The organism is Streptomyces sp. RKAG293 (genome assembly GCF_023701745.1).
Classification (GTDB): domain Bacteria; phylum Actinomycetota; class Actinomycetes; order Streptomycetales; family Streptomycetaceae; genus Actinacidiphila.
This window is the reverse complement of record NZ_JAJOZB010000001.1, coordinates 2,370,558-2,484,339: the sequence shown is the minus strand read 5'-3', so window position 1 is coordinate 2,484,339 and position 113,782 is coordinate 2,370,558. Positions and strand designations below refer to the sequence as shown.

Annotated in this window: 102 protein-coding genes and 3 pseudogenes (1 of these 105 running past the window's edge); 69 read left to right on the top strand and 36 right to left on the bottom strand. The window is 72.2% G+C overall.

From position 1 onward, the window contains the following. Positions 1–321, top strand: the end of a protein-coding gene (locus tag LNW72_RS10950; RefSeq protein WP_250980100.1) for a hypothetical protein. 516 nt of this gene lie to the left of the window's left edge; the window shows 321 of its 837 coding nt (coding positions 517–837); its start codon lies beyond the left edge, outside the window; the stop codon is at positions 319–321. A gap of 86 nt (positions 322–407) precedes the next feature. Here LNW72_RS10950 and LNW72_RS10945 read toward each other — a convergent pair whose 3' ends face one another. Next, positions 408–1,676 (bottom strand): DUF1015 domain-containing protein, encoded by a 1,269-nt coding sequence (locus LNW72_RS10945; RefSeq protein ID WP_250975223.1) that lies wholly within the window; start codon positions 1,674–1,676, stop codon positions 408–410. A gap of 74 nt (positions 1,677–1,750) precedes the next feature. Between LNW72_RS10945 and LNW72_RS10940 the strand changes: the two genes are divergently transcribed. Beyond that, complete coding sequence (locus LNW72_RS10940; protein ID WP_250975222.1) at positions 1,751–2,770, top strand: HAD-IIA family hydrolase; 1,020 nt, start codon at positions 1,751–1,753, stop codon at positions 2,768–2,770. A 59-nt stretch (positions 2,771–2,829) separates the two neighbouring features. Here the strand turns inward: LNW72_RS10940 and LNW72_RS10935 are convergent, their stop codons facing one another. Beyond that, on the bottom strand, positions 2,830–3,177 hold the full coding sequence (locus tag LNW72_RS10935) for an SCP2 sterol-binding domain-containing protein (protein ID WP_250975221.1): 348 nt from the start codon (positions 3,175–3,177) through the stop codon (positions 2,830–2,832). A gap of 181 nt (positions 3,178–3,358) precedes the next feature. Here LNW72_RS10935 and LNW72_RS10930 point away from each other — a divergent pair, with 181 nt between their 5' ends. The 6 genes from LNW72_RS10930 (at position 3,359) to LNW72_RS10905 (ending at position 9,306) form a co-directional block, all read left to right on the top strand. Then, positions 3,359–4,240, top strand: a complete 882-nt coding sequence (locus tag LNW72_RS10930; protein ID WP_250975220.1) for a histone — start codon at positions 3,359–3,361, stop codon at positions 4,238–4,240. After that, positions 4,233–4,445 (top strand): hypothetical protein, encoded by a 213-nt coding sequence (locus LNW72_RS10925; protein WP_250975219.1) that lies wholly within the window; start codon positions 4,233–4,235, stop codon positions 4,443–4,445. The genes LNW72_RS10930 and LNW72_RS10925 overlap by 8 nt, the downstream gene beginning before the upstream one ends. Before the next feature lie 7 nt (positions 4,446–4,452). Further along, entirely contained in the window at positions 4,453–5,259 is an 807-nt protein-coding gene (locus LNW72_RS10920; RefSeq protein WP_244809118.1) for a TlyA family RNA methyltransferase, read from the top strand. A gap of 44 nt (positions 5,260–5,303) precedes the next feature. Beyond that, positions 5,304–6,200, top strand: a complete 897-nt coding sequence (locus tag LNW72_RS10915) for an NAD kinase (protein WP_138353383.1) — start codon at positions 5,304–5,306, stop codon at positions 6,198–6,200. A gap of 52 nt (positions 6,201–6,252) precedes the next feature. Beyond that, positions 6,253–7,995 carry a DNA repair protein RecN gene (gene recN, locus LNW72_RS10910; RefSeq protein WP_250975218.1) on the top strand — a complete coding sequence of 581 codons (1,743 nt, stop codon included), beginning with the start codon at positions 6,253–6,255 and terminating at the stop codon, positions 7,993–7,995. A gap of 174 nt (positions 7,996–8,169) precedes the next feature. Further along, the gene (locus LNW72_RS10905; protein WP_250975217.1) at positions 8,170–9,306 is read left to right on the top strand and encodes a glycosyltransferase family 4 protein; all 1,137 of its coding nucleotides are present in this window, start codon (positions 8,170–8,172) and stop codon (positions 9,304–9,306) included. Positions 9,307–9,374: 68 nt separating this feature from the next. Here LNW72_RS10905 and LNW72_RS10900 read toward each other — a convergent pair whose 3' ends face one another. Further along, a complete protein-coding gene (locus LNW72_RS10900) occupies positions 9,375–11,180 on the bottom strand; it encodes a glycoside hydrolase family 15 protein (RefSeq protein WP_250975216.1) in 1,806 nt (601 codons plus the stop codon). A gap of 409 nt (positions 11,181–11,589) precedes the next feature. Between LNW72_RS10900 and LNW72_RS10895 the strand changes: the two genes are divergently transcribed. The 11 genes from LNW72_RS10895 to LNW72_RS10845 all read left to right on the top strand — a co-directional run bounded on the left by LNW72_RS10895 (position 11,590) and on the right by LNW72_RS10845 (position 24,914). Continuing rightward, positions 11,590–13,242: a CTP synthase gene (locus tag LNW72_RS10895; RefSeq protein WP_250975215.1), complete on the top strand. Its 1,653-nt coding sequence runs from the start codon at positions 11,590–11,592 to the stop codon at positions 13,240–13,242. 122 nt (positions 13,243–13,364) lie between these two features. Continuing rightward, positions 13,365–13,988: an NUDIX hydrolase gene (locus LNW72_RS10890; RefSeq protein ID WP_285369501.1), complete on the top strand. Its 624-nt coding sequence runs from the start codon at positions 13,365–13,367 to the stop codon at positions 13,986–13,988. A 215-nt stretch (positions 13,989–14,203) separates the two neighbouring features. Then, positions 14,204–16,555 carry an NB-ARC domain-containing protein gene (locus LNW72_RS10885; protein ID WP_250975214.1) on the top strand — a complete coding sequence of 784 codons (2,352 nt, stop codon included), beginning with the start codon at positions 14,204–14,206 and terminating at the stop codon, positions 16,553–16,555. A 231-nt stretch (positions 16,556–16,786) separates the two neighbouring features. Next, positions 16,787–17,902 carry an alanine dehydrogenase gene (gene ald / locus LNW72_RS10880; protein ID WP_250980098.1) on the top strand — a complete coding sequence of 372 codons (1,116 nt, stop codon included), beginning with the start codon at positions 16,787–16,789 and terminating at the stop codon, positions 17,900–17,902. A gap of 353 nt (positions 17,903–18,255) precedes the next feature. Beyond that, positions 18,256–19,329: a ParA family protein gene (locus LNW72_RS10875; RefSeq protein WP_138353360.1), complete on the top strand. Its 1,074-nt coding sequence runs from the start codon at positions 18,256–18,258 to the stop codon at positions 19,327–19,329. A gap of 41 nt (positions 19,330–19,370) precedes the next feature. Then, a complete protein-coding gene (locus tag LNW72_RS10870; RefSeq protein ID WP_203675205.1) occupies positions 19,371–19,865 on the top strand; it encodes a hypothetical protein in 495 nt (164 codons plus the stop codon). 104 nt (positions 19,866–19,969) lie between these two features. After that, a complete protein-coding gene (locus tag LNW72_RS10865; RefSeq protein ID WP_250975213.1) occupies positions 19,970–21,082 on the top strand; it encodes a ScpA family protein in 1,113 nt (370 codons plus the stop codon). Beyond that, positions 21,079–21,741, top strand: a complete 663-nt coding sequence (scpB, locus tag LNW72_RS10860; RefSeq protein WP_250975212.1) for an SMC-Scp complex subunit ScpB — start codon at positions 21,079–21,081, stop codon at positions 21,739–21,741. Before LNW72_RS10865 ends, scpB begins: the two co-directional genes overlap by 4 nt. After that, the gene (locus LNW72_RS10855) at positions 21,741–22,976 is read left to right on the top strand and encodes a pseudouridine synthase (RefSeq protein WP_250975211.1); all 1,236 of its coding nucleotides are present in this window, start codon (positions 21,741–21,743) and stop codon (positions 22,974–22,976) included. Before scpB ends, LNW72_RS10855 begins: the two co-directional genes overlap by 1 nt. A gap of 139 nt (positions 22,977–23,115) precedes the next feature. Further along, on the top strand, positions 23,116–23,898 hold the full coding sequence (locus tag LNW72_RS10850) for a DNA polymerase beta superfamily protein (RefSeq protein ID WP_250975210.1): 783 nt from the start codon (positions 23,116–23,118) through the stop codon (positions 23,896–23,898). Continuing rightward, positions 23,895–24,914: an ADP-ribosylglycohydrolase family protein gene (locus LNW72_RS10845; RefSeq protein ID WP_250975209.1), complete on the top strand. Its 1,020-nt coding sequence runs from the start codon at positions 23,895–23,897 to the stop codon at positions 24,912–24,914. Before LNW72_RS10850 ends, LNW72_RS10845 begins: the two co-directional genes overlap by 4 nt. On the opposite strand, the gene LNW72_RS10840 is transcribed toward LNW72_RS10845, so the two are convergent. Further along, the gene (locus LNW72_RS10840) at positions 24,879–25,619 is read right to left on the bottom strand and encodes a DNA polymerase beta superfamily protein (RefSeq protein WP_250975208.1); all 741 of its coding nucleotides are present in this window, start codon (positions 25,617–25,619) and stop codon (positions 24,879–24,881) included. The two genes, LNW72_RS10845 and LNW72_RS10840, sit on opposite strands and share 36 nt — an antisense overlap. 7 nt (positions 25,620–25,626) lie before the next feature. Next, positions 25,627–25,989: a DUF952 domain-containing protein gene (locus tag LNW72_RS10835; protein WP_250975207.1), complete on the bottom strand. Its 363-nt coding sequence runs from the start codon at positions 25,987–25,989 to the stop codon at positions 25,627–25,629. A gap of 255 nt (positions 25,990–26,244) precedes the next feature. On the opposite strand from LNW72_RS10835, the gene aroH reads away from it, so the two are divergent. The 5 genes from aroH to der all read left to right on the top strand — a co-directional run bounded on the left by aroH (position 26,245) and on the right by der (position 30,739). Beyond that, positions 26,245–26,607 carry a chorismate mutase gene (gene aroH / locus LNW72_RS10830; protein WP_138353351.1) on the top strand — a complete coding sequence of 121 codons (363 nt, stop codon included), beginning with the start codon at positions 26,245–26,247 and terminating at the stop codon, positions 26,605–26,607. After that, positions 26,604–27,689, top strand: coding sequence for a prephenate dehydrogenase (locus LNW72_RS10825; protein WP_250975206.1), 1,086 nt, complete (start codon positions 26,604–26,606; stop codon positions 27,687–27,689). The genes aroH and LNW72_RS10825 overlap by 4 nt, the downstream gene beginning before the upstream one ends. Positions 27,690–27,901: 212 nt before the next feature. After that, positions 27,902–28,579, top strand: coding sequence for a (d)CMP kinase (gene cmk / locus LNW72_RS10820; RefSeq protein WP_308401918.1), 678 nt, complete (start codon positions 27,902–27,904; stop codon positions 28,577–28,579). Next, complete coding sequence (locus LNW72_RS10815) at positions 28,537–29,232, top strand: lysophospholipid acyltransferase family protein (RefSeq protein WP_374117207.1); 696 nt, start codon at positions 28,537–28,539, stop codon at positions 29,230–29,232. Before cmk ends, LNW72_RS10815 begins: the two co-directional genes overlap by 43 nt. A gap of 49 nt (positions 29,233–29,281) precedes the next feature. Then, positions 29,282–30,739, top strand: a complete 1,458-nt coding sequence (gene der, locus LNW72_RS10810; protein ID WP_250975204.1) for a ribosome biogenesis GTPase Der — start codon at positions 29,282–29,284, stop codon at positions 30,737–30,739. A gap of 62 nt (positions 30,740–30,801) precedes the next feature. On the opposite strand, the gene LNW72_RS10805 is transcribed toward der, so the two are convergent. Next, complete coding sequence (locus tag LNW72_RS10805) at positions 30,802–31,050, bottom strand: hypothetical protein (protein WP_250975203.1); 249 nt, start codon at positions 31,048–31,050, stop codon at positions 30,802–30,804. 253 nt (positions 31,051–31,303) lie between these two features. Further along, positions 31,304–32,119 (bottom strand): hypothetical protein, encoded by an 816-nt coding sequence (locus LNW72_RS10800; RefSeq protein ID WP_250975202.1) that lies wholly within the window; start codon positions 32,117–32,119, stop codon positions 31,304–31,306. A gap of 468 nt (positions 32,120–32,587) precedes the next feature. Here LNW72_RS10800 and LNW72_RS10795 point away from each other — a divergent pair, with 468 nt between their 5' ends. Both LNW72_RS10795 and LNW72_RS10790 read left to right on the top strand, forming a co-directional pair. Then, positions 32,588–33,139 carry a transglycosylase family protein gene (locus LNW72_RS10795; RefSeq protein WP_250975201.1) on the top strand — a complete coding sequence of 184 codons (552 nt, stop codon included), beginning with the start codon at positions 32,588–32,590 and terminating at the stop codon, positions 33,137–33,139. A 154-nt stretch (positions 33,140–33,293) separates the two neighbouring features. Then, complete coding sequence (locus tag LNW72_RS10790) at positions 33,294–33,905, top strand: transglycosylase family protein (protein ID WP_250975200.1); 612 nt, start codon at positions 33,294–33,296, stop codon at positions 33,903–33,905. Here the strand turns inward: LNW72_RS10790 and LNW72_RS10785 are convergent. After that, the gene (locus tag LNW72_RS10785; protein ID WP_374117447.1) at positions 33,874–34,233 is read right to left on the bottom strand and encodes a hypothetical protein; all 360 of its coding nucleotides are present in this window, start codon (positions 34,231–34,233) and stop codon (positions 33,874–33,876) included. The two genes, LNW72_RS10790 and LNW72_RS10785, sit on opposite strands and share 32 nt — an antisense overlap. On the opposite strand from LNW72_RS10785, the pseudogene LNW72_RS42055 reads away from it, so the two are divergent. Next, a pseudogene (locus tag LNW72_RS42055) lies at positions 34,223–34,470 on the top strand (amino acid ABC transporter substrate-binding protein); the annotation flags it as partial. The gene LNW72_RS10785 and the pseudogene LNW72_RS42055 sit on opposite strands and share 11 nt — an antisense overlap. A gap of 312 nt (positions 34,471–34,782) precedes the next feature. After that, the gene (locus LNW72_RS10775; RefSeq protein ID WP_250975199.1) at positions 34,783–36,051 is read left to right on the top strand and encodes a glycosyltransferase; all 1,269 of its coding nucleotides are present in this window, start codon (positions 34,783–34,785) and stop codon (positions 36,049–36,051) included. 75 nt (positions 36,052–36,126) lie between these two features. Here the strand turns inward: LNW72_RS10775 and ctaD are convergent, their stop codons facing one another. Next, entirely contained in the window at positions 36,127–37,821 is a 1,695-nt protein-coding gene (ctaD, locus tag LNW72_RS10770; RefSeq protein ID WP_250975198.1) for a cytochrome c oxidase subunit I, read from the bottom strand. 186 nt (positions 37,822–38,007) lie between these two features. Here ctaD and LNW72_RS10765 point away from each other — a divergent pair, with 186 nt between their 5' ends. The 3 genes from LNW72_RS10765 to LNW72_RS10755 all read left to right on the top strand — a co-directional run bounded on the left by LNW72_RS10765 (position 38,008) and on the right by LNW72_RS10755 (position 40,390). Continuing rightward, positions 38,008–39,531, top strand: coding sequence for an aldehyde dehydrogenase family protein (locus LNW72_RS10765; RefSeq protein ID WP_250975197.1), 1,524 nt, complete (start codon positions 38,008–38,010; stop codon positions 39,529–39,531). A gap of 92 nt (positions 39,532–39,623) precedes the next feature. After that, the gene (locus tag LNW72_RS10760) at positions 39,624–40,001 is read left to right on the top strand and encodes a DUF779 domain-containing protein (RefSeq protein WP_138353337.1); all 378 of its coding nucleotides are present in this window, start codon (positions 39,624–39,626) and stop codon (positions 39,999–40,001) included. A 170-nt stretch (positions 40,002–40,171) separates the two neighbouring features. Then, a complete protein-coding gene (locus LNW72_RS10755; RefSeq protein WP_250975196.1) occupies positions 40,172–40,390 on the top strand; it encodes an I78 family peptidase inhibitor in 219 nt (72 codons plus the stop codon). 85 nt (positions 40,391–40,475) lie between these two features. Here the strand turns inward: LNW72_RS10755 and LNW72_RS10750 are convergent, their stop codons facing one another. After that, a complete protein-coding gene (locus LNW72_RS10750; protein ID WP_374117205.1) occupies positions 40,476–41,486 on the bottom strand; it encodes a phosphatase PAP2 family protein in 1,011 nt (336 codons plus the stop codon). A gap of 374 nt (positions 41,487–41,860) precedes the next feature. On the opposite strand from LNW72_RS10750, the gene LNW72_RS10745 reads away from it, so the two are divergent. The 3 genes from LNW72_RS10745 to LNW72_RS10735 all read left to right on the top strand — a co-directional run bounded on the left by LNW72_RS10745 (position 41,861) and on the right by LNW72_RS10735 (position 46,808). After that, a complete protein-coding gene (locus LNW72_RS10745; protein WP_250975194.1) occupies positions 41,861–43,498 on the top strand; it encodes a glycosyltransferase family 39 protein in 1,638 nt (545 codons plus the stop codon). A gap of 212 nt (positions 43,499–43,710) precedes the next feature. Beyond that, positions 43,711–45,570, top strand: a complete 1,860-nt coding sequence (locus LNW72_RS10740) for an MFS transporter (protein WP_250975193.1) — start codon at positions 43,711–43,713, stop codon at positions 45,568–45,570. Between the two features lie 50 nt (positions 45,571–45,620). Beyond that, the gene (locus LNW72_RS10735) at positions 45,621–46,808 is read left to right on the top strand and encodes an acyl-CoA dehydrogenase family protein (protein WP_250975192.1); all 1,188 of its coding nucleotides are present in this window, start codon (positions 45,621–45,623) and stop codon (positions 46,806–46,808) included. A 69-nt stretch (positions 46,809–46,877) separates the two neighbouring features. Here LNW72_RS10735 and LNW72_RS10730 read toward each other — a convergent pair whose 3' ends face one another. Continuing rightward, positions 46,878–47,669 (bottom strand): polysaccharide deacetylase family protein, encoded by a 792-nt coding sequence (locus tag LNW72_RS10730; RefSeq protein ID WP_250975191.1) that lies wholly within the window; start codon positions 47,667–47,669, stop codon positions 46,878–46,880. Positions 47,670–47,912: 243 nt separating this feature from the next. Beyond that, positions 47,913–48,356, bottom strand: a complete 444-nt coding sequence (locus LNW72_RS10725) for a cell division protein SepF (RefSeq protein ID WP_138353331.1) — start codon at positions 48,354–48,356, stop codon at positions 47,913–47,915. Positions 48,357–48,646: 290 nt separating this feature from the next. Between LNW72_RS10725 and LNW72_RS10720 the strand changes: the two genes are divergently transcribed. The 8 genes from LNW72_RS10720 (at position 48,647) to LNW72_RS10685 (ending at position 58,391) form a co-directional block, all read left to right on the top strand. Next, positions 48,647–49,885: a DUF5685 family protein gene (locus LNW72_RS10720; protein WP_250975190.1), complete on the top strand. Its 1,239-nt coding sequence runs from the start codon at positions 48,647–48,649 to the stop codon at positions 49,883–49,885. Between the two features lie 455 nt (positions 49,886–50,340). Beyond that, a complete protein-coding gene (locus LNW72_RS10715; protein ID WP_250975189.1) occupies positions 50,341–51,288 on the top strand; it encodes an LLM class flavin-dependent oxidoreductase in 948 nt (315 codons plus the stop codon). A 241-nt stretch (positions 51,289–51,529) separates the two neighbouring features. Then, positions 51,530–52,267 (top strand): DUF1684 domain-containing protein, encoded by a 738-nt coding sequence (locus LNW72_RS10710; RefSeq protein ID WP_250975188.1) that lies wholly within the window; start codon positions 51,530–51,532, stop codon positions 52,265–52,267. A gap of 382 nt (positions 52,268–52,649) precedes the next feature. Further along, the gene (locus LNW72_RS10705) at positions 52,650–53,678 is read left to right on the top strand and encodes a S1 family peptidase (protein WP_250975187.1); all 1,029 of its coding nucleotides are present in this window, start codon (positions 52,650–52,652) and stop codon (positions 53,676–53,678) included. Between the two features lie 175 nt (positions 53,679–53,853). Next, complete coding sequence (locus LNW72_RS10700) at positions 53,854–54,831, top strand: YafY family protein (protein WP_250975186.1); 978 nt, start codon at positions 53,854–53,856, stop codon at positions 54,829–54,831. A gap of 223 nt (positions 54,832–55,054) precedes the next feature. Beyond that, positions 55,055–56,062: a slipin family protein gene (locus tag LNW72_RS10695; RefSeq protein ID WP_250975185.1), complete on the top strand. Its 1,008-nt coding sequence runs from the start codon at positions 55,055–55,057 to the stop codon at positions 56,060–56,062. Positions 56,063–56,180: 118 nt separating this feature from the next. Continuing rightward, entirely contained in the window at positions 56,181–57,419 is a 1,239-nt protein-coding gene (locus LNW72_RS10690; protein WP_250975184.1) for an MFS transporter, read from the top strand. 111 nt (positions 57,420–57,530) lie between these two features. Then, complete coding sequence (locus tag LNW72_RS10685; protein ID WP_250975183.1) at positions 57,531–58,391, top strand: triacylglycerol lipase; 861 nt, start codon at positions 57,531–57,533, stop codon at positions 58,389–58,391. Here LNW72_RS10685 and LNW72_RS10680 read toward each other — a convergent pair. Then, positions 58,384–58,758: a cupin domain-containing protein gene (locus tag LNW72_RS10680; RefSeq protein ID WP_250975182.1), complete on the bottom strand. Its 375-nt coding sequence runs from the start codon at positions 58,756–58,758 to the stop codon at positions 58,384–58,386. The two genes, LNW72_RS10685 and LNW72_RS10680, sit on opposite strands and share 8 nt — an antisense overlap. An 85-nt stretch (positions 58,759–58,843) precedes the next feature. Here LNW72_RS10680 and LNW72_RS10675 point away from each other — a divergent pair, with 85 nt between their 5' ends. Further along, a complete protein-coding gene (locus tag LNW72_RS10675; RefSeq protein ID WP_250975181.1) occupies positions 58,844–59,290 on the top strand; it encodes a MarR family winged helix-turn-helix transcriptional regulator in 447 nt (148 codons plus the stop codon). A gap of 82 nt (positions 59,291–59,372) precedes the next feature. Here the strand turns inward: LNW72_RS10675 and LNW72_RS10670 are convergent, their stop codons facing one another. Further along, positions 59,373–60,380, bottom strand: coding sequence for a lytic polysaccharide monooxygenase (locus LNW72_RS10670; protein ID WP_250975180.1), 1,008 nt, complete (start codon positions 60,378–60,380; stop codon positions 59,373–59,375). A 173-nt stretch (positions 60,381–60,553) separates the two neighbouring features. Here LNW72_RS10670 and LNW72_RS10665 point away from each other — a divergent pair, with 173 nt between their 5' ends. From LNW72_RS10665 to LNW72_RS10655, 3 genes are all read left to right on the top strand, one after another. Continuing rightward, positions 60,554–62,071: an acetyl-CoA carboxylase carboxyltransferase subunit alpha/beta gene (locus LNW72_RS10665; RefSeq protein ID WP_250975179.1), complete on the top strand. Its 1,518-nt coding sequence runs from the start codon at positions 60,554–60,556 to the stop codon at positions 62,069–62,071. Positions 62,072–62,166: 95 nt separating this feature from the next. Beyond that, positions 62,167–62,787: an ABATE domain-containing protein gene (locus tag LNW72_RS10660; protein WP_250975178.1), complete on the top strand. Its 621-nt coding sequence runs from the start codon at positions 62,167–62,169 to the stop codon at positions 62,785–62,787. Positions 62,788–62,858: 71 nt separating this feature from the next. Beyond that, entirely contained in the window at positions 62,859–63,233 is a 375-nt protein-coding gene (locus tag LNW72_RS10655) for a GntR family transcriptional regulator (RefSeq protein ID WP_250975177.1), read from the top strand. Positions 63,234–63,418: 185 nt separating this feature from the next. Here LNW72_RS10655 and LNW72_RS10650 read toward each other — a convergent pair whose 3' ends face one another. Beyond that, the gene (locus LNW72_RS10650; RefSeq protein ID WP_285369492.1) at positions 63,419–64,579 is read right to left on the bottom strand and encodes a DUF5925 domain-containing protein; all 1,161 of its coding nucleotides are present in this window, start codon (positions 64,577–64,579) and stop codon (positions 63,419–63,421) included. 310 nt (positions 64,580–64,889) lie between these two features. Here LNW72_RS10650 and LNW72_RS10645 point away from each other — a divergent pair, with 310 nt between their 5' ends. Then, complete coding sequence (locus LNW72_RS10645; RefSeq protein WP_250975175.1) at positions 64,890–65,684, top strand: SGNH/GDSL hydrolase family protein; 795 nt, start codon at positions 64,890–64,892, stop codon at positions 65,682–65,684. Here LNW72_RS10645 and LNW72_RS10640 read toward each other — a convergent pair. Further along, a complete protein-coding gene (locus LNW72_RS10640) occupies positions 65,654–67,399 on the bottom strand; it encodes a serine/threonine-protein kinase (RefSeq protein ID WP_250975174.1) in 1,746 nt (581 codons plus the stop codon). The two genes, LNW72_RS10645 and LNW72_RS10640, sit on opposite strands and share 31 nt — an antisense overlap. A 277-nt stretch (positions 67,400–67,676) precedes the next feature. On the opposite strand from LNW72_RS10640, the gene LNW72_RS10635 reads away from it, so the two are divergent. Continuing rightward, complete coding sequence (locus LNW72_RS10635) at positions 67,677–67,940, top strand: hypothetical protein (RefSeq protein ID WP_138353313.1); 264 nt, start codon at positions 67,677–67,679, stop codon at positions 67,938–67,940. Between the two features lie 205 nt (positions 67,941–68,145). Here LNW72_RS10635 and LNW72_RS10630 read toward each other — a convergent pair whose 3' ends face one another. From LNW72_RS10630 to hmgA, 3 genes and pseudogenes are all read right to left on the bottom strand, one after another. Next, positions 68,146–69,516, bottom strand: coding sequence for a type ISP restriction/modification enzyme (locus tag LNW72_RS10630; protein WP_374117204.1), 1,371 nt, complete (start codon positions 69,514–69,516; stop codon positions 68,146–68,148). Positions 69,517–69,606: 90 nt separating this feature from the next. Then, positions 69,607–70,352, bottom strand: a pseudogene (locus LNW72_RS10625) (GntR family transcriptional regulator). After that, on the bottom strand, positions 70,349–71,656 hold the full coding sequence (hmgA, locus tag LNW72_RS10620) for a homogentisate 1,2-dioxygenase (RefSeq protein ID WP_250975173.1): 1,308 nt from the start codon (positions 71,654–71,656) through the stop codon (positions 70,349–70,351). The pseudogene LNW72_RS10625 and the gene hmgA overlap by 4 nt, the downstream one beginning before the upstream one ends. Before the next feature lie 118 nt (positions 71,657–71,774). On the opposite strand from hmgA, the gene LNW72_RS10615 reads away from it, so the two are divergent. The 4 genes from LNW72_RS10615 (at position 71,775) to LNW72_RS10600 (ending at position 77,626) form a co-directional block, all read left to right on the top strand. Beyond that, on the top strand, positions 71,775–72,365 hold the full coding sequence (locus LNW72_RS10615) for a TetR/AcrR family transcriptional regulator (protein WP_250975172.1): 591 nt from the start codon (positions 71,775–71,777) through the stop codon (positions 72,363–72,365). Between the two features lie 167 nt (positions 72,366–72,532). After that, positions 72,533–74,761 (top strand): molybdopterin-dependent oxidoreductase, encoded by a 2,229-nt coding sequence (locus LNW72_RS10610; protein ID WP_250975171.1) that lies wholly within the window; start codon positions 72,533–72,535, stop codon positions 74,759–74,761. 152 nt (positions 74,762–74,913) lie between these two features. Next, a complete protein-coding gene (locus tag LNW72_RS10605) occupies positions 74,914–76,314 on the top strand; it encodes an aldehyde dehydrogenase family protein (RefSeq protein WP_250975170.1) in 1,401 nt (466 codons plus the stop codon). Positions 76,315–76,522: 208 nt separating this feature from the next. Next, positions 76,523–77,626, top strand: a complete 1,104-nt coding sequence (locus LNW72_RS10600; protein ID WP_250975169.1) for a Zn-dependent alcohol dehydrogenase — start codon at positions 76,523–76,525, stop codon at positions 77,624–77,626. 146 nt (positions 77,627–77,772) lie between these two features. Here LNW72_RS10600 and LNW72_RS10595 read toward each other — a convergent pair whose 3' ends face one another. Together LNW72_RS10595 and LNW72_RS10590 are read right to left on the bottom strand one after the other, a co-directional pair. Beyond that, the gene (locus LNW72_RS10595) at positions 77,773–78,279 is read right to left on the bottom strand and encodes a DUF402 domain-containing protein (RefSeq protein WP_250975168.1); all 507 of its coding nucleotides are present in this window, start codon (positions 78,277–78,279) and stop codon (positions 77,773–77,775) included. After that, on the bottom strand, positions 78,272–78,922 hold the full coding sequence (locus LNW72_RS10590) for a TetR/AcrR family transcriptional regulator (protein WP_250975167.1): 651 nt from the start codon (positions 78,920–78,922) through the stop codon (positions 78,272–78,274). The genes LNW72_RS10595 and LNW72_RS10590 overlap by 8 nt, the downstream gene beginning before the upstream one ends. Positions 78,923–78,984: 62 nt before the next feature. Here LNW72_RS10590 and LNW72_RS10585 point away from each other — a divergent pair, with 62 nt between their 5' ends. Both LNW72_RS10585 and LNW72_RS10580 read left to right on the top strand, forming a co-directional pair. Next, positions 78,985–80,145: an acyl-CoA dehydrogenase family protein gene (locus tag LNW72_RS10585; protein WP_250975166.1), complete on the top strand. Its 1,161-nt coding sequence runs from the start codon at positions 78,985–78,987 to the stop codon at positions 80,143–80,145. Positions 80,146–80,217: 72 nt separating this feature from the next. After that, on the top strand, positions 80,218–80,841 hold the full coding sequence (locus LNW72_RS10580; RefSeq protein WP_250975165.1) for a TetR/AcrR family transcriptional regulator: 624 nt from the start codon (positions 80,218–80,220) through the stop codon (positions 80,839–80,841). A gap of 83 nt (positions 80,842–80,924) precedes the next feature. On the opposite strand, the gene LNW72_RS10575 is transcribed toward LNW72_RS10580, so the two are convergent. Both LNW72_RS10575 and LNW72_RS10570 read right to left on the bottom strand, forming a co-directional pair. Further along, the gene (locus tag LNW72_RS10575; RefSeq protein ID WP_250975164.1) at positions 80,925–81,386 is read right to left on the bottom strand and encodes a MaoC family dehydratase; all 462 of its coding nucleotides are present in this window, start codon (positions 81,384–81,386) and stop codon (positions 80,925–80,927) included. A 127-nt stretch (positions 81,387–81,513) separates the two neighbouring features. Continuing rightward, positions 81,514–82,947 (bottom strand): amidase, encoded by a 1,434-nt coding sequence (locus LNW72_RS10570; protein WP_250975163.1) that lies wholly within the window; start codon positions 82,945–82,947, stop codon positions 81,514–81,516. Positions 82,948–83,138: 191 nt separating this feature from the next. On the opposite strand from LNW72_RS10570, the gene LNW72_RS10565 reads away from it, so the two are divergent. The 3 genes from LNW72_RS10565 to LNW72_RS10555 all read left to right on the top strand — a co-directional run bounded on the left by LNW72_RS10565 (position 83,139) and on the right by LNW72_RS10555 (position 88,722). Then, positions 83,139–84,677, top strand: coding sequence for a hypothetical protein (locus LNW72_RS10565; protein ID WP_250975162.1), 1,539 nt, complete (start codon positions 83,139–83,141; stop codon positions 84,675–84,677). A gap of 134 nt (positions 84,678–84,811) precedes the next feature. Next, positions 84,812–85,600, top strand: a complete 789-nt coding sequence (locus tag LNW72_RS10560) for an aminotransferase class IV (protein ID WP_250975161.1) — start codon at positions 84,812–84,814, stop codon at positions 85,598–85,600. A gap of 296 nt (positions 85,601–85,896) precedes the next feature. Beyond that, on the top strand, positions 85,897–88,722 hold the full coding sequence (locus tag LNW72_RS10555; RefSeq protein ID WP_250975160.1) for a penicillin acylase family protein: 2,826 nt from the start codon (positions 85,897–85,899) through the stop codon (positions 88,720–88,722). Between the two features lie 50 nt (positions 88,723–88,772). Here LNW72_RS10555 and LNW72_RS10550 read toward each other — a convergent pair whose 3' ends face one another. Next, positions 88,773–90,185 (bottom strand): serine-threonine protein kinase, encoded by a 1,413-nt coding sequence (locus LNW72_RS10550; RefSeq protein ID WP_250980095.1) that lies wholly within the window; start codon positions 90,183–90,185, stop codon positions 88,773–88,775. Between the two features lie 176 nt (positions 90,186–90,361). Here LNW72_RS10550 and LNW72_RS10545 point away from each other — a divergent pair, with 176 nt between their 5' ends. The 5 genes from LNW72_RS10545 (at position 90,362) to LNW72_RS10525 (ending at position 95,224) form a co-directional block, all read left to right on the top strand. Next, positions 90,362–91,144, top strand: coding sequence for an SDR family oxidoreductase (locus LNW72_RS10545; protein ID WP_250980094.1), 783 nt, complete (start codon positions 90,362–90,364; stop codon positions 91,142–91,144). Beyond that, positions 91,141–92,802, top strand: a complete 1,662-nt coding sequence (locus LNW72_RS10540) for a class I adenylate-forming enzyme family protein (protein WP_250975159.1) — start codon at positions 91,141–91,143, stop codon at positions 92,800–92,802. Before LNW72_RS10545 ends, LNW72_RS10540 begins: the two co-directional genes overlap by 4 nt. A gap of 55 nt (positions 92,803–92,857) precedes the next feature. Then, complete coding sequence (locus tag LNW72_RS10535) at positions 92,858–93,457, top strand: TetR/AcrR family transcriptional regulator (RefSeq protein WP_138353295.1); 600 nt, start codon at positions 92,858–92,860, stop codon at positions 93,455–93,457. 13 nt (positions 93,458–93,470) lie between these two features. Then, positions 93,471–94,457 (top strand): NADPH:quinone oxidoreductase family protein, encoded by a 987-nt coding sequence (locus tag LNW72_RS10530; protein WP_250975158.1) that lies wholly within the window; start codon positions 93,471–93,473, stop codon positions 94,455–94,457. Between the two features lie 233 nt (positions 94,458–94,690). Further along, positions 94,691–95,224: an NUDIX hydrolase gene (locus LNW72_RS10525; RefSeq protein WP_250975157.1), complete on the top strand. Its 534-nt coding sequence runs from the start codon at positions 94,691–94,693 to the stop codon at positions 95,222–95,224. Here LNW72_RS10525 and LNW72_RS10520 read toward each other — a convergent pair. Next, entirely contained in the window at positions 95,221–96,159 is a 939-nt protein-coding gene (locus LNW72_RS10520; protein ID WP_250975156.1) for a hypothetical protein, read from the bottom strand. The two genes, LNW72_RS10525 and LNW72_RS10520, sit on opposite strands and share 4 nt — an antisense overlap. 645 nt (positions 96,160–96,804) lie before the next feature. Between LNW72_RS10520 and LNW72_RS10515 the strand changes: the two genes are divergently transcribed. Further along, entirely contained in the window at positions 96,805–97,236 is a 432-nt protein-coding gene (locus tag LNW72_RS10515) for a hypothetical protein (protein ID WP_250975155.1), read from the top strand. Between the two features lie 189 nt (positions 97,237–97,425). On the opposite strand, the gene LNW72_RS10510 is transcribed toward LNW72_RS10515, so the two are convergent. Together LNW72_RS10510 and LNW72_RS10505 are read right to left on the bottom strand one after the other, a co-directional pair. Further along, complete coding sequence (locus LNW72_RS10510; RefSeq protein WP_250975154.1) at positions 97,426–98,640, bottom strand: acyl-CoA dehydrogenase family protein; 1,215 nt, start codon at positions 98,638–98,640, stop codon at positions 97,426–97,428. Between the two features lie 6 nt (positions 98,641–98,646). Next, positions 98,647–99,768 carry a phosphotransferase family protein gene (locus tag LNW72_RS10505; RefSeq protein WP_250975153.1) on the bottom strand — a complete coding sequence of 374 codons (1,122 nt, stop codon included), beginning with the start codon at positions 99,766–99,768 and terminating at the stop codon, positions 98,647–98,649. Between the two features lie 156 nt (positions 99,769–99,924). Here LNW72_RS10505 and LNW72_RS10500 point away from each other — a divergent pair, with 156 nt between their 5' ends. Together LNW72_RS10500 and LNW72_RS10495 are read left to right on the top strand one after the other, a co-directional pair. Then, entirely contained in the window at positions 99,925–100,848 is a 924-nt protein-coding gene (locus LNW72_RS10500; protein ID WP_250975152.1) for an ADP-ribosylglycohydrolase family protein, read from the top strand. Positions 100,849–100,928: 80 nt separating this feature from the next. Next, positions 100,929–102,209 (top strand): glucarate dehydratase family protein, encoded by a 1,281-nt coding sequence (locus LNW72_RS10495; RefSeq protein WP_250980093.1) that lies wholly within the window; start codon positions 100,929–100,931, stop codon positions 102,207–102,209. A 217-nt stretch (positions 102,210–102,426) separates the two neighbouring features. Here the strand turns inward: LNW72_RS10495 and LNW72_RS10490 are convergent, their stop codons facing one another. From LNW72_RS10490 to LNW72_RS10480, 3 genes are read right to left on the bottom strand one after another with little or no spacing between them, the layout of a single operon-like run. Then, positions 102,427–103,365 (bottom strand): MBL fold metallo-hydrolase, encoded by a 939-nt coding sequence (locus LNW72_RS10490; RefSeq protein WP_250975151.1) that lies wholly within the window; start codon positions 103,363–103,365, stop codon positions 102,427–102,429. A gap of 41 nt (positions 103,366–103,406) precedes the next feature. Continuing rightward, a complete protein-coding gene (locus tag LNW72_RS10485; protein WP_250975150.1) occupies positions 103,407–104,804 on the bottom strand; it encodes a gluconate:H+ symporter in 1,398 nt (465 codons plus the stop codon). A 55-nt stretch (positions 104,805–104,859) separates the two neighbouring features. Continuing rightward, on the bottom strand, positions 104,860–105,417 hold the full coding sequence (locus tag LNW72_RS10480; protein WP_250975149.1) for a gluconokinase, GntK/IdnK-type: 558 nt from the start codon (positions 105,415–105,417) through the stop codon (positions 104,860–104,862). Positions 105,418–105,532: 115 nt separating this feature from the next. Here LNW72_RS10480 and LNW72_RS10475 point away from each other — a divergent pair, with 115 nt between their 5' ends. Both LNW72_RS10475 and LNW72_RS10470 read left to right on the top strand, forming a co-directional pair. Continuing rightward, positions 105,533–106,240, top strand: a complete 708-nt coding sequence (locus tag LNW72_RS10475; RefSeq protein WP_250975148.1) for an FCD domain-containing protein — start codon at positions 105,533–105,535, stop codon at positions 106,238–106,240. A gap of 116 nt (positions 106,241–106,356) precedes the next feature. Further along, positions 106,357–107,250, top strand: coding sequence for a hypothetical protein (locus tag LNW72_RS10470; RefSeq protein ID WP_250975147.1), 894 nt, complete (start codon positions 106,357–106,359; stop codon positions 107,248–107,250). A gap of 33 nt (positions 107,251–107,283) precedes the next feature. Here the strand turns inward: LNW72_RS10470 and LNW72_RS10465 are convergent, their stop codons facing one another. Next, the gene (locus tag LNW72_RS10465; RefSeq protein WP_250975146.1) at positions 107,284–107,721 is read right to left on the bottom strand and encodes a MarR family transcriptional regulator; all 438 of its coding nucleotides are present in this window, start codon (positions 107,719–107,721) and stop codon (positions 107,284–107,286) included. A 150-nt stretch (positions 107,722–107,871) separates the two neighbouring features. Here LNW72_RS10465 and LNW72_RS10460 point away from each other — a divergent pair, with 150 nt between their 5' ends. Together LNW72_RS10460 and LNW72_RS10455 are read left to right on the top strand one after the other, a co-directional pair. Then, a complete protein-coding gene (locus LNW72_RS10460) occupies positions 107,872–109,404 on the top strand; it encodes an MFS transporter (protein ID WP_250975145.1) in 1,533 nt (510 codons plus the stop codon). A 40-nt stretch (positions 109,405–109,444) separates the two neighbouring features. Further along, positions 109,445–110,374: an NADP-dependent oxidoreductase gene (locus tag LNW72_RS10455; RefSeq protein WP_250975144.1), complete on the top strand. Its 930-nt coding sequence runs from the start codon at positions 109,445–109,447 to the stop codon at positions 110,372–110,374. 161 nt (positions 110,375–110,535) lie between these two features. On the opposite strand, the gene LNW72_RS10450 is transcribed toward LNW72_RS10455, so the two are convergent. The 5 genes and pseudogenes from LNW72_RS10450 to LNW72_RS10430 form a co-directional block, all read right to left on the bottom strand. Next, entirely contained in the window at positions 110,536–110,862 is a 327-nt protein-coding gene (locus LNW72_RS10450; protein ID WP_250975143.1) for a DUF202 domain-containing protein, read from the bottom strand. A 3-nt stretch (positions 110,863–110,865) separates the two neighbouring features. Next, entirely contained in the window at positions 110,866–111,291 is a 426-nt protein-coding gene (locus tag LNW72_RS10445; protein WP_250975142.1) for a DUF202 domain-containing protein, read from the bottom strand. 141 nt (positions 111,292–111,432) lie between these two features. After that, the gene (locus LNW72_RS10440; protein WP_250980092.1) at positions 111,433–111,993 is read right to left on the bottom strand and encodes an NUDIX domain-containing protein; all 561 of its coding nucleotides are present in this window, start codon (positions 111,991–111,993) and stop codon (positions 111,433–111,435) included. Positions 111,994–111,999: 6 nt separating this feature from the next. Continuing rightward, positions 112,000–112,401: pseudogene (locus LNW72_RS10435) on the bottom strand (ASCH domain-containing protein); the annotation flags it as partial. A 75-nt stretch (positions 112,402–112,476) separates the two neighbouring features. Then, on the bottom strand, positions 112,477–113,682 hold the full coding sequence (locus tag LNW72_RS10430; protein WP_250975141.1) for a DUF3533 domain-containing protein: 1,206 nt from the start codon (positions 113,680–113,682) through the stop codon (positions 112,477–112,479). Positions 113,683–113,782: the final 100 nt, after the last annotated feature.

Sequence of the window (113,782 nt, the reverse complement as noted above, 5' to 3'; positions counted from 1 at the left end):
AAGGCCGAGGCGCGCGAGTGGTTCGCCAAGGCGGCGGAAGCCGACCAGAGCGGCAGCACGGACGCTTCCGACCGGCTCGCCGAGCTGGACGGTGTGGAGTTCGTGGACGCCCTCGTCGAGGACCACGCGGAGTCGCACGACCCGGCGGAGTCCGCCGCGTCGGCCGACGCGGAGTCCGATGACGACGCGGACGACGCGGATGACGATGATGACGACGTCGAGATCGCCGAGGCCGAGGTCGACATCACGGACGAGGCCGACCCGGCGTCGTTCCTGGACTCGCCCTTCAAGGAGCCCGGAACGGGCACCAGCAAGGCCTGAGTGCTCGGACAACTGAGAGGCGGCACCCGCGGACATCGCGAGTGCCGCCTCTTTGCGTTGCGGCTCACCGCACCGCCGCCGGCGGCTCAGCCCAGTTCGAGGCTGCGCATGACCAGCCCGCTGGCCGGCTTCGGCCCGAAGGAGGTGGACTTCCGGGGCATCGTGACGCCCTGGCGGGCCAGCTCGCGGACCACGGCCTCGTCCACGGGGTGCATCAGCACCGCGGTGCCGCCGTGCCGCTCCGCCTGCTCGACGGCCGACTCGGTCGTGTGCAGATAGCTGATGTGCTCCGGGACGTCGGGTACCCGCCAGATGTCGTCGAGGAGCAGGCTGTGCAGGACCGTCGCGTCGAGCTGTCGCCACTCGCGCGGCTGGTCGTGCGGTACGGATCGGTCGATCCGCAGCGGATCCGGCCGGTCGAGCAGCCGGAACCGGCCGTCGCCCGCGAGCAGGAAGGCGTTGCCCTCCGCCGCGGCCGCCGCCAGCGCGTCCAGCGCCACCGGCAGCGGTCCGTCGACGTCCGTCACGCGGAAGGCGTGCCGGGCGGCCTCGACGGCGTCGGCGACCGCAAGCCGCGGGAGCACGCGGTGGATGGCGCGGACCCGCAGCGGGTAGTGGGCGGTGTCGACGAGGAGCACCAGACCGTGGTCCCAGGGGCTCGGCCCGGACTGCTCGGCCTGCAGCCGCAGATAGGTCGCCCAGCGGTGGTGGCCGTCGGCGATGAGCGCCTGGCGGGGCGACAGGTCGGCATCGATCGCGGCGAGGGTCTCCGGGTCGGTGATCGACCACAGCCGGTGGTGGATGCCGTCCTCGGTGGTGGTGGCGAGCAGCGGCTCGGTGTCCGCCGTGCGGTCGACGATCTCCGCGACGGATGCGCCGCCCTGGTAGGCGAGCAGCAGCGGTTCGAGGTTGGCGCCGGTCGCGCGCATCAGGGCGGCACGGTCGGCCACCGGCCCCGGCATGACGTCCTCGTGCGGGAGCACGATCCGCTCCTCGGGCGGCGTGAGCCGCAGGACGCCGATCAGGCCGCGTTGCAGATGGTCGCCGTCACGCTGCTCGTACACGTACAGCCCGGGTTCCGGGTCGGCGGCGAGGACGCCCTCGCGCTGCCACCGGTCGAGGGCCGTGGCGGCCTGCCGGTGGCGGCTGGTGGGATCGGCGTTGTGGGGCAGGATGAGACGGACGACGTTGTGCGGGTCGGCGGTCTCCAGATGACGCTGCCCGTCCGGCCTGACCACGACGTCGTACGGTGGCGACGTGACCGCGGCCAGGCTGCCCACCCTCTCCGGCACGTAGCGGAGCCCGCGGAAGGGGGCGAGGCGCAGGCCGTGGGGGGCGGGTCCTGAAGTGGTCATCAGGGCATGCTACGTGGCCCGCGGCGATGGGGGATGATCAAGGTGATGGACGACATACGAGGAGCGGACACGCGATGACCCACCGGACCAGTCCGAGCGGTTCCGACCGGGCGCTGGACGCCGCGTACGACACGGCCCTGCTCGATCTCGACGGCGTCGTCTACGCGGGCGGTGAGGCCATCGCGCACGCCGTCGAGTCGCTCGCCACCGCGCGCGGGCACGGGATGCACCTCGCCTACGTCACCAACAACGCGGCCCGCACACCGGGGACGGTGGCCGCGCATCTGACGGAGCTGGGGGTGCCCGCGGACGCGGACGACGTCATCACCTCGGCGCAGGCGGTCGCCCGGCTGATCGCCGAGCAGGTGCCGGCGGGCTCGCGGGTGCTGGCGATCGGCGGCGAGGGGCTGCAGACGGCGCTGCGCGAGCGCGGTCTCGAGCCGGTGGCGTCGGCGGAGGACGATCCGGCGGCCGTGGTGCAGGGCTACGATCCCGAGCTGCGCTGGTCGCTGCTGGCGGAGGCCTCGTTCGCGGTGGCGCGCGGTGTGCCGTGGTTCGCGTCCAACACCGATCTGACGATTCCGAACCCGCGCGGGATCGCGCCGGGCAACGGCGCGGCCGTGGAGGTCGTCCGGATCGCGACCGGCGGCGAGCCGCAGGTGGCGGGCAAGCCGCAGCCGCCGATGCACCGCGAGACGATCCTGCGGACCGGCGCGGAGCGGCCGCTGGTGGTCGGCGACCGGCTGGACACCGACATCGAGGGTGCGACCGGCGCCGAGGTCGATTCGCTGCTGGTGCTGACGGGCGTGACGACGCCGGCGCAGCTGCTCGCCGCCGTGCCGAAGCACCGGCCGACCTATGTGGCGGCCGATCTGCGCGGGCTGCTGGAACCGCAGCCGGAGGTCGCGGCGGACGGCGGCGGGGCGCGGTGCGGCGGCTGGACCGCTTCGGCGGACGGTGACGCGCTCACGGTGGAGGGCGACGGTGACGCTCTCGACGGGCTGCGGGCCCTGTGCGCGGCGGCCTGGGCGGCGGCGGGCGACGGAGCGTGCGAGCTGGACGCAGGGAAGGCGCTGGCGCGGCTCGGGTTCTGAGTCCGGGCCGTCGGTGGGCGGCGGTCAGCAGTCGGCCGCCGGTGGGCGGCCGGCTGCGGCTAGAGCAGCGAGCGCAGCCGCAGCAGGTCGCGCAGGCCTGCCTCCAGCTTGACCCGGCCGCTGCCCCACGCCTTGGCGAAGCTCAGTTCGCCGCCGACCAGCGCGACGAGATCGTCGCCGGCCATCGTCAGCCGGATCTGCGCCTTCTCGGCGGGCGCGCCGGGCACCGTGGTCACGTCATGGATCCGGCCGTCCGTCAGGCGTCCGACGAACGTCGTGTCGAGGTCGGTGATGTGGCAGCTCAGCGACCGGTCCAGGGACGTGGCGCTGCGAATGTCGCCGTTGGCCCGGGTGAGGTTCTCCGACAGCTGGTCGAGTGCGCTGCGGCACTCCTCGATGGTCGCCATCGGTCGGGCGTCTCCCGTTCGGGTGGTGCGTACAGGCGCCGGGGTCGCCCGCGCCACGATCATGTGATCCGTCCGATCGACGGTACCTCAGGGCACCGTACGCCGTGAGCCGGGCAGTACGGGTAGCGTCAGGTGCGGATACGTCAATGGCGAGGCAATGGCGAGGCGAGGAGTGAGGGCGATGCGGGACGCGCTGCGTACCTGTCTGCAGATCGCGGGCGGCCTGACCGAGGCGACCCGGCGGCGGGCGGTGGGGGCGGCCAGGGAGCTGCTCGACCAGACGGGGATCGATGTCGACGCCGTCCAGCGCAGGATCGGCGACAGCATTCCGCCGGAGGTGCAGACGCTGGCGGACGAGCTGATGGCGGCCGGACGGCCCAACCGCGATCTGCTGATCGGGCTGATCCGCGAGGAGATCGACAAGGCGATGGGCCGGGTCGGACGGGTCGCCGACGAGGTGACGAAGGTCGGTGTGGTCCTGGAGGCGCTGGAGCGCCGCGTCCGGAACCTCGAGGACGAGGAGGAGGACGTGGACGCCGGCTTCGGGGCGGCCCCCGCCGGAACCGCGTCACCGCTCTTCGAGCGCATCACGGTCGACCCGATGGAGCCGGCCGGTCCCGCCGATCCGGTGTACCCCGTCGATCCGGAGGCCCCCGCCGGCCCGGCCTCCGCCGAGCGGCCCGTTGCGCCGGTCCGGTCCGTGACGTCCGCGAAGTCGGCGACGTCGGCGAAGTCCGCCCCGGCAAAGGCCCCGGCAAAGGCCCCGGCGAAGGCGAAGAAGACCTCCCCGGCCGCCCCGCCCGCCAAGAAGGCCGCCCCCGCGAAGAAGGCGGCCGCCGCGAAGAAGGCGGCCCCCGCCGGGAAGGCGCCCGCGGCCAAGGAGACGACCCCGGCCAAGGAGACGACCCCGGCCAAGAAGACGACTCCGGCGACGAAGACCTCCGCGGCGAAGAAGACGACGCCGGCCAAGAAGGCCGCTCCGGCGAAGAAGGCCCCCGCCGCCAAGAAGGCCGCACCCGCCAAGAAGACCGCCGCCCGGAAGAAGACGGCCTCCGATGAGTGAACCGCTGCCCGGGGAGGGGCCGCAGAACGGGATCGCCCCGCTGGGCCTGGCACCGGCGCCCACCGGCCAGGCCGCGGTGGACACGCTGATCGTGCGGCTGAGCGACGCCGACGACCTGCCGACCGCGGACCACATCGAGGTGTACGAGGATGTGCACCGTGGGCTGCGCGACGCGCTCACCGCACTCGACGACAACAGGAGCTGAACCGTACGTGGCACGACGCCGACTCGACGCCGAGCTGGTGCGCCGAAATCTGGCGCGCTCGCGCGAGCACGCCAGCCAGCTGATCGCCGCGGGGCGGGTCACCATCGGCGGCGCCACCGCGACCAAGGCCGCCACGCAGGTGGAGACCAGCGCGGCCGTGGTGGTGGCCAAGGACGACAACGAACCCGACTACGTGTCGCGCGGCGGCCACAAGCTCGCCGGCGCGCTGGCCGCGTTCACCCCGCTCGGCCTGAAGGTCGAGGGGCGGCGCGCGCTGGACGCGGGGGCCTCCACCGGGGGCTTCACCGATGTGCTGCTGCGCAACGGCGCCGCGACCGTCGTCGCCGTGGACGTCGGCTACGGCCAGCTGGCCTGGTCGCTGCAGAGCGACGACCGGGTCGTCATCAAGGACCGCACCAACGTGCGCGAGCTGACGCTGGAGCACATCGACGGCGAGCCCGCGGACATCATCGTCGGCGACCTGTCGTTCATCCCGCTCGGCCTGGTGCTGCCCGCGCTCGTGCGGTGCGCCGCGCCCGACGCGGATCTCGTGCTGATGGTGAAGCCGCAGTTCGAGGTGGGCAAGGAGCGGCTGGGCACCGGCGGTGTCGTGCGCAGTACGCAGCTGCGCGCGGAGACCGTGCGGACGGTCGCCGGGCAGGGCGCGGCGCTCGGGCTCGGTGTCATGGGCGTCACCGCCAGTCCGCTGCCGGGACCTTCCGGCAATGTGGAGTACTTTCTGTGGCTGCGCGCCGGTGCGCCTGATCTGGACCCGGCGGATGTCGACCGTGCTGTGGCGGAGGGGCCCCGTTGACGACGAACACCGAAACGCAGGACTGTGCCGGGCCGAAGGGCCGCATGATCTTCCTGCTCACGCACACCGGCCGGCCGGCCGCGATCCGCAGCGCGGAACGGGTCGTGCTCGGCCTGCTGCGCTGCGGGATCGGGGTGCGGGTCCTGACGGACGAGGCCGCGGACCTGGCCGCGGAACTGCCGCTGCCCGCCGAGGTGGAGCTGGTGACGGAGGGCGGCCCCGGGGCCGTCGAGGGCTGTGAACTGATCATCGTCCTCGGTGGTGACGGGACGCTGCTGCGCGGCGCGGAGTTCGCGCGCGCCTCCGGCGTGCCGATGCTCGGGGTCAACCTGGGCCGGGTCGGGTTCCTCGCCGAGGCGGAGCGGGACGACCTGGACAAGGTCGTGGACCGGGTGGTCACCAAGCAGTACGAGGTCGAGGAGCGGATGACGCTCGACGTCCTCGTCCGCAACGACGGACATGTGGTGCACACCGACTGGGCGCTCAACGAGGCGTCGGTGGAGAAGCAGGCGCGCGAGCGGATGCTGGAGGTCGTGACCGAGGTCGACGGCCGTCCGGTGTCACGATTCGGCGGTGACGGCGTGGTCTGCGCCACCCCGACCGGCTCGACCGCCTACGCCTTCTCGGCCGGCGGCCCGGTGGTCTGGCCCGAGGTCGAGGCGCTGCTGATGGTGCCGATCAGCGCGCACGCGCTGTTCGCCCGGCCGCTGGTGACCTCGCCGCGTTCGGTGCTCGCCGTCGAGGTGCAGCCCAAGACGCCGCACGGCGTGCTGTGGTGCGACGGCCGGCGCACCGTCGAGCTGCCCGCCGGGGCCCGCGTGGAGGTACGGCGGGGCGCCGTGCCGGTACGCCTCGCCCGGCTGCACCACGCCTCCTTCACGGACCGTCTGGTGGCGAAGTTCGCCCTGCCCGTCGCGGGCTGGCGGGGTGCCCCGCAGTAACCCGCGAGTGCTGGTGGCCGATGCCCGTCGCGCGCCGGGCCGCAAACCTCGTATGGTCGTATCCGTGTTGGAGGAGATGCGGATCCGGTCGCTGGGTGTCATCGAGGATGCCGTGGTGGAGTTTTCACCCGGCTTCACCGCGGTGACCGGCGAGACCGGTGCGGGCAAGACCATGGTCGTCACGAGCCTCGGCCTGCTGTTGGGCGGCCGGGCCGATCCCGCTTTGGTGCGGATCGGTGCGAAGGCGGCGGTGGTCGAGGGGCGGATCACGCTCGGCCGGGACTCGCCGGCCGCCGTCCGCGCCGAGGAGGCGGGGGCGGAACTCGACGACGGCGCGCTGCTGATCAGCCGTACCGTCTCGGCCGAGGGGCGGTCGCGGGCCCATGTCGGCGGGCGCTCCGTGCCGGTCGGGCTGCTCGGCGAGCTCGCCGACGACCTGGTGGCCGTGCACGGCCAGACCGACCAGCAGGGCCTGTTGCGCCCCGCCCGGCAGCGCCAGGCGCTGGACCGGTACGCGGGCGACGCCGTGGCCGTGCCGCTGGCGAAGTACGGGGCGGCGTACCGGCGGCTGCGGGAGGTGGCGGGCGAGCTCGACGAGCTGACCACCCGGGCCCGTGAGCGGTCCCAGGAGGCGGATCTGATCCGGTTCGGGATCGGTGAGGTCGCCGACGCCGAGCCGCTGCCCGGCGAGGACACCGAGCTGGCCGCCGAGGCCGAACGGCTCGGCCACGCCGAGGCGCTGGCCTCCGCCGCGGCCGTCGCGCACGCCGCGCTCGCGGGCAACCCCGAGGACCCGGAGGGCAACGACGCCAACACCCTCGTCTCCGGCGCCCAGCGCGCGCTGGAGGCCGTCCGCGCCCATGACCCGGCGCTCGCGGCGCTCGCCGAACGCATCGGTGAGATCGGCATCCTCGTCGGCGACGTCGCCCAGGAGCTGGCCGGTTACTCGGACGACCTGGACGCCGATCCGCTGCGGCTCGCCGCGGTGGAGGAACGGCGGGCGGTGCTCTCCCATCTGACCCGCAAGTACGGTTCGGACATCGACGGGGTGCTGGCCTGGGCCGAGCAGAGCGCCGGCCGGCTCGGTGAGCTGGAGGGCGACGACGAGCGGATCGCGGAGCTGACCGGGGAACGGGACGCGCTGCGGGCCGAGCTCGGGGAGCTCGCGCAGGCGCTGAGCGACGCCCGTACGGAGGCGGCGGACCGTTTCGCCGCCGCGGTCACCGCGGAACTGGCCGAGCTGGCGATGCCGCACGCCCGGGTCGGGGTGGCCATCCGGCAGACCGCCGATCCCGAGGGGATCCAGGTCGGCGGGCAGCTCGTCGCCTTCGGCGCGACCGGCGCCGACGAGGTGGAGCTCCAGCTCGCCCCGCACCCGGGCGCCCCGGCCCGGCCGATCGCCAAGGGCGCGTCCGGTGGTGAGCTGTCGCGGGTGATGCTCGCCGTCGAGGTCGTCTTCGCCGGATCCGATCCCGTGCCGACGTATCTCTTCGACGAGGTCGACGCGGGTGTCGGCGGCAAGGCCGCGGTCGAGGTGGGCCGCCGGCTGGCGCGCCTCGCGCGGACCGCGCAGGTCGTCGTGGTCACCCACCTCCCGCAGGTGGCGGCGTTCGCCGACCGGCAGCTGCTGGTGGAGAAGACGAACGACGGTTCGGTGACCCGCAGCGGTGTCACCGTTCTCGAAGGTGAGGACCGGGTGCGGGAGCTCTCCCGTATGCTCGCCGGGCTCGAGGACTCCGAACTCGGCCGGGCCCACGCCGAGGAGTTGCTGGCCGCGGCCCGCGCCACCAGCTGAGCCCGGCCGGGGCCACGTCCGGCACGGCGCGTAAGCGCACTCGTTCGAGTGATCCACGGCGCCCGTACCCGGGCCGGGAGGCGGTCGGTGCCCACGGCATGCCGTGGGGGCCTGGCATCCTTGGGGTATGGCGCAACAGCCGTCGTCCGACGCCGAGTCAGGAGCTGTACCCGGGTGAGCAGCACTCCGATCCCCCTGCGAGGACAGCTGCACGCCGTCCTCGTGCTGGGCGGGGCGGGCGGTCCCGCAGGTGCGCACGTCAGCTCGCTCGCGGGCGGCCTCGTCGCCCGCGGAGTGCGGGTCACGGTGTGCGGCCCGGCCGCCGCCGAAAACGATTACGCCTTCACCGGCACGGGTGCCCGGTTCGAGCGCGTGGAGATCGCCCACCGGGCGGCCAGGTCCGACGCGACGGTCGTCGCGGAACTGCGGGTGGCCTGCACGGACGCCGATGTGGTGCACGCGCACGGCCTGCGCGCCGGGCTGCTGTCGTCGCTGGCGCTCAGCGGCCGTTCCACCCCGCTCGTGGTGACGTGGCACAGCGCGGTCCTCGCCGAGGGTGCCAGGGCCCGGCTGCTGCGCTGGCTGGAGCGCCGGGTGGTGCGGGCCGCGGCCGTGGTGCTCGGGGCCTCGTCCGACCTGGTGGACCGGGCCAGGTCGCTGGGCGCCCGGGACGCGCGGCTGGCGCCGGTCGCGGTGCCGGTGCCCGGGGTCGCGGCCCCGGAGCCGCACGGCGACGCCGAGCGGATGCGGCAGAAGACGCGGGCCGAGTTCGGGGCGGTGGACCGGCCCCTGGTGCTGGCCGTCGGCCGGCTGGAGCCGCACAAGGGCTACGACCTGCTGCTGGACGCCTGCCGCATGCTGGCGGACCACGACCCCCGGCCGCTGGTCATCGTGGCGGGAGAGGGCTCCCGGCGGGCCGCGCTGGAGCAGCGGATCGACACCGAGCGGCTGCCCGTCCGGCTGATCGGCCGCCGGGCCGATGTCACGGAACTGCTCGCCGCGGCCGACGTGGTGGTCCTGCCGAGCCGGTGGGAGGCGCGCGCCCTGATCGCCCAGGAGGCCCTGCACGCGGGGGTGCCGCTGGTCGCCACCGCGGTCGGCGGGATCCCCGAACTGGTCGGTGACGCGGCGGAGCTGGTGCCGTACGGCGATCCGGGGGCGCTGGCCCGGACGGTGGCCCGGCTGCTCGACGAACCGGAGCGCCGGATCGCGCTCGCCGCGGCAGGGCGGGCCCAGGCCGCCACCTGGCCGACCGAGGACGACACGGTCGCCCAGGTGCTCAGCATCTACGACGAGTTGGCGCAGCGCTGAACCGCTGAACCCTCCGCAGGGTGGTGGCGGGGCCGTACGGCCCCGCCACCCGTGCGACCTCTGCGGGGTCAGCCGCCGCCGTACGCCCCGCAGGCACTCAGCCGCAGCGCCGTGTCGATGAGCGGCACATGGCTGAACGCCTGCGGGAAGTTGCCGACCTGGCGCTTGAGCCGGGGGTCCCACTCCTCGGCGAGCAGCCCGAGGTCGTTGCGGAGCGCCAGCAGCTTCTCGAACAGCTGGCGGGCCTCGTCCACCCGGCCGATCATCGCCAGGTCGTCGGCCATCCAGAACGAGCAGGCCAGGAAGGCCCCTTCGTCACCCGGCAGCCCGTCGAGGTTGTCGTCGCCGCTGTTGGTCGGGTAGCGCAGGATGAAGCCGTCCTCGGTGCTCAGCTCACGCTGGATCGCCTCGATGGTGCCGATGACGCGCTTGTCGTCCGGTGGCAGGAAGCCCATCTGCGGGATGAGCAGCAGCGAGGCGTCCAGCTCCTGGGAGCCGTAGGACTGGGTGAAGGTGTTGCGCTCCTTGTCGTAACCCTTCTCACAGACGTCCCGGTGGATGTCGTCGCGCAGTTCGCGCCAGCGTTCCAGCGGGCCGTCCGCCTCGCCCGACTCGATGAGCTTGACGGTGCGGTCCACCGCGACCCAGGTCATCACCTTGGAGTGCACGAAGTGGCGGCGGGGGCCGCGCACTTCCCAGATGCCCTCGTCCGGTTCGTTCCAGTGCGATTCGAGATAGCGGATCAGCTTGAGCTGCAGCAGGCTCGCGTAGTCGTTGCGGGCCAGCCCGGTCATATGGGCCAGGTGCAGGGCCTCGGTGACCTCGCCGTAGACGTCCAGCTGCAGCTGGTGGGCGGCGCCGTTGCCGATCCGGACCGGGGTGGAGCCCTCGTAACCGGGCAGCCAGTGCAGCTCGTTCTCACCGAGCTCGCGCTCGCCGGCGATGCCGTACATGATCTGCAGGTTCTCCGGGTCGCCGGCCACCGCGCGCAGCAGCCACTCGCGCCAGGCCCGCGCCTCGTCCCGGTAGCCGGTGCGCAGCAGCGAGGACAGCGTGATCGCCGCGTCCCGCAGCCAGGTGAACCGGTAGTCCCAGTTGCGGACCCCGCCGATGTCCTCGGGCAGCGAGGTCGTCGGAGCGGCGACGATGCCGCCGGTGGGGCCGTACGTGAGGCCCTTGAGGGTGATCAGCGAGCGGACCACGGCGTCCCGGTAGGGGCCGTGGTACGTGCACTGGTCGACCCAGTCCTGCCAGAACTGCTCGGTGGACTCCAGCGAGGCCTCCGGCTCCGGCAGCGACGGCGGCGGGCGGTGCGAGGGCTCCCAGCTGATGGTGAAGGCCACCCGCTCGCCCGGCGAGACGGTGAAGTCCGCGTACGTCGTCAGGTCCTTGCCGTACGTGTCGACCTCGGTGTCCAGCCAGACGGAGTCCGGCCCGGCCACCGCGACCGTGCGGTCGCCGACCTTGTGCACCCACGGCACGATCTGGCCGTAGGAGAAGCGCATCCGCAGGGCGGAGCGCATCGGCACCCGCCCGCTGACGCCCTCCACGATCCGGATCACCTGCGGGGCGCCGTCACGGGGCGGCATGAAGTCGATCACCCGGACCGTGCCGCGCGGGGTGTCCCATTCGGATTCCAGCACGAGGGAGTCGCCCCGGTAACGCCGTCGCGTCGCCGCGGGCGGACCTGTTCCGGGGGCGTGGGCCGGGCCCAGCCTCCAGAATCCGTGCTGCTCGGTTCCGAGCAGGCCGGCGAAGACCGCGGGGGAGTCGAACCGGGGCAGGCACAGCCAGTCGACCGTGCCGTCCCGGCAGACCAGTGCAGCGGTCTGCATATCGCCGATGAGTGCGTAATCCTCGATGCGCCCGGCCACCTGCATCTCCAGTCGAATGACGGCGCCGGCCTCGGAGGGCCGGTCTTGCGGTCTGGGGATTTTCGACGAGCTCGTGTTCCGGGAGCGGGCGGGGTTGATGCCGTGCCGGCCGGCTCGCAGCGATGTGTCCGAGCAGGATACGTCGTCGGGGAGGGAGGTGCGCGCGTGGCGGTTGTCTTCACTGGGCCGGTCGGGTGCACTTGTTCCGCTCATGCCCGAGCATGCCATTAGTCCCCTTGCGAGCTGCTAAAAGCAGGCTAGTGACGTCGCCGCCGGACACAGCCGCCCACGGTCGCTGTTACCCTGGTAGCCCGTGGGCCGGTGGGCTGAACCACTGAACCGCCGCGACGGCACTCCCCCCGATTCCGTGCCGTCCCGACCCTCACCTCGCGACCACGGGAGCCCCCTCTTGGCAATTGCGCCCAAATCCACGACGACCAAGCACCTCTTCGTCACCGGGGGTGTCGCCTCCTCCCTCGGGAAGGGGCTGACGGCCTCCAGCCTCGGTGCGCTGCTGAAGGCGCGCGGCCTCCGGGTCACCATGCAGAAGCTCGACCCGTACCTCAACGTGGACCCGGGCACGATGAACCCGTTCCAGCACGGTGAGGTCTTCGTCACCGACGACGGTTCCGAGACCGACCTGGACATCGGCCACTACGAGCGTTTCCTGGACGTCAACCTCGACGGCTCGGCGAACGTGACCACGGGCCAGATCTACTCCACGGTCATCGCCAAGGAGCGCCGCGGCGAGTACCTCGGCGACACCGTCCAGGTCATCCCGCACATCACCAACGAGATCAAGTCCCGGATCCGCCGGATGGCGACCGACGACGTGGACGTGGTGATCACCGAGGTCGGCGGCACCGTCGGCGACATCGAGTCGCTGCCCTTCCTGGAGTCGGTCCGCCAGGTCCGGCACGAGGTCGGCCGCGACAACGTCTTCGTCGTGCACATCTCGCTGCTGCCGTACATCGGCCCGTCCGGTGAGCTCAAGACCAAGCCGACCCAGCACTCCGTCTCGGCGCTGCGCAGCATCGGCATCCAGCCCGACGCGATCGTGCTGCGCGCCGACCGCCCGGTGCCGGACGCCATCAAGCGCAAGATCTCGCTGATGTGCGACGTCGACGAGGACGCGGTCGTCGCCGCCATCGACGCCCCGTCGATCTACGACATCCCCAAGGTGCTGCACACCGAGGGACTGGACGCGTACGTCGTCCGCAAGCTGGACCTGCCGTTCCGTGATGTGGACTGGACCCAGTGGGACGACCTGCTCAAGCGGGTCCACCAGCCCGCGCACCAGGTCACGGTCGCGCTCGTCGGCAAGTACATCGACCTGCCCGACGCGTATCTGTCGGTGACCGAGGCGCTGCGCGCCGGCGGTTTCGCCAACAACGCCAAGGTCACCATCAAGTGGGTCACCTCGGACGAGTGCAAGACCCCGGCCGGCGCCAAGAAGCACCTCTCCGGCGTCGACGCGGTCTGCGTACCCGGTGGCTTCGGCGACCGCGGTGTCGAGGGCAAGGTCTCGGCGATCACCTACGCCCGCGAGAACAAGATCCCGCTGCTGGGGCTCTGCCTGGGCCTGCAGTGCGTCGTCATCGAGGCGGCCCGCTCGCTGGCCGGCATCCCGGACGCGAACTCCACCGAGTTCGACTCCGCGACCGCCCACCCCGTCATCTCGACGATGGCCGAGCAGCTCGACATCGTCGACGGCAAGGGCGACCTCGGCGGCACCATGCGGCTGGGCCTGTACCCGGCCAAGCTCACCGAGGGCTCCATCGTGCGCGAGGTGTACGGCGGCGAGCCGTACGCCGAGGAGCGCCACCGGCACCGCTACGAGGTCAACAACGCCTACCGGGCGGAGCTGGAGAAGAAGGCCGGACTGGTCTTCTCCGGGACCTCGCCCGACAACAAGCTGGTGGAGTACGTCGAGTACCCGCGCGAGGTGCACCCGTACCTCGTCGCCACTCAGGCGCACCCCGAGCTGAAGTCCCGCCCGACGCGCCCGCACCCGCTCTTCGCGGGTCTGGTCGCGGCGGCGGTCAAGCGCCAGCAGGGCTGATCATCGATTGATCGGTACGGTGCTGGGGACGGATCTTCGTGATCCGTCCCCAGCACCGTTTTGTCTGCCGGCCCGGTGCGCGCACCGGGCCGTTACGTTCTCACCGGTTCACGGAGGGCATCATGCTGCAGGACATCGCCGAGGAGTGGCAGGTCACCGCGACCTCGACGCCGTTCGCCGGGGCGAAGACGAGCGTCCGCACGGACGAGGTCGTCATGCCGGACGGCGGCACCGCCAAGCGCGACTACCAGGTCCACCCGGGCTCGGTGGCCGTGGTCGCCCTCGACGGGGACGGCCGGGTCCTGGTCCTGCGCCAGTACCGGCACCCGGTACGGCAGAAGCTGTGGGAGGTGCCCGCCGGGCTCCTCGACGTGCCCGGCGAGAACCCGCTGCACGCGGCGCAGCGCGAGCTCTACGAAGAGGCGCACGTCAAGGCCGGGGAGTGGCGGGTGCTCACCGATCTCTACACCTCTCCCGGCGGCAGCGACGAAGCCGTCCGGATCTTCCTGGCCCGTGACATCTCCGAGGCGGAGGGCGAGCGGTTCGAGGTCTCCGAGGAGGAGGCCGACATGGAGTACGCCCGGGTGCCGCTGGCCGAGCTGGTGCGCGACGTGCTGGCCGGCCAGGTGCACAACACCTGCCTGGTGGCCGGGGTCCTCGCCCTGCACGCCGCGCTCTCGGGCGACGGGGTGGACGCGCTGCGGCCCGCCGAGGCCCCCTGGCCCGCCCGGCCCTTCACGGCGTAAGCGGTACCGGCGCGCCGCTGATCCGATGGAGTGATCATTGCGCGGATCGGCTGCGCGGGGGCCCCGGGCCGGGCATGTCCCCGTGCACCGGGTCCGGCCGGCCGGGACTCCGCGCGGTGGCCGTTCGTGATCGCTCGGACAGGGCCTAGGCTCGATGGTGTTCCCGCTCGCAGCGGCGGCGGGCTCGTGCGCGCAGGCAGAACGGGAGAGTGCCCGTGGCGGATCAGGTGCTGGACGCCGGTGAATCGGTGGCCGACGCGGACTTCGTGCCGTCACCCGGCCATGGGCCGGAGGCGAAGGACCCGGTCCCGCCCCCACCGCCGGTGCCGGGCTGCGCCCTTCCCGAGGACGTTCCGCACTTCGTCGGGCGCCGCAGGGAACTGGACGGGCTGCGGGCCGACATCGACCGGCCGGGCCTGGCCACACTGGGCGGCAAGGTGGCGGACGGCAGCCGCGTCCTGCTCATCGCGGGACGGCCCGGCTCCGGGCGGACCGCGCTCGCCGTCCATCTCGCCCGGGACGTCGCCGCGCGCTACGCCGACGGGCAGCACTTCGTACGGCTCACCGGCAGCGGCGGCGAGCGCACCCCTCCGGAACAGGCCGCGCGGGCGCTGCTGCGGGACCTCGGCGCCGGGTCGCCGCTGCCGGAGGCGGAGCCCGGTGAGGTGTACGCGGCACTGCGCGCGGCACTGGCGGGCCGCCGCACCGTCCTGGTGCTCGATGACGTCTCGCACGCCGACCAGCTGCTGCCGCTGCTCCCGGAAGGGCCCGGCAGTCTGGTGGTGGCCACGTCCGAGGGGCCGCTGCCGGGTGTCCCGGACGTCCGGCCGTGCACCCTCGGCGGGCTGGACACCGCCGCTTCCGTCGATCTGCTGTCGCAGGCGATCGGCCCGACCCGGGTCACCTGTGATCCGCGGGCGGCCGAGACCCTCGTCCAGGAGTGCGCCGGGCACCCCACCGCGCTGCGACTGGTCGCCGCCTGGCTCGCCGCCCAGCCGCGGCTGTCGGTGACCGACGCCACCAGCCGGCTGCGCGCGGTACCGGACGAGCCGGCGCCGCCGGCGAGGACCGCGGCGAAGACCGGGCCCCAGGCCGGGCGCGGCGCCGTGCCGCCGGCGGAGCCTGAAGGGGCTGCCGCGACCGGCTCCGACGGTGCGCCCGGGACCGGGACCGAGGCGGGCTCCGAGCGGGTGGCCGGGTCCGGGCCGAAGGCGCGCGCGGAGGAGGCCCCGAAACCTGCGGCCGGGCCCGCTCCGGCGGCGGCATCCGTCGCCCACGCCACCGCGCCGGAGGCGTCACCGCGCGCCACCGCGCCGCCCCAGCTGGTGCGCGCCTTCCGGCTGGTCTACGACTCGCTGCCGCCCACCGCCGCCCGGATGCTGCGGCTGCTGGCGCTGGCGCCGGCCGGACTGGTGGACTCGCACATCGCCTCGGCGCTGGCCGGCTGCTCGGTGACCGCCGCGCAGAGCACGCTGGACGACCTCGGCGCGCACGGGCTGCTGCACGCGGATCCGGTGGATCCGCCGCTGCCCCCGCAGTACCGGGTGCCTGGCTGCCTCGAACCGCTGCTGCGGGCTCTGCTGGAGACCCGGGACCGGACGGGCGAGGTCCAGCTGGCCAGGGCCAGGATGCTGGAGCGGACGGTGCGGCTGCTGCAGTCGTGCCGCATCACGCTGGAGCCCGACGGTTCCCCGGGCCGGGCGTCGCTGGAGGGGCTGCCGCGCTCGATGCGCTTCGGATCGCGGTCCGCCGCCGCCGTATGGCTGCGGGCCCGCCTCCCCGCGCTGCTCGCCGCGGCCCACGCCGCGGTCGCCGACGGGGAACTCGACACCCTGGCCCGGCGGTTGGTCGCCAATCTGGTGCGGGCACTGGGCGTGGATCCGGCGGACCGGGAGACGGCGGGGGAGCGCTATCAGCTGCACGCCCTGGTGCTCGATGTGGCGACCCGCCGCGGGCTGCCCCGCGAGAAGGCGGCGGCGCTGATCAACCTCGCCGACCTCGATGTGGAGGCCGGCAGGACCCGGCAGGCGCTGGACCGCTACCGGCTGGCCCTCGGCGAGGCGCGGACCGGTGACGACGGAGAGGCCGAAGGCCGGGCGATGGAGGCCATCGGCGGCACGTACCTGGAGCTCGACGACCCGCAGCGGGCCGCGGACTGGTACGGCAGGGCGCTCGCGCTGCGGCTGGCCCGCGGGGAGACCGGCCACGCGGCCCGGCTGCACGGCCGGCTCGGCGCACTGCACACCTACGGTGGCCGGTACGGCACCGCGCTGCGCGAGTGGCGGGCCGCCGCGGGCGCCCACCGGCGGCTCGGCGACCTGCCGGCCCAGGCCCGCGCGCTGAGCGAGGCGGCGCGGGTCCAGGAGTACGCGGGACATCCCGAGGACGCTCTGCGGACCTGTCGTGACGCCCTGTACTGGGCCCGGCAGGCCGGCGACGAACGGCTGGAAGGCGCCGTACTGCTGCGGATGGCCGACACCCTCGACCGGCTCGGCGATCCGGGCGGCGCACGTCTGCAGCGCGCGGCCGCGAAGCGCCTGCTCAGCCCGGGTGAAGTCCCCGGCTGAGCGGCCCCGAAAAGCGGTGGCCTGAAGGTGTCAGCGCCCCAGGCCTACGAATCTGTCACCGTTCTCGGCCAAACTAATCACTTTGTAAGGCTAGACAGAGAGTCTTCCTTCACTAGACTGGGCTCCGCCGCGCACATCGCGGTCAGGTCCGACGTGTGACGCTTTCTCGCGCCATGTACGGACAGCTGCAGCCATTCCTGTCTTCCAATGAGTGCAAGGACCGTGATCGACGTGAAGGTCGGCATCCCCCGCGAGGTCAAGAACAACGAGTTCCGCGTGGCCATCACCCCCGCCGGCGTGCATGAGCTCGTGCGCCACGGACATGAGGTCTACGTGGAGCAGGGCGCCGGTCTCGGCTCCTCCATCCCCGACGCCGAGTACACCGGCGCCGGCGCGAACATCCTCAGCACCGCCGACGAGGTGTGGGCCACCGCCGATCTGCTGCTGAAGGTCAAGGAGCCGATCGCCGAGGAGTACCACCGCCTCCGCAAGGACCAGACGCTCTTCACGTACCTGCACCTGGCCGCGTCCCGCGCCTGCACGGACGCGCTGCTCGAGTCCGGCACCACCGCCATCGCGTACGAGACGGTGGAGACCGCGAACCGCGCCCTCCCGCTGCTCGCCCCGATGTCCGAGGTGGCCGGCCGGCTCGCCCCGCAGGTCGGCGCATACCACCTGATGCGCTCGGTCGGCGGCCGCGGTGTGCTGCCCGGCGGCGTCCCCGGCGTCCAGGCCGGCAAGGCCGTCGTCATCGGCGCCGGTGTCTCCGGCTGGCACGCGACCACCATCGCGCTCGGCATGGGCTTCCACGTGACCTTGCTCGACAAGGACATCAACAAGCTGCGCGAGGCCGACAAGATCTTCGGCACCCGCGTCCAGACCATCACCTCCAACGCCTTCGAGCTGGAGAAGGCCGTCCTCGAGGCCGACCTGGTCATCGGAGCGGTGCTGATCCCGGGCGCGAAGGCGCCGAAGCTCGTCACCAACGAGCTGGTGTCCCGCATGAAGCCGGGATCGGTTCTTGTCGACATCGCGATCGACCAGGGCGGCTGCTTCGAGGACTCGCGTCCGACCACGCACGCCGACCCGACCTTCGAGGTCCACAACTCGGTCTTCTACTGCGTCGCCAACATGCCGGGCGCGGTGCCCAACACCTCGACCTACGCGCTGACCAACGCCACGCTGCCCTACATCGTGGAACTGGCCAACCGCGGCTGGCGCGAGGCGCTGCGCCGCGACGCCGCGCTCGCCCTGGGCCTCAACACCCATGAGGGACAGGTCGTTTACGGTCCGGTCGCCGAGGCGCACGACCTGCACAGCACCGACCTGCACACGCTGCTGGGCTGATCAGCGGGCGTGTGACGGGCGCGCGAAACGTCTACACGTCAACACGGCGACAACGGCCGGGCCTTGGAGACTCAAGGCCCGGCCGAGTGCGTCGAACGTACCAGTTTCACCGTTTCGTACCTCGCTGAAACATCGGCGACGACGCGGTTACGCCCTTGACAGCGGGGTGTTCGGTTACCGACACATCGTGCCGTGTCCGGCGGATTGTGTTGCTGTGAACCACTGACACGCCATAGAGTCGCCAACCGTCGGCATGCTGTCGCGCTGACCTATCGAGAAGTTTCCTGGTCACCAAGGAGGTAAGACGACTTGTGAATGAGTCGACATTTGCTCCCGGGGGTGGTCAACCAGGAATGACCGTTCAGGTCGAGAGCCCCAACAGGCTCGAGACCGTCGGTTCCGTCGCGGTCCGCACCTTCGAGGCACGCCGGGCCGACAAGAACACGGAGACGCACCCCACACACGCCATGGCGCCATACGAGGACGATCTGCAGGACGGTCAGTTCTACGACCCAGACGCGGAGTACGAGCCGGATCCCGAATACGCGGCCACACTCGCCCCGGACGCTGCCCGTCAGCGCCGCGAGCGGGTCGGTCCGACGGGACGCCCGCTTCCGTACTTCCCGATCCCCAATCCGCTCACCGACCACGGCCCGGCGAAAATCGTCGCGATGTGCAACCAGAAGGGCGGGGTCGGCAAGACGACCTCGACCATCAACCTGGGTGCCGCGCTCGCCGAGTACGGCCGCCGGGTACTCCTCGTCGACTTCGATCCGCAGGGCGCGCTCTCGGTCGGACTCGGCGTCAACCCGATGGAACTCGACATCACCGTCTACAACCTGCTGATGGAACGCGGGTTGGCGGCGGACGAGGTGCTGCTGAAGACCGCGGTGCCCGGTATGGACCTGCTGCCGAGCAATATCGACTTGTCGGCGGCCGAGGTCCAACTGGTCAGCGAGGTGGCGCGCGAGTCGACACTGCAGCGCGCCCTCAAGCCGCTGATGGCCGACTACGACTACATCGTCATCGACTGCCAGCCCTCGCTCGGCCTGCTGACCGTCAACGCGCTCACCGCGGCGCACTCGGTGATCGTGCCGCTGGAGTGCGAGTTCTTCGCACTGCGCGGTGTCGCTCTGCTCACCGAGACCATCGAGAAGGTCCGGGAACGGCTCAACCCCGAACTCGAACTCGACGGCATCCTCGCCACGATGTACGACTCCCGCACGGTGCACAGCCGTGAGGTGCTCGCCCGCGTGGTCGAGGCCTTCGACGAGCACGTGTTCCACACGGTCATCGGCCGTACGGTGCGCTTCCCGGAGACCACCGTCGCCGGCGAGCCGATCACGACGTACGCGTCCAACTCCGTTGGTGCCGCCGCCTACCGTCAGCTCGCCAGGGAGGTGCTCGCCCGGTGTCACGCCGAGTGAGTCTCCCGGGTGCGGACGAACTGTTCCGCACCACAGGGGGAATGGGGCTGCAGGCCTCCCAGCCCCGTAAGCACGCCAACGGGGACGCCCAGAAGGCCCCTCAGGCCGACGGGCGGCTGCGGCCGGTACCCGACGCCCCGGCGGACGGGAACGAGCCGCAGACGGGCACAGCGCCCGACGGCGGCGGCCAGGACGGGACCCCGGCCGAGCACAGCGGCCGCGAGGGGATCCCGCAGGGCCGCCGGCCACAGGCCGCGGGCCAGCCGCCCACGGCCCCGGTGCCGGTCCAGCAGACGCGCCGCAAACAGCAGCGGCCGCGCCCCAGCGGCCGTGAACGGCACGACGAGAAGATCACCGTCTATGTCTCCGCCGAGGAGCTGATGGATCTCGAACACGCGCGGCTCGTGCTGCGCGGTGAACACGGCCTGGCGATCGACCGCGGCCGGATCGTCCGCGAGGCGGTCGCCGTGGTGCTGGCGGATCTGGAGTCCCGCGGGGACGCGAGCATCCTGGTGCGCCGGCTGCGGGGCCGCTGATCCACCGGGCGGTGGTCGGCGTGGCCACGGCGACGTCGGACGGGGCGGCTCAGTAGGCTCCCTGCCAGGGGGCCGCCCCCGCCGACCCCGCACGATGGACAGCGATGCCGATCACCGACGACGACGCCCCCCAGCCGCCCCGCCGAGCCCTCGGCCGGGGGCCGGGCCGCCCGGCCGCGGCGACGGCGCCCGTGGTGGAGCCGACGCCGGAACCGGCACCTGTCGCGGAGCCGGCGCCTGTCGCAGAACCGGTACCCGTCGCGGAACCGGCACCTGCTGCCGTACCGGCCCCCGTCGCGTCACCGGAGCCCGTCGAACCGGCGGAGCCCGTCGAACCGGCGGAGCCCGCGGTGCCGCCTGCCCCGGAGCCGCCCGCGGCGCCCGCCGCGGCCCCGGCCGGCGCTGTCCCCGATCAGGCACCCGACGGCCGGTTCACCGTGCGGCTGGTGAACTTCGAGGGGCCGTTCGACCTGCTGCTGCAGCTGATCTCGAAGCACCGGATGGACGTGACCGAGGTCGCGCTGTCCACGGTCACCAACGAGTTCATGGCGCACATCCGTGCCATGGGAGCCGACTGGGACCTCGACCAGGCCACCGAGTTCCTCGTCGTCGCGGCGACCCTGCTCGATCTGAAGGCCGCCCGGCTGCTGCCGACCGCCGAGGTCGAGGACGAGGCGGACCTGGCGCTGCTGGAGGCGCGCGACCTGCTCTTCGCCCGGCTGCTGCAGTACCGCGCGTACAAGCGGATCGCGGCGATCTTCGCCGAGCGGCTGGAGGCGGAGGCGCTGCACCACCCCCGCACGGTCGGTCTCGAACCGCAGCACGCGGACCTGCTGCCGGAGGTCGTCTTCAGCGTCGGCCCCGAGCGGTTCGCGAAGCTGGCCGTCAAGGCGATGCAGCCCAAGCCGGTGCCGCAGATCTACACCGACCACATCCACGCGCCGCTGGTCAGCGTCAGGGAACAGGGCGAGCTGGTGGTGGCCCGGCTGATCGAGCTGGGGGAGACCAGTTTCGCCGACCTCGCGGCGGACGCCCCGGACACCCTCACCGTCGTCGCGCGTTTCCTGGCCCTCCTGGAGCTGTACCGGGAGAAAGTGGTCGCGCTGGACCAGGAGGAGGCGCTCGGCGCGCTGCTCGTGCGCTGGACGGGCGGCGATCAGGAGACCGCGCGGCGGCTCGTCACCGATGAATTCGACCCGGAGGGCAAAGAAAAATGACGGACGACGCAGCGGCGCCCGCCGGGCCGCTCTCCGCCGAGGTGGCCGCCCTCGACCTCCGGCCCGCGCTGGAGGCCGTTCTGATGGTCGTGGACGAGCCGGCCACCGTGGAGCAGCTGGCGACGGTGCTCCAGCGGCCGAAGCGCGCGGTCGCCGCCGCCCTGCGCGCGCTGTCCGAGGACTACACCGCCCAGGGCAGGGGCTTCGACCTGCGGCTGGTCGCCGGCGGCTGGCGGTTCTACACCCGGCCGGCCTTCGCGCCGGCCGTGCAGAAGTTCGTTCTGGACGGACAGCAGGCCCGTCTCACCCAGGCCGCGCTGGAGACGCTGGCGGTCGTCGCGTACCGCCAGCCGGTCAGCCGATCACGGGTTTCGGCGGTCCGCGGAGTCAACTGTGACGGTGTGATGCGCACCCTCCTGCAGCGCGGTCTGGTGGAGGAGGGTGGGACGGAACCCGAAACAGGTGCGATCCTGTACAGGACGACGAACTACTTTCTGGAGCGGATGGGCCTCAGAGGCCTGGACGAGCTACCCGAGCTCGCCCCCTTCCTGCCGGAGGCGGACGCCGTCGAGGCGGACTCCTTGGAAGGGGTTCCGTCGTTCGACCCGGATGCACCGGACGATGCAGATACGACGACTCACTCGACGACGGAACTTTGATGCGAAGCAGCGACAGGAACAGCGGCGGCAACCGGAACCCCCGGGGCGGCAACCCGCGCGGCGCGGGCGGGGGCTCCGGTAGCGGCGGCTCCCGTGGCGGCAGCAGCGCCGGCAGCGGTGGCGGCTCCCGCGGTGGCAGCGGCGCCGGTGGCGCGGGCTCCCGCGGTGGCAGCGGCGCCGGCGGCCCGGGCTCCCGCGGCGGCGGCTACCCCCGTGGCGGTGGCAGCACGCCCCGCGTCTCGGGCAGCGGCCAGCAGCGTGACGAGGAGCGGCGCGCGCAGAACCCCCGTCCCGAGGAGCGCCGCTACGACGTCGGGAACACCGGCCAGTCGGGCGCGAACCGGCCCGGCGGCGTGCCCCCCGAGAAGCCGCGCTACCGCGCGACCGGCAACCTCGGCCGCAAGCCGATCCCCGCGAAGTCGCGCGAGCTCGAGGCGAAGATCGAGGAGCGCAACCGCTCCCGCTACGAGAACCGCCCGGAGATCAAGACTCCGAAGACCTTCGGCAACGACCAGGAGGGCGAGCGGCTGCAGAAGATCCTCGCCCGTGCCGGGATGGGATCGCGCCGTGCGTGCGAGGACCTCATCCACCAGCACCGTGTCGAGGTCAACGGCAAGATCGTCGTCGAGCAGGGCATGCGCGTCGACCCGGAGAAGGACGAGATCAAGGTGGACGGCCTGACGGTCGCCACCCAGTCGTACCTGTTCTTCGCGCTGAACAAGCCGGCCGGCGTCGTCTCCACCATGGAGGACCCCGACGGCCGCCAGTGCCTGGGCGACTACGTCACCAACCGTGAGACCCGGCTCTTCCACGTCGGCCGGCTGGACACCGAGACGGAGGGCCTGATCCTCCTGACCAACCACGGGGAGCTGGCCCACCGCCTGACCCACCCGCGGTACGGCGTCAAGAAGACCTACCTGGCCGCGATCCAGGGCCCGCTGCCGCGTGACCTCGGCAAGCAGCTCAAGGACGGCATCGAGCTGGAGGACGGTCTGGCGCGCGCCGACCACTTCCGCGTCGTGGAGAACCTCGGCAAGAACTACCTGGTCGAGGTGACCCTGCACGAGGGCCGCAAGCACATCGTGCGACGGATGCTCTCCGAGGCCGGCTTCCCGGTCGACCGGCTGGTGCGCACCAGCTTCGGACCGATCCCGCTCGGCGACCAGAAGTCCGGCTGGCTGCGCCGCCTCACCAACACCGAGGTCGGCATGCTGATGGGTGAGGTCGACCTCTAGGTCGTTCCGCCACGTTCCCCGCACACGCGTTCCGGCCGGCCGGAACGGTCCTCAGGGCCGTTCCGGCCGGCCGTTTCCGTGGGCACCCGACACCGAAACCACTGGCCCGGCGGCCCGCGGTCCGGGGAGGATGGTGACCATGACCATCCACGCCGACCCGCTCAGCGCCGCGGGACTGCCCGATCTGCGCCCGGTCCTCGCCGAGCTGACCGGCCGGGGACTGCCCCTGCTCCTCGCCACCGTCTCCGGCGCGCACCTGTACGGATTCCCCTCCCGTGACTCGGACGTCGATCTGCGCGGGGTCCACCTCCTGCCCCTGGCCGACCTCATCGGCCTGCGGGAGGGCGAGGAGACCCAGACCCGGATGTGGGACCGGGAGGGCCTGGAGCTGGATCTGGTCACGCACGACCTGCTGAAGTTCTGCCGGCTGATGCTGCGCCGCAACGGCTATGTGCTGGAGCAACTGCTCTCCCCGCTGGTCGTGCACACCAGTGACGTGCACGGCGAGCTCGCCGCCCTGGCGCCCGGTGTGATCACCCGCGGGCACGCCCACCACTACCGCGGGTTCGCGGCGACGCAGTGGCGGCTGTACGAGAGGAACGGCGAGCTCAAGCCGCTGCTCTACACCTTCCGCGCGCTGCTCACCGGTATCCATCTGATGCGCGGCGGCGGTGTCGAGGCCCATCTGCCGACACTGCTCGGCCAGGTCACCGCCCCCGCCTACCTCCCCGAACTCATCGAGGCCAAGGCGGTGGCGGAGCACGGGCCGGCGACGGGCATGGGCATCGCCCATGTCGCCCGGGACGTCGAGACGCTGCACGCCGTGCTGGACGAGGCGCAGGCCGTCTCCCGGCTGCCGGAGGAGAGCAGCGCGCAGGACGCCCTGCACGACCTCGTGGTCCGGACGCGGGTGGCGGCATGAGCGGCGGCGGCCGGCGCCCGGCGACCGGCGCGCTGATCGGGCTGGCGATCGGTGACGCGCTCGGGTTCCCGACCGAGTTCAACGATGTGCCCTCGATCCTCAAGAAGATGGGCCCGTGGCGGGAGATGGGCCTGCTCTGGCCGGCGATCGTCACCGACGACACCCAGATGACGCTCGCGCTCGGGCGCGGTCTGCGCACCGCGATGGAGCGCGGGCCGCTGGCACCGCTGCGGCTGGCGCGGCCGGTGCGCGAGGAGTACGTCGAGTGGTGGCGGTCGCCGGAGAACAACCGGGCGCCCGGCAGGACCTGCCTGGTGGCCTGCGAGCGGCTCAGCCATGAGGGACGGGCCTGGCAGGACGCGAGCCAGACCGGCTCCAAGGGATGCGGCGCCAATATGCGGGTGGCGCCGATCGGGCTGGTGCCGGGGCTCGACGAGGAGACCCGCGCGGGCGCCGCGCAGCTCCAGTCGGCGCTGACCCACGGGCACCCCACCGCGCTCGCGGCGAGCGACCTCACCGCGCACGCGGTGCTGCTGCTCGCGCAGGGCACCCGGCCGGACGAACTGGTCGGCCTGCTGCGCGGCTACGCGACCGCCAACCGGTCCGTCTACCACCACCGCTGGCTGGACGACCTGTGGACGTACGCGCAGGACCCGCTGCCGACGAGCTTCATCGAACGCGGCTGGGACGACTGCCTGGCGGCGCTGGACCGGCTGGAGGCGGCGCTGCGCGACCCGGACCCGGAGGCGGACCCCTGTCTGGCCACCGGGGAGGGCTGGATCGCCGAGGAGGCGCTCGCCACCGGGCTGCTGTGCTTCCTGCTCTTCCCCGACGAGCCGGTGACCGCGCTGCGGCGGGCGGCCTGCACCTCGGGGGACTCGGACTCGATCGCCTGCCTCGCCGGCGCCTTCGCCGGCGCCCACCTCGGCGCGACCGCCTGGCCCGCCGAGTGGGCCGGGCGGATCGAGTACCGCGAGGAGCTACTGGAGTTCGGCGCCCTGTGGGACGGCATCTGAGGCGGGAGCCGGGATCGGGTCCGGGGCGCCGGCCGAGGCGCGGCGCACCCGGATCAGGAAGTCCTCGACGCGGGCCCGGTCGGGTTCTGCCGGCAGCGGGGAACGGCTCGCGGCCGCGTCCGACGCGTCGTGCAGCTCCGCCATCCAGGCCCGCGCCTCGTCCCAGGAGACCTCGCCGCGCTTGACGGCCAGCAGCCGCTCCCGGTGCTCGCCGACGTCGATCCGCAGTTCACCGCTGCGCAGCACGTCACGGCAGCTGATCAGCAGCCGCAGCAGATGCATGGCGTGCTTCCAGCGCGGCACCCCGTGGTTGCGGATGTCGCGCTCGATCTTGTGCAGCTGCTGGGCCGCGTAGCCGCGGAAGGTGGCGTCGACCTGCCGGGACAGGAAGGCGCCGCGCAGCGCGAGCAGCTCGCGGCCGGTGTCGTCCAGCCGCTCCACGAGGGGTGAGTGCAGACACTCGAGGAGATTGGGGTTGGCGCGCAGCGCCAGCTCGCAGAAGCGCTCCACCTCCCACGAGAACTGCTCCTCCGCCGGGCCGTCCACGTGCGTCGGGGGCTTGGCGAAGCCCCAGAAGAGCGGGGTGGGTGCCACGTAGACGCCCCGGCGGTCGGTGTCGCTGCCCTCGGTGGCCAGCCCGAACGCGCGCGAGCCCATGACGCAGGAGTAGACGGTGTGACGGCGTACGAGTTCGTGTCCGGGCATGGGGCGATTATGACCAGGGGGTGAGCCGCAACGGGTGGCCCACCGGGTCCCGCTCGACCTCCAGCATCCCGGTGACCGCCGTGCGGTTGATCCGGCCGTACACGTGGGGGAAGAGGGTGCCCTCGGCGACGCCGGGCGGCGGGGCCGGGTCCGCCGCCTCCCAGCGCACCGGGTCGTCCAGCGCCTCCTCGTCGATGAGCAGCACCATCAGCGGCCCGGCCGTCTCCCGGTAGAAGGCGTCGGCGACGGCCAGGGTGACGGCCTCGTCGGGCGAGCAGTGCACGAAGCCGTCCTCGGCGAGGGAGGCGGGCGCGTACGGGCGGTCGGGCTCGTGGAGCCAGGCGTCCAGCGGGACGAGGTGAAGGATCATGTGCATCGTTGTACCGGAAGCCGGTGACGCCCAAGTGGCGGATGTGTCCGCCCTGGGAGAGATTGACCATGTTCGTCGCCGGGAGAGACGCGGGAAGCGACCCCGGCCGGTCTCTCGGAAGGGCGTGACCATGGCGGGACGCACCCCGTGCGGTGCGGCGGCCGCCCGTCTCGCAGGGCGGTCGCCGCGACCGGGTGCCTGATCACTTGGTTACGCTTGCCGGGTTCGGATGTACGGGCTTGAGGGAGCAGTGACGTGGCGGTACGAGCGGTCCGCGGAGCCGTCCAGCTGGAGCGGGACGAGGCGGAGCACATGCACGGACAGGTGTCCGAGCTGCTCACCGCCCTCCTGGAGCGCAACCGGCTCGCGGTGGACGACCTGATCAGCGTGATCTTCACCGCCACCCCTGACCTGCACAGCGACTTCCCGGCGGTGGCCGCACGCCGGCTCGGCATCGTCGATGTGCCGCTGGTCTGCGCCCAGGAACTGGACATCGAGGGCGCCATGCCGCGCGTGGTCCGCATCCTCGCGCACGTCGAGAGCGAGCTGCCCAGGAGCGAGATCGGGCATGTCTACCTCGGCGCCGCCGCCGCGCTCCGCAAGGACATCGCCCAGTGAGGACCGCCCTGGTCATCGGAACCGGCCTGATGGGCACCTCCGCCGCGCTCGCCCTCGTCTCGCGCGGCGTCGAGGTGTACCTGGAGGACCACGACCCGTCCGTCGCGCGCACCGCCGCCGCCCTCGGCGCGGGCAGCGCGCTGCCCCCCGAGGGCCAGGTCGACCTCGTCGTCGTCGCCGTACCGCCGGCGCACGTGGCGGCCACCCTCGCCGACGCGCAGCGCCGCGGCCTGGCCCGCGGCTACCTCGACGTGGCCAGCGTCAAGGCCGGTCCGCGCCGCGATCTGCAGGCGCTGGGCTGCGACCTGTCCCGCTACATCGGTACGCACCCGATGGCGGGCCGTGAGCGCTCCGGCCCGCTGGCCGGCACCGCCGACCTCTTCGAGGGCCGCCCGTGGGTGCTGACCCCCACCCGGGAGACCGAGACCGAGGTGCTCAACCTCGCCCTGGAACTCGTCGCCCTGTGCCGCGCCGTGCCGGTGGTGATGGACGCCGACGAGCACGACCGGGCCGTCGCGCTCGTCTCGCACACCCCGCAGCTGGTCTCCAGCATGGTCGCGGCCCGGCTGCAGCACGCCGAGGACACCGCGGTGCGGCTGTGCGGGCAGGGCATCCGTGACGTCACCCGTATCGCCGGATCGGAACCCGGCATGTGGATGGACATCCTGGCCGCCAACCCCGGCCCGGTGGCCGATGTGCTCGCCGAGGTCGCCACCGACCTGACCGGCACCGTCGAGGCGCTGCGCGGGCTGCAGTCCGCCGACGGGGAGAAGCGCCGCACCGGCGCCGCCGGCATCGAGGACATCCTGCTGCGCGGCAACGCCGGCCGGGACCGGGTCCCCGGCAAGCACGGCACGGCCCCCAAGGCCTACGAGGTCGTCGCGGTGCTCATCGGCGACCAGCCGGGCGAGCTGGCGCGGATCTTCGCCGACGCGGGCGCGGCCGGCGTGAACATCGAGGACGTCCGCATCGAGCACTCGACGGGCCAGCAGGCCGGCCGGGTGCAGCTCATGGTGGAGCCGGCGGCGGCGCCGGCCCTGACGACCGCGCTGCGTGACCGGGGCTGGTCCATCCGCTCCTGAGGGCCCCGCGGCGGACCCTGCGACGAGGGTCCCGCGACGGGTCCCGAGGGCGCCGCAGCCGCCCCGGCGGCCCGGTGCGACGGGTTCCGGCGGCCGGGGACAACGGCTGTGGTACGTGTGCTGGTGGCCGGCCGGTAACCTTATGGGATGGCCTCCGGCGTCAGCCGGGCCGTCCTCACCCCGTAACCGTGCCCAAGGAAGGCCCTCGCGCTGTGGAATCTCCGGTGATCGTCGCCATCGACGGCCCCTCGGGCACGGGTAAGTCCAGCACGTCCAAGGCCGTCGCGGCCAAGCTCGGCCTCAGCTACCTCGACACCGGCGCCCAGTACCGGGCGATCACCTGGTGGATGCTGAGCAACGGCGTGGACGTGAGCGACACCGAGGCCGTGGCCAACGCCTCCGCCAAGCCCGTCATCGTCTCCGGCACCGAGCCCGTCGGCCCGACCATCACCGTGGACGGCGAGGACGCCTCGGGGCCGATCCGCACCCAGGAGGTCACCGCCGCGGTCAGCGCCGTCAGCGCGGTGCCCGAGGTGCGCACCCGGCTGGTCGGACTGCAGCGCGCGGCCGCCGCCTCCGCGCCGGACGGCATCGTCGTGGAGGGCCGGGACATCGGCACCACGGTGCTGCCCGACGCCACCCTCAAGATCTTCCTGACCGCTTCCGCCGAGGCCCGCGCGTCCCGGCGCAGCGGTGAGCTCAAGGGCGCGCAGAGCGTGCAGGCCACCCAGGACGCCCTGGTCAAGCGGGACGCGGCCGACTCCGGCCGGAAGACCTCGCCGCTGGCCAAGGCGGACGACGCCATAGAGGTCGACACCACGGACCTCTCCCTCGACCAGGTCATCGAGTGCATCGTCACCCTGATCGAGGAGAAGCGAGCGGCTCGGTGACGTCCCAGACCCTGACGGCGCCCGGCCCGCGCGGAGCGGCGGTCGGCCGCCGCATCGGCATTGGCCTGATGAACGGCCTGTGGCGGCCCCGCGTCCTCGGCGCCTGGCGGGTGCCGGCCCACGGGCCGGTCATTCTGGCGGGCAACCACTCGCACAACGTGGACGGGCCGATGATCATCGGCACCTCGCCGCGGCCCGTGCACTTCCTGGTCAAGAAGGAAGCGTTCGTCGGCCCGCTGGACCCGTTCCTGCGCGGTATCGGGCAGCTGGCCGTCGACCGCTACAGCGCCGACCGGACCGCCATCACGGCCGCGCTCGGCGTGCTGCAGCGCGGCGGAGTGCTCGGGATCTTCCCGGAGGGCACCCGCGGGGTCGGCGACTTCTCTGAACTGCGCTCCGGGCTCGCTTACTTCGCGGTGCGCTCCGGTGCGCCCGTCGTCCCCGTCGCCGTCCTGGGCAGCGCCCGCCAGGGGCGGCTGATATCCGGGCTGCCACCGCTGCGCAGCCGTATCGACATCGTTTTCGGCGACCCGTTCGATGCGGGCGACCCCAGTGGCCGCCGCACCCGTTCGGCGATGGACGCCGCCACGTCGCGCATCCAGGAGCACCTCACCGCGCACCTGGCCCACGCCAAGCAAGCCACCGGCCGCTGAACCACATCAGGTACCGCAGCCACCACTGTTGATCGACGGAGAAGCTTTCATGGACAACCAGAACGAACACGGCGACGTCGGCGCGCTCGGCGACGACGAGTACGCGGAGTTCATGGAACTCGCGGCCGAGGAAGGCTTCGACCTCGAAGAGGTCGCGGGCGACCTGGCGGCGGCGGGCCACGGCCCGCTCCCCGTCCTCGCCGTCGTCGGCCGCCCGAACGTCGGCAAGTCGACGTTGGTCAACCGCATCATCGGCCGCCGTGAGGCGGTCGTCGAGGACAAGCCGGGCGTCACCCGCGACCGGGTCAACTACGAGGCGAACTGGAACGGCCGCCGCTTCACCATCGTCGACACCGGCGGCTGGGAGCAGGACGTCCTCGGCATCGACGCCTCCGTCGCCGCCCAGGCCGAATTCGCGATCCAGGCGGCCGACGCGGTCGTCTTCGTCGTGGACTCCACGGTCGGCGCCACCGACACCGACGAGGCCGTCGTCCGGCTGCTGCGCAAGTCGGGCAAGCCCGTCGTGCTCGCCGCCAACAAGGTGGACGGCCAGTCCGGCGAGGCGGACGCCGCCGCGCTGTGGAACCTGGGCCTGGGCGAGCCGCACGCCGTCTCGTCGCTGCACGGCCGCGGCACCGGCGACCTGCTCGACGCGATCATGGAGGCGCTGCCCGAGGCGCCCGCGATGACCTTCGGCGGGGGTATCGGCGGCCCGCGCCGCATCGCCCTGATCGGCCGCCCGAACGTCGGCAAGTCGAGCCTGCTCAACCGCGTCGCCGGCGAGCACCGCGTGGTCGTCGACAAGGTCGCCGGCACCACCCGCGACCCGGTCGACGAGCTGATCGAGCTCGGCGGCATCACCTGGAAGTTCATCGACACCGCCGGTATCCGCCGCCGCGTGCACCTGCAGGAAGGCGCGGACTACTACGCGTCGCTGCGGACCGCGGCCGCGCTGACCAAGGCGGAGGTCGCGGTGGTCCTGATCGACACGACCGAGTCGATCAGCGTCCAGGACACCCGCATCATCACCATGGCCGTCGAGGCCGGGCGCGCCGTCGTCATCGCCTACAACAAGTGGGACCAGATCGACGAGGAGCGCCGCTATTACCTGGAGCGCGAGATCGAGCAGGATCTCGTCCAGGTCCAGTGGGCGCCGCGGGTGAACGTCTCGGCGCTCACCGGCCGTCACATGGAGAAGCTCGTCCCGGCGATCGAGGCCGCCATCGCGGGCTGGGAGACGCGCATCCCGACCGGCCGCCTCAACGCCTTCCTCGGCGAGCTGGTCGCCGGCCACCCGCACCCGATCCGCGGCGGCAAGCAGCCCCGCATCCTGTTCGGCACCCAGGCCGGCACCCGGCCGCCGCGGTTCGTGCTCTTCGCCTCGGGCTTCCTGGAGGCGGGCTACCGGCGCTTCGTCGAGCGCCGGCTGCGTGAGGAGTTCGGCTTCGTCGGCACGCCGATCCAGGTCTCGGTGCGGGTGCGCGAGAAGCGCGGCCGCAACAAGTAGTCCTGACCGGTGAGGGGCGGGCCCGTGCGGCCCGCCCCTCACCACCGGCCGCGTGACCCCGGCTAGAGCCCGTACATCCGGTTGTCGGTGCGGCCGGGCGGCAGCGCCGCGGCCGGGCGGTTGCCGCGGTGCCGGCCCGGCGCGGCGTCGTACGGCTGCTCGTGCCACGCCGAGAACGCGTTGAACTGCATGGCCTCCTCGCCGGAGCGGTCACCCGGCAGGGCCCGGAACAGCCTGCGGTACTCCGAGTAGAGAGCGTCGTAGATCGGCGTGCCACTGCTGACCCCGGAGGGATCCTGCCCGCTGCGCATCGACGGAATCTGGCTCTGGTAGGGGACTCGGGAGAAGGCGTCAAAGGTGTGCACGAATGTGCCAACGAGTGCTTACCGTCCAAGATGCGGGCAGCGCGGGGTAAATGCGGATCTTCGGTCGCACGAGAAGGGGCGCGTACGGGTTTCCGTACGCGCCCCTTCGTTCAGCGGTGCGCTGTTCGTTCAGCGTGCGCTGCGCCGTTCGGCGGTGTGAGGGCGGTGCCCCGGGCCGGACGGGCCGCTCAGGTGCCGCTCAGGTGCCCGAGAGCGGCATCGTCGCGCCGACCAGCAGGCCGCGGGCGGCCGCGCGCTCCAGCGCGTCACGCATCAGGTCCTCGCGCGGCTGGCGGCCGATCGAGTCGGCCGGGGCGGCGTAGACGTACACCTCGTTGGTGCGGTTCACCGCGCTGCGCCAGCCGTCGCTCACCTGCAGCGGCTGGTGGGCCTGCCACCAGGAGACGGCGGGGCCGCCGGCACTCGGCTGCAGGACCGCGTGCAGCTGGCCCATGGCCAGCAGCACCGACCAGCCGCTCAGGGCGGGCGGCGGTACCGCCAGGTCGAGCTGGGGCATGAAGCCCTGCTCGATCATGAGGGGGAGGAAGTCGTCCCCGTCGGCGGTGGACCCCGGACGGCTGATGGCGCCGGTGGGCTCGACCACCAGGGCCGGGCGGAGCGTTCCCTCCACCAGGACGAGCCCGCAGGTGATGCCCAGCACCGCCTGGCGCGGCGCGGCCGCGGTCCCGGCCTCCCGGGCGCCGTCCACCAGGGCGGAGGCCGTGCCGCCGGCCGCGTCGTCCGCGGTGATGCTGCGCACCGCGCCCTGGAGCTGCTCCTCCGAGACCGGCACCACCTGCGAGGGGATGCAGGTCGCGTGGGCGAAGGCGAGCACCGCGGTCTCGTCGCTGACGAACAGGACGGTGCTGGTGCGCTCCTGGCCGGTGTCGCCGGGGGTGCGGCAGGAGGTGCAGTCGTACGTCCCCGGGGCGTTCTCCCCGGCGAGCAGACGTGTGGCCTCCTCCTCGCCGATCTCGGCGCGTACCTCGGCGCTGACGTCGAGCATGGGCGGCACGGAGGCCTCCTTGACTGTGCGGCTGCGGTTTGCTGCGCAGGGCGTTCCCCCGCGCACAGTGACAACGGACGACCTGTGGTGAGGGTCACGCTCTACGGCACATCCGTTCCCGCCGCCGGGTGCGCAGGGTGACCGGCGACCCGGAGGATCTCACTCCATGTCGAGGTTCCGCCCGGAGGGAAGTTCCTGCAGCGGTGAAGTGGGTCACAGCCGGCGCAGCGCCCATCCTGATTTAGGGTGACAAGGACGCGTCAATTGGACGGCGAAAATACGTCCTTACTTCGGGTAACCGCCAAGTGGCCTGCAACGAACCGGATTTGGTTGATTCGGTGCACCTGGGGTGTCTAGGTTCTCGGCTCGTGTGCAAAGAGCACCGCCCGGGTTCGGACGGGCACCGGCGTCCGACGCGCCGGTGCACGTTCTCGAGGCACGTAGGGGGAACCCCGGGTCCGTGGAGAGAGGGAATCCATGGTCTTGGCCAAGTACCGAGTCATCGCTGTGTTCACCGGCATGGCGGCACTGAGCCCGCTGGCCGTCCTGGCCGCGGGAGGACAGGCCGCGGCGGCCGACGGCGGAGTGTGGGACCGCATCGCCAAGTGCGAGAGCGGCGGCGACTGGCACATCAACAACGGCAACGGCTACTACGGCGGACTGCAGTTCGCCGCCGGCACCTGGCGGTCGAACGGCGGCACGCAGTACGCCGCGACCGCCGACAAGGCCTCCCGTGAGCAGCAGATCGCGATCGCGACGAAGGTGCAGCGGTCGAGCGGCTGGGGAGCGTGGCCGGTCTGCGCCCGCCGCGCCGGAGCGTACGGCGACGCGCCGTCCGCCGGCACCCCCAAGGCGACACCCCCGAAGACGACACCCCCGAAGGCGAAGACGGTGAGGCCGAAGGCGCAGCCGCCGCGGGCCGCCGAACACCCGGGCCGCGGCCAGGAGCGCGCCGCGATCGCGGTCACCTCCCGGGCGGCCGGAGCCCCGCTGGCGGTCCGCCCGCCGGCCTGGTGGCCCGCCTGGTGACGGCCTCTCCGGCGTGGCATTCGGCCTGACGCCAGGTCAGGGCGGCTGCTCCGACCGGGTGGGACGCCCGGCGCGCCGGGCGCGGCGGGGGCCGGGAGCGGACGGGACGTGCTTAGCGTGACCCGCTATGAACGACCTGTCCTCATTTCATCGCATGAACGTACTGGTCGGGCGCCGGGCCATGGTTCTCGCGGCAACCGCCGCCACCGTCCTGGCCGCCCTGCTCCCGCTCTCGGCCGCACCCGCCCGCGCCGACTCCCCGCCCGCGCACGGGGACACGCCCACCACCACCGGGTCCGCCGCCCACGCGGGCACCCCGGCGGACACCCCGGAGCTTCCCCGCCCCGCGGTGTGGGACGGCCTCGCGATGTGCGAGAGCAGCGGCGACTGGCACATCAACTCCGGCAACGACTACTACGGCGGCCTGCAGTTCTGGCAGCCCACCTGGGAGGAGTTCGGCGGCCTGAAGTACGCGCCACGGGCCGACCTGGCCACCCCCGCGCAGCAGATCGCCGTCGCGCAGGAGGTGCAGCGCGTCCAGGGCTGGGACGCCTGGCCGGTCTGCGCCAAGGAGCAGCACCTCACGGGCCGCGTCCACATCGTCGTGGCGGGCGACACCCTGCAGTCGATCGCCACGAAGTTCGCGGTGCGCGGCGGCTGGCAGGAGCTCTACCGGGTCAACCAGAAGGCGATCGGCGCCGACCCGGACCAGCTCGGCGTCGGCACGACACTGCTCATTCCGGACGCTCCGCGGGCTCGCCTGTGAACACCACCTCCCCGCGCCGCAGTTCATGGACCACGGTGGTCCCCGGGCGCAGCGCGGCGGGCAGCCGCTGCTCCGCCACGACGACGGTGCGCCCACCGCCCGCCGTGCGGCCCGCCAGCGCCCCGTAGGCGTGCGCCGCGGCCCGGGGTGACAGTCCGAGGCCCGGCTCGTCCAGCAGGACGAGCCGGGCCCGCGTCAGCAGCGCCCGTGACACCGTCAGCATCCGCTGCTCGCCGCGTTCTCGGGCGACCCCCGGTTCGGCCAGGTCCGTGCGAAGGCCGGCCAGGTCCGGCTCACCTCGGCCACGGCCGCCGAGGGCGTACGACACCTGTCCGCACCTGTACGGGATCTACGGGAGCGACGCCCCGCGCGGGGGCACCCCCGGCTGGGGCGGCACGCTGTAGGCGGGTACCGAGGTCTACCGCTGGTTCAAGGGCGGCAGGCCAGGACCGCCGCGGTCGTCTCCTGCAACCAGTCCGCCTCGGCACGGTACGCGCAGCAGCTCCTCCAGGGGCTGCGGGCCGAGGGATACAAGACGATCAGTGAACAAGTCGACTTCGCCCTGGCACCCGTCACCTTCGCCGCGCTGCCGGACCCACCCGCCACCCGCCGCACCTGCCTGTCCGTCGCCCGCTGGTCGGACGCCGCCCAGGGCGGCCACGGCGGCTGGGTCACCCAGGGCGGGGGCCCGGCCGGCAACCGCCTCACCTTGCCCCAGCTGCCGTACAGCCCTTGAGGCCGCGGTCGGGGGCCGTCGCCCCTGGACCGGGCAGGGGACAAAGGCCAGATCTTGCTATCGTCCGTCTGTCGTCCGTCTGCCGTCCGCGGACGGCAACGGGCGGGGAATCCGCCGGGCAACCGGGAGACACGGAAACGCATGCGCATCTCATTCCTGATCCACAACGCGTACGGAATCGGTGGCACCATCCGTACGACGTGCAACCTCGCCGGCGAGCTGGCCGAGCGGCACGATGTGGAGATCGTCTCCGTCTTCCGGCACCTGGACGAACCGCAGTTCGTCTACGACCCCCGCGTCCGGCTCCGGCACCTGGTCGATCTGCGCAAGGACAGCCAGGACTCCGACCTCGACGACCCGCGGCGCGCCACCCCCGCCACGGTCTTCCCGGCGTCCGACCGCCGCCACGACCACTACAGCGCCCTCACCGACGAGCGCATCGCCCGCCATCTGGCGCAGCTCGACGCGGACGTCGTCGTCGGCACCCGCCCCGGGCTCAACGTCCACATCGCGCGGCAGGCCCCGCGCACCATGGTGCGCGTCGCCCAGGAGCACCTCACCCTCGACACCCACTCCACCAAGCTCGTGCTCCTGCTGCGCCGGCTGTACCCACGGCTGGACGCGGTCGTCACCACCACCGCGGCCGACGCCGCCGCCTACCGCCGCCGGATTCCGGGGGTCCGGGTCACCCCGGTGCCGAACAGCGTGCCGGCCTCCGACGTCGACCCTTCGCCGTGCACGGCACCGGTCGTGGTCGCCGCCGGCCGGCTGGCACCCGCGAAGTGCTACGACGATCTGATCCGGGCCTTCGCCAAGGTCGCCGCCGAACGGCCGGACTGGACCCTGCGGCTGTACGGGGCGGGCGCCGAGCGGAAGAAGCTGGCCGGCCTCGTCACCGAGCTCCACGCGCAGGACGCCGTCCGTCTCATGGGCCCCGCCTCGCCGTTGGAGCCGGAGCTGGCGAAGGCGTCGATCCTCGCCGTCTCCTCCAGCATGGAGTCGTTCGGCATGACGATCGTCGAGGGCATGCGCGCCGGCCTTCCGGTCGTCAGCACCGACTGTCCGCTCGGCCCGCGGGAGATCATCTCCGACGGCGTGGACGGCCTGCTCGTACCGCTGCGCGACATCGACGCGATGGCCGCCGCGCTGCTGCGGCTGATCAACGACGACGAGCTGCGCGTCACGATGGGCCGCGCGGCGTCCGTCAAGGGCGAGCAGTACGACCCGGACCGGATCGCCCGGCTGCACGAGGCCCTCTTCCAGCGGCTGCTCGAGGCCCGCGCCCGGCGGGGCGGCCGCGGGCGCGCCGCCGTGCTGTCGGCCGGCGGACAGGTGCTGGGCGCCGCGTACGCCCTCGGTGACGTGGCGCTGGCGGCGGGACGCAAGGCCCGGCGGACGCTGGGGAAGTGACGCCTGGGCAGTGCCGCCGGTTGAGTCATGCCTGTCAGTGACGCCAGGTCGGTCAGGCCTGGCCGATGACAGGCGTCACTGACGTTCGTTCAGCGACACTTCGTCGGCGTCCAGCGCCGACAGCGCCCCGGCCGGCACTTCCGGGTGGTGCAGATCGAAGGCGGGGGATTCGGAGCGAATCCTCGGCAGCGTCAGGAAATTGTGCCTGGGCGGTGGGCAGGAGGTGGCCCACTCCAGGGAGCGGCCGTATCCCCAGGGGTCGTCGACCGTCACCTTCTCGCCGTACTTCGCCGTTTTCCAGACGTTGTAGAGGAACGGCAGCGTCGACATTCCGAGCAGGAACGCGCCGATGGACGAGATCGTGTTGAGCGTGGTGAATCCGTCGGCCGCCAGATAGTCCGCGTAGCGGCGCGGCATTCCCTCGACGCCCAGCCAGTGCTGCACCAGGAACGTGATGTGGAAGCCGAAGAACAGCGTCCAGAAATGGATCTTCCCCAGCCGTTCGTCGAGCATCTTCCCGGTGAACTTCGGCCACCAGAAGTAGAAACCGGCGAACATCGCGAACACCACGGTCCCGAACACCACGTAGTGGAAGTGCGCCACGACGAAGTAGGTGTCGCTGACATGGAAGTCCAGTGGCGGGGAGGCGAGAATGACTCCGGTCAGCCCGCCGAAGAGGAAGCTCACCAGAAAGCCGATCGACCACAGCATCGGCGTCTCGAACGACAGTGAACCGTTGATCATCGTGCCGACCCAGTTGAAGAACTTCACACCGGTCGGCACCGCGATCAGGAACGACATGAAGGAGAAGAACGGCAACAGAACGGCGCCGGTCACGAACATATGGTGGGCCCACACCACTATCGAAAGACCGGTGATGGCCATGGTCGCACCGACCAGCGTCAGATAACCGAAGATCGGCTTGCGGGAGAACACCGGGAGGATCTCGGAGATGATCCCGAAGAACGGCAGCGCGATGATGTAGACCTCCGGATGACCGAAGAACCAGAACAGGTGCTGCCACAGCAGCGCCCCGCCGTTCTGCGGTGCGAACACCATCGAGCCGAACCGCCGGTCCGACTCCAGCACCAGCAGCGCCGCGGCCAGCACCGGGAACGCCAGCAGGACCAGGATCGACGTGAACAGGACGTTCCAGGTGAAGATCGGCATCCGGAACATCGTCATGCCGGGCGCGCGCATTCCGATGATCGTGGTCAGGAAGTTCACCGCGCCGAGGATCGTGCCGAAACCGGACAGTGCCAGTCCCATGATCCACATATCGGCGCCGATTCCGGGGGAGCGGGTCATGCTGTTCAGCGGCGCGTAAGCGAACCAGCCGAAGCTCGCGGGCCCGTCCGGGACGAGAAAGCTGCCCAGGACGATCAGCCCGCCGAAGAGATACAGCCAGTACGAGAACATGTTCAGCCGGGGAAACGCGACATCGGGCGCGCCGATCTGCAACGGCATGATCTCGTTCGCGAAACCGGCGAAGGCCGGGGTCGCGAAGAGCAGCAGCATGATCGTGCCGTGCATCGTGAACAGCTGGTTGAACTGCTCGTTCGACAGGAACTGCAGTCCGGGTCGGGCCAGTTCGGCGCGCATCATCAGCGCCATCAGCCCGGCCGCCAGGAAGAACCCGAACGACGTGATCAGATAGAGATGGCCGATCTTCTTGTGATCGGTTGTGGTGAGCCAGTCCACCACCACGCCGCCCGGCCGCGGCACACGCGCCGGTTCGGCCGTGGCCTCTTCCTTCGCAGGTGCCGTCATCGGCTTCCCCTCGCTGTCCGATCGCCGTCAACCACTTCACGACGCGCGTCAGTTGAACGGCCGTGAGCCCATCATGCTCGCCGACCTGACCATCACGCGAGAGTGCGTAAGCCATCTGGCCGAGCCGGTTCACTAGCAGTAGCGTGCGCGGCATCAGCTCTCGGCATCATCAAAAGGAGCAGGCTCATGACGGTCTATCAACCCCCCGGAAACTCTGGCAGCCCCGCCTCCTTCCCCTCCCGCTACGAGAACTGGATCGGCGGAGAATGGACGCCGCCGGTCGCGGGCGGCTATTTCGAGAACCCGACGCCCGTCACCGGCCAGGCGTTCGTGGACATAGCCCGCTCCACCGCCGCGGACGTCGAACTCGCCCTGGACGCGGCGCACTCGGCGGCCCCCGCCTGGGGGCGTACCGCCCCCGCCGAGCGGGCGTCCGTCCTCAACCGGATCGCCGACCGGATGGAGCAGCACCTCACCGAACTGGCCGTCGCCGAGGTGTGGGACAACGGCAAGCCGGTCCGTGAGGCGCTGGCCGCCGACCTGCCGCTGGCCATCGATCACTTCCGGTACTTCGCGGGCGTGCTGCGCGGCCAGGAGGGGTCGATCTCGCAGATCGACGAGGACACCGTCGCCTACCACTTCCAGGAGCCGTTAGGAGTGGTCGCGCAGATCATCCCCTGGAACTTCCCGATCCTGATGGCCGTCTGGAAGCTCGCCCCGGCGCTCGCGGCCGGCAACTGCGTGGTCCTCAAGCCGGCCGAGCAGACCCCGGCTTCGATCATGTACCTGATGGACCTGATCCAGGACCTCATCCCGCCGGGCGTCGTCAACATCGTCAACGGCTTCGGCACCGAAGCCGGCAAGCCGCTCGCCTCCAGCCCCCGCGTCGCGAAGGTCGCCTTCACCGGCGAGACCACCACCGGCCGGCTGATCATGCAGTACGCGAGCCAGAACATCGTCCCGGTCACCCTCGAACTCGGCGGCAAGAGCCCCAACATCTTCTTCGCCGACGTCGCCGCGGCCCCCGACGAGTTCTACGACAAGGCCCTCGAAGGCTTCGCGATGTTCGCCCTCAACCAGGGCGAGGTCTGCACCTGTCCGTCCCGCGCCCTCATCCAGGCGTCGATCTACGACAGCTTCCTCGGCGACGCCCTGGAGCGCACCCGCTCGATCCAGCAGGGCAACCCCCTCGACACCGGCACGATGATCGGCGCCCAGGCCAGCAACGACCAGCTCGAGAAGATCCTGTCCTACATCGACATCGGCACCGCCGAGGGCGCCAAGCTCCTCACCGGCGGTGAGCGCGTCGACCTGGGCGGCGCCCTCTCCGGCGGCTACTACGTGGCCCCGACGATCTTCGAGGGCGACAACAGCATGCGGATCTTCCAGGAGGAGATCTTCGGCCCCGTCGTCTCCGTCGCCCGCTTCGACCAGTTCGACGACGCCGTCTCCCTCGCCAACGACTCCCTCTACGGGCTCGGCGCCGGCGTCTGGACCCGCGACATGAACACCGCGTTCCGCGCCGGCCGCGCCATTCAGGCCGGCCGCGTCTGGACCAACTGCTACCACGCCTATCCGGCCCACGCGGCCTTCGGCGGCTACAAGAACTCCGGCATCGGCCGCGAGAACCACAAGATGATGCTCGACCACTACCAGCAGACCAAGAACCTGCTGGTCAGCTACAGCCCGAACGCGCTGGGCTTCTTCTAGCCGCCCACGACCCCCGGGCCGCAGAATGCCGCCCGGGGGTTCGCGGGGCGCGCGGGGGTCGTAGGTCGGGTTCGAGACAGGGACGGTGAGGCATGGATGTGGCGAACCGGGTCGAGGTGACCGGGATGGCGGCGGAACTGTTGCGGCGGCTGGCCGATGAGCACGGTCCGTTGATGTTCCACCAGTCCGGCGGGTGCTGCGACGGCAGTTCGCCGATGTGCTATCCGGCGGGTGAGTTCCTGACCGGCGACTCGGACGTGCACCTGGGGGACCTGGGCGTGGCGGGCATGGAACCGGTGCCGGTGTGGATGGCCCGGGACCAGTTCGCGTACTGGTCCCATACGCATCTGACGATTGACGTGGTGCCCGGGCGGGGTAGTGGTTTTTCCCTGGAGGCGCCGACGGGAAATCGCTTCCTTATCCGTTCCCGGCTGTTGACCGACGAAGAGTTGAAGGCATTGCGGACATGATGTGCGCGAGCCATGCGCATGCTGTGTCGACGGTGAATTAACCACTTTCCGAACATTTCCGCGAGAGATCAAACTCCTCAGCGGATTCTGTGACAGAAGCGTGACGATCAATGCCGAGTACTGCCCGTACGCGCCTTCCCGGATGTACGCCGCGTGCTTACGGTGGGGGTATGGCACCGATACCGACACCTGGACCCCGGCCCCCGGACGACCCCGCGAAGGCCTACACGGGGCTGCCCTCGGACGAGGCGGAACGGCGCGCCAGAGAGCGCGGCTGGACCACGGTCCGGTCGCTCCCGGAGGGGGCGATCGTGACGATGGAGTACGTGGCGGGGCGGCTGAACTTCAGCGTCGCGGACGGCAGAGTGACGCGCTGCTGGCAGGGTTGACGGGCCGGAAACGGAGGGAGGCCGTGGGAACCGCCGGAGCGGTTCCCACGGCCTCGCGTGGACGTCGGGGCGGTGGGGAGTGGCGCTAGCTGCCTGCGGCGCCGCGCCCGCGCACCTGCTGGTGGGCGAGCGGGATGGGGCGGACGGGCCGTTCCGCGGGCGGCCGGCGGCTGCCCGTCGGGGTGACGGGAGTGCGCTCGTGGCGGGCGGCCGGCGGCCGTCCCGGAGCGTGCGGCATGGCGGCCGCGTGGCCGCCCGTGGCGGCGCCGACGGGCTCCAGCGCGGGCTGGCCGCCCCCCTTGGAGGCCCGCTGGGTCACCAGGCCGGGGCGCTGCCCGAGTGTGCGGGCCGGGACGGGACTGAGTCCCGAACCGTGCCGGAGCCGGTGCCAGGCGGCCACCAGGAAGTCCTCGGCCCAGGCCATCGCGGGCTCGAACCAGGGGAGCGCGAGCAGCACCAGCAGGCCGGCGGCCCAGCCGAGCAGCACGTCACTGACCCAGTGGGTGCCGAGGTAGATGGTGGTCATACCGACCCCGAGGGCCAGCAGCGCGGCGATGACCGAAGCCCACCGGCGTACCCGTGGCGTGGTCGCCAGATATGCCAGAACGCCCCAGGTCACGACCGCGTTCGCGGTGTGGCCCGAGGGAAATATATCGCCGCCGGCGAAGAGCTCGGGGGATCCCACGGCGGTGGCGTAGTGCGGGCCCAGCCTTCCGAGCCCGTACTTCACGGCGCCAACGGTGATGTTCAGCAACAGGAGGGAGGCGCCGAGGGCCAGCATCGGGTGCAGGCTCCGCTGCCGCCAGGCCCGCCAGCCCAGCCAGGCCGCGACCATCACGGCCGTCGGGCCGCGCTGTCCCAGGACCACGAAGTAGTCCAGGGCCGCGTGGATCTGGGGCCATTGCTTGTAGGGGCGCCACAGCATGACCTGCCAGTCCAGCGTCACGAGCTTGGAGGAGGTGACGACGCCCACGACGATGGCCACGTAGACCGCAAGCGTCGAGCCGAACAGCCAGAGGCGTGTTCGGCTCATACGCGGTAGGTCGCGTGTGGTCGGGTACTCCGCCGGTCGGTGGAGCTTCTCATCGGTACGCACCGAATCGACGTTACAGCGTGTGACAGCAGTGATCGGCCGAACGAGCGTCTTTGTAATGACGATGTGATGTGGAGTGCGTCTCACCCGTTCCTTTGGCACTCACAGATTGAGTGAAAATTCGGGAACTCTGGATTTTATGTTCGGGTGTCGATACTCACATCACAACCGCCTTTTTATCGGCTATTACCCTCAGGGATGCACTGCGTTTCCCGTCCGAATGGCGGGACGCCGCGGTGATCATGGGACCCGGGGCGTGCGATAGCGTTTGGGGCCGCCGCGGCGGTACCCGCGTGACCTGGGCCTTCGGGCCCGCCGGGCGCGGCAGGTAACGCAGCGTCAAGATCGAAGCGCACGACGAACCAGAGGAGCACGCCGTGGTCCGCCCCGGGAGGCAGCCGGCACTGGTCGTCGCTGTCGTGTTCACCGCGGCGGCGGTCGTCCAGCAGATCCTATTGGCCGTCGGCGTCGGTGGCCCGCTGCCGGGCTGGCAGCCCCTTCCGTTCCTGCTCGTGGCCGCTCCCGCGTGGCTGCTGGCCCGCCCCTGGGCGACGGCCGGGCGCAAACCGCCGTACGTACTGTCCTGGCTCGTGGTCCGGCTGCGGCATGTCCCGCCGTGGGCGCTGCCCGCCGCCGTGCTCGCGGCGGCCGCCCTCGTCTGGGCCGCGCTGCAGGACCAGGAGCCGTACCTCGGGCACGAGGAGGCGGTCTACGCGAACAAGGCGCGGTCCTGGCTGGACGGCACCCCGGACGCGGGCTGGGGCACCTACCGGCCGATCGGACTGCCCGTGCTGGGCCGGCTCGCGCTGGGCCTGAGCGACACCGTCGGGGCGGTCAGGGCCGTGGCGCTCGTCCTGGCGCTCTTCACCCTCACCGTCACGTACGTCGTCGCCGCCCGCTGGACGACCCCGCGCCGGGCGGCCGTCGCGGCGCTGCTGGTGCTGGGCGGGCTGGGCTTCCTGCGCCGGCTCCCCGAGTTCCTCAACGACATCGGCTCCACCGGCCTGTTGCTGATCGTGGTGTACCTGCTGACGAGGGCGCAGGAGAAACCCTCCTCGCGCGCCCTGCTCTGGGTGCCGCCCGTCGCACTGGCCGCGTTCTACCTGCGCTACGGCGTCGCCGGGAACCTCGTCGCGATCGCGATCGCCGCCGTCGCCGTCTACGGGCCGCGCGCCTGGCTGGCGCAGCGCGGCCGGCTGGCCGTTGCGGCGGCGGTCTTCCTCGCCGGCCTGGTGCCGCACTTCGTCTACGCGACGAAGGTGGCCGGCTGGCCGCTGGGGCTGATCTTCTCCGCCACCTCGCACGCGAACCGCGCCTACGTGGGCGACGGATTCGTCTACTACCTCGGGATCTTCCCGTACCGGCTGGCCGGCGACCTCGGCGCGGTGGTGATGGCGGCCGGCCTCTACGCGGCGGGCGCCGCCCTCCGGCGGCGCCGGAGCACCGGGACCGAGGGCCGGACGGCCCGCCGGAAGGTGTTCCTGGGGTCGACGGCCGTCCTCGTCATCGTCCTACTCGGGATGGCCACCGACGGGGAGCCGCGCTTCATCTACCTGTCGGTGGTGCTGCTCACCATCCTCGGCGTGCAGGCGATCGCCGACCTGGCCGGACGCTGGTCCGCACACGTCCTGACGGCCGTGGCACTGCTCGCCGCCGTCACCGTCCCGGCGACCGCCATGTCCGTGGCCCGCGGGGCGATGCCCGCACCGAACGCGGAGCGTGACTCGACGGTTCCGGTGGCGGAACAACTCGCCTCGGACGGTCCGTGCCTGCTGGTCACGGGTTACGAACCGGAGATGGGCTGGTACTCGGGCTGCGACGCGATCACCTACGCCCAGGCGGCGGAGACGGACTTGCCGGCGGGCACCAGGGTCAGTCTCGTCCTCTTCCGGCACGGCCGGCTGCAGCCCGGCGCCGCCGCGCTGCGCGATCTCATCGACGGCCACTCCGTCACCACCCGCACCATCCGCACCACCGGGTCGCTGGGCACCGCCACCGTCATCACCCTGCGCTGATCCCGGCCCCGGCCGGACGCCGCACGGGAACCCGCGCCCCGGCCCCCTGCCGCCCCCGGAGCGGGTCATTCCGTCAAGGTGAGGTGGGCCACATGACGAGACCTCCACCTGGCGTACTCTGTCGTCTCACTCGCCTTTACCGCTGGTCAACCGGAATGGTGTGCGACGTCCAGTTCCGAGGTAGTGAGAGCACCCCGCTGGGAGGTACGTAGATGACTGGGACGACAACGGTCGGCTCGGTGAGGCCGGCAGCCGTCCCACCGCATCAGCGTCCGGCCGGACGCTGGACCGTCCTGGTGGTCCTGTGCGTGAGCCTGCTGCTCGTCGCGCTCGACGCGACCGTGCTGCACGTCGCCGTTCCCGCGCTCACCGAGGACCTGCACCCGGGCGCGATACAGCTGCTCTGGATCGTCGACGCCTATCCGCTCGTCGCCGCCTCACTGCTGATCCTCTTCGGCACCCTCGGCGACCGCGTCGGACGGCGAAAGATCCTGCTGATCGGCTACGGGCTCTTCGGCCTCGCCTCGGCCCTCGCCGCGTTCGCCACCGGCGCGCACGTCCTCATCGCGGCCCGGGCGCTGCTCGGGGTCGGCGGCGCCATGATCATGCCGGCGACGCTGTCGATACTCCGCCAGGTCTTCCCCGACCGCCGGGAGCGCGCGGTCGCCATCGGTGTGTGGAGCGCGGTCGCCGCCGTGGGCGCCGCGGTCGGACCGGTACTGGGCGGCTTCCTCGTCGAGCACTTCTGGTGGGGATCGGTCTTCCTCATCAACATCCCGCTGATGGTCGTGATCCTGCCGCTCGCGCGCTGGCTGCTCCCCGAGTCCAGGGGCGAGGGCTGCGGCCCGTGGGACGTCCTCGGCGCCCTCATGGCGGCGTTCGGCGTCCTCGGCGTGGTCCTCGGGGTCAAGCGCCTCGGCGGCGGCGCGAGCCTGCTCGACCCCGGGGCGGTCGGCCCCGTCGTGGTCGGCGCGGTGCTGCTGGTGCTCTTCGTGCGCCGGCAGAAGCGCCGCGAACACCCGCTCATAGACATCGGCATGTTCTCCCGCCCCACCTTCAGCACCTCCGTCGGCTGCATCGTCCTGGCCATGCTCGCGCTCGTCGGCCTCGAACTGATCGCCGTCCAGTACCTGCAACTGGTGCTCGGCCTCAGTCCCTTCTCGACCGGGCTCCGCCTGCTGCCGCTCACCTTCGCCGCGATGGCGGCCGGACTGTGCGGCTCGCGCCTGCTGCACCGCTTCGGGCCACGCGCCATGGTCGGCACCGGGTTCGTGCTCACCGCCGTCGCCGTCCTGTCCCTGACCCTGATGGGACAGACCGACCGGCCGATGCTGCTCACCGGCGCCTTCGTGCTGCTCGGTTTCGGCCTGGAGACCACGATCTTCGGCGCGTACGAATCCATGCTGAGCGAAGCCCCCGCCGCTCAGGCGGGCGGCGCCGCGGCCATCGGCGAGACCTCCTACCAACTCGGCGCGGGCATGGGCATCGCGCTGCTGGGCAGCGTGATGAACGCCGCGTACGGTCCCGGCGTGGCGCACGTCCCCGGCGTCCCGTCCGCCGACGGCGCCGCCGCGGGGAACTCGCTGGGGGAGGCGTACGACGTCTCGGGCCGGCTCGGCGGCCCGGCGGGAGCCGCGCTGCGGCAGGCGGCCCGGCACTCCTTCGTGACCGGGCTGCACGTCACGCTGGTCGTCAGCGCCGGACTGCTCCTGCTGGGCGCGCTCGCCGCGCTCCGGCTGCCGCGGGTGATGGACTGCGGCGCCCTCCTCCTGAAAGCGGAGGGATTCGGCGCCCACGAGACCCCCGCTCACGAGACCCCCGCTCACGAGACGCCCGCCCACGAGACGCCCGCCCATGAGACCTCCGCTCACGAGGTGCCCGCCGGAGAACGCCGGCCGTCCCTCGCGAAGCACCCGGACCACCCGGACCACCCGGACCACCCGGACCACTCGGGCCACCCGGACCACTCGGGCCACCCGCTGCCCGCCCAGCACCACGCGCCCGAGGCCGAACGCCTGGTGTCCGCGGGCGAACAGCAGGCGGGACTTTACGTGGCGGGAGCACGCACGTAGCGTCGTCCCCGACCTTGTAGATCACCTCGTAGCTCACCCAGGAGACCGTCATGTCCGGGAGCGCGCTGCCGCCGTTCGATCCGTACGATCCGCTCGGGATCGACGATCTGCTCAGTGACGAGGACCGCGCGGTGCGCGAGACCGTCAGGAACTGGGCCGCGGACCGCGTACTGCCGTACGTGGCGGGCTGGTACGAGTCGGGCGAGCTGCCCGTCATCCGCGAACTCGCCAGGGAACTCGGCGCCATCGGCGCGCTCGGCATGTCCCTCACCGGCTACGGCTGCGCGGGCGCCAGCAACGTCCAGTACGGCCTGGCCTGCCTGGAACTGGAGGCGGCCGACTCCGGCATCCGCTCGCTCGTCTCCGTACAGGGATCGCTGGCGATGTACGCCATCCACCGCTTCGGCTCCGAGGAGCAGCGCCAGGAGTGGCTGCCGCGAATGGCCTCCGGCGAGGTCATCGGCTGCTTCGGGCTCACCGAGCCCGACGTCGGCTCCGACCCGGCCGGGATGCGCACGTACGCCAAGCGCGACGGTGACGACTGGGTGCTCAACGGCCGCAAGATGTGGATCACCAACGGCTCGGTGGCCGGCGTCGCCGTGGTCTGGGCCCGCACCGACGACGGCATCCGCGGCTTTGTCGTCCCCACCGACGCCCCCGGCTTCTCGGCGCCGGAGATCAAGCACAAGTGGAGCCTGCGCGCCTCGGTCACCAGCGAACTCGTCCTGGACGACGTCCGGCTGCCCGCCGGTGCCGTGCTCCCCGAGGGCGCCGGCCTCAAGGGCCCGCTCAGCTGTCTGAGCCACGCGCGCTACGGCATCGTCTGGGGTGCGATGGGCGCGGCCCGCAGCAGCTTCGCGGCGGCGCTGGAGTACTCGAAGACCCGCGAACAGTTCGGCCGGCCCATCGGCGGCTTCCAGCTCACCCAGGCCAAACTCGCCGACATGGCGGTGGAACTGCACAAGGGCATCCTGCTCGCCCACCACCTCGGGCAGCGGATGGACGCCGGGCGGCTGCGCCCGGAGCAGGTCAGCTTCGGCAAGCTCAACAACGTGCGCGAGGCGATCGAGATCTGCCGCACCTCGCGCACCATCCTCGGTGCCAACGGCATCTCACTGGAGTACCCGGTGATGCGGCACGCGACCAACCTGGAGTCCGTGCTCACCTACGAGGGCACCGTGGAGATGCACCAACTGGTCCTGGGCAAGGCACTCACCGGACTCGACGCCTTCCGGTGAGCCGCCCGGCCCGGTCCCGGCAGGCCGGCCCCGGCACCGACCGGTCGGTGCCGGGGCCGGCCGCCGCGGTCAGCGTCCTGCCGGAGCCTGCGGAGGCACCCCGCTCCGGCCCGGCGGATGGGCGTCAGGGGTGGTGAACGTGTAGCCGGCCTCGATCAGCGCCGGCAGGTAGCTCTTCAGCGCGGCGACCGTCTGGGAGCGGTCGCCGCCGCTGCCGGGCGCGGGATCGCTGTCGCCGCCCTCGGTGCCGTCGTGGTTCAGCACGATGGCGCCGGTGGCCGCACCGGCGAGGACCCGGTCGGCGATGGTGCCGGAGCCGGGGTTGGCCCAGTCCGTCGGGTCCACCGACCAGGAGATCGGGCGCAGCCCGAGGTCGGCGCAGACGGTCAGGGAGGCGTCCGCGAAGTCGCCGTAGGGGGCACGGAACAGCACCGGCGCCCGCACACCGGTCTTCGTGACGGCGTCCTGGGTGCGCTGCATCTGGTCGCGGACGTCCGCGGCGGACAGGTCGCTGAGATGCGGGTGGGACCAGGTGTGGTTTCCCAGCGAATGCCCCTCGGCGGCGATGCGGCGCACGACGTCCGGGTACAGCCCGATGTTGTCGCCGCACACGAAGAACGTCGCATGGACGCCGTGGCCGCGCAGGACGTCCAGCACCTGCGGCGTGTACTGCGGACTGGGGCCGTCGTCGAAGGTGAGGGCCATCACCATGGAACCGGCGTTGACCTCGGTCTCGGGCGTGGGCACCTGCCGGGCTCGCGCGGCCGCGGGCGCCGCCGCTGCGGCGCCGAGGCCGAGCAGTGCTGTGGCGCCAACGGCAAGGAAGTGGCGGCGGGGCAGCTCACCGCGGGTCTGTGGCATGGGATCATCTTGAGCGGCCGACGGCCCGGCTCGATGATGGACGCGCCGAGTCCGGGCGGATCGGGGACCGGGCCGAAAAAGACACACGCCAAGGCTCCGACCGCCGGATGCAGCTTCACCGCAGGGCCGCCTGGGGGCCGTCCGAGGGTGACCAAGGACGACTACCAGCGACCGTTGACGACGGCTCCCAGGCTGCTCACAGCGTTGTCCATACCGTACTTCCGTGGTGCTGAGCGTGGTTGATCAGTTCTGGTTGAAGAATCCGTCCGCGCCGCGCTTCGACTCGGCGTTGAGGACCATGTAGTCGGCGGGGGTCAGCAGGAAGACACGGGTGGCGATGCGCTCGATCGAGCCGCGCAGCCCGAAGGTGAGACCCGCCGCGAAGTCGACGACGCGCTTGGCATCGCTCGACTCCATACCCGTAAGGTTCACGATCACGGGCACGCCCTTGCGGAAGAGCTCGCCGATGCCGCGGGCATCCCGGAAGCCGTCCGGGGTCACGGTGGCGATCTGACGGCCCTGTTCCTCGGCCGTCTCACTCGCCACCTGGACCCTGGGGTCGGTCACCCAGGTGTCGCCGCGCTCGGATCCCTCGCCGTAGTCGGCGTACTCCTCGTCGTAGTAGCTCTCGTCGCCGTTGTCGTCGACGAGGCCCAGCCAGGCACTCGCCCGTCGAACCGAACCCATGGACGCCTCCTCTCACACGCGGTCAAAATCGTCCGCACCCCTATGGTCGTCCATGATGCCGATGATGCGCCAAGCGGATAGCCGCCACCCAGGGGACTTGTGACGGTACTGGTGCACAAGATAGGTGTCGGGGAGTCAGGTAGCCATAGGCGTACGGAAGGTGACGAAGTGATGGGAGCGCTCCCCTCTTCCGGGTGACGCGGCACGGCCGGACGGCGGTACGCCGGTCATGAGATCGTTCCATCGGTAGCATGTCGGGCCGATCGTACGATGAAGCCGCTGGGGGAGCGTTGTTCGGAATTATCAGGCCGTGTCGCCACCGGATGTCGGAGGGACTCGCCACTTCCTGGATGGCGCACCTGTGCGGGCTCTGCCTCGCGTTGCGCGACGACCACGGTCAGCTGGCCCGCATCGCCACCAACTACGACGGGCTGATCATCTCGGCGCTGGTCGAGGCCCAGGTCCCGGGCGCGGCGGCGTCGGCGAAGTGGCGGCGGACCGCCGGGCCCTGTCCGTTGCGCGGGATGCGCACCGCGCCGGTGGCGACGGGCGAGGGCGCGCGGCTGGCCGCCGCCGTCTCGCTCGTGCTGGCGTCGGCGAAGATGCGTGACCACATCGACGACCGGGACGGCGCCATGGGGCGGCGGCCGGTCGCGGCGGCGGCGCGGACCGTCGCCCGGCGCTGGGACCGGGCCGGGGCGCGGACCGGCGGCGGGCTCGGATTCGACACGGCGGTGCTGGTGGACGCGGTGGACCGGCAGTCCGGGATCGAGGCGCTGGCCAGGACGGGCACCCCGCTGCTGACGGTCACCGAGCCGACCGAGACGGCGACCGCGGCCGCCTTCGGCTACACGGCGGTCCTCGCCGGGCGGCCCGGGAACCGTGCGCCGTTGGAGGAGGCCGGCCGGCTCTTCGGCCGGCTGGCGCATCTGCTGGACGCGGTCGAGGACCGGACGGCTGACGCCGCGTCGGGTGCGTGGAACCCGCTGACGGCGACCGGCACCGGCCGCGACGAGGCGCGGCGGCTGTGCGACGACGCGGTGCGTAGGGTGCGGCTGGCACTGAAGGACGCCGAGTTCACCGACGGCCAGCTCGTCCACGTCCTGCTCGCCCATGAACTGCGGCGCTCGGTCGACCGCGCCTTCGGCGGGTCCTGCGCGCACAGCCACCCCGACGCGCTCGAAGGGCAGGGCCTGGGTGTGGGCCTGGGGACATGGGACCTGCCGCAGCTGAGCGGGAATCCGTACGGCCCTGGTCAGAGCCCGTACGCGCCCGGTGGGCCGGGCTTCCCGCCCAACGGTTTCCCGCCGCCCGAACCACCGCGCCGGCGAGGGCTGATCGCCGGGTGCGCGCTGTGGAGCGGGCTGTGCTGCACCTGCCAGCTGTGCTGCCGGGACCATTACGAGGATCCGTGGAGCGGCAGGCGCCGCGAAGGCTGGTGCTCGAACTGCGACTGCGACTGCTGCGATTCCTGCGATTGCTGTGATGGGTGCGACTGCTGCGATTGCGGTTGTGACTGCGGGTGTTGAACGGGGAATGAAGAGTCCTTCTCGAACTCGCGAGGTACCTACGAGGGAGGGAGAGAAGGTGACGTGGGTGCGTGAAGGAAGACCGGGCTGACGGGGAGAGCCTGAGGTGGTGCGGCCGCGGCGGGAGTGGGACGGTGCGCGCGGGCGGGCGGAGCCAGGGCCGGCCGAGCAGGCCCTAAAGGGTCAGCGACAACACGAGGACGACCACACTCGACCGAAGTCGATGTGGTCGCGGGTGACCAACTGACAGCTGCGCATGGGGTCAGTGGAACAGTCGCCGTCCCCATCCGTCAACCACGCTGAGACGCGATGCCCACCAGTTGGACATGCTTGACAGTGGGCGACGCTGTGGGATTAGCCTCGGGCCACGGTCATGACGACCCGGTCGCGTTGAGGGACGCGGCGTGCGTGAAGGCAACTCCCGTGCTCCTTCAGTGTGTCCACGGAGTCTCCGCATGCCCGAAGCCCCTCCAGGCCATCGACCCATCCGCCCTCTGCACCTGGCCTTCGCGATCGACGCCCGGGATCAGCACCGGGAACCGCACCAGGAACCGCACCAGGAACGGTACGAGGAACGGTACGAGGCCTCCTCCTACATCGAACTCGCCCGGCTCGCCGAGCGCGGCGCGCTGGACTTCGTCACGCTCGACGACTCCCCGGCGGCGGCCGACGGAAGTGCCGGCGGGCTCGACGCGCTCGCCGTCCTCGCACAGGTCGCCCCCGCCACCGACCGCATCGGCCTGGTGGCGGCCGTCACCGCCACCCACCCCGGAACCGTCAGCGTCACCGTCCAGGCGGCGCTCGCCGCCCTCGACCAGGTCAGCCGCGGCCGGGCCGGCTGGACGCCGCTGCTCCCGGACGCCTGGGCGGCGGACGCGGAGGCCCTGCTCGGGGACGGCTGGGCGGACGCCGCCGGCTTCCCTGACGTGGCGTCAGCCGGGCCGGGACCGTTGGAGGGGTGGCCGGTACTCGCCGTCGACGCGACCTCGGAGGCGCCGCGTGAGACGGCCGCACGGCACGCGGACGTGGCGTACGTACGGGTCGGCGGTCCGCACTCGGAGCGGCTGGCGTACGAGGCCCGCACCGACCTGCGCCGCCGGGCGGCGGCCTACGGCCGGGACCCGGACCGGCTCACCGTCCTGGCCTCGCTCGCCGTCGAACTGTTCGATCCGGCCGACGCCGTGCTCCTCGCCGACCTGTTCGGCGACTGGCACCGCGACGGGATCACCGACGGCTTCCACGTACGGCCCGCCGATCCGCGGCGGGATCTGACCCGGCTGGTGAACGCGACCGTGCCCGTGCTCCAGCAGCGCGGACTGTTCCGCCGCTTCCAACCCGGGACGACGCTGCGCGAACACCTCGGCCTGGACCGTCCGGTGAGCCGATCGGTGACCGTCCGGTGAGCGGCACCGTGACCGCCCGGGGAGCGGGACGGTGGGTCGTCGAGTGAGTGGAACGGCGGGCCGTCCGGTGAGCGGCGCGGTGGGCCGTCCGGTCGGATGGGCGCCGCCGGCGATCCGGACGGGCCAATTCCGGCCACCGCCCCACCCGGCGGCCGGCGGGCAGCCGCCGACCGGAGTACGGGGAGCACGACGCCGCGCGAGCATCTCGGCCTGCGGCAGCCGCTATGGAAGGTTGATGACCATGAGTTCCGAGACTGAGCAGGACTGGAAGAACTGGCGCGAGCGGCGCGCCGAGTCGGTCGCGGCGCCGTACGGGCCACTGGCCCTGACGGGCACGTACTGGCTCGCCGACGCCGAGGACGGGAAGATCCCCGGGCTGCCGGGGGAGTGGCGGGAGCGGGACGGATCGGTGGTCCACCAGAGCGACGGCGTCTTCGGGCGGCTGGAACCCGAGGGCGAGCCGGTGCTGTTCGGCGAGAAGCGGATCGTGGCGATCGACCGCGAGGGGCTGCTCGCCCTCCGGATCTGGGACCCGGCCTCGGACGCCCGGCGCGATTTCGCGGGCATCGGCGCGTTCGACTACGACGAGCGGTGGGTGGTCCCGGCGGTCTTCCACCCGTACCCCGAGGGTCGTGCCGTGCGGGTGCCGCACGCCGACGGCCGGGAGCGCGGACTCGGCGTCAGCGGCGAACTGGCCTTCACCGTGGACGGCGCTGAGCACTCGCTCGCGGTCGCGGTCGAGGAGGACGGCACCCTCTGGGGCGTCATCGCCGACGCGACCAGCGGAAGGAGCAGCTACCGCTTCCGTTTCCTGCGGACCCCGGCGCCGGCCGCGGACGGCCGCGTGGTGCTGGACTTCAACCGGACGCTGCTCCCGCCGTGCGCCTTCGCCGACGCGTTCGTGTGCCCGTTCCCGCCGCCCGGCAACACGCTGCCCTTCGCGCTCGAAGCGGGCGAGAGCAAGGTGCTCACCAGCTGAGACCTGGTCCGAGACCTTGTCCGTAACCCGGTCCGTAACCCGGTCCGAGACCCGGTCCGAGACCCGGTCCGAAATCCGGTTCGAAATCCGGTCGGGCCGACTTCAGGAGCTGGTTCCGGTTCCGGTTCGAGATGCTCCGGCCGAGGCCCGTTCGAGAGACGGCCGCGGCCGGTTGAGATGTCGTCAGCCCGGGTGTGCCTCGGTGGTCCGTACGGGCGCCGGGGCGCCGTCGCGTCCGACCGGCGCGGCCGAAAGGCGCCCTTGTGTGTTCCGCGCGGGCTCTGAATACTCCCGTCCAGTGCTTGTCAGGGTCACGTCGAGTTCGTTTATCGGTGCGGCGCCGACAGGCCGAGCTGACCTCCACCCCCCACAGGAGGAATAGATGAAAATCATCCGACGTGCCGGCCTGCTCGCTGTGACATCCGGCCTGGTGGCCGTCACCGCGCTCACGCTGCCCGCCGCCAACGCCGCCCCCACGGCGACGGCATCCCCGGAGGCCGCCGCAGCGGTCGCCACCTCGCTCGGCACCGCGGCCACCGCGGGCAGCTACTACGACTCGGCGTCGAAGACCACCGTCGTCAACGTCACCTCGGCCAGGGCCGCCGACGCCGTACGGGCGGCCGGAGCGACACCCAGGACCGTCCGGTTCAGCTCGGCAGTACTCGACAAGGCGGGCGAGGCCGCCAGGTCCGCCGACATCGCGGGCTCGGCGTGGTCCGTCGACCCGCTGACCAACCAGCTCGCCGTGAGCGTCGACAGCCGGGTCACCGCCGCCCAGCTGGCCAAGCTCACCAAGGCCACCGCGAGCTACGGCGACGCCGTGAGCATCAACCGTGTGGCCGGCAAGTTCAGCGAGCTGCTCTCCGGCGGCGACGCCATCTACACCAGCCAGTGGCGCTGCTCGGTCGGCTTCAACGTCCGCAGCGGCAACACGTACTACTTCCTCACCGCGGGCCACTGCACCGAGGGCTACCCGGCCTGGACCACGTCCTCCGGCACCTCCATCGGCCCGACCACCGGCAACAGCTTCCCGAACAACGACTACGGGATCGTCCGCTACGACAACGCCTCGGTCGCGCACACCGGCGCCGTCGGCAGCCAGGACATCGCCAGCGCGGGCAACGCCTACGTCGGTGAACCCGTCAAGCGCCGCGGCTCCACCACCGGCATCCACAGCGGCTCGGTGACCGGGCTCAACGCCACCGTGAACTACGGCGGCGGCGACATCGTCTACGGCATGATCAAGACCAACGTCTGCGCCGAGCCCGGCGACAGCGGCGGTTCGCTCTACAACGGCTCGATCGCGGTCGGCCTCACCTCGGGCGGCAGCGGCAACTGCTCCTCCGGCGGGACCACGTTCTTCCAGCCGGTCACCGAAGCGCTCAGCGCCTACGGAGTCAGCGTCTACTGACGCGGCACCACCGACACCGGCGACGGCCTGCAGCGAACAGGACGGAGCCCCCGCCGACCCTGCCGGCGGGGGCTCTGCCATGTGCCCGTACAGACGTGCCGTGCACCCGTGGACCGCCGTGGACCTCCGTGCCATGCGGTCAGTGGCTGTCCGCGACGGCTGGCAGACTGACCGCATGTTGGAGACCTCGGCGCGGTTGTTGCGTCTGCTCTCGCTCCTCCAGTCCCGGCGGGACTGGTCCGGCCCCGACCTCGCGGAGCGCCTGGACGTCACCGCGCGAACGGTGCGCCGCGACGTCGACCGGCTGCGGACCCTCGGCTACCCGGTGCACGCCGCCCCCGGCACGGCCGGCGGCTACCGGCTCGGCGCGGGCGCCGCGCTGCCGCCGCTGCTGCTGGACGACGAGGAGGCGGTCGCCGTCGCGCTGTGCCTGCGCACCGGCGTCGGCGGCACCGTCGCCGGGATCGAGGAGGTCTCCCTCCGGGCGCTGTCCAAGCTGGAGCAGGTGCTCCCGTCGCGGCTGCGGCACCGGGTCCAGGCCATGCAGGCGATCACCGTCCACGCGCCGCCGCCCGGCCGCGCGACGGTCGGCCAGGACGTGTTGACCGTCATCGGCGCGGCCTGCCGCGACCGCGAACGGCTGCGCTTCGACTACAGCGACCACAGCGGCGCCTCCAGCCGCCGCACGGTCGAGCCGTACCGCTTGGTCAACCATGGACGCCGCTGGTACCTGCTCGCCTGGGACACCGGCCGGGAGGACTGGCGGACCTTCCGCGTCGACCGGATCGACCCCAAGTCACCCACCGGGCCGCGCTTCGCACCGCGCGAACCCCCGGAGGACGCGGCGGCGTACGTCGCCAAGGGCGTCACCACCAGGGCCTACCGCTACCAGGCGCGGGTCACCCTGCACATGTCGGCGGAGGCGGTCGCCGACTTCGGCTGGACGGGCTTCGGCACGATCGAGGCGATCGACGACAGGACCTGCGAACTGCGGACGGGCGCCGAGTCCCTCGACGGCCTCACCGTTTTCATCGCCCTGCTCGGCGCGGAGTTCGAGGTGCACGAGCCGCCCGAGCTCGCCGAGCAGCTGAGAGTGGTGGCCGCCCGGCTGCTGCGCGCGGCGGACCGTACGCCGACGGCGCTGTCGGACTGACGGGCGCTGTCGGACTGAGGGGCTCTGGCGGGCGGGCCGTGCGGCGCCGGGCGGCGCGGGGCGGTGCGGTGCGGTGCGGTGCGGTGCGGTGCGGTGTCGTGCGGCTGCTTCCGGGGACCCGGGCCGCCCCTGCCGTGCGCCGCCCCGCCCGTACGACCGGCGCTCGGCGGGGGTTCCCGCAGTACGCTGGAGGCACTGCACGTGTATACGGCAGGGGGCCGAAATGATCGTGGAGCTGGTGTCCGCCGTCCTTGCGGCCGGGGCCGTTTACGGGGTGGCCGGCGCCCGGGTGGTGCGGCAGTACGAGCGGGGTGTCGTGCTGCGGCTGGGCCGGCTCAGGTCGGAGCCCAAGGGCCCCGGATTCACCATGGTCATTCCAGGGGTGGACCGGCTGCGGAAGGTCAATCTGCAGATCGTGACGATGCCCATCCCCGGGCAGGACGGCATCACCCGCGACAACGTCTCGGTCAAGGTGGACGCGGTCGTGTACTTCAAGGTCATCAACGCCGTCGACGCCGTCATCCAGGTCGAGGACTACCGCTTCGCGGTCTCCCAGGTCGCCCAGACCTCGCTGCGTTCGATCATCGGCAAGAGCGATCTGGACGAGCTGCTGTCGAACCGGGAGAAGCTGAACGAAGGCCTGGAAGTGATGATCGACAGCCCGGCGCTGGGCTGGGGTGTGCAGATCGACCGGGTCGAGATCAAGGACGTGTCGCTGCCGGAGGCCATGAAGCGGTCGATGTCCCGGCAGGCCGAGGCGGAGCGCGAACGCCGCGCCCGCATCATCAACGCGGACGCCGAACTGCAGGCGTCGAAGGTGCTCGCCCAGGCCGCCAAGCAGATGGAGGACAACCCCTCCGCCCTCCAACTGCGCCTGCTCCAGACGGTGGTGGCCGTCGCGGCCGAGAAGAACTCGACGCTGGTGCTGCCGTTCCCGGTCGAGCTGCTGCGCTTCCTGGAGCGCGCCGCTCCGACGGCCCCGGCCCCCGCCGCCGTAGCGCCCGCCGCGGAACCCGCGCCCGCCGCAGCGCCCGCGCCTGCCGCTGAGCGTGAGCCCGCACCGGCAGTGCCGGCGACCGAGCCCGCACCTGCCGTCGTAGCGATCCCCCCGGTCCCGCCGATCCCCCCGCTCGCCGCCGTGCCGCCGGTCGCCGAGCCGGACCCCGTCTCCGCGCCGGTGTCCACGCCGGTCCCGATCGAGAGCAACGGCCAGCCCAAGAACGGCGAGTGACGGCCCCGGCCGACGGCCGAGGGTTGGTGGCTGAGTGCTGAGTGCTGAGTGCTGAGTGCTGACCGCCGCCCCGTCCCGCTCATTGCCGTCATGACTCCCAATCATTAGATTGGGAGTCATGACGGCCTGGGGGGTCCTGCGCGACCGCGACGCGGGAAGGTATCTGGCCGGGGTGCTGGTCTCCGGCTTCGGCAGCTCGGCGATGATGCTGGCCGCCGGAATCTGGGTGAAGTCGCTGACCGGCTCCAGCAGCCTCGCCGCGCTGGTCGGCGTCTGCCTGTGGACCCCGATGCCGGCCGGTCCGCTGCTCGGCACCGTGGTCGACCGGGTGCGCCGCCGCCCGCTCCTGGTGCTGGTCAACGCCGCGATGGCGGCCCTGCTGCCGCTGCTGCTCGTGGTCCGTACGGCGGACCTGGTCTGGATCCTCTTCGCCGTGCTCGTCCTGTACGGGACGGCGTCGGTGCTCTGCGACGCGGCCGAGGCCGCCGTCGTCACCGCCACCGTCCCCGGCGAACTGCGCGGCGACTTCAACGGACTGCGGATGACCGCCAACGAGGCGATGAAGCTCCTCGCCCCGCTCGCCGGCGCCGGCCTGTACGTCCGCTACGGCGGCGGTTCCGTCGCCGTGCTCGACGCCGTCACCTTCGCGCTCGCCGCGGCCGTCTTCGCGACGGTCCGGGTACGGGAGGAACCGCCCGCGCCCGCCACGACGGGCTGGCGCGAACAGGTCGCCGAGGGCATCCGGTACCTGCGCCGGCACCCGCTGCTGCGCCGTCTGGTGGCCGTCGGTTCGATCGCCATGCTGCTCTCCGCGCTCGGCAGCTCCGCGATCTACGCGGTGGTCGACGCGGGCCTGCACCGTTCGCCCGCCTTCGTGGGCGTGCTGTACGCGGTGCAGGGCGCGGGCTCGGTCGTCGGGGGAGTGGTGGCGGGGGCGTTGCTGCGACGGATGCCGGAACGGGTCTTCGCGGCCACCGGCATGCTGCTGTTCGCCCTCGGGGTCGCCGTACGCGCCACCCCGTGGGTCTCCGCCGCCCTGGTCGGCGGCGCGGCGATCGGAGTCGGGCTGCCGTGGGTGCTGATCGCGGCGCTGACCGCCGTCCAGCGGGAGACGCCCGCCGGACTGATCGGCCGGGTCGCGGCCACCGCGAGCACGCTCGTGTTCGCGCCCACCGCGGTGGGCGGACTGGTGGGCGCCGGCCTCGTCGCGGTCGTCGACCACCGCCTGCTGCTCGCCGCCGTCGGTGCGGCGGGAGTGCTCGCCGCGGCGTACTGCCTGTTCAAGGTCCCGGCGGCGGAAGCGGACGAGGTGACCTCCGTTTCGGCGCGGGGTGGCCAATTCTTTACTGACGCGTAACTAGCCCCCTTTGCTACTGGCGCGTAAGTTGACGTGAACGTAACAACCTTGTGATCCGGATCACAGCGTGGGTGGAGTGAACAGGACTCCCCTGACCTGCGAGGAGATCACATGAGGCTGCCCTGGAAGCGCATGCTCACCGCGCTGGCTCTGGCGTGTGCGGTGACCGCCGCCCCGACCGCCGCCACCGCCGCAACCGCACATTCGGCCCCGTCCAGCGGATGGAACGACTTCTCGTGCCGGCCGTCCGCCGCGCACCCCCGGCCGGTCGTGCTCGTGCACGGAACGTTCGGCAACGGCACCGACAACTGGCTGGGGTTCGCCCCCTATCTGGTGGCCCGGGGCTACTGCGTCTTCTCCTTCGACTACGGCCAGCTGCCCGGCGTCCCGTTCTTCGACGGGCTCGGCCCGATCGCGGACTCGGCTCAGCAACTGGCGGACTTCACCGACCGGGTGCTGGCGGCCACCGGGGCGCCGAAGGCGGACCTGGTCGGGCACTCCCAGGGCGGCATGATGCCGCGCTACTACCTGAAGTTCCTCGGCGGCGCGTCGAAGGTGAACGCCCTCGTCGGCCTGGCGCCCGACAACCACGGAACCACCCTCGACGGGCTGGCCAACCTGCTCCCGTACTTCCCCGGAGCGGCCGACGCGATCCACTCGATCGTCCCCGGACTCGCCGACCAGGTGGCCGGATCGGCCTTCATGCAGGCCCTCAACGCGGGCGGCGACACCGTCCCCGGGGTGCGCTACACCGTCATCGCGACCCGGTACGACGAGGTCGTCACGCCGTATGCGTCGCAGTTCCTGTCCGGGTCGAACGTACACAATGTGCTGCTGCAGGATCTGTGTGCGGTGGACATCTCCGAGCACGTCACGATCGGTCTGACCGACCGGATCGCCTTCCATGAGGCGGCGAACGCCCTCGACCCGGCGCACGCCACCCGGACCACCTGCCTTTCCGCGCTCAGCTGACCCACGGCGGTGAGATGCGCGAGCCATCGGCGAGCACGGCCTCCAGGCCCACGCTGGTGGTGACCCACATCGTGGCCGGTTCCTCCGTGGGATTGCTGACGCCCAGGGAGGAGCCGGCGGGCGCGACGGCGGCGTCGCCCGGCGCCAGGGTGGACGCCTCGCCGTCGATGCTGATCCGCACCGAGCCGCTCAGGACGAGGAAGACCTCCTCGCGGGTGATGGTGTGGGCGGGCCCGACGGTGCCGCCGGGTATCTCACCGCGCCAGGCGCACAGCTCCTTGCTGCCGTGCGCGGGCAGGATGTACGAGACGAAACGGACGCCGTGCATCTCGTGGACGACGGCTTCGGCTGCGGTGACAACAGGCACGGTGTACCTCCATATAGTCAACTTACTTGAGCAAGTTGCTTGTCAATATAGTCAAGCAGATTGCGCAGTGTGTCAAGCTGCTCCCGTGAACAACGCTGACGCCATGAGCCTGACCGCGACCCTGCTCGCCGCCGCCGGCGGTCTCACCGCCGCGATCCACGACGGTGTCGTCGCACGCGGCTTCGACGACCTACGGCCCGCCCACGGCTTCGCCTTCGCCCGGCTGGCGCCGGTCGGCGCGACCGCCGCCGACCTGGCGGAACACCTCGGCGTCAGCCGCCAGGCGGCGAGCCAGATGGTCGAGGAACTCGTCGGCAAGGGCTATGTGGAGCGCCACCCGCACCCGGACGACGCCCGCGCCCGTCTCGTCGTTCTCACCGACCGCGGCCGGGCCTGCACCCGCGCCGCGGAGGAGGCAGCCGCCGACGCCGTACGCCCCTGGGCCGCCCTCCTCGGCGAGCGCCGGCTGCAGGCCCTGCGGGACGACCTGGCCCGGCTGGCGCCGGGCGGCCCGATCCGCCCCAACTGGTAGCCGACCGCTGCGGGGTGCCCCGGACACAGCAGTGCCGCTGCCCGTGGGGAGGCAGCGGCACCGGATCAGGGGAGAGCGGCCGTCAGGAGCGGTGCCGTCCCGCCGCGGCGGCCCTGCGACGGACGGTCGCGAGCAGCAACGAGGCCCCGGCCGCGAGCACCGCGGCTCCACCGATCGCGAGCGGCCCCGTACTGCTGGAGCCGCCGGTCTCGGCGAGGTTCGTGCCCTCGGCGGCCGTGGTGGGCGCGGCCGAGCCGTCGGCCTGCGGTGCGTTGCCGCCCGCGGCGGGGGTGGTCGCCGCCGTGTGATCGTGGTGGACGGTGGACTTCGAGGCGCCCGCGGCTATCTGCGCCTCGGACGGCGCGGACGCGGCCGGCGCCGGCCCGGCGGTGGCCGGTGCACTGTGCGTGGCGCTGTGCGACGGAGTGGCCGGCGCCGGAGCCGAGCCGCCACTGTCCTTGCCGAAGACCACGTCCGAACAGGTGTAGAAGGCCTCGGGGCTGTCCGAGCGCTGCCAGACGCTGTAGATCAGATGGCGGCCGGTGCGCTGCGGCACCTTGCCCGAGAACACATAACTGCCGTCCTTGAGCGCCGGATCGGTGACCGACGCGAACGGCTTCGCCTCCAGGTCGGACCACTTCAGCGGCTTCGACGGGTCGTAGCCGTCCTTGGTGATGTACAGGTCGAAGGAACCCTTGTGCGGCGCGGTCGCCCGGTACTTGAAGGTGAACGAGCCACTGCTCATCGCCGTGGCGGGCCAGTCCGCCCGCGCCAGGTCGAGCCCCTTGTACTCCGCGTTGCCCGCGCTGCACAGCTTCCCGTCCGGCACCTTCGACCGACTCCGCCCGCCAGCCTCGCCGTCCCGCACACCGTTCCAGTCGTAGAGCGCCTGCGTCCCGCCCGCCGCGACAGCGGCCTTGCACGCGGCCGACCGCGGATTCTCCGGACCCTCCGCGTAGCACGCGGACACCCGGCTGACCGGGTTCGACATCGAGCCGTGCGCGCTCGCGGGACCGGAGGCCAGCCCGGTCAGCACCAGCGGCCCGAAGCCCACGACAGCGACTGCGGCAGCCTTGCGACGTACGGTCATTCCGGGAGTCTCCTTCGACGGTGGCACGGGCCCAACGACCAGCACGCTAGCCGCGAAGAACCGTCAGAACCCCGCCGCCAACTGCGAAAACCCGATCTTTATGGGCGCGTTAAGGGGGCCCTGAGAGCTGATTAAGAACGCGGCCGGGTGAGCGGCCGTGGCAGGGTGGCGGTATGACTGAAGCGAGCCGACGGCCTGCCGCGCTGCAACTGATCGAGGCCGCCGTCGACGCGGGGAGTTGGCGTCGGTGGGATGAGCCCGTCACCGTGCTGCCCGGGGCGGAGGAGTACCGGGCGGATGTGGAGAAGGCGCGGCTGCGGACCGGGCTCGATGAATCCGTCGTCACGGGGGAGGGACGGATCCGGGGGCGGCGGGTGGCGCTGATCGTGGGGGAGTTCGGGTTTCTCGGGGGGTCGATCGGCGTGGCGGCCGGGACCCGGCTGGTGACCGCGGTGGAGCGGGCGACGCGGGAGGGGCTGCCGCTGCTCGCGTCCCCGGCCTCCGGCGGCACGCGGATGCAGGAGGGCACCATCGCGTTCCTGCAGATGGTCAAGGTCGCGGCCGCCATCACCGACCACAAGGCGGCCGGGCTGCCGTACCTCGTGTACCTGCGGCATCCGACCACCGGCGGGGTGCTCGCGTCGTGGGGGTCGCTCGGGCATGTCACGGCCGCGGAACCGGGGGCGCTGATCGGGTTTCTCGGTCCGCGGGTCCATGAGGCGCTGTACGGCGAGCCGTTCCCGGCCGGCGTCCAGGTCGCCGAGAATCTGCTGGCCAACGGTCTGGTCGACGCCGTGTTCCCGGCGGGACAGCTGGCCGAGGTCGCGGCACGGGCGCTGGACGTGCTGTGCGGTGAGCCGGGTGAGGACGTGGAAGCTGTCTCCGGTGCCGACCGGCGGGCGGGCACCGGTGTCGAGGTCTCCACCGCCGACTCGATCCGGCGCTCGCGCCGCCCGGACCGGCCCGGATTGCGGGCGCTGCTCGAAGGGGCCGGGCGGGAGGTCACCCCGCTGAGCGGGACCGGCGCGGGGGAACGTGACCCCGGACTGCTGCTCGCGCTGGCCAGGTTCGGGCCGACGCCGTGCGTCGTGCTCGGCCACGACCGGCGCCCGGACGAGGCCGGGCCCGCCCCGCTGGGCCCGGCCGGGCTGCGGGAGGCGCGGCGCGGCATGCGGATCGCGGCCGAACTCGACCTGCCGCTGCTCACCGTCATCGACACCGCGGGTGCGGCGCTCAGCCGGGAGGCGGAGGAGGGCGGCCTCGCGGGGGAGATCGCCCGCTGCCTCGCCGACCTCGTGACCCTCCGGGCCCCGACGCTCTGTCTGCTGCTCGGTCAGGGCGCCGGCGGTGGCGCCCTGGCCCTGCTGCCTGCCGACCGCGTCATCGCCGCCCGGCACGCCTGGCTCTCGCCGCTCCCGCCGGAAGGCGCGTCGGCGATCCTCTACCGGACGACGGACCGGGCGTTCGAGGTCGCGGAGCGGCAGGGGGTGAGTTCCGCCGATCTGCTCGCCAACCGGATCGTCGACACCATCGTCGAGGAGACCCCCGACGCGGCGGACGACCCCGGCGAGTTCCTCACCCGCCTCGGCACTCTGCTCGGCGCCGAGCTGGCCGCCCTGCGGGCCCGTGACCGCGGTGAACGGCTGGCCGCCCGGCGGGCCAGATACCGCAACCTCGGGCTGCCCTCGTGAGGATCAGCCGCGAGGCTCACGCCCTGATGAGATAGTCCTTCTCTCTCGTTAGGGGCCGTAGGCTGGGCCGGATCCGCGGTGGAGAGGGGAGATCCATGGAGCGTCAGCTGGCGTTGGATCTGGTGAGCACCGTCCGGCACGACGGGGACGGCGGCGTCGCCGACGACCTCACCACCGTCGAGGGGACGACCTGCTGGATCCAGGAGCGGCCCGGCCTGCTCTCCGTGCACACCGCCGCAGGCGGGGAGTTCGCCGCGGACGAGGAGCTCAGGGACCGAATCGTCGCCCTCCGGCAGGCGGTACGGGCACTGTTCGCCCTGGCCGTGAGCCCCGCCCCGGCGAGCCGCGCGGACGCCGACCGCCTTCTGCCCGCCGACCAGGCCCTCGACCGTCTCAACTCCGCCGCCGCGAGCGAACCGGTCGCCCCGCAGCTGGTCTGGTCCCGGGGTGAGGCTCCGGCCGTCCGGCTGCGGTCCACGGAAGGCGAATCCGGGGTGCGGATCGTCGCCGCTCTGGCCCGTGCCGCCATCGACTTCCTGGCGGGTCCGCAACGGGAACTGCTGCGCGCCTGCACGGCACCGCGCTGCGTGCGCTACTTCGTCAAGGGACACGGTCGGCAGGAATGGTGCGGGCCGGCGTGCGGCAACCGGGCCCGGGTCGCCCGGCACTATCAGCGCACGCGCACCGGGGCCGACGCGGAGCCGGACCGGAGCTGACGACCGACCCGCCCGGACGGACGCTCGCCGGACACCGCGTCGGCCGGGCCCGTTGTGCCAGGATCGCCGCCATGAGCCTGAGGATCACCGTCGCCGCCGACGCGGCCACCGCCCCCTTCGAGCAAGTGCGTGAGCAGATCGCCGATCAGGCGCGCACCGGCCGACTCCCCGTCGGCCACAAGCTCCCGACCGTCCGGGGCCTCGCCGAGGAGCTGGGCCTCGCGGCCAACACGGTCGCCAAGGCCTACCGCGCCCTCGAAGCCGACGGTGTCGTCGAGACCCGCGGACGGAACGGCACCTTCGTCGCCGCCGCGGGCGACGCCGCCGAGCGCCAGGCCGCTGCCGCCGCCGCGGAGTTCGCACAGCGCGCCCACCGCCTCGGGCTGGACCGCGCGGCCGCCCTCGCCGCCGTCCAGGAAGCGCTGCGCGCCGCCTACGACGGATAGGTCATGTAGGACGGACAGGTCGCCTCCGACAGCCAGGCCCGCTTCGACGGCCAGGCCCGCTTCGACGGCCAGGCCCGCTTCGACGGCCAGGCTCCCGCCGGTGGGCAGGTCCTCGTTCCGGGGCGCGCGCCGCACCTGCGACGTCCGCGGCACCCGGCCGAACCCCCACCCGAACCCGGTACCGATCAGAGGTACAGACCGTCCGACGTCGGGGCCGGAGCCGGGATGGTGGAGCCGGCGCCGCGCCGCAGCGCGTACAGCTCGGCGAGGGTGGCGCCCTCGCGCCCGATGCCCTCGGTGGTGCCGAGCCAGGCGGCGGACTCGTCGCGGGTCAGCGGGCCGACCTCGATCCGCGACAGGCAGCGGCCCGGCCGGACGACGGCGGGGTGCAGCCGCTCCAGGTCCTCGTTGGTGGTGATGCCGACGAGCACGTTGCGGCCCTGGCCGAGCAGGCCGTCGGTCAGGTTGAGCAGCCGGGAGAGCGCCTGGCCGGTCTGGTGCTTGGCCTGACCGCGGATCAGTTCGTCGCAGTCCTCCAGCAGCAGCAGCCGCCAGCGGCCGCCGGCCGTGCCGTCGTCCTCGCCGATGGCGATGTCCATCAGATAGCCGACGTCGTTGAAGAGCCGCTCGGGGTCCAGGACGCAGTCCACCTGGCACCAGTCGCGCCAGGAGCGGGCCAGGGTGCGCAGCGCCGAGGTCTTGCCGGTGCCGGGCGGGCCGTGCAGGAGCAGCAGCCGGCCGGTGATGTCGTCCTTGGTGAGCTTCATGAGGCCGTCCATGGCCTCGGCCACCGGGGCCGTGTAGTTGCCGCGGAGCTCTTCCCAGGTGGCGGCGGAGATCTGCCGGGTGGTGCGGTGCGGGCCGCGGCGCGGAGAGACGTACCAGAAGCCCATGTTCACGGTCTCGGGCTGGGGTTCGGGTTCGTCCTCGGCGTCCTCGACGGCCCGCGAGAGCACCTGCTCGGCCAGTTCGTCGGTGACGGCGGCGACCGTGACGTCCGCGCCGCGGTTCCAGCGGGAGATCAGGATCGTCCAGCCGTCGCCCTCGGCGAGCGTGGCGCTGCGGTCCTTGTCGCGGGCCTGGCGCAGCACGGCGGCGTCCGGCGGGATCAGCGTCAGGCCGGACTTGACGTTCTCCAGGGACGCGCCGCGGGAGTACGGCTGTTCACCGGAGGTGAAGCGCCCGAGGAAGAGCGCGTCGACGACGTCGGACGGTGAATCGCTGTCGTCCAGGCGCAGATGGACGGGAACCGCGCGGTGCGGCGGGCGCGGGGCGTGCCGGGCGTGTGCGGGGTCGGGCAGGCTCTGCGGCACAGGCCTCCTCGGGTCATGGGGTTTTGCGGACATGCGGCCCATGATCCGGCACCGGGGCCGAATCCGCCCAGTGCTTTTCCGGGCCGGAAATCCACCCCCGAACCGGGCCGGTGACGACACCCGGAACGGCACCCGGAACGAGGCTCGGAACGGCGCCCGGAACGAGGCTGGGAAGAGGTTTGGAAGAGGTTTGGACGGGGCCTGGTCGGCACGGAGTTGAGGCGTTACGGACGTTTCATATGATTGCAATGCACACGACAAAGATTCATGGTCAGGACACTTCCCCCCGTGGGTTACCGACGGGTACAACAGGTCTCGCAGAGATCCTGCCCAGGGAGGTTCCATGAGACTGTCCCGGTTGGCATCAGCCGTATCCGCGCTGATCCTCACCACTGGCCTCGCGCTCATCGGCGCGGCCCCCGCGCACGCCGCGGCGCCCTCGTACGCAGCCCTCGGAGACTCGTACTCCGCGGGCGTCGGCGCCGGCAGCTACGACAGCTCCAGCGGTGACTGCAAGCGCAGTACCAAGGCCTATCCGGCACTTTGGGCGGCGGCCCACGCCCCGTCCGCGTTCGCCTTCACCGCCTGCTCCGGTGCCCGTACCGGTGACGTCCTCAACAACCAGCTCGGGCCGCTCAACGCGTCCACCGGACTGGTGAGCATCAGCATCGGCGGCAATGACGCGGGCTTCTCCGACGTCATGACCACCTGTGTGCTCAACTCCGAGAGCACCTGTCTGGCCCGGATCGCGCAGGCCCGCACCTACGCGGACAACACCCTCCCCGGTCTCCTCGACAACGTGTACAACGCGATCCACACCAAGGCCCCCAACGCCCATGTGGTCGTGGTCGGCTACCCGCACTTCTACAAGATCAACGGAAATTGCTGGGGCGGGCTCAGTGACACCTCCCGCGCCGCGATCAACGGCGCGGCCGACGAACTCGACACCGTGATGGCCAAGCGCGCCGCCAACCACGGCTTCGGCTTCGCCGATGTGCGCGGCACCTTCACCGGGCACGAACTCTGCTCGGGATCGCCCTGGCTGAACAGCCTGACGTTCCCGGTCGACGAGTCCTACCACCCGAAGGCGGCCGGCCAGTCCGGTGGCTACCTGCCCGCGTTCAGCTCCGCCGCCTGAATCGCCGACTGATTCACTGCCTGATTCACTGCCTGGTTCGCTGACCGATCCGTACCGTTCGTTCCGGCCGCCGCCGGCGTCGTGGTCGACGCCGGCGGATCCGGTCGGCAGTCCACCGTGAACGACACCGGGTCCGACCGGAACTCCTTCGGCGCCCCGACCTCCACCACGATCCGGTCGGTGCTCCGCCGGCCCGCCTCGAACGACAGCTCGGTGTGCTCGTACGTCCGCGACGTCGGGCCGCCCGCGGCGAACTCGGCGGTCTTCCACCCGGGGTCGGAGTTGCGGCCGCTGTCCGTCGTCCAGCGGAACACCACCGTCGCCGGGGTGTGGTCCACCGCGATCACCGCCGTGAACTCCGGTGCCCGGCCGGCCGGCGCCGGGCACGGCCCCGTGTAACTGTCCCGCCCGGCGGTCACCTTGATCGTGACCTTGGCGACCGGAGCGCCGGACGACGAAGGGGACGCCGTGGTCGTCGTGACCGTCGGACTCGCCGTGGTGGTCGGGGGAGTGGTCGCGGTCGTGGACGTCCCCGTGCCGGTGGACGAGGTGCTGCTGCTCGTACTCGATCCGGTCCCGCCGGTGGACGCCTTGTCGTCCTCCGTCCCCTGGTCCAGCAGCGTCCAGGCCACCACCCCCGCCGCCAGGGCGAGCACCAGCGCCCCCGCCGCCAGCACCGTCGCGACCCGCCGGCGCCGCGTCGGATCCGGCTCGGCGCCGTAGGACGAGGGCCCCGGCCCGTACGGGGATCCGTATCCGGGGACGGTCGGCGGCGTCGGGCCGCCGGTGCCGCCGGTCCCGCCCGACGGCATCGGTCGCGGCAGCGGCTTCGTCCGGGGCGAGGGGCCGGAGGCGGCCGGGGCATACCCGGTGGCCGGCGGCCCGGTGCGGCCGGCCGCCACGTCGTCCAGCATCCGCTGGGCCTCGCTCCCGCTGATCCGGTCCGCCGGGCGCTTGCGCAACAGCCCCTCCAGCACCGGGCCCAGCGGTCCCGCCCGGCGGGGCTCGGGAAGCGGGTCGTTGACGGCCGCGCTCAGCGTGCTCAGCGCCGAATCGCGGCGGAACGGCGACGATCCCTCCACCGACCGGTAGATCAGCACCCCCAGGGACCACAGGTCCGACTCCGGCCCGGGGGCGTTCCCCATGCCCCGCTCGGGAGCCAGGTACTCCGGCGACCCGATCAGCTCGCCCGTGCGTGTCAGCGCCGAGGTGCCCTCGATCATCGCGATGCCGAAGTCCGTGAGGACGACCCGGCCGTCATTGGCGATCAGGACGTTGCCGGGCTTCACGTCCCGGTGCAGCACTCCCGCGATGTGCGCCGCGCGCAGACCGGCCAGGACGTGTGCGCCGATGTCCGCCGCCCGCCGCGGGGTCATCGGGCCGTCCGCGTCGAGGACGTCGGCGAGGGTCAGCCCCCGGACGAGCTCCATGACGATCCACGGCGCGCCGCCGGCCACCGCCACGTCGTACACGGTGATCACGTTCGGGTGGATGATCCGGGCCGCGGCCCGGCCCTCCTGCTCCAGGCGGGCGTACAGCTGCCGCACCTCGCCCTCGTCGAGGCCGGCGGGCGCCCGCACCTCCTTGACCGCGACCTCCCGGCCGAGCAGTTCGTCGCGGGCCCGCCAGACGACGCCCATGCCGCCGCGGCCGAGCTCGCCGATCAGCCGGTAGCGGTCCGCGATCACCCGCTCACCGCCCGTGCCTTCGCTCATGTGCGAACCCCCGCCCGTAACCGGAGTGATTCGGAGGAAATCTACCTCAACGACGCATGGTTGAAGCCGGTCCCGGCGATGTTGACGAGAGCGGCCGGGGGTAGGCTCAGGTTGTCGGGTGGCGGCCAACTGCCTTGCGTGCGGCGGTAATTCGCTGTTCAGTCGTCAACACCCAGGACGGGAAGGTGAATCCGGGGCCTGGGATGCGCAGGTGACGCGTCGGGGCGATAGGGTTACCCTGCCCGGGCCGGGTGCCCTCGTACGGGTGGGGAGTGTCATGGAACAAATAGCTATGCGAAGCAGGCCGAGAGTGCCTGCCATCAACTGCGGAAGCAGCACGACCAGCACACGTCTGGACCGTCATCTCGCGATACTGGGCGGCCCTGCCGTACCGCACCGCGAGAGCGCGGAGGCGACGTTGCTGATGCGGGAGCTGACATCGCGGGATTCGGCGCGCACCAAGGCGAGCCGCAGTGCACGGGTGTCGCTGTTCGCGCCTCTGCGGCGCCTGCGGCGCTCGCTGTTCGGCAGCCGCGGCTGATCCCACCTTCCGGCGGTCACACCGTCCCGGCACAGCGCTGCGGCCAGCGGCGTTGCGGTGTGCTCGCCGTGAACGGCAGGAGCTCTACGCGCGTCCATGTGCGCCGACGTGCGTTCGGACACCTGTGGCGACCACCCGCGCCGTCCGAACGTGCCACCGTGCGAGCCGACCTGTGCGCCTCGGTCCACGGCCCCCGGCCCACGGTTCACAGCAACGCGAACTGACCGTCCGGCCCTTCCTCGTGATGGTCCAGCACCGAGGCGGGGCGCCGTGCTCCCGAGGGAGCGGGCAGCACCCCCGCGAGGCGCAGCGCGTCGGCGGAGATCCCCGCCGCGCGCGCCCGCCGCGACCCCGGTTCCGCCGCCAGCCGCTCCGCCAGCTTCCGCCGCTCCGGCCGGAGGGCCGCCAGCAGCGTGAGCACGGTGACGAGTTCGAGCAGCTCCGTGGTCGTCTCCCGGGTCCAGCGCGCGGGGCGGAGCGCCTCCAGCGTCCCCGGGGCCGCGACGGCCGACCGGCGCTCGTACCAGGCCTCCAGCACCCGCACCCCGCCCGCGTGGAACTCCCAGGCGGCGGCCGGCACCGGCGAGACCAGCCCGTCCCCGATCCGCAGCGCCTCCTCCTCCGGGTCGTACTCCAGCTCCCCGGCCCGTGGCACGGCGGGCAGCGGCGCGCGTACGTACGGGCGCCGGCCGCCGGGCAGCCGGGGATGGCCGCCGGGCCGGCCCGCGACGGGATCCGCGCAGCGCTCGCCCCGGGTGTGCAGCCAGATCGAGGTCCGGCCCAGCTCGACGGCCGCGAGCCAGAGTTCCGGGTCGCGGGTGAGCGGCACCACGACACCGTCCCGCTGGTCCCGGGCGGGGAGGCCCGCGACGGTGATCCAGGCGAGGAGGTCCTCGGCGCTCACCGGCAGACCGAGGAGCTCACCGAGCAACTCGGTCAGGCCGGGCGCGAGGTTGGGGTCCTGCCCGCCGGGCCGCCGGTACAGCGGCCGGATCCGGCCCGGCTTCCCGGCGGGGGACCGGCCGTCGGGCAGCACGGCGCCGAACGCCAGTGCGGGGCCGGGGACGTTCGGGAGCCGGGCCTGCTCCACGGCGAAGATCTGCCGCTCGTCGGCGACCCGCCACAGCTCGGGGCGGGCGGCGTCGATGAGCCGGTGGTCGGGGATCAGCCACTGCAGGTCGAAGGCGCCGTGCAGGACCCGGACCGGGTCGGGGCACGGCCCGCTCTCGCGGGCGAGCCGGGTGGTGGCGGCGGACCGCCCCTCCCGTCCCGGGACGGCGAGCTGGGGTGCCGGGGTGTGCAGTCCGCGGGCCCGGCTCGGACGCAGCAGCCGCTCACGTTCCGGGTCGTCCGGTGCCGCCAGCAGCGCGTCCCAGCGCGCCCGCAGCGCCTTCGCGTCGGGCGCCACCGCCCAGGACCGCCCGTACAGCAGCGGCGGCACGGACCACGGCATCAGATCGGCGAGGACGGGAGCGCCATGGCCCGCCCCGGAGTTGGAGCCGGCAGCTCGTGGCGGCGTCACGTCACGGGCCTCCCCAGCGCCTGGATTCGCGGATGCGCTTCCCACCGTCGGCATCGTACTGAGCCGCGGTCGCGGCCGCACCGCCACCCGGGAAGCGCGACCTGTACGGATTGTCACCGAAAGCAAAGCGACGGGCGCCCGCTGTCAGCGCGCCTCCATCGTCACGGTGAACGAGAACCGGTCCCCCGGTAGTGGATCCGCACCACGTCCACCGCGCGGCCCGACTCGTCGTACGTCACCCCGGTGTAGTGCAGGATCGGGCTGAGCAGCGGGACCTGGAGCAGCCGCGCCGTCTCCGGGTCCGCCAGCCGGGCCTCCACCGTGTCGGTGATCCGGCTGATCCGCACGCCGAGCGCGTCCCGCAGGACCTTCGTCATCGGCCACCGTTCGAGATCGGCCAGATCGATGCGCTCGGCGAGTTCCGGACGGACGAAGTTCTCCGCCCAGTTGGTCGGCTCGCCGCTCGCCTCGCAGCGCAGCCGCCGGAAGAAGGCCGCCTCCGCCAGGTCGGGGAGGTGCTCGGCGGCCCAGGACGGAACGGGCGCGGTCCCGTGCCCGAGCACCGCGGTGTGCTCACCCGACTGCTGGGCCACGATCGCGTCGACCGAACCCAGCAGCCGGACCGGCGCGCCGCGCAGCGCGGTCGGCTCGATGAAGGTGCCGCGCCGCCGGTGCCGGCTGATCAGCCCCTCCGTCTCCAGCTCCTTGAGGGCCTGGCGCATCGTCAGCACGCTCACGCCGTAGTGGCCGGCCAGGTCGTCCTCGGTCGGCAGCCGCAGCGGGGCGTCCGGGCGGCGGCCCAGTATCGAGGCGCGCAGCGACTGCGAGACCTGGTACCACAGCGGCAGTTTGCGGTTGAGGACGATCGAGTCCGGGGCGAAGGCGGTCATGAGGTGGGGAAGTGCCGCTCAAGGCCCTTCCACACCTCGTCGTAACCCTCCTGCCGGTGATCGGCGGCGAGTGCGCCGCTGGTCGGTACGACGGGCCAGCGGGTCTCGAACATGAACGCCAGTCCGTCGTCGACCTTCTGCGGCTTCAGCTCGGCGGCGCTGGCCTTGTCGAAGGTGGCGCGGTCCGGGCCGTGCGCCGACATCATGTTGTGCAGCGAGGCGCCGCCCGGGACGAACCCCTCGGCCTTCGCGTCGTACGCGCCCTCGATCAGCCCCATGAACTCGCTCATGACATTGCGGTGGAAGTACGGCGGGCGGAAGGTGTCCTCGCCGACCAGCCAGCGCGGCGCGAAGACCACGAAGTCGGCGTTGGCCAGCCCGGGGGTGTCGGAGGGGGCGGTCAGCACGGTGAAGATCGACGGGTCCGGGTGGTCGTAGCTCAGCGACCCCAGGACGTTGAAGCGCCGCAGGTCGTAGGCGTACGGGACGAGGTTGCCGTGCCAGCCGACGACGTCGAGCGGTGAGTGGTCGTAGGTCGCGGCCCAGAGGTTGCCGCCGAACTTGTTGATCACCTCGACCGGCTCCTCGCGGTCCTCGAAGGCGGCCACCGGCGCCAGGAAGTCCCGCGCGTTGGCCAGCCCGTTCGCACCGATCGGGCCGAGGTCGGGGAGCCGGAACGCCTGCCCGTAGTTCTCGCAGACATAGCCGCGGGCCGTGGGATCCAGCAGCTCCACCCGGAAGCGCATCCCGCGCGGGATCAGCGCCACCTCGCCGGGGCCGGCCTGGAGCAGGCCCAGCTCGGTGCGGAGCAGCAGGGTGCCGTGCTCGGGCACGATCAGGAACTCGCCGTCGGAGGACGAGAAGACCCGGTCCGTCATCGACGTGTTCGCCGCGTACCAGTGGATGCCGATGCCCTCGCGGCGCAGCACGTCACCGTTGCCGCCGACGGAGACCAGGCCCTGGACGAAGTCCGTGGGGACGTCCGGCAGCGCGGGCGCGCTCCAGCGCAGCCGGTTGGGGTCCGGCTCGACGTCCAGGAACGGCGCGCTGCGCAGCGCCCCGTTGTCGATCCGGCGGAACGGCGGGTGCACGGCCGAGGGGCGGATCCGGTACAGCCAGCTGCGGCGGTTCTGGTGCCGGGGCTCGGTGAACGCGGTGCCGCTGAGCTGCTCCGCGTACAGCCCGAGCGGGGCGCGCTGCGGAGAGTTCCGGCCGATCGGCAGTGCGCCGGGCACCGCCTCGCTGACGTGCTCGTTCCCGAAACCGGGGGAGTACGTGAGGTCCGTGTCGTGCGTGCTGCCCATCGTGCGCTCCCGGTGCCGTTGTCCCATTCCTATGGTCGACCATAGGAATGGGACGGGCAAACCGTCAATGACCTTGGACCCCGCCGCCGCTAGGCTGGCCTGAAAAGGAGGGTGTGCCGTGACCGGCCAAGGGCTCCGCCGAACCCCGGTGCAGCAGCGCAGCACCGAACGCCTCAGCCGCATCCTCGACGCCTGCGCCCAGCTGCTGGACGAGGCCGGGTACGAGAGCCTCAGCACGCGCGCGGTCGCCGTCCGCGCCGGCGTCCCCATCGGCTCCGTCTACCGCTTCTTCTCCAACAAGCGCGCGATGGCCGACGCCCTGGCGCAGCGCAATCTCGACCAGTACCTGGACCACGTCACGGCCCGCCTCGCGGAACCGGCGGCGACGCCGCTGTCGCTCGAGGTCGCCGTCGAGGTGGTCGTGGACGAGTACATCGCGATGAAGGGCGCCACCCCCGGCTTCGAGCTCGTCGACTTCGGCATCCCCGGCGAATCCGAGCCCAACCGCCACGTCGCCGACCGGCTGCTGGAACTGCTCGCCGGGCGGCTGGGCCTCGACCCGGCGGACGCGTACGCCCGGCTCACCTTCGTGATCAGCGTGGAGGCCGCCGACGCCCTGCTCCAGCTGGCCTTCCGTACCGATGCGGCGGGGGACCCGGCCGTGATCGCCGAGACGAAGCGGATGCTGCGCGCCTATCTCGCGCGGTAGGTCCCGTGGCCGGGGCCGGGCGCTGCCCTCAGCCCCTGACGGGGGCAGATCGGTCCCCAACGGGGGACAGATCGGCGCCGTCCCGGGGGTTCACACATGCATACCGGTCGGTATGCTCGGCTGTGCGTGTGCCGCACTCGTCCCAGGAGATTTCCCAGGAGAGCCCGATGACCCGTACCGCCCTGCGTATCTGCCCGCTGTGCGAGGCCACCTGCGGTCTGACGCTCACCTTCGACGACGACACGGTCACGAGCGCCCGCGGCGACCGCGACGACGTGTTCAGCGCCGGCTTCATCTGCCCCAAGGGCGCGACCTTCGGCGCCCTCGACGCCGACCCCGACCGGCTGAGCCGCCCCCTGGTGCGCCGGGACGGCCGGCTCGTCGAGACGGGCTGGGCGGAGGCGTTCGCCGCCGTCGCCGCGGGACTCGGCGCGGTCACCGCCGCGCACGGACCGGACGCCGTCGGCGTCGTCCTCGGCAACCCCAACGTCCACACCGTCGCGGGCGGCCTCTACCCCGCGCAGCTCGTCGGCGCGCTGCGCAGCCGCAACATCTTCTCCGCCAGCACCCTGGACCAGATGCCCAAGCACGTCGCGTGCGGCTATCTCTTCGGCGACCCGAACGCGATCCCGGTGCCCGACCTGGACCGTACCGACCATCTGCTCATCATCGGCGCGAACCCGCTGGTCTCCAACGGCAGTCTGGCCACCGCCGCCGACTTCCCCGGCAAGCTCAAGGCGCTGCGGCGGCGGGGCGGGCGGATCACCGTCATCGACCCCAAGCGCACCCGCACCGCTGAGGCCGCCGACCGGCACGTCTCGCTGCGGCCGGGCACCGACGCGGCGCTGCTCTTCGCCGTCGTGCAGGTGCTGTTCGCCGAGGGCCTCACCGATCTCGGCGCGCTCGCGGACCAGGTGACCGGTGTGGAGGAGGTGCGCGCGCTCGCCGCCGCCTTCACCCCGGAGGCCGTCGAGGGCGTGTGTGAGGTGCCGGCCGCCGAGATCCGCGCCCTCGCCCGTGAACTGGCCGCCGCGCCCAGCGCCGCCGTCTACGGGCGGCTCGGCAGCACCGCCGTCGAGTTCGGCACCCTGTGCAGCTGGCTCGTGGACGTGCTCAACGTGCTGACCGGCAACCTCGACCGGCCCGGCGGCGCCATGTTCCCGCTCTCCCCGACCGCCCGGGCACCCCGGCCCGCCGCGCCCGGCAAGGGCTTCACCGTCGGCCGCTGGCACAGCCGGGTCTCCGGCCACCCCGAGGTGAAGAGCGAACTCCCCAGCGCCGCCCTCGCCGAGGAGATCGACACCCCCGGCGAAGGCCGCGTCCGGGCCGTCATCGCCCTCGCCGCCAACCCGGTGCTCTCCGCGCCCGACGGCCACCGCCTCGACCGGGCGCTGGCCGGGCTGGACTTCATGGTCAGCGTCGACCCGTACCTCAACGAGACCTCCCGGCACGCCCATGTCGTGCTGCCGCCGCCCCGGCCGACGCAGAGCGCGCACTACGACTTCGCCTTCTCCACGCTCGCCGTCCGCAACACCGTGCGCTACAGCCGCCCGGCCGTGGAACTGGCGGACGGCCGCCCCGGCGAGCCCGAGATCTACGCCCGGCTCGTCCAGATCCTGTCCGGCGCGGCGCCGGACGCGGACCCGACCGCCGTGGACGAACAGGCCATCGCCCGGCTGCTCGCCCGTGCCACCGCCGACCCGTTCTCGCCGCTGCACGGCGGCGACCCGGCCGAGCTGGCGGCCCGGCTCGGCGGCAGGACCGGATACGAGCGGCGGCTCGACCTCATGCTCCGCCTCGGCCCGTACGGCCTCACCCTCGACAAGGTCCTCGCCCAGCCGCACGGCATCGACCTCGGCCCGCTCGCCCCCCGCATCCCCGAGGTGCTCCGCACGCCGTCGGGCCGGATCGAGCTCGCGCCGGCGCCGATCGCCGCCGACGTGCCGCGGCTGCTGCGCAGCCTGACCGAACGGGCCGCGGGGCCCGTTCTCATCGGCCGCCGCCACCTGCGCTCCAACAACAGCTGGATGCACAACCTGCCCGCGCTCTCCGGCGGCACCAACCTGTGCACCCTCCAGGTCCACCCGGAGGACGCGGCCCGGTTCGGACTCACCGACGGGGCGACCGCCCTGGTCAAGGGCGACGGCGGCGAGATCGAGGCACCGGTCGAGGTCACCGACGCCGTACGCCCCGGCGTCGTCAGCCTGCCGCACGGCTGGGGCCACGACCGCGGCGGCACCCGGCTCAGCACCGCCGGACTGCACCCCGGCGTCAACGTCAACCAACTCCTGGACGGCAGCCGCCTCGACCCGCTGTCGGGCACGGCCGTCCTCAACGGCTTCCCGGTGCAGGTCTCGGCGCTGCCGGATCTGCCGGGTCTGCCGGCGAGCGGCTGATCGGGTCCGGCAGGGCGGCGCGCGGGCGTGGGTCCGCGCGTGAGCCAGAGCGCGCGTGAGCCAGAGCACGGAGGGGCCTCTGGCGTGCGAAAACTAACGGCGCTAGTTTGGGTGGGTCAGGCAGACCCGCCCCCTACCGGGAGGACGACGACGTGAAGGCTCACGACGGCATGTACATCGACGGGGCCTGGCGCCCCGCCGCCGGGCACGAGTCGATCGAGGTGGTCAATCCGGCGGACGAGCAGGTCATCGGATCCGTGCCGGCCGGCACCCCGCAGGACGTCGACGCCGCCGTGCGGGCCGCGCGCGCCGCGCTCCCCGCGTGGGCCGCGACCGCCCCCGCCGTCCGCGCCGCTCTCATCGGCGCACTGCGCGACCGGCTGGCCGCCCGCCGCGAGGAGATCGCCGGGACGATCAGCGCCGAACTCGGCGCTCCGCTCGGCTTCGCCGCCGCCGTCCACACCGACCTCCCGATCGCCGTCGCGGGTTCGTACGCGCAACTCGCCGCGTCGTACGCCTTCGAGGAGAAGGTCGGCAACTCCACCGTGCTGCAGGAGCCGGTGGGCGTCGTCGGCGCCATCACGCCCTGGAACTACCCGCTGCACCAGATCGTCGCCAAGGTCGCCCCCGCGCTGGCCGCCGGCTGCACGATCGTCCTCAAGCCCGCCGAGGACACCCCGCTCACCGCGCAGCTCTTCGCCGAGGCCGTCGACGAGGCGGGCATCCCGGCCGGGGTGTTCAACCTCGTCACCGGCCTGGGCCCGGTAGCCGGCCAGGCGCTGGCCGCCCACGACGGCGTGGACCTCGTCTCGTTCACCGGTTCCACCGCCGTCGGCAGGCAGATCGGCGCCACCGCGGGCGGCGCCGTGAAGCGCGTCGCCCTCGAACTCGGCGGCAAGTCCGCCAACGTCATCCTGCCGAGCGCCGACCTCGCCAAGGCGGTCAACGTGGGGCTCGGCAACGTCTTCGCCAACTCCGGCCAGACCTGCAGCGCCTGGACGCGCATGCTCGTCGACGCCGACCGCTATGACGAGGCCGTGCAGATCGCCACGGCCGCCGCCGCCAAGTACGTGCCGGGGGACCGGCTCGGGCCGGTCGTCAACGCCAAGCAGCGCGACCGGGTCCGCGGCTACATCCGGCGCGGCATCGAGGAGGGCGCCAGGGTCGTCGCGGGCGGCCCCGACGCCCCCGAGGGGTTCAGGAACGGCTACTACATCCGGCCGACCGTCTTCGCCGACGTCACCCCGGACATGACCATCGCCCAGGAGGAGATCTTCGGCCCGGTCGTCGCGATCCTGAAGTACCAGGACGAGGACGACGCCCTGCGCATCGCCAACGGCACCGTCTACGGTCTCGCGGGCGCGGTCTGGGCGGCCGAGGAGTCCGAAGCCGTGGCCTTCGCCCGCCGGATGGACACCGGTCAGGTCGACATCAACGGCGGCCGGTTCAACCCGCTGGCGCCGTTCGGCGGGTACAAGCAGTCGGGTGTCGGGCGGGAACTGGGCGCCCATGGGCTGGCGGAGTATCTGCAGACGAAGTCGCTGCAGTTCTGACGTGCCCGCTCTGACGTGCCCGCTCTGACGTGCCCGCTCTGACGTGTCCGCGCGTCGGGCCCTGTCCGCGCGTCGGGCCCGGCCCCGCGTCGGGCCCCGGTCACTTTCCGGTGATCCGCAGTGATTGAGTACCGTGCTTCCGGCTGCCCGAACGGTGTCAGAGCCGGGTGACCTGAGCCGTCCCAGAAGAGAGTCCGAGAGGAACCCCGTGGTCCGCGCCGCCGTCCTTCCCGCCGTCAGCCAGCCCCTGATCGTCACCGAGATCGAGATCCCGGCACCGGGCCCCGGCCAGGTCCGGGTCCGCCTCGCCGCCGCGGGCGTCTGCCACTCCGACCTGTCGCTGTCCAACGGGACGCTGCGCCAGCCCGTCCCGGCCGTCCTCGGGCACGAGGGCGCCGGGACCGTCATCGAGGTCGGTGAGGGGGTCACGGCGGTCGCGCCGGGCGACCGCGTCGTCCTCAACTGGGCGCCCTCCTGCGGGACCTGCCACTTCTGCGCCCTGGACGAGCCGTGGCTCTGCGCCAACGCCGGCGCCGCCGCCACCGTCCCGTACGCGAAGCTCTCCGCCGATGGGAGCGAGCTGTACCCCGGCCTCGGCACCGCCGTCTTCGCCGAGGAGACGGTCGTCCCCGAGAACGCGATCCTGCCGCTGCCGGACGGCATCCCGCTCACCGACGCCGCCCTGCTCGGCTGCGCGGTCCTCACCGGCTACGGCGCCGTGCACCACGCCGCCCGGGTCCGCGCCGGGGAGTCGGTCGCGGTCTTCGGGGTCGGGGGCGTCGGGCTGTCCGTGCTGCAGTCGGCCCGTATCGCGGGCGCGGGGGCGGTGATCGCGGTCGATGTCTCGGCCGCGAAGGAGGAGCTGGCGCGGGCGGCGGGCGCCACGGAGTTCGTGCTGGCCTCCACCGACTCCTCCAGCGCTTCTGACACCGCGAAGCGGATCCGCAAGCTGACCGGTGGGTACGGCGCGGACGTCGCCATCGAGTGCGTCGGCCGCGCCGACACCATCCGTACGGCCTGGTCGTCCACCCGGCGTGGCGGCCGGACGACGGTCGTCGGCATCGGCGGCCAGGACCAGCAGGTCACGTTCACCGCGCTGGAACTGTTCTACTTCGGCCGCACGCTGTCCGGCTGCGTGTACGGGAACAGCGACCCGGCCAGGGACCTGCCGGTGCTGGCGGAACACATCCGGGCGGGGCGGCTGGACCTGGGCGCGATGGTGACGGAACGGATCGGGCTGGACGGGATCCCGGCGGCGTTCGAGGCTATGACGGCTGGGCGGGGTGGCCGGGCGCTGGTCGTTTTTGACTGATCGTGCGTCGTGGGTGCGGTGCCCGGGTCCTGCGGGGCGGCGGTTCGAAATCGACTATTTACGGGCCTGGCGGCCCACAAATGGCTCGGCGGCATTTCGAACCACCACCCCTCCGGCCCCGGGCACCTCGCGTTCGGACCTCGTGGCTACTCGACCTGGGCGAGCCACCCGCGGTAGACCGTGGTGAACGGCTCGGCGCCGTCGCCTACTTGCCGCATGAGCCACTGCGCCGCTGCGGCGGCCTGGTCGATGACGTCGGCCGGGTATCCGTAGCGGACCTGGTGTTCGGCGAACTCGTCCTCGTCCACCAGTAGCGGTGTCGGCTCGCCGCGCTTGCGGATCACGTCCAGGTCGAGGTCGACCATGGTGACCAGGGACGCGGACCGCCACTCGGGTGGGGTGGTGATGTCGCAGTAGATCTCGGTGGAGCGGGGCGCCGCGTTGAAGGCCGCCGTCCACCACCCCTGCCGGGGGAAGAGGAGCACCTGCGCCTCCGGGCAGGGGACCTCCGGGCCGTGGCCCTTGCGCATCACGCTGTCGGCGGGCAGTCCGAGCCAGACGCCGTGCTCGTCCTCGCCCAGCCGGTGCATGGCCATGTTCCAGTGCAACGATCCGTCGTACTTCCGGTACTCCACCCGCACGTCATCAGACATGCGGGGCATCGTAACCGCCGTCGTCGTACTGGATGGAGAGCCCGTCGACCAGGGCCCGCAGCCCCGTCTCGAACGCTCCCTCGTCGACCTGCTGCTGATGCTCCGCCAGCAGATGCGCGCTGCCCAGGTGCGGGTAGTCGGCGGGGTCGTACGCGCCCGCGTCGTCGACGAAGCCGCGGGCGAAGGAGCCGAGGGCCGAGCCGGCCACGAAGTAGCGCATCAGCGCGCCGATCCGGGTCGCGTGTGCGGGGGGCCAGCCGGCGTCGACCATGCCGCCGAAGACGGCATCGGCCATGCGGAGGCCGGCCGGCCGGCGGCCGGGGCCCTGGGCGAGGAACGGCACGATGTTGGGGTGCGCGGTCAGTGCCGCGCGGTAGGAGCGGCCCCATTCCAGGAGCGCCGTCCGCCAGTCGGGGCCGCCCTGGAACATCGACAGGTCGACCTGGGAGACGACCGTGTCGGCCACCGCGTCGAGGATGTCGTCCTTGACTTTGAAGTGGTTGTAGAGCGACGGCCCGCTGACCCCGAGTACGGCGGCGAGCCGCCGGGTCGAGAGCGCCTGCAGACCTTCCGCGTCCACGAGTGTGAGCGCCGCGGCGACGATGAGTTCGCGGTTCAGGAGGGGCTTGCGAGGGCGGGCCATGCCACGCATAGTAGGGCCTGCGGAATAGAAACTAGCGGTGCTAATTTATGGGAGGTGTCCCCGTGGACCTTGCGCTCTCGCAGGAGCAGACCGCCGTCCGGCAGCTCGCCAGGGACTTCACCGAGCGCGAGATCACGCCGCATGTGGTGGCGTGGGACCGTGCCGAGAGTGTGGACCGGGGCATCGTCAAGAAGCTCGGCGCGCTCGGCTTCCTCGGGCTCACCATCGACGAGGAGTACGGCGGCTCGGGCGGCGACCATCTCGCGTACTGCCTCGTCACCGAGGAGCTGGGGCGTGGCGACTCGGCCGTGCGCGGCATCGTCTCGGTGTCGCTGGGGCTGGTCGCCAAGTCGATCGCGTACTGGGGGAGCGAGGAGCAGAAGCGCGCGTGGCTGCCGCGGCTCACCTCCGGTGAGGCGGTCGGCTGCTTCGGGCTGACCGAGCCCGGTACCGGTTCGGACGCGGCGAACCTGACGACGCGGGCGGTGCGCGACGGCGACTCGTACGTCATCACCGGCTCGAAGATGTTCATCACCAACGGCACCTGGGCCGATGTCGTGCTGCTCTTCGCGCGCACCGGCGACCCCGTGGACAAGCCGGGCCACAAGGGCGTCAGCGCCTTCCTGGTGCCGACCGACACCCCGGGGCTGACCCGCACGGAGATCCACGGCAAGCTCGGGCTGCGCGGCCAGGCCACCGCCGAGCTGGTGCTCGACGGTGTCCGCGTACCGGCCTCCGCCATGATCGCGCCCGAGGGCAAGGGTTTCTCGGTGGCGATGTCCGCCCTGGCCAAGGGCCGGATGTCGGTCGCGGCGGGCTGTGTCGGCATCGCCCAGGCGTGCCTGGACGCGGCCGTGGCGTACGCGGGGGAGCGCGAGCAGTTCGGCAAGCCGATCGCCCACCACCAGCTGGTGCAGGAGCTGATATCCGACATCGCGGTGGACGTGGACGCCGCCCGGCTGCTCACCTGGCGGGTCGCCGACCACATCGACCGCGGGCTGCCCTTCGCGACCGAGTCCTCGGTGGCGAAGCTCTACGCGAGCGAGGCCGCGGTGCGCGCCGCCAACAACGCGCTGCAGGTGTTCGGCGGGTACGGGTACATCGACGAGTACCCGGCGGGGAAGCTGCTGCGGGACGCACGCGTCATGACGTTGTACGAGGGCACCAGTCAGATCCACAAGCTGCTCATCGGGCGCGCCCTGACCGGGGTCTCCGCGTTCTGAGCACGGAATGGTCCGATTGACCGACCGGCCGGTATCTAAGCGCTTGCTCACCTTGGCTGTAAGGTGTCGGCCATGGATGTGGAGGCAGGAACGACCGACGCGTGGAGCGACGTCACCCCCGATGCGGCCCGTCGGCTGGTGATCGCCGCGGTCGAGGCGTTCGCCGAGCGCGGGTATCACGCGACGACGACCCGGGACATCGCCGGGCGCGCCGGAATGAGCCCCGCGGCGCTCTACATCCACTACAAGACCAAGGAAGAGCTGCTCTACCAGATCAGCCGGGTCGGCCATCTGCGCTCCGTCGGGCTGCTCGAAGAGGCCGCCAACGGTCCCGGCGCGCCGGGCGAGCGGCTCGCCGTCGCCGTGCGGGCCTTCGTCAGCTGGCACGCGGAGCGGCACACCACCGCGCGCGTCGTGCAGTACGAGCTGGGGGCTCTCGCCGAGGACCACTACACCGAGATCGTCGCGCTGCGCCGCAAGTCGGAGCGCGCGGTCCGCTCGATCATCGAGGACGGTGTACGGACCGGCGAGTTCGACGTGCCGGACGTCGCCGGCACGGCGCTCGCCATCCTGTCGCTGTGCATCGACGTCGCCCGCTGGTTCAACCCCGACGGACGCCGTACGCCCGACGACGTCGGCGTGCTCTACGCCGACCTCGTCGGGCGCATGGTCGGCCCGCGACAGCCCGTGCCGTAGCGGGTCACGGGGTGCCGTAACCACTCACCGCGTGCCGTACCGCTCACGGCGTGCCGTAACCGTTCACGGCGTGCCGTGGCCGCTCACAGGTAGAAGCGGGCCACGGTCTCCGCGACGCACACCGGCTTGTCGCCGCCCTCGCGCTCGATCGTCACCTTGGTGACGAGCTGGACGCCGCCGCCGACCTCGGTGACCTCCGCGATCTGCGCGGTCGCCCGCAGCCGGGAGCCGACCGGGACGGGCGCCGGGAAGCGGACCTTGTTGACGCCATAGTTGACGCCCATCTTCACGCCCTCGACCCGGAAGAGGCCGGGGGTGAGCGACGGGATCAGCGACAGCGTCAGATAGCCGTGCGCGATGGTGGTGCCGAACGGGCCCTGCGCGGCCTTCTCCGGGTCGACGTGGATCCACTGGTGGTCGCCGGTGGCCTCCGCGAACAGGTCGATCCGCTTCTGGTCGATCTCCAGCCAGCCGGTCGGACCGAACTGCTCGCCGACCGCCGCCCGGAGATCGTCCAGCGAAGCGAAGATCCTGGCCTGCGACATCTGATGCCTCCTGTGCCCAACTGTCCGACGGGTTACTAAGCGCTTGCTCAGCATGGTTCCGCGCGTCGGCCGTGTCAACGCCCGGACGGCGGGCACAGAAGGGTTCAGCGTTCCCTGACGGGTCCGCTCACCACATCGAGGGCCGCCGGTGCGCCCACGGCCGGGCCGCCTCCAGCTGCGCCGACAGCGCGATGAGGGTGGCCTCGTCCCCGTACCGGCCGCCGAACATCACGCCGATCGGCAGACCGGCCGGCGTCCAGTGCAGTGGCACGCTCACCGCCGGCTGGCCGGTGGCGTTGTAGAGCGGGGTGAACGGCGTGAAGGCCGCCAGGCCGGCGAACTCCGCCTCCGGGTCGGCGTCGTTGCGCAGCCCGCCCACCGGGGCGGGCGGCTGGGCCAGCGTCGGGGTCAGGATGACGTCGTACGAGGACAGCAGCGCGTCCGCGATCAGCTGTCCCAGCGCGCGGAACGCGTACAGCGACGCCGCGAACTGGGATCCCGACACCCGGCCGCCCTGCTCGCGCAGATGCCGGGTGAGCGGCATCAGCAGCTCCTCGTGCTCCGGGGCGACCGGGTAGACGGTCGACATCACGGCCCACGCCTTGCCGAAGGCGTCGCGGATGCCTTCGTCCACCGGCAGTTCCATCTCGTCCACCTGGTGGCCGAGGCCGCGCAGCAGCTCCGCCGCCGCGTCGTACGCCGCCCGGCAGTCCGGATGCAGTTCGACGCCGGGCACCGGCGGGGTCGGCAGCGCCACCACCCGCAGTCGCCCGGGCTCGGCCCCGGCGTACGAGGCGAAGCTCGCGCCCAGCGGCAGCGAGGGCGCGGCGTACGGGACGCCCGGCATCGGGCCCGCCAGGATGTCGAGCAGCGTGGCGGCGTCCGCGACGCTCCGGGCGATCGGCCCCGACGTGCTCAGCCCGCTCACATCGTGCTGCACGGGACCGCCGCTGATCCGCCCCCGGCTCGGCTTGATGCCGAACAGCCCGCAGACCGACGAGGGGATGCGGATCGAGCCGCCGCCGTCACTGCCCTGCGCGATCGGCGCCAGCCCGGCCGCGACCGCCGCGGCGGCGCCCCCGCTGGAACCGCCGGCGGACAGCTCCAGGTCCCAGGGGGTGCGGGCGGGCGGCGCGAGCTGGTTCTCGGTGTAACAGGGCAGCCCGAACTCGGGGGTGTTGGTCTTGCCGAGCAGGATCGTCCCCGCCTCGCGGAGCTTCGTCACCACATGGTCGTCGATGTCGGGGATGTGGTCGGCGTACGCCCGCGAGCCGAGCGTGCAGCGCACCCCCGCCACGAAGTTGAGGTCCTTCACCGGCACCGGAACCCCGTGCAGCGCCGGCAGTTCCCGCCCCTCGCGGCGCGCGGCCACCGCCTCGCTCGCCGCGTCGGCCGCCTGCTTGCGGGCGATCTCGGGGGTGACGGTGATGTACGCCCCCACGGTCTCGTTCAGCCGCTCGATGCGGTCGAGATAGTGCTCGGTCAGCTCGACCGGCGAAACGGATCCGCTCCGCACCTGTTCCGCCTGCTCCACCGCGGTCAGATCGTGCAGCTGCGCCATGGCTGTCCCGTCCTCTGCTTGTTCGACGTCACGTCACCGTGCGTCGCGATCCTCGCACTACCCGCCGGTAGCGACCAGACCCCGGTCGCAGCGGACGAGCGGAACCGGCCGCCCACCGGCCGGAAGCAGCACACGCGTACGTGGGTCATGATTCGTGATGCCCGCACGCGGGCTGACACCACGGAGGACAGGTGACGGAAGCGGTGCGCCATCCGGCGTTGGAACACGGGGCTCAGCTGTGCGGCCTCGCCGAGAACGAAGCGCTTCCGCAGCATCTGCTGGCCCGTTTCATCGACCGGGCCGATGAGGAGCTCCTGTGCGAGCTCGCGCAGCGGACCGATCTCGGGCCCGCGCTCCGGCAGGCGCTCGTCGAGCGCGGCGGCAGTGCGGTGCGGGAGACGCTCGTGTGGGCCGGGTCCCTGCTGTTGGAGGAGGTGCCCCGGGACGACCCGAAGGTGGCACTCGCCGCCCTGGTCAGCGGCCTCGCGCCGATCTCCTGGGCGGCGGATCTCGCCATCTGCCCCGACCGGGACATCCGTTGGGAGGTGGCGGATCTGGAGCGGGACCTCGGCGAGACCTTCTACGTCCTCGCCAACGACCCGGACCACGGCGTCCTGCAGTCACTCGCCGGCAACGCGGCACTGCCCTCCGACCTGATGGAGGCGCTTGCGCGGCACCCGAGCACGGCCGTACGGTCCGCGCTCGCCCGGAACGATCAGGTTCCCGCCCGTATCCTCGCGGGGTTGCTCGCCGACGGTGGCAGCCCGCCGCCCACCATGTGCGGGTCGTGCCACACCGTCGAAGACCCGGCCGGGCGCCGTGCCCAGTGCGGTGACCACGCACCCGGCATCCGCGAGGTCCAGCTCTCCGCACTGCAGAATCCCGCGACGCCACCGGACGGCCTGGCGGCGTTCGTCTCGCTGCCGGACCCCGGGCATCGGGCCTGCATCGCCGAGCGGTCCGGCATCGCGGACGAGGTGTACACCGCTCTGGCCGATGATGCCGACCCGTACGTCCGGCGCACCCTCGCCGCGAACCCGGAGGTCCCGGAGCAGTTGCTGCGACGCCTTGCAGGGGACTCCTCCTCGGTGGTCCTGCGCGAGCTCGGCACCAACCCGGCCATCCCGCTGGACGTGCTCATTTCGCTCGCCGCCCACCAGCGCTTCGGACGGGAGATCCTGCCGAGGATCGCCGCCGCCTCCGAGGACGAACTGCGGCTGCTGGCCGCGTCTCCCATCGCCCAGGTGCGGGCGCTCGCCGCCGTCAGGGAAGATCTGCCGGCCGATCTGCTCGCCGGTTTTGTGACGGATCCGGATGCGGGAGTGGCCAAGCGGGTCGCGCCCCATCCCTCCCTCACCGCAGGTCATTTGCACGCCATCGCGGAACGGCACGGGCCGCCGGTCTACAGCGCGGTCGCAGCGAATCCGCACTGCTCCGCCGGCCTGCTGCACCGGATGGCGCTCGACTCCCGCGCGGTCCGCAAGGCGCTGCGCTCCATCGCCCGCCACCCGTCGGCCACCGCCGAGACGCTGCTGATCTGTCTGGAACACAGCGACGGACGCCGCTACGCAGTCCAGCACCCCGCGATGCCGCCGGCGCTCCTGGTGGAACTGCTGGCCGACCCCGACTGGGACCTGGCCTCGGGAGCGGCGGAGAACAGCGCCCTTCCCACGGCGGTCATGGAGCGGCTGCTCGACGGCTGGCTGCCCGGAGTTCCGGAGGCGGGCTGACACCGGGCTCCGGTGGAGTCGGGTCACACTACCGGCCCAGGCGGTGCCCGTTGGACGGTGCGCTCGCGGCGTGCCGCGCACGACGGGTCGGTGTGGGAGCCGGCCGGGGGAAGCGGCGTGGTTGGGTGAAGGGTATGACTGGTATCCCTGCCTTCCGGATCGAGTTCGACGGCCACCCCGCCACCGCCGAGGAGCTCGCGCGGTTCGTCATGGTCAGCAGCTATGGCCACTTCACCGCCATGCAGGTCAGAGGGCGCGCGGTGCGCGGTCTCGACTTTCATCTCGATCGGCTGGAGCGCGCCACCCGGGAGCTGTTCGGCACCGGGCTGGACGGCGGGCGGGTGCTGGACGCGGTCCGGCACGCGCTGGGTGACGACGTCGACGCGTCGGTGCGCGTCAACGTCTTCCGGCCCGACGAGGCCGGTGACGTCTCCCTCATGGTGACGGTCCGGGGTCCAGGGCCCGCGCCGAGCGGTCCGCAGAGCCTGATGTCCGTCGACTACCAGCGGCCCGTGGCCCAGGTGAAGCACGTCGGGGGCTTCGCCCAGGGCTACTTCGGCAACGCCGCGCACGAGGCGGGATTCGACGAGGCGCTCCTCGTCGGGCCCGGTGGCGTGATCTCCGAGGGGGCGATCACCAACGTCGGCTTCGCGGACGGCGACACGGTCGTCTGGCCCGACGCGCCCGCCCTGCACGGCATCACGATGCGGGTGATCCAGCGGGAGATGGACGCGGCGGGCCTGCCGTGGCGGCACCGGCGGGTCACGGTGGCGGACGTGGAATCGTTCGACGGGGCCTTCGCCTGCAACTCCCGGGGGATCGCTCCGGTCGGCCGGCTGGACGATCTGATCCTGCCGACGGCCGCGGATCTGGTGAAGCGGGTGATCGGGCTCTTCGACTCCGCTCCGTGGGACGCACTCTGAGCGGCTGTCAGAGTCGTGGTCCGAGCCGTGGTGCGAGCCGTGGTGCGAGCCGTGGTCCGAAACCGCGGTCCCCAACCACGGCCCCCAACCACGGTCCCCAACCACGGCCCCCAACCACGGCCCCCAACCACGGTCCGCGCGGCCGACGGCCTCTCCTACCTCCCGGTACGGCCGTTGCTTGTCGGTAAACCCGTCGGCGGCCGGAAAAGCCGAACAAAAAGGTGACGCATGTTCACCTTCCGGCCGGAGCGTACCGGCGGTAACCTCCGGCGCATCGGCCTCCGGGAGGAGCAGGAATGCCACAACGCAACGGCAGACTACGCACCGGCAAGGTAGGCGCCCGCAAGGGCAAGGCGGTCACCCGCAAGCTCAGAACGGTGACCGCCGCGGCACTGCTCGCGCTCGGCGTCACCCTCGTCGTACCGCTGCCGCAGGCGGCCCAGGCGGCGGACCCCACCACCGACTACTGCCAGGGCCAGTGCGGCGACATCCTGCCGCCCGGTGAGAACGGCAACGCGACGCTCGCCGACATCCTCGCCCACAAGGTCTTCGGCACCCGGCCGGCGCACGCCGCCGACCAGCTCGGACCGTACGCCAACCTGGCCACGGGCTATCCGTCGCTCACCGATGCCACCATCACCAACTTCTTCAACGACGCCTCGTTCGGCGTCCCGTCCGGCCAGGTCGCGTCCGTGACGACGCCGCGCGCCGACGTCACCATCACCCGCGACAAGAAGACCGGCGTCCCGCACATCAAGGGCACCACCCGCGACGGAACGGAGTACGGCGCGGGGTACGCGGCGGGGCAGGACCGGCTGTGGCTGATGGACCTGTTCCGGCACGTCGGACGCGGTCAGCTGTCGTCCTTCGCGGGCGGCGCGCCCGCCAACCAGCAGCTGGAGCAGGAGTTCTGGCGGGCCGCCCCGTACACCGAGGCGGACCTCCAGGCGCAGGTCGACCAGATCACGGCGGGCAACGGCGCACGCGGGCAGCAGGCGCTGGCCGACGCGCAGGCGTACGTCAACGGCATCAACGCCTACATCACCCAGTCCAAGAACGGCCGGTACTTCCCCGGCGAGTACGTGCTGACCGGCCAGATCGACGCGATCACCAACGCCGGCGAAATCCAGCCATTCAAACTCACCGACCTGATCGCGCTCGGCTCGGTCATCGGCGCGCTCTTCGGATCCGGCGGCGGCGGTGAGGTGGAGAGCGCGATCTCGCTGCTCGCCGCGCAGCAGAAGTACGGCGTCACCCAGGGCACCACGGTCTGGGAGACGTTCCGCGAGCGCAACGACCCCGAGGCCATGCTGACGGTGCACGACGGCTCCAGCTTCCCGTACGCGGGCAAGCCGGCGAACCCGCAGGGCGCGGCGATGCCCGAGCCCGGAACGGTGGTCGCGGAACCGCTGGTCTACGACCGGACGGGTGGCGCGGCGACCGCCGCGAAGACCCCGGTCAAGGCCGGACCGCTCAAGGCCGCGCAGGGCATCTTCGACAACGGCGCGCTGCCGGCGAACCTGTTCTCCACCAAGAAGGGCATGTCCAACGCGCTGGTGGTCGGCGGCTCGCACACCGCCAGCGGCCATCCGCTCGCCGTGTTCGGCCCGCAGACCGGCTACTTCGCACCGCAACTGCTGATGCTCCAGGAGCTCCAGGGACCGGGGATCAGCGCACGCGGCGCCTCGTTCGCCGGGCTGGGGATGTACGTGGAACTCGGCCGTGGCCAGGACTACGCCTGGAGCGCCACCTCGGCCGGCCAGGACATCACCGACACCTACGCCGTCGAGCTGTGCCAGGACGCCGTGCACTACGTCTACCACGGTGTCTGCACGGCGATGGAGAAGCTGGAGCGCGTCAACTCCTGGAAGCCCACCGTCGCCGACTCGACCGCCGCCGGCTCCTACCGGATGCAGGTCTACCGCACGGCGTACGGGCCGGTGGAGTACCGCGCGACGGTCGGCGGCAAGGCGGTCGCATACACGACGCTGCGCAGCTCGTACCGGCACGAGGCCGACTCGATCATCGGCTTCCAGATGCTGAACGATCCCGGCTTCGTCCATGACGCGGCCACGTTCCAGCAGGCCACCCAGCACATCAACTACACCTTCAACTGGTTCTACGCGGATTCGCGGCAGACCGCCTACTACAACAGCGGGACGAATCCGGTGCGCGCCGCCGGCGTGGACCCCTCGTTCCCGGTGAAGGCGGAGGCCGCCTACGAGTGGCAGGGCTGGAACCCGGCGTCGAACACCGCCACCTACACCCCGCCCGCGCAGCACCCGCAATCCGTCGACCAGGACTACTACGTCTCGTGGAACAACAAGCAGGCCAAGGACTTCACCTCGGCCGGCTTCGGCAACGGCCCCGTGCACCGCGGGGACCTGCTGAACGACCGGGTGAAGCAGCTCGTCGCCGCGGGCGGGGTGACCCGGTCCGCGCTCACCAAGGCGATGGCCGACGCCGCGCTGACCGACCTGCGCGGTGAGGACGTCCTGCCGGAGCTGCTGCGCGTGCTGCGCAGCGCACCGGTCACCGACCCGCAACTGGTCACCGCCGTCCAGCAGTTGTCCGACTGGGGCACGGCGGGCAGCAAGCGCAAGGAGACCTCGGCGGGCTCCCACGCGTACGCGAACGCGGACGCGGTCCGCACCATGGACGCGTGGTGGCCGCTGCTGATCGACGGCGCGTTCCGGCCCGGGCTCGGCGACGGCCTGTACGCGGCGCTGACCGCGAACCTGTCGATCGACGAGTCACCGTCCGCCGGCCACGGGCCGACCGGAGCGCACGCGGGCAGCGCGTTCCAGTACGGCTGGTGGAGCTACGCGGACAAGGACCTGCGGACGGTCCTCGGCGACCCGGTGCAGGGCTGGACGCCGCAGGCCTTCTGCGGCGGCGGCACCCTCGGCGCCTGCCGTGACGTGCTGCTGGCCACGTTGAAGCAGGCGGTCGCGAAGCCCGCGACCACCGTCTACCCGGCCGACGCCAACTGCTCGGCGGGCGACCAGTGGTGCTCCGACACGATCATCCAGCGGCCGCTGGGCGGGATCACCCAGGACAAGATCAGCTGGCAGAACCGGCCGACGTTCCAGCAGGTCGTGGAGTTCCCCGCGCACCGGTAGGAACCCCTGGTGACGTAGAACGGAGCAGGTGCGCGCCGCGGGACGTAGTCTCAGTGCGAGATCCGTCCCGCGGCGAGCACCACGCGCGCCAGTTCCTCGTGGCAGATGTCGCTGTGCGCGCCCGCCGGCGGGGAGCCGCTGCACACCACGGCCGACACGTCGACGCTCACACACCCGGACACCGGGAACCGCCCGGCGCGGGCGTCCTCGATCGTCGCCCGCCGGGTGCCGTCGACGGCCTGGATGCCGTCGTGGCCCATCGCGCCCCAGCGGTCGCCGAGCCCGAGGAGCGAGGAGTCGTCGCGCGACAGCCGTGACGCGAGCGGGTAGATCACCCCGAGCGCGGTGTCGTGGCTGGAGAAGCAGGACACCACGGGCCCGTCCACCCGGTTCTCGGCATCGCGCAGCGCCCCCGAGTGCGACGCGTCGCCCGGCAGTCGCCGTGCGTACGCGTAGTGCGAGAACGCGCCCTGGAGCAGCGTCACGGACTTGACGTTGTGCGCCCCGGCGGGCAGTCCGAGCAGCGCGAACGACACCAGACGGGCGCCGAAACTGTGCCCCACCAGGTGCACCCGTACCGTTCCCGACGACTGCGACAGCCGGCCCAGCGCCGGGCCGAGGCCGTGCTGGCCTACGGTGCCGGCCCGCCGCTTCATCGCGAAGTACGTGGCCTGCCGCAGCAGTTCGTGGGCGCCGTTCCACAGCTTCTTCCCGAGCCCGCCGAGCAGCCGCTGTTCACCCGGTTCGTCGGGGCCCAGATCGACGCCGGTCTCCTGGAGCGCCGCGGTGAGCTCCGCGCAGAGCCCGACCGGGTCGTCGGCGAGGATCGCCGGGTCGGGCTGCGGTCCGCCGTCGCCGGAGTCCGCGGCGAACGCGGCGGCGGGGCTGCCTGCCGGCAGCGCCACGAGATCACGGACCAGCCGCGCGAACTCCACCAACGCCTCGGGGGAGTCGGGACGCTCCCGCAGCAGCTCCGCCAGCCGCCGCACCGTCGCGTCCTGGCCGGGGAACGTACTGGTCAGGGCCCGGCACGTCTCCTCGCTGAGCTCCGTCCGGCCGCCGGGGGAGGTGGCCGGGGCGGTGGCTGGGGCGGTCGCGGCGGCCGGGACCGGGCCGGTGGCCGGGACGGGGGCGATGGTCAGCGAGGGCGTGAAGTCCGGGATGGGCTCGTCGCTGAACCGCATGGCGGGCCACAGCACGCCGACATAGCCGAGCCGCACCCGGGTGCCGGTGCCCGTGCTGGTTCCGGCGCCCGTGCCCGCGCCGAGCAGCCCGGGGAAGGGCGCGAAGAACCGGTCGTAGAGCCAGGTCGCCATGGACTGGTCGTTGTTCCAGCCGTGCGAGAACATCACCAGATCGGTGACCCCCTCGGCGGCCACCCCCGCCAGCAGTTGATCACGCTGCCGGGTGTCCACGTCCCCGTCCGCGTCGAAGGTCAGTTCCCAGTAGGGCTGCACGCTCATCGTTGTCACAGCGGTCACCTCGGCTCGATCCGCGCCATGTGCGCGCATCATCCCGAACAGGGAGGAGACCGGCCATACCCCGCGCATACGATTTTGCTCTTCCGTCGACCTGACCGACCGCTTAGTATGCGAGAGGAGCCGTAGCCAGTCGAGTCGAAGGAGACACGATCGTGGTCGTGGAAACACTGCGCGATGCCCGAGTGGTCGTTACCGGGGCAGGTGGCGGCATCGGTGCCGCGCTGGCCCGCAGATTCGCCGCCGAAGGCGCGCGGGTCGTGGTCAACGACCTGAACGCCGGAGCCGCGCAGGCCGTCGCCGACGAGATCGGCGGCATCGCCGTACCGGGCGACGCCTCGGGCGTCGTCGGCAAGGCGCGCGACGCGCTCGGCGGCACGATCGACGTCTTCTGCGCCAACGCCGGTGTCGGCACCGGCGGCCCCGACGCCACCGACGAGGAGTGGGAGCGCTCCTGGGACGTCAACGTCATGAGCCACGTCCGGGCCGCCCGCGAGCTGCTGCCCGAATGGCTCGAACGCGGCAGCGGCCGCTTCATCGCCACCGTCTCCGCCGCCGGGCTGCTCACCATGGTGGGCGCCGCGCCGTACTCGGTCACCAAGCACGGCGCCTACGCCTACGCCGAGTGGCTGTCGCTCACCTACCGGCACCGCGGCATCCGCGTGCACGCGGTCTGCCCGCAGGGCGTGCGGACCGACATGATGCGCGCGGCCGGCACCGCGGGCGAGCTGGTGCTCGCGCCCACCGCGATCGAGCCGGAGGAGCTCGCCGACGCCGTCATGGCGGGGATCGCCGCCGAGCAGTTCCTGATCCTGCCGCACCCCGAGGTCGCCGGGTACTACGCGGCCCGCGCCGCGGAGCCGGAGCGCTGGATCGACGGAATGAACCGCCTGCAGCAGAAACTGGAGCACCTCACGGGCTCAGAGGGCGGGGACCGCACGTGATCTCGTACGCGGCCAAGCCGTGGCTCCGGCACTTCACCGAGGAGCAGCGCGCACTGCCCGACGCCCCGCCGAGCGTGCTGCACGCCTTCCGCACCTCGGTCGCCCGCGTCCCGGACCGCGCCGCCCTCGCCTACTTCGACGGACGGCTGTCCTACCGCGAGGTCGACGAGCTCTCCGACGGCCTGGCGAACCATCTGACGGCACGCGGTTTCGCACCCGGCGACCGGCTCGCGCTCATGCTGCAGAACGTCCCGCAGTTCGTGATCACGCTGCTCGGCGCGTGGAAGGCCGGCGGCACGGTCGTGCCGGTCAACCCGATGTACAAGACGCATGAGCTCGCCCACATCCTCGCCGACGCCGGGGTCCGGGCGATCGTCTGCTCCGACCGCGCCTGGGACGGCTACGTCCGGCAGACCGTGGCCGGATCGGAGGTCTCGATCGCGCTCGTCACCAGCGAGCTGGACCTGCAGACCCGCGACGACCCCCGCGTACTGCCCGGCGACCGGTTCCCCGCCACCGACGCCGAGGACCTGCTTACCGCGGCCCGCACCGCGGCCCGCGCGGCCGCGGGACCGCCGCCCACCGCGGCCCCCGAGCGCCACGGTACCGCGCTGATCAGCTACACCTCCGGCACCACCGGCGCCCCCAAGGGCGCGATGAACACCCACGGGAACATCTCCTACAACGCCGACCGGCAGCGCAGCATGCTCGCCCTGCCCGACGGCTCGGTGATCTTCGCGATGGCGCCGCTGTTCCACATCACCGGCATGGTCGCCCAGCTCTCCTCGGCCATCGCCAACGGCGCCACCCTGGCGCTCACCAACCGCTTCGAGGCGGGCGTCGTCCTGGAGGCGTTCCAGGAGTACCGCCCCGCCTACACCGTCGGCCCCGCCACCGCCTTCATGGCGCTGATGGCCCGCCCGGAGGCCACCCGGGAGCACTTCGCGTCGTTCCACTACATCTACTCCGGCGGCGCCCCGCTGCCGCCCGCCGTCGTCGAGGGCTTCCGCGAGCGGTTCGGGCCCTACATACGCAACGGCTACGGCCTGACCGAGTGCACCGCGCCCTGCGCGAGCGTCCCGGCCGGCCAGGAGGCACCCGTCGACCCGGAGTCCGGCACCCTGTCCGTCGGCGTCCCGGGTCCCGACACGGTGGTGCGGATCCTCGACGAACTCGGCGCGGACGTACCGTTCGGCACGCACGGCGAGATCGGCGTCCGCGGCCCGATGGTGGTCCCCGGCTACTGGAACCGCCCCGAGGAGTCGGCGGCGGCCCTGCCCGGCGGCGAACTGCGCACCGGCGACATCGGCTTCATGGACGAGGCCGGCTGGCTGTACGTCGTCGACCGCAAGAAGGACATGATCAACGCGTCCGGCTTCAAGGTCTGGCCGCGCGAGGTCGAGGACGTGCTCTACACCCACCCCGCCGTACGCGAGGCCGCCGTCGTCGGCATCCCCGACGCGTACCGGGGCGAGAGCGTCAAGGCGTACGTCAGCCTGCGGCCGGACAGCCCCGCGGAACCCGCGGACCTCATCGCGTACTGCAAGGAGCGGCTCGCCGCCTACAAGTACCCGCGCGAGGTGGAGATCCTCGAGGAGCTGCCCAAGACCACGAGCGGCAAGATCCTCCGGCGCGAACTGAAGGCCCGCGCCGGATAGGGTCCATACCGGTCGGAATGTCGACCGGCGCATCGGTGCGGAGAAAGGGCAGGCCATGGCACGCAGCACGACCACCAAGGCAACCGCGGTACCTGAGCGGCTGCTCGCCGAGGCCACCCGCCTCTTCGCCGAGCGCGGCTACGACCGCACCTCGGTGCAGGAGATCGTCGAGGCGGCCGGGGTGACGAAGGGCGCGCTCTACCACTACTTCGGCTCCAAGGACGATCTCCTGCATGAGATCTACGCCCGCGTCCTGCGGCTGCAGACCGAGCGTCTCGACTCCATCGCCGCCCAGGCCGCCCCGGTGCCCACCCGGCTGGCCGAGGCCGCCGCCGACGTCGTCGTCACCAGCATCGAGAACCTGGACGACACCAAGATCTTCTTCCGGTCGATGCACCAGCTGAGCCCGGAGAAGCAGAAGGCGGTACGCGCCGAGCGCCGCCGCTACCACGAGAAGTTCCGGGCCCTGATCGAGGAGGGCCAGCGCGAGGGGATCTTCCGCGTCGAACTGCGGCCCGACCTCGTCGTCGACTACTTCTTCGGCTCGGTGCACCACCTCGGCACCTGGTACCGCGCGGACGGCCCGCTGTCCGCCACCACGGTCGCCGAGGACTTCGCAGACATGCTGCTGCACTCGGTGCGGCAGCCCCGATAACTGGAGGTACCCGGTGAAGGCATGGCGCGTGCACGAGAACGGGGAGCCGCGCGAGGCGATGCGCCTCGACGAGGTACCGGACCCGCAGCCCGGCCCAGGTGAGGTGCTGGTGCGGGTACGCGCCGCGAACATCAACTTCCCCGACGCCCTGTTGTGCCGCGGCCAGTACCAGATACGTCCCCCGCTGCCGTTCACCCCGGGCGTCGAACTGTGCGGCGAGATCCTCGACCTCGGCGAGGGCGTGACGGGCCTCGACCTCGGCGCCCGCATCATCTCCCCGGCATCCCTGCCGCACGGCGCCTTCGCGGAACTCGCCGTCATCAGCGCCGCGACCGTACTGCCCGCCCCCGACGCCCTCGACGACGCCGAGGCCGCGGCCCTGCACATCGGCTACCAGACCGGCCTGTTCGGACTCCACCGCCGCGCCGCCCTCCAGCCCGGCGAGACCCTCCTGGTGCACGCCGCCGCCGGCGGCGTCGGCAGCGCCGCCATCCAGCTCGGCAAGGCCGCCGGCGCCACCGTCATCGGCGTCACCGGCGGCCCCGACAAGGCGAAGGTCGCCCGCGACCTGGGCGCCGACATCGTCGTCGACCGGTACAGCGAGGACTTCGTGGCCGTCGTCAAGGAAGCCACCAACGGCCGCGGCGCGAACGTCGTCTACGACCCGGTCGGCGGCGACGCCTACACCAGGTCGACGAAGTGCATCGCCTTCGAGGGCCGCATCGTCATCGTCGGCTTCACCAGCGGCACGGTCCCGACCCCCGGCCTCAATCACGCCCTCGTCAAGAACTACTCGATCCTCGGCCTGCACTGGGGCCTCTACAACACCAAGGACCCCCAAGCCGTCCTCCAGGCCCACGAAACCCTCACCCGCCTCGCCACCGAGGGAAGCGTGAAGCCGTACATCAGCGAACGGGTCCCCCTGGCGGGCGCGGCGGAAGCCGTCCAACGAGTAGCCGACGGCAAGACCACGGGCCGAGTGGTCGTCGTCAACGACTGACCCGCCCACGGGCGCGCAACGGTCCCGCCCACGTCGGGCGGGGCCTTCTGCGCCCCCGCTACCGGGCGCCGTGGCCCGCCGCCGCTGCTTCGATACGCCGGGCGAGCTCGATGTCCGGACCTCCGCCAGGTCCTGGCCGATCGGATCAGCCTGCCACGGCAGCATCACCAGGTGGCGCAAAGGCTGTGGCAGGCTTGGCCGATCTTGTCGCTGCTGCCAACCGGAGGCCCTCGGTGAGCGAATGGACGATCTACGGAGCCCGCACCGTCTACAGCAGCCCCTGGGTTGAGCTGGATCTGGTGGACCTCCAGCCTCCCGGCCAGGCCCGATACGAGCACCACCTCATCAAGCTGGCCCCCGTCGCTGCCACGGTTCTGCACAACGACCGTGGCGAGGTGCTGCTGATGTGGCGCCACCGCTTCGCCACGGATACGTGGAACTGGGAGATCCCCAGCGGCATCGTCGAAGACGGTGAGACGCTCTCTGAGGCCGCGGCCCGGGAAGTACTTGAGGAGACCGGCTACCAGGTGGCCGCCACCGCACTGGAACCGTTGGCGTACAACCAACCCATCGGGGGAATGTGCAACGCCGAGCACACCGTGTTCCTCGCCCGCGATCCCGTGCGCGTCGCCGACCCGGTCGACACCCACGAGGCCGACCGCATCGAGTGGTTCCCGCTCACCGCGGTGCAGCAGATGATCGACGACCGTCAGATCGTCGCCGGCGTCGCGGTCACCGGCCTGTTGCAGCTGCTCGCCCGCCGCTAGCCGGCCGTTATCGCCGGGCGCGCCTGGACCTCGACGAGCTCCCGCAGATCGAGGACGGCGGCCGTCAGCTTGCTGCGCGCCGGTAGGACGTTGAGCAGGTCCCGTGCCCGGTTCACGACGATGCCGGTGAGATGTTCTGCAGGCAGGCTGGTGAGCAGCCGCTCCGTCTCCTGGCACGCGACAGCCACCTCACCCACTCCGACGAGGCACGTCGCCTCATCCATGGTGATCAGCGCCTGGTCGAGGTGTTCGTCCGCCGAGTACAGGTCGTGGGCGGTCTGCAGCGAAGCCTGCGCCCGGCGGGTGTCGCCGATCGTGGTCCACATGCTGCCCTCGTGCCAGACCAGTTGGCGGCGGGTGTAGCCGTAGGCAGTGTCCGACGTGTCGGCCGAGCTCAGCCGGTCGAAGGCCGTGTGTGCCAGGCGCATCGCGTCCTGGGCTTCGTGGTGCCGGCCCATGCGGGCGAGCGCCCGGGCTTCGAGGGAGGGCGCCCAGGCGGATGTGGCGCAAGGAATCGCCCCGGCCAGAAGGCGGGCACGCTCGGCAAGGGACTGCGCGGCGGCGGGTGACCCGTAGTAGAAGGGGATGACGGCTTCGCGGGCGAACAGCCATGCGCGCAGCGCCCGGTCGCTGGTCTCGTCTGCGGCCAGCTGCGCGACACGGAACCACTGTCGCGCTTCACGGGGTTCGCCCAGTGCCACGAGTGCGATGCCCGCAGTGCCGGCGAGTTGAGCGGCGACGCGGCACAAGCGGATGCGGGAGTCCGCGGGTTGCCGACGGTTGAGGAGCGCCCGGATCTCGGCGAAGTCCGCGACGCTGTCCTGCAGCAGCGTCGCGGGTGGGGCGACCTGGTAGGCGTACCCGTACTCAACGGCTTGCCGCTCCCACTGATCGAGGACCGTCTCGGACAGCGGGGATTCCAGGGTGCTGGCCATGCTTCGACGGGCGGCGCCGAGGGCCCCGAGTGTCTTGCCTTCCAGAGGGCCGGGGCCGATCTCACCGAGCTCCGGCGGGGGTTCCTCGGCAGCGGCTGGGCGGGGTGCTACTGAGGGTTGAGCGCTAGCCGCCTGGGCGCCCGGTGTGAAGTCGCGACCGTACCCGAGTCGGTCGGGGCGGGTGGCGTAGTGGCGGCACAGATGCTCAAGGTTCGGGTCGCAGGGGCGGCCGCGCCCGGTCTCCCAGGCTGACAGCTGCTGCACGGTAACGCTGGCTCCTACCGCCTCGAGGTCAGCGCGGGTCGCTTCCAGGGTCGCCCCACGTGCAAGGCGGTGGGCTTGGAGGAGCGAGCAGGCGCAGGCGTGGGCGATGGCCTCGGCCAACTGCCAGACCGTCCACTGCTCGGCGTTCGCACGATGGATGAGCGTCCGGGCGATGTCCTTCTTGGAGTCGGAGCGTGGCACAGAGCGCCTCCAGATGGTGCTGTATCCCCACCGTAGAGGCACTCCCCGTGACACGGGCAGTGTTTTCATAGGAGGCCTATGACGGGCACTCGTGGATCAACAGCGGCACTATGAGACAGCCCCGTCTTCATGATCCGGCTGTCATTGATTGGTCGGAAGCAGCCGGGCCACGCTCCATCCATGACTTCCGCAGAGTCAAGCACCGACCCGTCCGTCCCCGACCCGGAACGGCTGGCGATCAACCAGCTACAGGGGTTGAACTGCGCGCTCTGCAAGGCGCGTCTGTACCGTGCCCGGTCGCTCGGTCCCGTGCCCATGGGCACGGGCGTACATGCCGACTACGTCGAGCTGTACGCGTGCGAGCCGTCCTGCGGGGCGACCGTCGTTGCTGAGCCGCACGACTGGTGTCACTACTGCCACGACCCGATCCTCGCCCCGGCCGCAGTTCCCATCGGGTACCGAGCCGGGGCTTCCGGACCCGGCCGGCTCCTCTACGCGGACGCCAAGTGCCGTATTGCGTACCGGGTGATCCCGCTCGACCAACACCCTGACGGCACCGACGGCAGGCCCCGATACCGTGACAGGGAACCCTTCGCGCCGCCCTCCCGCTGACCCCCCGCTGCCGTCGAACCGGGTCGAGCCGGGCGGGCTCGAACGTGAGGGGCCGGGATCGCAGGCGTGGGGGTTCGAAATGCTGCCGTGTATTTGTGGGCCGCCAGGCCCGTAAATATACGATTTCGAACCCTCGCGCCGGAGAGCCCGGCCCCGACCCACGACGGCGCCGCGGGCTTACCCCAACCGCTACACGTACTTCTTCAGTTCACGGCGCGCGAGTGAGCGCTTATGCACCTCGTCCGGCCCGTCCGCCAACCGCAACGTCCGCGCCGCCGCCCACAGTTCCGCCAGCGGGAAGTCCTGACCCACGCCACCCGCCCCGTGCACCTGGATCGCCCGGTCGATGATCGACTGCACCGCGGCCGGCGTGGCGATCTTGATCGACTGGATCTCGGTGTGGGCGCCCCGGTTGCCGGCCGTGTCCATCAGCCAGGCCGTCTTCAGCACCAGCAGCCGCAGCAGTTCGATCTCGACCCGTGCCTCCGCGATCCACTCCTGGACCACGCCCTGCTCGGCGATCGGCTTGCCGAACGCCACCCGGTCCGTCGCCCGCCGGCACATGAGCTCGAGCGCGCGCTCCGCCATGCCGATCAGGCGCATGCAGTGGTGGATGCGCCCAGGACCGAGCCGGGCCTGGGCGATGGCGAAGCCGCCGCCCTCCTCGCCGATCAGGTTCTCGGCCGGCACCCGGACGTCGGTGAAGACCACCTCGGCGTGGCCGCCGTGGTCGCCGTCGTCGTAGCCGAACACCCGCATGCCGCGGCGTACTTCGACGCCGGGGGTGTCACGCGGCACGAGAATCTGGCTCTGCTGGCGGTGGCGTTCCGCGGACGGGTCGCTCTTGCCCATCACGATCATGATCGCGCACTTGGGGTTCATCGCCCCGGAGATGTACCACTTGCGGCCGTTGATGAGGTACGAGTCGCCGTCACGCGCGATCCGCGTCTCGATGTTGGTGGCGTCGGACGAGGCGACGTCCGGTTCCGTCATCGCGAACGCGGAGCGGATCTCACCGGCGAGCAGCGGCTCCAGCCACTGCTTGCGCTGCTGCTCGGTGCCGAACTCGCTCAGCACCTCCATGTTCCCGGTGTCGGGCGCGGCGCAGTTCAGGGCGGGCGGCGCCAGGTGCGGGCTGCGGCCGGTGATCTCGGCCAGGGGCGCGTACTGCAGGTTCGTCAGCCCGGCCCCGCGCTCGCCGGGCAGGAAGAGGTTCCACAGCCCCTGCCGCTTGGCCTCCGCCTTCAGGTCCTCCACGACGGGCGGCGCGGACCAGCGGGCGTCGCCCTCGGCCTGCTCGCGCTGGAGGGCGAAGACCGGCTCGGCCGGGTAGACGTGCTCCGCCATGAACGCGGTCAGTCGCGTCCGCAGTTCCTCGGTACGGGCGTCGTAGGCGAAATCCATCAGTCCTCAGTCCTCCTGGGGCTGGAGCCGGAGCTTGAGCAGCCCGCGGTCGATGAACGCGGGGACCAGCGAGCCGATCCGGTCGAAACCGGCGCCGACGGTCTGGCCCAGCGTGTAGCGGTAGTGGATGCCCTCGAGGATCACGGCGAGCTTGAAGTACGCGAAGGCCGTGTACCAGTCGATGGCGGAGGTGTCGCGGCCGGAGCGCTCGGCGTACCGCTCGACCAGTTCGCGGGCGCTGGGGTGGCCGGGCGCGTCGCCGGTGGTGGACACGGGCGCGTCGGGGACGGTCTCCTGCTCGCTGTACATGACCAGCAGGCCGAGGTCGGTGAGCGGATCGCCCAGCGTCGACATCTCCCAGTCCAGGACGGCCCTGACCTGGTCGTCGTCGCCGACGAGCACGTTGTCGAGCCGGTAGTCGCCGTGCACGACGGTGGGCGCCGGCGAGGCGGGCAGCGCCTTGCCGAGTGCGGCGTGCAGTTCCGCGATACCGGGCAGCTCCCGGCTGCCGGACGCCTCCAGCTGCTTGCCCCAGCGGCGCAACTGCCGCTCCAGGAACCCCTCGGGACGTCCGAAGCCGTCGAGACCGGCTGCCGCCGGGTCCACCGCGTGCAGGTCCACCAGGGTGTCGACGAGCCCCAGCACGACGGCGCGGGTGCGCTCCGGGCCGATCACGGCGAGCTGCGCGGAGGTGCGGTACGGGGTGCCGTCCACGAAGTCCATGACGTAGAACGGCGCGCCGATCACCTCGGGGTCCTCGCACAGCAGCACCGTGCCGGGCACCGGAACCGGGGTGTCGCTCAGCGCGCTGATCACCCGGTGCTCGCGCGTCATGTCGTGCGCGGTGGCCAGGACGTGCCCGAGCGGCGGCCGCCGCACCACCCACCGCGAGACGCCGTCGGTGACGGCGTACGTCAGGTTGGACCGGCCGCCCTCGATCAGCCGGGCGCGCAGGGTGCCGCGCACCAGTCCCGGCCGCTGCCGGTCCAGGTGCTCGCGCAGCCGACCGAGGTCGAGCCCCGGCGGATTGCCCGCCGCATTGCCCGCCTGGCCGCCCGCCGTATCGGCCGGGGGATTGCCCGGTGGATTGCCCGTACCGTCGCCCGGTGGATTGTCCGTACCGCTCATCGTCTGCTCCTCACCACCCGGCACACCTTGGTCCTGGCGTTCCTGCCATCATGCCGACCAGTCGGTATGTCGTCCAGTAGGGATCCGGAATCCGGTGTTGTGGGCCGGTTCCGGCTGGGAGACTGGCGGTCCGTCCATGCCCTTCGAGGAGCCTAGATGTACATCCCCGCCGCCGCCCTGGACTCGCTCCACGGACTCGCCCACGGGGACGCCTTCGGCGACCGCTGGTTCTCGGTGCTCCGGCTCGCCGGTCCAGAGGCGCTGGAGAAACGCGTTCTGCCGCCGCAGGACACCTGGTTGTGGAGCGACGACACCGCGCAGGCGCTCGCGCTCTTCCGGGAGCTGGCGGAGAGCGGCGGTGCGGTCGACCAGGACCGGCTGGCGCGCCGCCTCGCCGACGAGTACGCCGCCGACGACCACCGCGGCTACGGTCCCTCGATGCACGACGTGCTCCGCCGGATCGGTGCGGGGGAGCGGTGGCAGGAAGTGGTGAGCGAGCAGTTCGAGGGCCAGGGCTCCTGGGGGAACGGGGCCGCCATGCGGGTGGCCCCGCTCGGCGCCTGGCACAGCGGCGACCTGGACGCGGTCGCCGAACTGGCCGCCCACCAGGCCGCCGTCTCCCACCACCACCCCGAGGCCGTCGCCGGAGCCGTGGCGGTCGCGGTCGCCGCCGCGCTCGCGGCCCGCGGCCGGGGCGGCCCCGCCCCCGCCCGTGCCGACTTCCTCAGCTCCGTCGCGGACCGGCTCGACGTCTCCGACGTCCGCTCCGGCCTGCGCACCGCCTCCCGGATGTCCGAGTACGCCTCGGTCCGCCATGCCGCCGAGGTGCTCGGCTCGGGGTACCGGGTGTCGGCCCCCGACACGGTGCCGTTCGCGCTGTGGTGCGCGGGCAACCACCCCGACGACCTCCAGGAGTGCCTGTGGGCCACCGTCGCCGGCCGTGGCGACATGGACACCACCTGCGCCATCGCGGGCGGTGTGGTCGCCGCCCGCACCGGGGTCGCGGCCCTGCCGGCGGCCTGGCACGCGGCCAGGGAGGCGCTCCCGGCATGGGTTGACGCGGACTCGGCCCCCGCCTAGCCTCTGGACTTATGGGTGAACGGTATTCACATACACAGACGGCAGCGGCGAACGCCGGGGGACTGAGGGACGCCGGGGCACTGACGGTGACGGAGGTCAGGCTCACCCCGATCCTGATCGCCGACCCGCCGCTGCTCAACGCCCAGGGCGTGCACCAGCCCTTCACCCCGCGCCTGATCATCGAGGTGGTCACCGCCGACGGCACGGTCGGCATCGGCGAGACGTACGGCGACAGCCGGTACCTGGAGCTTGCCGCGCCCCTGGGCAAGGCACTGCCCGGCCATGCGGTCAGCGATCTGAACGGGCTGTTCACGCTCGCCGAGCAGGTCTGCGGCGACCCCGGCGACGTCTCCGACTCCGTCGACGTGGGCGGGCTGCGCGGGGTGCAGACCGCCGACAAGCTGCGGCTCTCCGTCATCTCCGGGTTCGAGGTCGCCTGCCTCGACGCGCTCGGCAAGATCCTCGGCCTGCCCGTGCACACCCTGCTCGGCGGCAAGGTCCGCGACACCGTCGAGTACAGCGCGTACCTCTTCTACCGCTGGGCGCACCACCCCGGCGCGGACACGCCTCGGGACGACTGGGGCGCCGCGCTCGACCCGGCCGGCGTCGTCGCCCAGGCCCGCCGCTTCGCCGACACGTACGGGTTCGCCTCCTTCAAGCTGAAGGGCGGCGTCTTCCCGCCCGACGAGGAGATCGCCGCCGTCAGGGCGCTGGCCGAGGAGTTCCCCGGTCAGCCGCTGCGGCTGGACCCCAACGGCGCCTGGTCCGTGGAGACGTCGCTGCGGGTCGCCGCCGAACTCGGCGACGTCCTCGAGTACCTGGAGGACCCGGCCAGCACCACCGCCCGCATGGCGGAGGTCGCGGCCGGCACCGAGGTGCCGCTGGCCACCAACATGTGCGTGACGACCTTCCCGGAGATCCGGGAGGCCTTCGCGACGGGCGCCGTCCAGGTCGTCCTGTCCGACCACCACTACTGGGGCGGGCTGCGCAACACCCGTGAACTGGCCGCGATCTGCCGTACCTTCGGCGTCGGCCTGTCCATGCACTCCAACACCCACCTGGGGATCAGCCTCGCCGCCATGACCCACGTGGCCGCGACCGTCCCCAACCTCGACTACGCCTGCGACTCGCACTACCCCTGGCAGACCGACGACGTCATCACGTCCCGGCACGTCTTCACCGACGGCCGGCTCACCGTCTCCGACGCGCCCGGCCTCGGCGTCGAACTCGACCGCGACGCCCTCAGGGTCCTCCACCAGCGGTGGCTGGACGACGACGGCACGATGCGGGACCGCGACGACGCGGCAGCCATGCGCCTGGCCGACCCGGGGTGGCAGACGCCGACGGTGCCGCGCTGGTGACTTTGCCGCCGGGCGGCGGCTCGCGGCCCGACAAGCCCCGCTGAGGCCCGTCCGGCCGATCACGCGCGGGCCCCACCCGGAACGGCGGCTCCCGGTGTCGCGGAGGACCGGTCACCGCCGTGAACAGGTGCTGGGGGAGCCTCACGTTCTGCCGCGGCGGGGCCGCCGCCCGGCCGCAGGCCGACAGGACCGGGCGCCATGATCCGCCGGAAGGGCATTACGCGTGGCAGGCCACCGGCACGCCGCCGTTCATCTCCGCCATGTCGGCGAACGCCGCCGCCACGTCCAGCGGGGCGCCCGGCGCGATGCCGTCGAGTTCGGCGTAGACCCGGTGCAGGTTGGCGACCAGCCGCTCGGACTCGCGGAGTTGGGCGAAGGCGCCGAGGTCGGCGGCGCGGGCGGTCTGCAGCGGGGTGTGGCCGGCGGCGCGGCCGGTCTCCGCGAGACAGCCGAGGTTGCGCAGGTACCGCTCCATGGTGTCGTAGACGCCGGGGTCGGTGACCGGGCCGTGCCCGGGGACGACGATCTCGGCGTCCAGCGACCGCAGCAGGTCCAGCGCGCGCAGCGACCCGGTCAGCGACCCCATCAGGATGAACGGCGTGCCGCCGTTGAAGACCAGGTCACCGGTGAAGACGATGCGCTGGCGCGGCAGCCACACGATGGTGTCGCCCGGCGTGTGCGCCACCCCCGGGTGGAACAGCCGCACCTCCGAGTCGGCCGTGTGCAGCCGCATCGATTCGGAGTACGTGATAGTGGGCGCGGTGATCTCGATGTCGCCGTAGTCGACGTCGGGCCAGACACCGTGCAGCTGGCGGCCGGCGGCGAGCAGTTCCCGGCGGCACGCGGTGTGCCCGACGACGGCCGAGCCGCCCGCCGCGAACAGGCCGTTGCCGTAGGTGTGGTCGCCGTGGTGGTGGGTGTTGACGACGTACTGCGGGTGCGGCGCGCCCGCCGTGGCGATGGCGTCCCGCAGCAGCCGGGCGCGGCGTTCGGTGGCGGCGGTGTCCACGAGCAGGGTGCTCGCGCCGTCACTGACGAAGCCCGCGTTGCTCAGGCACCAGCCGCCGTCGGGCTGGCAGAACGCATGGACGTCCGGAGCCAGTTCCATGAGATACGGCTCCGTGCCGGTCGTGTCGACAATCGCCGTCGTGCCCATGCGTGCCCTCCCCAGAACTGTCCTCTGAACGCCGTCTCGCCCTACAGAACGAGCGAGAGCAGCAGGACGAAGCCTAGGGCCACCACAGAGATCACTGTCTCCATCGTCGACCAGGACTTGAGGGTCTGCGGGACATCCATCCCGAAGTACTCCTTCACGAGCCAGAACCCGGCGTCGTTGACATGCGAGAAGAACAGCGAGCCCGCTCCGACGGCGAGTACCAGCAGCGCCGCATGAGTTGTCGACATGTCGGCCGCGAGTGGTGCCACCAGGCCGGCCGCGGAGATCGTCGCGACGGTCGCGGAGCCGGTGGCGACCCGGATGAGGACGGCGATCAGCCAGGCGAGCAGCAGCGGTGAGATGTTCCAGCTGTCCGACCAGTTGAGGATCATGTTGCCGACCCCGGCGTCGATCAGCGTCTGCTTGAACCCGCCGCCCGCACCGACGATGAGCAGGATCCCGGCGATCGGGGCGAGCGACTTCTCGACGGTCGACGAGATCCGTTCCTTGGTGAACCCGGCCGCGCGGCCCATGGTGAACATGGCCAGGACGACGGCGGCGAGCAGCGCGATCAGCGGTGTGCCGACCACGTCGAAGATCCGGAAGACCAGGCTCTGCTTGTCGTCGACGATGACGTCCACCAGCGCCTTGGCGAGCATCAGTGCCACCGGCAGCAGCATCGTGCACACCGTCGCGGCGAAGCTGGGGCGGTGCTCCAGCTTGTCCGAGGCGCGGGCCGGGGTGAGGTTCTCCGGCGGGTCGACCTTCACCCAGCGGTCGGCCACCCGGCCGAAGAGCGGCCCCGCGATGGCGAGGGTGGGCAGCGCGACGAGGACGCCGAGCGCCAGGGTGGTGCCGAGGTCGGCGTGGATGGCGTCGATGGCGGCGAGCGGACCGGGGTGCGGCGGCACCAGGCCGTGCATGACGGAGAGCCCGGCCAGTGCCGGTATGCCGACCCGCATCAGCGAGTAGTTGCCGCGCCGGGCGACCAGCAGCACCACCGGGATCAGCAGCACGATGCCGACCTCGAAGAAGAGCGGCAGCCCGATCAGGCCCGCGATCCCCGCCATCGCCCACGGCATCCGGCGCTCGCTGGTGCGGGCCAGGATGGTGTCGACGATCTGGTCGGCGCCGCCCGAGTCCGCCAGCAGCTTGCCGAGGACGGCGCCGAGCGCGATGAGCACGCCGACCCCCGCGACCGTCGAGCCGAGGCCCGTCGTGAAGCTCGTGACGGCCTTCGCCAGCGGTGCGCCCGCCACCGCGCCGAGCACGAGCGAGCCGATGGTGAGGGCGAGGAAGGCGTGCACCTTCCAGCGGGTGATCAGGACGATGATGACGGCGATGCCGACGAGTGCGGCGATGCCGACCTGGGTGTCACCGGCGGAGGTGATGGGCGGCGCGGTCGTCGCGGCCAGCAACTCGACGCTGAGTGCAGACACGTTCGTACTCCAGGGGGACGGCGGCGGATGTGGGGGTCAGCGGGGGGTGTTGGGGTCAGCGGGGGAGCGCGGCGTACGCGCGCTCGGCGATCTGCTGCGGGCCGCCGTCGATCGTGACGACGGCACCGGCGGTGCCGATTTCGTCCTCGCCCAACGGTTCGAGGGCGTCGAGTTGCGAGCGCAGCAGGCCGGGCGGCATGAAGTGCTGCATGCGGGCCGCGAGCCGCGCGGCGATCACCTCGGGCGGCCCGTCCAGGTGCAGGAAGAACAGCCGGGGGGCGGCGGCGCGGAGCCGGTCGCGGTAGCGGCGGCGCAGGGCGGAACAGCTGACCACACCGCCCAGCCCCTCGCGTTCGGCGACCCAGGCGGCGATGGCGTCCAGCCACGGCTCGCGGTCGGTGTCGTCCAGCGGATGGCCGGCCGACATCTTGGCGATGTTCGCCGGCGGGTGGAAGTCGTCCGCCTCGGCGTAGGGGACCCCCAGCCGTTCGGCGAGCAGGCCGCCGACCGTGGACTTGCCCGATCCGGACACGCCCATGACGACGACGACCGGAGGGATCGGCTGGTGCTGCGGCTGGTGCTGTGGCTGGTGCTGCGCAGGTTCGGCAGTCATGCGCTCGTACCTCCTTGTGCAAGCGGCTGGCACCAATAAACGCCATAGGTACTACTTATTCAAGAGTTCGCTCTGAAAACGTCATACCAAGGTGGTGGCACATAGGCTGTCACCCATGCCTCAGCAGGGAGAGAGCGGCGGCCTGCACGCCCGCGTACTGGCCGAACTCGGGCCCGCCATCGCCTCGGGCGGCTACCCGCCCGGCACGGTGCTGCGCATCGACGAACTCGAAGTGCGGTACGGGGTGTCACGCACCGTCGTCCGCGAGGCCGTCCGCGTCCTGGAGGCCATGCACCTGGTCGAGACCCGCCGCCGGGTCGGCGTCACGGTGCGGCGCACCGAGGAGTGGAACGTCTTCGACCCGGCGGTCATCCGCTGGCGGCTGGCCGGTGCGGACCGCCCCCGCCAGCTGCGCTCGCTGACGATGCTGCGCACCGCCGTCGAGCCGGTGGCCGCCGGGCTCGCCGCCCAGGCCGCCACGCCGGGCCAGTGCCGGGAACTGACGGTGCTCGCGTCCGATATGGCCGCGGCCGGCCGCGCCGCGGACCTGGGCGAGTACCTGGTGCACGACGTCGCGTTCCACCGCGTCATGCTCCAGGCCTCGGGCAACGAGATGTTCGCCCGGCTCGGCGACGTCGTGGCCGAGGTGCTGACCGGCCGCACCGAACACCATGTGATGTTCACGGCCCCCGACCCCGAGGCGGTCACCCTGCACGTACGGGTCGCCGAGGCGGTCCGGGCGCGGGACGCGGCGGGCGCGGAGAGCCTGATGCGGGAGATCTGCGTGGGCGCGCTGCGCGAACTGGACATCCTGGCGCCGTAGAGCCGGCCGCACGGCCCGTCACATCCTGGCGCCGGAGGGCCGGCCGTACGGCGCTCCGCGGGCCGTGGCCGGAAAACCGGGTGACCCGGTCGGCCGGCGGTGATCCACTGGGGCGTATGCCCGCTCGACCGCCCGCGTCCCCCGCCGCCCCGCCGCAGCCGTTCCGCTGGAACCTCGCCACGTCCGCGGGTGCCGGACCGGACCGGCTCGGCGCGCTCACCGAGGGCGCGCCGCCGATCCGGCTCCGCTATCTGCCGTCGCTCACCGAATGCGCCGCGAAGGTGCTGGCCCGCTCCGACGGCGCCGACCTGTGCTTCGTCGGACGGTCGCTGGACAGCATGTACGACCTGCTGACCGGTGCGTTCGAGGGCTCGTCGTGGGAGGGCCGGCTGCTGCGGCTGCCGGTCTCGTGCACCAGCGACCGGGGCTGGACGCCCGCGATGCGGGCGCGCTTCCGCGAGCATCTCGCCGCGGCGGGGCTCGACCCGTACGCGCTGGCCCGCCGCAAGCGGCCGGTCGCCCTCGTGGACGTCGTGTACCGGGGCAACACCTTCGACACCCTGCACCGCGCGCTCGCCGGCTGGATCGAGGAGAGCCGCGAGCCGTGGCCGGTGATCCGTCGCAAGCTGCGCTACGTGGGCGTCACCCAGCGGGGCAGGACCAGCCCGGGGCACTGGCGCTGGCAGCAGGACGCGTCACGCCCGTGGGTGCGGACGCTGCCCGCCGGCCATGTGGTCAATGTGTCGCTCGACCCCGGGACCTGGTCGTGGTTCGGCGACCACCAGCCCAAGGTGCACAGCTCGTTCCCGGCCGTCCGCTGGTTCGACGAGGACGCCGGGGAGCCCTGGTACCACCCGTCGCTCCCGGCCGCGCTCGCCGAATCGCTGGCGCTGGTCGAGGCGGGCCGCACCCGCGCGGTACGTGACGACCTGGTCCGCGCGCTGGGGCGGGAGCCCGGGTTCGCGCGGCGTGAGGTGCGGGCGCTCGCGGCGGCGCTGCGCCGCCGCTGACGCGGGCGGGTCGCTCTGCCGGCCTCGGCACCGTCAGGCGTTGTTCTCCATCGCCGGGCGGAGCCGTCCCAGCAGGGCGTAGAGCGTCGCGCTCTCGTCCTCGTCCAGGGCGTCGAGCGCGCCGTGCGTCGCCTGCATCTCCTCGCGCACGCGCCGGATGGTGTCGCGGCCCTCGTCGGTCGCCACGACGTTCTTGACCCGCCGGTCGGCGGGGTCCGCCTCGCGGCGGACGAGCGACCGCGCCTCCAGCCGGTCCACGATCCCGGTGACGTTCGACGCGTCGCACACCAGCAGCGCCGCGAGACCGCGCATCGGCAGCGGCCCGTCGAGCTGGGCGAGGACCTTGGCCTGGGTGGAGGTGAGGCCGTGGTGGGCGGCGGCGGCCGCGAAATCCCGCCACTGGGCGGTGCCGATGGCGGCCAGCAGCTCCAGGAGCTCGAGCTTGGTCGGGACGTTCGTGGTGGCGCTCATGGGTGGAGTGTACTCAAAATGCTTGACGACATCAATCATTAACTTGACGTCCTTAACTATTGAGGTCTACCGTCTGTCGAGTTGCTTGACGACATCAAGCATCCAAGTTGTGAAGCATTGGTGTGAAGCAATGAGAAGGACCCGCCAGCCATGAGCCAAGCCACCACCGCACCCGCCGAAGCGGGGCACCGGAACGAGACGGTCATCGTCTTCGCCCTGAGCCTCGCCGCCATGGTCGTGTCGATGATGCAGACCCTGCCCGTCCCGATCCTGGGCCTGATCCGCAACGACCTCGGCACCTCGACCGCCAACGTCAGCTGGGTGACCACCGCGACCCTGCTGTCCGCCGCGGTCTTCACCCCGCTGCTGGGCCGCTTCGGCGACCAGCACGGCAAGAAGCCGACCCTGGTGGCCGTACTGGGCGTCATGGTCGTGGGTTCCGTCATCGCCGCCCTGGCGACCTCCCTGCCGCTGCTCATCCTCGGCCGGGTGCTCCAGGGCGCCGCCACCGCGATCTTCCCGCTGGCGCTGTCGGTCCTGCGCGAAGAGGTCCGCCCGCAGAAGCTGCCCGGTGCGATGGCGCTGGTCAGCGGCACCCTCGCCTTCGGCAGTGGCCTCGCACTGGTCGCCACCGGCCTGCTCACCTCGGGCCCCGACGCCGACTACCGCAACGCGTTCTGGATGGCGACCGGCTTCGCCGTCCTCGCCCTGGTCGCGGTCGTCACCATGGTCCCCGCGACCCGGCACAAGACCGGCGGCCGCACCGACATCCTCGGCGCGCTCACCCTCGGCATCGCCCTCCTGCTGCTCCTGCTGCCCATCTCGCAGGGCCACGAATGGGGCTGGGCCTCCGGCCGCACGCTGGGCAGCTTCGCCGGCGCCGTCGTCATGGGCGCCGTCTGGGTGCTGACCGAGCTCAAGGTCCGCGAGCCGCTGGTCGACATGCGGATGTTCGTCCACCGCCCGGTGCTGATGGCCAACCTCGCCGGGATCCTCGTCGGCTTCGGCATGTTCGCGAACTTCCTGGGCGTCTCCTACCTCGTCCAGATGCCCAAGGCGCTCACCGGCTACGGCTTCGACGCGTCCATCCTCCGGGCCTCCGTCGAGTTCCTGCTCCCCGGCGCGATCGTCTCGCTGCTCGCCTCGCCCATCGGCGGCCGTCTCGTCCGGCACCGCGGCCCGCGGGTCGTGCTCGGCCTGGCCGCCGTGCTCGGCGCCGCCGGCTTCGGCTGGCTGGCCCTCGACCACAGCCACACCGCCTCGGTGATCGGCGCCGGCCTCATCGTCGGTGCGGCCGTCAGCTTCGGCTACGCGGCCATGCCCGCCGTCATCATGGAGAGCGTCCCGCACCACCAGAGCGGCATCGCCAACGGCATCAACTCGATCTCCCGCTCCACCGGCAGCGCGATCGGCAGCGCCGTGGTCACCACGATCCTGGCGTCGAAGACCATCGGGCACCTGCCCGCCGGAGCACCGCCGCTGCCCGCCGAATCCGGCTTCAGCCTCACCTTCGGTATCGCGGCCGTCTCCTTCGCGCTGGTCGGGCTGGTCAGCTGGCTCGGCTTGCGGACCCACCACGGACCCCGGACCGTCGAGGTGACGGCTTCCGCCGCCGGTACCGTCCCGTCCCCCCTCAAGGCGGCCGAGCAGCCCGACGCGACCGACAAGGCCGGCGTCGTCTGATCCCCGCCCGATCCCCCCACGGCGTACAGGAGCCATCACCATGAAGGCCGTCAGTTACCGCAGCTACGGAGGGCCCGAGGCCCTGGAGTACGGCGACCGCCCCGACCCCAAGGTCGGACCGGACACCGTCCTGATCAAGGTCAGGGCCGCGGCCGTCAACCCCGTCGACTGGAAGGCGCAGGCCGGCTACCTGGACTCGATGCTCGACGCGGTCTACCCCGTCATTCCCGGCTGGGACGTCTCCGGCGTCGTCGTCAGGACCGGTCCCGACGCCCCCGAGTTCGAGGAGGGCGACGAGGTCATCGGCTATGTGCGCGAGGACTTCCTGTCCCGTGGCACGTTCGCCGAGTACGTCGGCGCCCCGGTCCGCACGCTGGCCCGCAAGCCGTCCAACCTCAGCTTCGAGCAGGCCGCGGGCCTTCCGCTGGCGGGCCTCACCGCCTACCAGACGCTCCTCGGCGAGCTGAACGTCGGCAAGGGCGACACGGTCCTCATCCACGCCGCGGCGGGCGGGGTCGGCTCCATGGCCGTCCAGCTCGCCAAGCACGTCGGCGCCCGGGTGATCGGCACCGCGGGCGAGCACAACCACGAGTACCTGCGCGGGCTGGGCGCGGAACCGGTGACCTACGGGGACGGCCTCGCCGACCGCGTACGGGCGCTGGCCCCCGACGGCGTGCACGCCGTACTGGACCTGGTCGGCGGCGACGCCCTGACCGTCTCCCCGGGCCTGCTCGCCGACGCCGACAGCGGCCGGCTGGTCTCCATCGCCGACCCGGCGGTGCTGGGCATGGGCGGCCGGTTCCAGTGGGTCCGCCCGGACGCCGCGGACCTCTCGGCGCTCAGCGACCTCGCCGAGGCCGGTGTCATCACCGTGGAGGTCGCCGCCACGTTCCCGCTGGAGCGGACGGCGGACGCACAGCGGCTCAACGCCGAGGGCCACACCCGCGGCAAGATCGTCGTCACCATGTGACCCGTCCGGCCCCGGGCCCGGACATCACCTTGTGGCCCGTCCGATCCCCGGCGGCCGGGTTGTCACCACAGCACGGCCGCACCGAGGCCCGGACGTCACCACAGCACGGCCGCCGCGAAGCCCGGTGGTCACCACAGCACGGCCGCCGCGAAGCCCGGTGGTCACCACAGGACGGCCGCGCCGAAGACGGCCAGCGCCACCGTGCACCCCACCACCGCCGCGGCCGCCCGTGACGTCATCACGGGCGGCCGCGGCGCGTCCATGAGGCGGATCCTGCGCTGGGCGACGAGCAGGAAGGCGAGCCAGACCAGGGCGCCGAGCGCCACTCCCACGATCCCCACGCCCGACAGCCCCCGGTGGACCGCCTGCCGGCCCGCGAGCACCGCGGCGACCGCGCACGACAGGGTCGTCCGCCGCCAGGCCAGCCGGGTCCGCTCCGGCTGCAGACCGGGATCGCGGTCCCGCACTCCCACCGGCGGCTCGGACACCGCCTAACCCGCCCGGCCCAGCAGCACGATCGCCACCATGACCACCGCGATGCCCGCGACGAGCACGGCCAGCAGCGTCGGGAAGCGGGAGAGCGGCAGGTCCTCGTTCCGGCGCATGGCCCGCTCGCACCGCACCCAGTAGTTGACGGCCCGCACCGCGCACATCGCGCCGCCCGCCAGCAGCGCCAGCGCCAGAACGACCCGGACGGTCCGCGGCAGGTCCGGCAGGAACTGGTCCACCGCGAAGCCGCCGCCGATCAGCGCCAGCGCGGTCCTGATCCAGGCCAGGAACGTGCGCTCGTTGGCCAGCGAGAACCGGTAGTCGGGCGTCTCGCCCTCCGCCTGCACCCGGGCCGGCGAGAACCACAGCCCGACCGCCGACACCCCGGCCCGCAGCCTGCCGGGCAGCGCCCGTACGAAGACGATCACCCGGTCACTGTACGTCCGGACCCGGTGCCGGACCCGGACGCCGGGTGTCCGGCCGGTGTCCGGCGGGGGTGAGTGCGGTGGTGAGTGCGGGGTGCGTGCGGTGGCAGGGGCTTTCACCAGCACGTTCTTCAGCCAGGACGGCTACGCCACAGGAGGCCGCCCACGCCACTCGCGCAGCCTGTGGAACGCGTCGAGGCCGTCCGGGACCCACTCCCATTCGGACAGCCGCCGTTCCAGTTCACCGTCGGTCAGGAAGGTGTGCCAGGCGACCTCCTCGACCTGCGGGGAGACCGGGAGTTCGCACCGCACCTCGTACACCTGGGACCACCAGGAGTGCCCGTCCCGCTCGTAGAGGAACTTGAACAGCGGTACGGGCCGCGCGAGTCCCGACACCCCCAGCTCCTCCTCGGCCTCCCGCAGCGCCGCCTCGTCGTAGGTCTCGCCCGCTCCGACGACCCCGCCCACGAACATGTCGTACAGCGAGGGGAAGACCAGCTTCACCGCGGTGCGGCGGTGCACGAACGTCCGGCCCTCGCCGTCCTTCACCAGCACGAACGCGCAGCGGTGCCGCAGCCCGCGGGCGTACGCCTCGGCCCGCCGCTCCTGGCCGACGACCTCGTCGTTCTCGTCGACGATGTCCAGCAGCTCGTCCGCGGAGCGCGGTCGCGCGGGTGCGCCGGTCTCCGGGTCGAGGCGTTCCACGACGCGGAACCGCTGGGCGACGACCAGCGTCCCGTCGCTGACGGTGAACTCCGGGTCGCCGATCGACTCGCGCATCTCCGGGCTGTGCCAGAACCCCTCATGGTTCGCCCGCCACTCGGCGACGGTGCGATCGCCCTCGCCCTCGTCCACCGCGTGCGCCAGATCGACCTCGGCGAGCGGCAGCACGCGGACCTCCGTGGTCTCCAGCACGGCCACCGGCCGGTCCGCCGAATCGATCAGCGCGGACCGTTCACCGACGACGGGCAGCGCCTCCCCGCAGTACTCGTAGTCCACGACGAGCCCGGTCGTGGAGGTCTTCTCCCCGGACAGGACCGCGCCGACCAGCCGGTCGCGCAGCGGACCGGGGAAGGCGAGTTCGAACGGCGGGAGATCATCGTAGGAGCCCATGGACCCAGCCTAGATCGTGGCATCGAAGGCTGGGTCGTGGCGTTGAAGGCTAGGCCATGGCGTCAAAGGCGTTTCCTAGGACGGCTCCTGGCCCGCGACGGAACCCGCCCCGGGACCCGTTCCGGCGCCCGCCCCGGCACCCGCCCGGCGGTCGCGCACCACGACGGTGGCCATCGCGACGACGACACCGGCGACGGCGTAAGCCGCCAGCACCCACAGCGGGCCGGAGGTCGCGCTGCCGCCGAAGTACACGGTGTTGCGGACCGCCGTGGTGCCCGCGCCCGGCGGCAGGGACTGCCCGATCGCGCTCCAGAACCGCGGCAGCAGCGACGCCGGATAGACGCCGCCCGCGCTCGGGTTGCCCATCACGACGAAGAGCAGGATCGACAGCCCGATGCCGATGATCCCGCAGAGCGTCTGCAGAGCCGTGGTGACGGCGGCGGCCGCGAAGACCACCAGCGCGCCGATCGCCCACAGCGCCACGAAATGGCCGGTCAGTGCCGAGAACACCGGATCCACGATGATCGCCCCGCCGAGTCCTGAGACCACCGCGAAGAGCGCGAGAGTGCCGAGCCGGATCGCCGTACGGTGCCGGTTGACCGGCCGGGCGCCGCCCGCCACACCCAGGATCGACGCGGTCAGATAGCCGCCCACCACCCAGCCGATGACCAGGTAGAACGAGCTCAGGCCGCGGCCGTCCTCCTTGTTGGGGGCCTTGATGTCGGTGACCGTCACCTGCCGGTGCTGGGTCTTCTCGACGCTCTGCGCGATCTGCGCGGCGGTCTGCGACACCGAGGGGCCGCCCGCGGAGGCCACCAGCAGTGCATCGGTCTTGCCCGCCGGGTTGATGAGGATCGCGGCGTCCACCGTACGGTTCATGATCTGCCGTCGCGCCTCGGCCTCGTCGGCCACCACGACCGCCTTCACCGGCTCGCCCGGCAGCCCGTTGAGCTGTGCGGCCACCTTGCCCGCCACCTGCGCGGGCGCCACGACGGCGGCCGGAATCCGGTGCGGGGTGGGGGAGTGGAACGCGCCCAGGTACGAGACGATGAAGGCCAGCTGGATCAGCAGACCTCCGACGACCAGCAGGAAAGCCCGGAAACTGATCGCGTCCCGCAGCTCGGCCGCGAACCCGCCCGATCCGTCCGGCAGCGCCGGAACACCCCGTGAGGCGCCGGAATCCGGGGTGGCAGAACCGGAATCCTGGGCGGTGGAACCGGAATCCTGGGTGGTGGAAGGTGTTGCGTCCGGCGGCGGAGGGGTCGTCCCAGCAGAGCTCATGCACGAACGTTAGGCGGCCTACGCTTCCGACGCGAGAGGGGGTGCTCCGTACGGGCCCCTTGCCGGGTGGCCACCGCACGCGAAATGCTGCGCGCGGCCA

Excerpts from the sequence above, each read along its gene's own strand:
- LNW72_RS10945 (WP_250975223.1), bottom strand. The coding sequence starts at position 1,676 with ATGACCACTTCAGGACCCGCCCCCCACGGCCTGCGCCTCGCCCCCTTC.
- LNW72_RS10940 (WP_250975222.1), top strand. The coding sequence starts at position 1,751 with ATGACCCACCGGACCAGTCCGAGCGGTTCCGACCGGGCGCTGGACGCC.
- LNW72_RS10935 (WP_250975221.1), bottom strand. The coding sequence starts at position 3,177 with ATGGCGACCATCGAGGAGTGCCGCAGCGCACTCGACCAGCTGTCGGAG.
- LNW72_RS10930 (WP_250975220.1), top strand. The coding sequence starts at position 3,359 with ATGCGGGACGCGCTGCGTACCTGTCTGCAGATCGCGGGCGGCCTGACC.
- LNW72_RS10925 (WP_250975219.1), top strand. The coding sequence starts at position 4,233 with ATGAGTGAACCGCTGCCCGGGGAGGGGCCGCAGAACGGGATCGCCCCG.
- LNW72_RS10915 (WP_138353383.1), top strand. The coding sequence starts at position 5,304 with ATGATCTTCCTGCTCACGCACACCGGCCGGCCGGCCGCGATCCGCAGC.
- recN (WP_250975218.1), top strand. The coding sequence starts at position 6,253 with ATGGTCGTATCCGTGTTGGAGGAGATGCGGATCCGGTCGCTGGGTGTC.
- LNW72_RS10890 (WP_285369501.1), top strand. The coding sequence starts at position 13,365 with ATGCTGCAGGACATCGCCGAGGAGTGGCAGGTCACCGCGACCTCGACG.
- LNW72_RS10875 (WP_138353360.1), top strand. The coding sequence starts at position 18,256 with ATGACCGTTCAGGTCGAGAGCCCCAACAGGCTCGAGACCGTCGGTTCC.
- LNW72_RS10870 (WP_203675205.1), top strand. The coding sequence starts at position 19,371 with ATGGGGCTGCAGGCCTCCCAGCCCCGTAAGCACGCCAACGGGGACGCC.
- LNW72_RS10865 (WP_250975213.1), top strand. The coding sequence starts at position 19,970 with ATGCCGATCACCGACGACGACGCCCCCCAGCCGCCCCGCCGAGCCCTC.
- scpB (WP_250975212.1), top strand. The coding sequence starts at position 21,079 with ATGACGGACGACGCAGCGGCGCCCGCCGGGCCGCTCTCCGCCGAGGTG.
- LNW72_RS10855 (WP_250975211.1), top strand. The coding sequence starts at position 21,741 with ATGCGAAGCAGCGACAGGAACAGCGGCGGCAACCGGAACCCCCGGGGC.
- LNW72_RS10850 (WP_250975210.1), top strand. The coding sequence starts at position 23,116 with ATGACCATCCACGCCGACCCGCTCAGCGCCGCGGGACTGCCCGATCTG.
- LNW72_RS10845 (WP_250975209.1), top strand. The coding sequence starts at position 23,895 with ATGAGCGGCGGCGGCCGGCGCCCGGCGACCGGCGCGCTGATCGGGCTG.
- LNW72_RS10840 (WP_250975208.1), bottom strand. The coding sequence starts at position 25,619 with ATGCCCGGACACGAACTCGTACGCCGTCACACCGTCTACTCCTGCGTC.
- LNW72_RS10835 (WP_250975207.1), bottom strand. The coding sequence starts at position 25,989 with ATGATCCTTCACCTCGTCCCGCTGGACGCCTGGCTCCACGAGCCCGAC.
- der (WP_250975204.1), top strand. The coding sequence starts at position 29,282 with ATGGACAACCAGAACGAACACGGCGACGTCGGCGCGCTCGGCGACGAC.
- LNW72_RS10805 (WP_250975203.1), bottom strand. The coding sequence starts at position 31,050 with ATGCGCAGCGGGCAGGATCCCTCCGGGGTCAGCAGTGGCACGCCGATC.
- LNW72_RS10795 (WP_250975201.1), top strand. The coding sequence starts at position 32,588 with ATGGTCTTGGCCAAGTACCGAGTCATCGCTGTGTTCACCGGCATGGCG.
- LNW72_RS10790 (WP_250975200.1), top strand. The coding sequence starts at position 33,294 with ATGAACGTACTGGTCGGGCGCCGGGCCATGGTTCTCGCGGCAACCGCC.
- LNW72_RS10775 (WP_250975199.1), top strand. The coding sequence starts at position 34,783 with ATGCGCATCTCATTCCTGATCCACAACGCGTACGGAATCGGTGGCACC.
- ctaD (WP_250975198.1), bottom strand. The coding sequence starts at position 37,821 with ATGACGGCACCTGCGAAGGAAGAGGCCACGGCCGAACCGGCGCGTGTG.
- LNW72_RS10765 (WP_250975197.1), top strand. The coding sequence starts at position 38,008 with ATGACGGTCTATCAACCCCCCGGAAACTCTGGCAGCCCCGCCTCCTTC.
- LNW72_RS10760 (WP_138353337.1), top strand. The coding sequence starts at position 39,624 with ATGGATGTGGCGAACCGGGTCGAGGTGACCGGGATGGCGGCGGAACTG.
- LNW72_RS10755 (WP_250975196.1), top strand. The coding sequence starts at position 40,172 with ATGGCACCGATACCGACACCTGGACCCCGGCCCCCGGACGACCCCGCG.
- LNW72_RS10740 (WP_250975193.1), top strand. The coding sequence starts at position 43,711 with ATGACTGGGACGACAACGGTCGGCTCGGTGAGGCCGGCAGCCGTCCCA.
- LNW72_RS10735 (WP_250975192.1), top strand. The coding sequence starts at position 45,621 with ATGTCCGGGAGCGCGCTGCCGCCGTTCGATCCGTACGATCCGCTCGGG.
- LNW72_RS10730 (WP_250975191.1), bottom strand. The coding sequence starts at position 47,669 with ATGCCACAGACCCGCGGTGAGCTGCCCCGCCGCCACTTCCTTGCCGTT.
- LNW72_RS10725 (WP_138353331.1), bottom strand. The coding sequence starts at position 48,356 with ATGGGTTCGGTTCGACGGGCGAGTGCCTGGCTGGGCCTCGTCGACGAC.
- LNW72_RS10715 (WP_250975189.1), top strand. The coding sequence starts at position 50,341 with ATGCCCGAAGCCCCTCCAGGCCATCGACCCATCCGCCCTCTGCACCTG.
- LNW72_RS10710 (WP_250975188.1), top strand. The coding sequence starts at position 51,530 with ATGAGTTCCGAGACTGAGCAGGACTGGAAGAACTGGCGCGAGCGGCGC.
- LNW72_RS10705 (WP_250975187.1), top strand. The coding sequence starts at position 52,650 with ATGAAAATCATCCGACGTGCCGGCCTGCTCGCTGTGACATCCGGCCTG.
- LNW72_RS10700 (WP_250975186.1), top strand. The coding sequence starts at position 53,854 with ATGTTGGAGACCTCGGCGCGGTTGTTGCGTCTGCTCTCGCTCCTCCAG.
- LNW72_RS10695 (WP_250975185.1), top strand. The coding sequence starts at position 55,055 with ATGATCGTGGAGCTGGTGTCCGCCGTCCTTGCGGCCGGGGCCGTTTAC.
- LNW72_RS10690 (WP_250975184.1), top strand. The coding sequence starts at position 56,181 with ATGACGGCCTGGGGGGTCCTGCGCGACCGCGACGCGGGAAGGTATCTG.
- LNW72_RS10685 (WP_250975183.1), top strand. The coding sequence starts at position 57,531 with ATGAGGCTGCCCTGGAAGCGCATGCTCACCGCGCTGGCTCTGGCGTGT.
- LNW72_RS10670 (WP_250975180.1), bottom strand. The coding sequence starts at position 60,380 with ATGACCGTACGTCGCAAGGCTGCCGCAGTCGCTGTCGTGGGCTTCGGG.
- LNW72_RS10665 (WP_250975179.1), top strand. The coding sequence starts at position 60,554 with ATGACTGAAGCGAGCCGACGGCCTGCCGCGCTGCAACTGATCGAGGCC.
- LNW72_RS10660 (WP_250975178.1), top strand. The coding sequence starts at position 62,167 with ATGGAGCGTCAGCTGGCGTTGGATCTGGTGAGCACCGTCCGGCACGAC.
- LNW72_RS10655 (WP_250975177.1), top strand. The coding sequence starts at position 62,859 with ATGAGCCTGAGGATCACCGTCGCCGCCGACGCGGCCACCGCCCCCTTC.
- LNW72_RS10650 (WP_285369492.1), bottom strand. The coding sequence starts at position 64,579 with ATGTCCGCAAAACCCCATGACCCGAGGAGGCCTGTGCCGCAGAGCCTG.
- LNW72_RS10645 (WP_250975175.1), top strand. The coding sequence starts at position 64,890 with ATGAGACTGTCCCGGTTGGCATCAGCCGTATCCGCGCTGATCCTCACC.
- LNW72_RS10640 (WP_250975174.1), bottom strand. The coding sequence starts at position 67,399 with ATGAGCGAAGGCACGGGCGGTGAGCGGGTGATCGCGGACCGCTACCGG.
- LNW72_RS10635 (WP_138353313.1), top strand. The coding sequence starts at position 67,677 with ATGGAACAAATAGCTATGCGAAGCAGGCCGAGAGTGCCTGCCATCAAC.
- LNW72_RS10630 (WP_374117204.1), bottom strand. The coding sequence starts at position 69,516 with ATGCCGACGGTGGGAAGCGCATCCGCGAATCCAGGCGCTGGGGAGGCC.
- hmgA (WP_250975173.1), bottom strand. The coding sequence starts at position 71,656 with ATGGGCAGCACGCACGACACGGACCTCACGTACTCCCCCGGTTTCGGG.
- LNW72_RS10610 (WP_250975171.1), top strand. The coding sequence starts at position 72,533 with ATGACCCGTACCGCCCTGCGTATCTGCCCGCTGTGCGAGGCCACCTGC.
- LNW72_RS10595 (WP_250975168.1), bottom strand. The coding sequence starts at position 78,279 with ATGTCTGATGACGTGCGGGTGGAGTACCGGAAGTACGACGGATCGTTG.
- LNW72_RS10590 (WP_250975167.1), bottom strand. The coding sequence starts at position 78,922 with ATGGCCCGCCCTCGCAAGCCCCTCCTGAACCGCGAACTCATCGTCGCC.
- LNW72_RS10580 (WP_250975165.1), top strand. The coding sequence starts at position 80,218 with ATGGATGTGGAGGCAGGAACGACCGACGCGTGGAGCGACGTCACCCCC.
- LNW72_RS10575 (WP_250975164.1), bottom strand. The coding sequence starts at position 81,386 with ATGTCGCAGGCCAGGATCTTCGCTTCGCTGGACGATCTCCGGGCGGCG.
- LNW72_RS10570 (WP_250975163.1), bottom strand. The coding sequence starts at position 82,947 with ATGGCGCAGCTGCACGATCTGACCGCGGTGGAGCAGGCGGAACAGGTG.
- LNW72_RS10560 (WP_250975161.1), top strand. The coding sequence starts at position 84,812 with ATGACTGGTATCCCTGCCTTCCGGATCGAGTTCGACGGCCACCCCGCC.
- LNW72_RS10555 (WP_250975160.1), top strand. The coding sequence starts at position 85,897 with ATGCCACAACGCAACGGCAGACTACGCACCGGCAAGGTAGGCGCCCGC.
- LNW72_RS10550 (WP_250980095.1), bottom strand. The coding sequence starts at position 90,185 with ATGAGCGTGCAGCCCTACTGGGAACTGACCTTCGACGCGGACGGGGAC.
- LNW72_RS10535 (WP_138353295.1), top strand. The coding sequence starts at position 92,858 with ATGGCACGCAGCACGACCACCAAGGCAACCGCGGTACCTGAGCGGCTG.
- LNW72_RS10520 (WP_250975156.1), bottom strand. The coding sequence starts at position 96,159 with ATGGCCAGCACCCTGGAATCCCCGCTGTCCGAGACGGTCCTCGATCAG.
- LNW72_RS10515 (WP_250975155.1), top strand. The coding sequence starts at position 96,805 with ATGACTTCCGCAGAGTCAAGCACCGACCCGTCCGTCCCCGACCCGGAA.
- LNW72_RS10510 (WP_250975154.1), bottom strand. The coding sequence starts at position 98,640 with ATGGATTTCGCCTACGACGCCCGTACCGAGGAACTGCGGACGCGACTG.
- LNW72_RS10505 (WP_250975153.1), bottom strand. The coding sequence starts at position 99,768 with ATGAGCGGTACGGACAATCCACCGGGCGACGGTACGGGCAATCCACCG.
- LNW72_RS10500 (WP_250975152.1), top strand. The coding sequence starts at position 99,925 with ATGTACATCCCCGCCGCCGCCCTGGACTCGCTCCACGGACTCGCCCAC.
- LNW72_RS10490 (WP_250975151.1), bottom strand. The coding sequence starts at position 103,365 with ATGGGCACGACGGCGATTGTCGACACGACCGGCACGGAGCCGTATCTC.
- LNW72_RS10480 (WP_250975149.1), bottom strand. The coding sequence starts at position 105,417 with ATGACTGCCGAACCTGCGCAGCACCAGCCACAGCACCAGCCGCAGCAC.
- LNW72_RS10475 (WP_250975148.1), top strand. The coding sequence starts at position 105,533 with ATGCCTCAGCAGGGAGAGAGCGGCGGCCTGCACGCCCGCGTACTGGCC.
- LNW72_RS10470 (WP_250975147.1), top strand. The coding sequence starts at position 106,357 with ATGCCCGCTCGACCGCCCGCGTCCCCCGCCGCCCCGCCGCAGCCGTTC.
- LNW72_RS10465 (WP_250975146.1), bottom strand. The coding sequence starts at position 107,721 with ATGAGCGCCACCACGAACGTCCCGACCAAGCTCGAGCTCCTGGAGCTG.
- LNW72_RS10460 (WP_250975145.1), top strand. The coding sequence starts at position 107,872 with ATGAGCCAAGCCACCACCGCACCCGCCGAAGCGGGGCACCGGAACGAG.
- LNW72_RS10455 (WP_250975144.1), top strand. The coding sequence starts at position 109,445 with ATGAAGGCCGTCAGTTACCGCAGCTACGGAGGGCCCGAGGCCCTGGAG.
- LNW72_RS10430 (WP_250975141.1), bottom strand. The coding sequence starts at position 113,682 with ATGAGCTCTGCTGGGACGACCCCTCCGCCGCCGGACGCAACACCTTCC.